Source organism: Dactylosporangium sp. CA-152071, from assembly GCF_050936335.1.
GTDB classification, from domain to species: domain Bacteria; phylum Actinomycetota; class Actinomycetes; order Mycobacteriales; family Micromonosporaceae; genus Dactylosporangium; species Dactylosporangium maewongense.
The window spans coordinates 1,762,067-1,877,409 of sequence record NZ_JBNJMZ010000002.1 but is presented as its reverse complement, the minus strand read 5'-3'; the positions used below and the strand labels follow the sequence as shown (position 1 = coordinate 1,877,409).

96 protein-coding genes and 2 pseudogenes (2 of these 98 running past the window's edge) are annotated in these 115,343 nt (G+C 73.4%); 46 read left to right on the top strand and 52 right to left on the bottom strand.

The genetic code is table 11. The features are described from left to right. From lanL to ACQEVZ_RS48205, 6 genes are all read left to right on the top strand, one after another. Positions 1-943: the 3' portion of a class IV lanthionine synthetase LanL gene (gene lanL, locus ACQEVZ_RS48230; RefSeq protein WP_433381302.1), read on the top strand. It extends 1,784 nt beyond the left edge of the window; the window shows 943 of its 2,727 coding nt (coding positions 1,785-2,727); its start codon lies beyond the left edge, outside the window; it ends in the stop codon at positions 941-943. Continuing rightward, positions 940-1,068 (top strand): ALQxL family class IV lanthipeptide, encoded by a 129-nt coding sequence (locus ACQEVZ_RS48225; RefSeq protein ID WP_344500146.1) that lies wholly within the window; start codon positions 940-942, stop codon positions 1,066-1,068. Before lanL ends, ACQEVZ_RS48225 begins: the two co-directional genes overlap by 4 nt. Before the next feature lie 66 nt (positions 1,069-1,134). Beyond that, entirely contained in the window at positions 1,135-1,263 is a 129-nt protein-coding gene (locus tag ACQEVZ_RS48220; protein ID WP_344500148.1) for an ALQxL family class IV lanthipeptide, read from the top strand. Positions 1,264-1,339: 76 nt separating this feature from the next. Beyond that, positions 1,340-3,040 (top strand): ABC transporter ATP-binding protein, encoded by a 1,701-nt coding sequence (locus ACQEVZ_RS48215; RefSeq protein ID WP_433381297.1) that lies wholly within the window; start codon positions 1,340-1,342, stop codon positions 3,038-3,040. Beyond that, complete coding sequence (locus tag ACQEVZ_RS48210) at positions 3,037-4,806, top strand: ATP-binding cassette domain-containing protein (RefSeq protein ID WP_433381294.1); 1,770 nt, start codon at positions 3,037-3,039, stop codon at positions 4,804-4,806. Before ACQEVZ_RS48215 ends, ACQEVZ_RS48210 begins: the two co-directional genes overlap by 4 nt. Continuing rightward, complete coding sequence (locus ACQEVZ_RS48205; protein WP_433381291.1) at positions 4,796-5,416, top strand: DUF3105 domain-containing protein; 621 nt, start codon at positions 4,796-4,798, stop codon at positions 5,414-5,416. The genes ACQEVZ_RS48210 and ACQEVZ_RS48205 overlap by 11 nt, the downstream gene beginning before the upstream one ends. On the opposite strand, the gene ACQEVZ_RS48200 is transcribed toward ACQEVZ_RS48205, so the two are convergent. Continuing rightward, on the bottom strand, positions 5,417-6,559 hold the full coding sequence (locus ACQEVZ_RS48200) for a hypothetical protein (RefSeq protein ID WP_433381288.1): 1,143 nt from the start codon (positions 6,557-6,559) through the stop codon (positions 5,417-5,419). Positions 6,560-6,651: 92 nt separating this feature from the next. Further along, on the bottom strand, positions 6,652-9,864 hold the full coding sequence (locus ACQEVZ_RS48195; RefSeq protein WP_433381285.1) for an ATP-binding protein: 3,213 nt from the start codon (positions 9,862-9,864) through the stop codon (positions 6,652-6,654). Between the two features lie 246 nt (positions 9,865-10,110). On the opposite strand from ACQEVZ_RS48195, the gene ACQEVZ_RS48190 reads away from it, so the two are divergent. After that, entirely contained in the window at positions 10,111-11,529 is a 1,419-nt protein-coding gene (locus tag ACQEVZ_RS48190) for a Fic family protein (protein ID WP_433381282.1), read from the top strand. A gap of 19 nt (positions 11,530-11,548) precedes the next feature. Here the strand turns inward: ACQEVZ_RS48190 and ACQEVZ_RS48185 are convergent, their stop codons facing one another. After that, entirely contained in the window at positions 11,549-11,797 is a 249-nt protein-coding gene (locus tag ACQEVZ_RS48185) for an RICIN domain-containing protein (RefSeq protein WP_433381279.1), read from the bottom strand. A 398-nt stretch (positions 11,798-12,195) separates the two neighbouring features. Here ACQEVZ_RS48185 and ACQEVZ_RS48180 point away from each other — a divergent pair, with 398 nt between their 5' ends. Further along, positions 12,196-12,672, top strand: a complete 477-nt coding sequence (locus ACQEVZ_RS48180) for an SPW repeat protein (protein WP_433381276.1) — start codon at positions 12,196-12,198, stop codon at positions 12,670-12,672. A 260-nt stretch (positions 12,673-12,932) separates the two neighbouring features. Further along, positions 12,933-13,835 carry a DMT family transporter gene (locus ACQEVZ_RS48175; RefSeq protein WP_433381273.1) on the top strand — a complete coding sequence of 301 codons (903 nt, stop codon included), beginning with the start codon at positions 12,933-12,935 and terminating at the stop codon, positions 13,833-13,835. Here the strand turns inward: ACQEVZ_RS48175 and ACQEVZ_RS48170 are convergent. Genes ACQEVZ_RS48170 through ACQEVZ_RS48155 form a run of 4 tightly spaced genes read right to left on the bottom strand, consistent with a single transcriptional unit; the run spans position 13,826 to position 16,618 of the window. Further along, positions 13,826-14,227, bottom strand: a complete 402-nt coding sequence (locus ACQEVZ_RS48170; protein WP_433381270.1) for a transketolase C-terminal domain-containing protein — start codon at positions 14,225-14,227, stop codon at positions 13,826-13,828. The two genes, ACQEVZ_RS48175 and ACQEVZ_RS48170, sit on opposite strands and share 10 nt — an antisense overlap. Continuing rightward, complete coding sequence (locus ACQEVZ_RS48165) at positions 14,163-14,513, bottom strand: 1-deoxy-D-xylulose-5-phosphate synthase N-terminal domain-containing protein (protein ID WP_433381267.1); 351 nt, start codon at positions 14,511-14,513, stop codon at positions 14,163-14,165. The genes ACQEVZ_RS48170 and ACQEVZ_RS48165 overlap by 65 nt, the downstream gene beginning before the upstream one ends. 26 nt (positions 14,514-14,539) lie before the next feature. Next, positions 14,540-15,448: a DMT family transporter gene (locus ACQEVZ_RS48160; RefSeq protein WP_433381264.1), complete on the bottom strand. Its 909-nt coding sequence runs from the start codon at positions 15,446-15,448 to the stop codon at positions 14,540-14,542. An 18-nt stretch (positions 15,449-15,466) separates the two neighbouring features. After that, positions 15,467-16,618, bottom strand: coding sequence for a glycosyltransferase (locus ACQEVZ_RS48155; RefSeq protein ID WP_433381261.1), 1,152 nt, complete (start codon positions 16,616-16,618; stop codon positions 15,467-15,469). Positions 16,619-16,693: 75 nt separating this feature from the next. On the opposite strand from ACQEVZ_RS48155, the gene ACQEVZ_RS48150 reads away from it, so the two are divergent. Next, the gene (locus ACQEVZ_RS48150; RefSeq protein WP_433381258.1) at positions 16,694-17,446 is read left to right on the top strand and encodes an SDR family NAD(P)-dependent oxidoreductase; all 753 of its coding nucleotides are present in this window, start codon (positions 16,694-16,696) and stop codon (positions 17,444-17,446) included. A gap of 16 nt (positions 17,447-17,462) precedes the next feature. On the opposite strand, the gene hpnH is transcribed toward ACQEVZ_RS48150, so the two are convergent. From hpnH to ACQEVZ_RS48105, 9 genes and pseudogenes are all read right to left on the bottom strand, one after another. Further along, entirely contained in the window at positions 17,463-18,473 is a 1,011-nt protein-coding gene (gene hpnH / locus ACQEVZ_RS48145) for an adenosyl-hopene transferase HpnH (RefSeq protein WP_433381255.1), read from the bottom strand. After that, complete coding sequence (locus tag ACQEVZ_RS48140; protein ID WP_433386111.1) at positions 18,470-19,423, bottom strand: 4-hydroxy-3-methylbut-2-enyl diphosphate reductase; 954 nt, start codon at positions 19,421-19,423, stop codon at positions 18,470-18,472. The genes hpnH and ACQEVZ_RS48140 overlap by 4 nt, the downstream gene beginning before the upstream one ends. Positions 19,424-19,597: 174 nt before the next feature. Further along, a pseudogene (locus ACQEVZ_RS48135) lies at positions 19,598-19,975 on the bottom strand (hypothetical protein); the annotation flags it as partial. A gap of 56 nt (positions 19,976-20,031) precedes the next feature. After that, positions 20,032-21,942 (bottom strand): squalene--hopene cyclase, encoded by a 1,911-nt coding sequence (gene shc, locus ACQEVZ_RS48130; RefSeq protein WP_433381252.1) that lies wholly within the window; start codon positions 21,940-21,942, stop codon positions 20,032-20,034. Continuing rightward, the gene (locus ACQEVZ_RS48125) at positions 21,942-22,955 is read right to left on the bottom strand and encodes a polyprenyl synthetase family protein (RefSeq protein ID WP_433381249.1); all 1,014 of its coding nucleotides are present in this window, start codon (positions 22,953-22,955) and stop codon (positions 21,942-21,944) included. The genes shc and ACQEVZ_RS48125 overlap by 1 nt, the downstream gene beginning before the upstream one ends. Next, positions 22,952-24,349, bottom strand: coding sequence for a hydroxysqualene dehydroxylase HpnE (gene hpnE, locus ACQEVZ_RS48120; RefSeq protein WP_433381246.1), 1,398 nt, complete (start codon positions 24,347-24,349; stop codon positions 22,952-22,954). Before hpnE ends, ACQEVZ_RS48125 begins: the two co-directional genes overlap by 4 nt. After that, on the bottom strand, positions 24,346-25,227 hold the full coding sequence (hpnD, locus tag ACQEVZ_RS48115) for a presqualene diphosphate synthase HpnD (protein ID WP_433381243.1): 882 nt from the start codon (positions 25,225-25,227) through the stop codon (positions 24,346-24,348). Before hpnD ends, hpnE begins: the two co-directional genes overlap by 4 nt. Further along, entirely contained in the window at positions 25,224-26,090 is an 867-nt protein-coding gene (gene hpnC, locus ACQEVZ_RS48110) for a squalene synthase HpnC (RefSeq protein ID WP_433381240.1), read from the bottom strand. The genes hpnD and hpnC overlap by 4 nt, the downstream gene beginning before the upstream one ends. A 133-nt stretch (positions 26,091-26,223) precedes the next feature. Then, on the bottom strand, positions 26,224-26,937 hold the full coding sequence (locus ACQEVZ_RS48105) for a polysaccharide deacetylase family protein (protein ID WP_433381237.1): 714 nt from the start codon (positions 26,935-26,937) through the stop codon (positions 26,224-26,226). 142 nt (positions 26,938-27,079) lie between these two features. Here ACQEVZ_RS48105 and ACQEVZ_RS48100 point away from each other — a divergent pair, with 142 nt between their 5' ends. Then, a complete protein-coding gene (locus tag ACQEVZ_RS48100) occupies positions 27,080-28,171 on the top strand; it encodes an AI-2E family transporter (RefSeq protein ID WP_433381234.1) in 1,092 nt (363 codons plus the stop codon). A gap of 108 nt (positions 28,172-28,279) precedes the next feature. Then, entirely contained in the window at positions 28,280-30,205 is a 1,926-nt protein-coding gene (locus ACQEVZ_RS48095) for an amino acid transporter (protein WP_344500194.1), read from the top strand. Positions 30,206-30,217: 12 nt separating this feature from the next. Here the strand turns inward: ACQEVZ_RS48095 and ACQEVZ_RS48090 are convergent, their stop codons facing one another. Both ACQEVZ_RS48090 and ACQEVZ_RS48085 read right to left on the bottom strand, forming a co-directional pair. Beyond that, a complete protein-coding gene (locus tag ACQEVZ_RS48090) occupies positions 30,218-30,559 on the bottom strand; it encodes an STAS domain-containing protein (RefSeq protein ID WP_433381231.1) in 342 nt (113 codons plus the stop codon). Positions 30,560-30,670: 111 nt separating this feature from the next. Next, entirely contained in the window at positions 30,671-31,198 is a 528-nt protein-coding gene (locus ACQEVZ_RS48085; RefSeq protein ID WP_433381228.1) for a winged helix-turn-helix transcriptional regulator, read from the bottom strand. Positions 31,199-31,272: 74 nt separating this feature from the next. On the opposite strand from ACQEVZ_RS48085, the gene ACQEVZ_RS48080 reads away from it, so the two are divergent. Together ACQEVZ_RS48080 and ACQEVZ_RS48075 are read left to right on the top strand one after the other, a co-directional pair. Further along, entirely contained in the window at positions 31,273-31,869 is a 597-nt protein-coding gene (locus tag ACQEVZ_RS48080; protein WP_433381225.1) for a dihydrofolate reductase family protein, read from the top strand. Then, entirely contained in the window at positions 31,863-32,702 is an 840-nt protein-coding gene (locus ACQEVZ_RS48075; protein WP_433381222.1) for an MBL fold metallo-hydrolase, read from the top strand. Before ACQEVZ_RS48080 ends, ACQEVZ_RS48075 begins: the two co-directional genes overlap by 7 nt. Positions 32,703-32,769: 67 nt before the next feature. On the opposite strand, the gene ACQEVZ_RS48070 is transcribed toward ACQEVZ_RS48075, so the two are convergent. The 7 genes from ACQEVZ_RS48070 to ACQEVZ_RS48040 form a co-directional block, all read right to left on the bottom strand. After that, a complete protein-coding gene (locus ACQEVZ_RS48070) occupies positions 32,770-33,645 on the bottom strand; it encodes a terpene synthase family protein (RefSeq protein WP_433381219.1) in 876 nt (291 codons plus the stop codon). A 15-nt stretch (positions 33,646-33,660) separates the two neighbouring features. Continuing rightward, the gene (locus ACQEVZ_RS48065) at positions 33,661-34,254 is read right to left on the bottom strand and encodes a GTP-binding protein (RefSeq protein WP_354900825.1); all 594 of its coding nucleotides are present in this window, start codon (positions 34,252-34,254) and stop codon (positions 33,661-33,663) included. Next, positions 34,235-34,615 carry a DUF742 domain-containing protein gene (locus ACQEVZ_RS48060; RefSeq protein WP_433381216.1) on the bottom strand — a complete coding sequence of 127 codons (381 nt, stop codon included), beginning with the start codon at positions 34,613-34,615 and terminating at the stop codon, positions 34,235-34,237. Before ACQEVZ_RS48060 ends, ACQEVZ_RS48065 begins: the two co-directional genes overlap by 20 nt. Continuing rightward, a complete protein-coding gene (locus tag ACQEVZ_RS48055; RefSeq protein WP_344500208.1) occupies positions 34,612-35,031 on the bottom strand; it encodes a roadblock/LC7 domain-containing protein in 420 nt (139 codons plus the stop codon). The genes ACQEVZ_RS48060 and ACQEVZ_RS48055 overlap by 4 nt, the downstream gene beginning before the upstream one ends. A 33-nt stretch (positions 35,032-35,064) precedes the next feature. Beyond that, positions 35,065-37,515: a sensor histidine kinase gene (locus ACQEVZ_RS48050; protein ID WP_433381212.1), complete on the bottom strand. Its 2,451-nt coding sequence runs from the start codon at positions 37,513-37,515 to the stop codon at positions 35,065-35,067. 187 nt (positions 37,516-37,702) lie between these two features. Next, positions 37,703-39,337, bottom strand: a complete 1,635-nt coding sequence (locus tag ACQEVZ_RS48045; protein ID WP_433381209.1) for a prenyltransferase — start codon at positions 39,335-39,337, stop codon at positions 37,703-37,705. Next, complete coding sequence (locus ACQEVZ_RS48040; RefSeq protein ID WP_433381206.1) at positions 39,334-40,713, bottom strand: cytochrome P450; 1,380 nt, start codon at positions 40,711-40,713, stop codon at positions 39,334-39,336. The genes ACQEVZ_RS48045 and ACQEVZ_RS48040 overlap by 4 nt, the downstream gene beginning before the upstream one ends. A gap of 397 nt (positions 40,714-41,110) precedes the next feature. Between ACQEVZ_RS48040 and ACQEVZ_RS48035 the strand changes: the two genes are divergently transcribed. Continuing rightward, positions 41,111-42,175: a hypothetical protein gene (locus ACQEVZ_RS48035; protein ID WP_433381203.1), complete on the top strand. Its 1,065-nt coding sequence runs from the start codon at positions 41,111-41,113 to the stop codon at positions 42,173-42,175. 28 nt (positions 42,176-42,203) lie between these two features. Here the strand turns inward: ACQEVZ_RS48035 and ACQEVZ_RS48030 are convergent, their stop codons facing one another. The 5 genes from ACQEVZ_RS48030 to ACQEVZ_RS48010 all read right to left on the bottom strand — a co-directional run bounded on the left by ACQEVZ_RS48030 (position 42,204) and on the right by ACQEVZ_RS48010 (position 49,811). Continuing rightward, a complete protein-coding gene (locus tag ACQEVZ_RS48030; protein ID WP_433381200.1) occupies positions 42,204-43,856 on the bottom strand; it encodes a lectin in 1,653 nt (550 codons plus the stop codon). 210 nt (positions 43,857-44,066) lie between these two features. Further along, positions 44,067-46,607, bottom strand: a complete 2,541-nt coding sequence (locus ACQEVZ_RS48025; protein ID WP_433381197.1) for a glycoside hydrolase family 2 protein — start codon at positions 46,605-46,607, stop codon at positions 44,067-44,069. Beyond that, entirely contained in the window at positions 46,604-47,440 is an 837-nt protein-coding gene (locus tag ACQEVZ_RS48020) for a carbohydrate ABC transporter permease (RefSeq protein ID WP_433381194.1), read from the bottom strand. The genes ACQEVZ_RS48025 and ACQEVZ_RS48020 overlap by 4 nt, the downstream gene beginning before the upstream one ends. Next, on the bottom strand, positions 47,437-48,390 hold the full coding sequence (locus ACQEVZ_RS48015) for a carbohydrate ABC transporter permease (RefSeq protein ID WP_433381191.1): 954 nt from the start codon (positions 48,388-48,390) through the stop codon (positions 47,437-47,439). Before ACQEVZ_RS48015 ends, ACQEVZ_RS48020 begins: the two co-directional genes overlap by 4 nt. Positions 48,391-48,524: 134 nt before the next feature. Beyond that, complete coding sequence (locus ACQEVZ_RS48010) at positions 48,525-49,811, bottom strand: ABC transporter substrate-binding protein (RefSeq protein WP_433381188.1); 1,287 nt, start codon at positions 49,809-49,811, stop codon at positions 48,525-48,527. Between the two features lie 207 nt (positions 49,812-50,018). Here ACQEVZ_RS48010 and ACQEVZ_RS48005 point away from each other — a divergent pair, with 207 nt between their 5' ends. Further along, complete coding sequence (locus ACQEVZ_RS48005; RefSeq protein WP_433381185.1) at positions 50,019-51,086, top strand: alpha/beta fold hydrolase; 1,068 nt, start codon at positions 50,019-50,021, stop codon at positions 51,084-51,086. Between the two features lie 115 nt (positions 51,087-51,201). Here ACQEVZ_RS48005 and ACQEVZ_RS48000 read toward each other — a convergent pair whose 3' ends face one another. After that, a complete protein-coding gene (locus tag ACQEVZ_RS48000; RefSeq protein ID WP_354900805.1) occupies positions 51,202-52,065 on the bottom strand; it encodes a LacI family DNA-binding transcriptional regulator in 864 nt (287 codons plus the stop codon). 88 nt (positions 52,066-52,153) lie between these two features. Here ACQEVZ_RS48000 and ACQEVZ_RS47995 point away from each other — a divergent pair, with 88 nt between their 5' ends. The 4 genes from ACQEVZ_RS47995 to ACQEVZ_RS47980 all read left to right on the top strand — a co-directional run bounded on the left by ACQEVZ_RS47995 (position 52,154) and on the right by ACQEVZ_RS47980 (position 59,758). Next, positions 52,154-53,380: an ROK family protein gene (locus ACQEVZ_RS47995; protein WP_433381182.1), complete on the top strand. Its 1,227-nt coding sequence runs from the start codon at positions 52,154-52,156 to the stop codon at positions 53,378-53,380. 266 nt (positions 53,381-53,646) lie between these two features. After that, positions 53,647-56,133, top strand: a complete 2,487-nt coding sequence (locus ACQEVZ_RS47990) for a discoidin domain-containing protein (protein ID WP_433381179.1) — start codon at positions 53,647-53,649, stop codon at positions 56,131-56,133. Next, on the top strand, positions 56,130-56,486 hold the full coding sequence (locus ACQEVZ_RS47985) for a hypothetical protein (protein WP_433381176.1): 357 nt from the start codon (positions 56,130-56,132) through the stop codon (positions 56,484-56,486). The genes ACQEVZ_RS47990 and ACQEVZ_RS47985 overlap by 4 nt, the downstream gene beginning before the upstream one ends. Then, positions 56,483-59,758, top strand: coding sequence for a glycosyl hydrolase family 95 catalytic domain-containing protein (locus tag ACQEVZ_RS47980; protein ID WP_433381173.1), 3,276 nt, complete (start codon positions 56,483-56,485; stop codon positions 59,756-59,758). The genes ACQEVZ_RS47985 and ACQEVZ_RS47980 overlap by 4 nt, the downstream gene beginning before the upstream one ends. 45 nt (positions 59,759-59,803) lie before the next feature. Here ACQEVZ_RS47980 and ACQEVZ_RS47975 read toward each other — a convergent pair whose 3' ends face one another. Next, complete coding sequence (locus ACQEVZ_RS47975; RefSeq protein WP_433381170.1) at positions 59,804-60,169, bottom strand: ester cyclase; 366 nt, start codon at positions 60,167-60,169, stop codon at positions 59,804-59,806. An 88-nt stretch (positions 60,170-60,257) separates the two neighbouring features. Here ACQEVZ_RS47975 and ACQEVZ_RS47970 point away from each other — a divergent pair, with 88 nt between their 5' ends. Then, a complete protein-coding gene (locus ACQEVZ_RS47970; protein ID WP_433381167.1) occupies positions 60,258-60,878 on the top strand; it encodes a TetR/AcrR family transcriptional regulator in 621 nt (206 codons plus the stop codon). A gap of 52 nt (positions 60,879-60,930) precedes the next feature. Here the strand turns inward: ACQEVZ_RS47970 and ACQEVZ_RS47965 are convergent, their stop codons facing one another. From ACQEVZ_RS47965 to ACQEVZ_RS47945, 5 genes are all read right to left on the bottom strand, one after another. After that, on the bottom strand, positions 60,931-61,314 hold the full coding sequence (locus ACQEVZ_RS47965; protein WP_433381164.1) for a hypothetical protein: 384 nt from the start codon (positions 61,312-61,314) through the stop codon (positions 60,931-60,933). Positions 61,315-63,229: 1,915 nt separating this feature from the next. After that, positions 63,230-63,874 (bottom strand): response regulator transcription factor, encoded by a 645-nt coding sequence (locus tag ACQEVZ_RS47960; RefSeq protein ID WP_433381161.1) that lies wholly within the window; start codon positions 63,872-63,874, stop codon positions 63,230-63,232. Continuing rightward, the gene (locus ACQEVZ_RS47955) at positions 63,862-65,091 is read right to left on the bottom strand and encodes a sensor histidine kinase (RefSeq protein WP_433381158.1); all 1,230 of its coding nucleotides are present in this window, start codon (positions 65,089-65,091) and stop codon (positions 63,862-63,864) included. Before ACQEVZ_RS47955 ends, ACQEVZ_RS47960 begins: the two co-directional genes overlap by 13 nt. Positions 65,092-65,107: 16 nt before the next feature. Next, the gene (locus ACQEVZ_RS47950) at positions 65,108-67,612 is read right to left on the bottom strand and encodes an FtsX-like permease family protein (protein WP_433381155.1); all 2,505 of its coding nucleotides are present in this window, start codon (positions 67,610-67,612) and stop codon (positions 65,108-65,110) included. After that, positions 67,609-68,367, bottom strand: coding sequence for an ABC transporter ATP-binding protein (locus ACQEVZ_RS47945; protein ID WP_433381152.1), 759 nt, complete (start codon positions 68,365-68,367; stop codon positions 67,609-67,611). Before ACQEVZ_RS47945 ends, ACQEVZ_RS47950 begins: the two co-directional genes overlap by 4 nt. A gap of 173 nt (positions 68,368-68,540) precedes the next feature. Here ACQEVZ_RS47945 and ACQEVZ_RS47940 point away from each other — a divergent pair, with 173 nt between their 5' ends. After that, complete coding sequence (locus ACQEVZ_RS47940; protein WP_433381149.1) at positions 68,541-69,728, top strand: ThuA domain-containing protein; 1,188 nt, start codon at positions 68,541-68,543, stop codon at positions 69,726-69,728. Positions 69,729-69,746: 18 nt separating this feature from the next. On the opposite strand, the gene ACQEVZ_RS47935 is transcribed toward ACQEVZ_RS47940, so the two are convergent. Continuing rightward, positions 69,747-72,065 (bottom strand): putative bifunctional diguanylate cyclase/phosphodiesterase, encoded by a 2,319-nt coding sequence (locus tag ACQEVZ_RS47935; RefSeq protein ID WP_433381146.1) that lies wholly within the window; start codon positions 72,063-72,065, stop codon positions 69,747-69,749. Positions 72,066-72,205: 140 nt separating this feature from the next. Continuing rightward, the gene (locus ACQEVZ_RS47930; protein ID WP_433381143.1) at positions 72,206-72,658 is read right to left on the bottom strand and encodes an NUDIX hydrolase; all 453 of its coding nucleotides are present in this window, start codon (positions 72,656-72,658) and stop codon (positions 72,206-72,208) included. Positions 72,659-72,743: 85 nt separating this feature from the next. On the opposite strand from ACQEVZ_RS47930, the gene ACQEVZ_RS47925 reads away from it, so the two are divergent. Beyond that, entirely contained in the window at positions 72,744-73,295 is a 552-nt protein-coding gene (locus tag ACQEVZ_RS47925; RefSeq protein WP_344500272.1) for a hypothetical protein, read from the top strand. A 49-nt stretch (positions 73,296-73,344) separates the two neighbouring features. On the opposite strand, the gene ACQEVZ_RS47920 is transcribed toward ACQEVZ_RS47925, so the two are convergent. Both ACQEVZ_RS47920 and ACQEVZ_RS47915 read right to left on the bottom strand, forming a co-directional pair. Continuing rightward, a complete protein-coding gene (locus tag ACQEVZ_RS47920; protein WP_433381140.1) occupies positions 73,345-73,752 on the bottom strand; it encodes a hypothetical protein in 408 nt (135 codons plus the stop codon). A 479-nt stretch (positions 73,753-74,231) separates the two neighbouring features. Beyond that, positions 74,232-75,320 (bottom strand): annotated as a pseudogene (locus tag ACQEVZ_RS47915) (PLP-dependent aminotransferase family protein); the annotation flags it as partial. 208 nt (positions 75,321-75,528) lie between these two features. On the opposite strand from ACQEVZ_RS47915, the gene ACQEVZ_RS47910 reads away from it, so the two are divergent. The 5 genes from ACQEVZ_RS47910 to ACQEVZ_RS47890 all read left to right on the top strand — a co-directional run bounded on the left by ACQEVZ_RS47910 (position 75,529) and on the right by ACQEVZ_RS47890 (position 78,674). Next, positions 75,529-76,038 carry a SigE family RNA polymerase sigma factor gene (locus ACQEVZ_RS47910; protein WP_433381137.1) on the top strand — a complete coding sequence of 170 codons (510 nt, stop codon included), beginning with the start codon at positions 75,529-75,531 and terminating at the stop codon, positions 76,036-76,038. Further along, entirely contained in the window at positions 76,035-77,120 is a 1,086-nt protein-coding gene (locus tag ACQEVZ_RS47905; RefSeq protein WP_433381134.1) for a hypothetical protein, read from the top strand. Before ACQEVZ_RS47910 ends, ACQEVZ_RS47905 begins: the two co-directional genes overlap by 4 nt. An 82-nt stretch (positions 77,121-77,202) precedes the next feature. After that, positions 77,203-77,544 carry an ArsR/SmtB family transcription factor gene (locus ACQEVZ_RS47900; RefSeq protein WP_344500278.1) on the top strand — a complete coding sequence of 114 codons (342 nt, stop codon included), beginning with the start codon at positions 77,203-77,205 and terminating at the stop codon, positions 77,542-77,544. A gap of 3 nt (positions 77,545-77,547) precedes the next feature. Further along, positions 77,548-78,054 carry an SRPBCC family protein gene (locus ACQEVZ_RS47895; protein WP_433381131.1) on the top strand — a complete coding sequence of 169 codons (507 nt, stop codon included), beginning with the start codon at positions 77,548-77,550 and terminating at the stop codon, positions 78,052-78,054. Beyond that, the gene (locus ACQEVZ_RS47890) at positions 78,054-78,674 is read left to right on the top strand and encodes a dihydrofolate reductase family protein (RefSeq protein ID WP_433381128.1); all 621 of its coding nucleotides are present in this window, start codon (positions 78,054-78,056) and stop codon (positions 78,672-78,674) included. The genes ACQEVZ_RS47895 and ACQEVZ_RS47890 overlap by 1 nt, the downstream gene beginning before the upstream one ends. Before the next feature lie 70 nt (positions 78,675-78,744). Here the strand turns inward: ACQEVZ_RS47890 and ACQEVZ_RS47885 are convergent, their stop codons facing one another. After that, positions 78,745-80,496: an exo-alpha-sialidase gene (locus ACQEVZ_RS47885; protein WP_433381125.1), complete on the bottom strand. Its 1,752-nt coding sequence runs from the start codon at positions 80,494-80,496 to the stop codon at positions 78,745-78,747. Between the two features lie 189 nt (positions 80,497-80,685). After that, entirely contained in the window at positions 80,686-81,429 is a 744-nt protein-coding gene (locus tag ACQEVZ_RS47880; RefSeq protein ID WP_433381122.1) for a FadR/GntR family transcriptional regulator, read from the bottom strand. Between the two features lie 164 nt (positions 81,430-81,593). On the opposite strand from ACQEVZ_RS47880, the gene ACQEVZ_RS47875 reads away from it, so the two are divergent. From ACQEVZ_RS47875 to ACQEVZ_RS47815, 13 genes are all read left to right on the top strand, one after another. Further along, on the top strand, positions 81,594-82,319 hold the full coding sequence (locus ACQEVZ_RS47875; protein WP_354900742.1) for a FadR/GntR family transcriptional regulator: 726 nt from the start codon (positions 81,594-81,596) through the stop codon (positions 82,317-82,319). Between the two features lie 354 nt (positions 82,320-82,673). Continuing rightward, positions 82,674-84,275 (top strand): ABC transporter substrate-binding protein, encoded by a 1,602-nt coding sequence (locus tag ACQEVZ_RS47870; protein WP_433381119.1) that lies wholly within the window; start codon positions 82,674-82,676, stop codon positions 84,273-84,275. Between the two features lie 109 nt (positions 84,276-84,384). Then, the gene (locus ACQEVZ_RS47865; protein ID WP_433381116.1) at positions 84,385-85,347 is read left to right on the top strand and encodes an ABC transporter permease; all 963 of its coding nucleotides are present in this window, start codon (positions 84,385-84,387) and stop codon (positions 85,345-85,347) included. Next, a complete protein-coding gene (locus ACQEVZ_RS47860; RefSeq protein ID WP_433381113.1) occupies positions 85,344-87,299 on the top strand; it encodes a dipeptide/oligopeptide/nickel ABC transporter permease/ATP-binding protein in 1,956 nt (651 codons plus the stop codon). The genes ACQEVZ_RS47865 and ACQEVZ_RS47860 overlap by 4 nt, the downstream gene beginning before the upstream one ends. Continuing rightward, positions 87,296-88,354, top strand: coding sequence for an oligopeptide/dipeptide ABC transporter ATP-binding protein (locus ACQEVZ_RS47855; protein WP_433381110.1), 1,059 nt, complete (start codon positions 87,296-87,298; stop codon positions 88,352-88,354). The genes ACQEVZ_RS47860 and ACQEVZ_RS47855 overlap by 4 nt, the downstream gene beginning before the upstream one ends. Continuing rightward, positions 88,351-89,331 carry a dihydrodipicolinate synthase family protein gene (locus ACQEVZ_RS47850; RefSeq protein WP_344500298.1) on the top strand — a complete coding sequence of 327 codons (981 nt, stop codon included), beginning with the start codon at positions 88,351-88,353 and terminating at the stop codon, positions 89,329-89,331. The genes ACQEVZ_RS47855 and ACQEVZ_RS47850 overlap by 4 nt, the downstream gene beginning before the upstream one ends. Continuing rightward, on the top strand, positions 89,328-90,278 hold the full coding sequence (locus ACQEVZ_RS47845) for an ROK family protein (protein WP_433381106.1): 951 nt from the start codon (positions 89,328-89,330) through the stop codon (positions 90,276-90,278). The genes ACQEVZ_RS47850 and ACQEVZ_RS47845 overlap by 4 nt, the downstream gene beginning before the upstream one ends. A gap of 27 nt (positions 90,279-90,305) precedes the next feature. Next, positions 90,306-90,995: an N-acetylmannosamine-6-phosphate 2-epimerase gene (locus tag ACQEVZ_RS47840; protein WP_433381103.1), complete on the top strand. Its 690-nt coding sequence runs from the start codon at positions 90,306-90,308 to the stop codon at positions 90,993-90,995. Continuing rightward, complete coding sequence (locus ACQEVZ_RS47835) at positions 90,992-91,951, top strand: alpha/beta hydrolase (protein WP_433381100.1); 960 nt, start codon at positions 90,992-90,994, stop codon at positions 91,949-91,951. Before ACQEVZ_RS47840 ends, ACQEVZ_RS47835 begins: the two co-directional genes overlap by 4 nt. A gap of 166 nt (positions 91,952-92,117) precedes the next feature. Next, positions 92,118-94,520, top strand: a complete 2,403-nt coding sequence (locus ACQEVZ_RS47830; RefSeq protein WP_433381097.1) for a beta-glucosidase — start codon at positions 92,118-92,120, stop codon at positions 94,518-94,520. Positions 94,521-94,619: 99 nt separating this feature from the next. Then, positions 94,620-95,639 carry a GlxA family transcriptional regulator gene (locus ACQEVZ_RS47825; RefSeq protein WP_344500308.1) on the top strand — a complete coding sequence of 340 codons (1,020 nt, stop codon included), beginning with the start codon at positions 94,620-94,622 and terminating at the stop codon, positions 95,637-95,639. A gap of 25 nt (positions 95,640-95,664) precedes the next feature. Next, positions 95,665-96,675: a type I glyceraldehyde-3-phosphate dehydrogenase gene (gap, locus tag ACQEVZ_RS47820; protein ID WP_433381093.1), complete on the top strand. Its 1,011-nt coding sequence runs from the start codon at positions 95,665-95,667 to the stop codon at positions 96,673-96,675. A gap of 35 nt (positions 96,676-96,710) precedes the next feature. Then, positions 96,711-97,649 (top strand): hypothetical protein, encoded by a 939-nt coding sequence (locus ACQEVZ_RS47815; protein WP_433381090.1) that lies wholly within the window; start codon positions 96,711-96,713, stop codon positions 97,647-97,649. A gap of 12 nt (positions 97,650-97,661) precedes the next feature. Here ACQEVZ_RS47815 and ACQEVZ_RS47810 read toward each other — a convergent pair whose 3' ends face one another. Further along, positions 97,662-98,852, bottom strand: coding sequence for a cytochrome P450 (locus ACQEVZ_RS47810; protein ID WP_433381087.1), 1,191 nt, complete (start codon positions 98,850-98,852; stop codon positions 97,662-97,664). A 162-nt stretch (positions 98,853-99,014) separates the two neighbouring features. Here ACQEVZ_RS47810 and ACQEVZ_RS47805 point away from each other — a divergent pair, with 162 nt between their 5' ends. Continuing rightward, positions 99,015-100,415, top strand: coding sequence for a glutamate decarboxylase (locus tag ACQEVZ_RS47805; protein ID WP_433381084.1), 1,401 nt, complete (start codon positions 99,015-99,017; stop codon positions 100,413-100,415). 254 nt (positions 100,416-100,669) lie between these two features. On the opposite strand, the gene ACQEVZ_RS47800 is transcribed toward ACQEVZ_RS47805, so the two are convergent. Next, complete coding sequence (locus ACQEVZ_RS47800; protein ID WP_433381081.1) at positions 100,670-101,119, bottom strand: DUF4440 domain-containing protein; 450 nt, start codon at positions 101,117-101,119, stop codon at positions 100,670-100,672. 106 nt (positions 101,120-101,225) lie between these two features. On the opposite strand from ACQEVZ_RS47800, the gene ACQEVZ_RS47795 reads away from it, so the two are divergent. Next, positions 101,226-101,354 (top strand): hypothetical protein, encoded by a 129-nt coding sequence (locus ACQEVZ_RS47795; RefSeq protein WP_433381078.1) that lies wholly within the window; start codon positions 101,226-101,228, stop codon positions 101,352-101,354. A gap of 39 nt (positions 101,355-101,393) precedes the next feature. Here the strand turns inward: ACQEVZ_RS47795 and ACQEVZ_RS47790 are convergent, their stop codons facing one another. From ACQEVZ_RS47790 to ACQEVZ_RS47770, 5 genes are all read right to left on the bottom strand, one after another. Continuing rightward, complete coding sequence (locus ACQEVZ_RS47790) at positions 101,394-102,308, bottom strand: oxygenase MpaB family protein (RefSeq protein WP_433381075.1); 915 nt, start codon at positions 102,306-102,308, stop codon at positions 101,394-101,396. Between the two features lie 325 nt (positions 102,309-102,633). Further along, positions 102,634-105,687 (bottom strand): hypothetical protein, encoded by a 3,054-nt coding sequence (locus ACQEVZ_RS47785; protein WP_433381072.1) that lies wholly within the window; start codon positions 105,685-105,687, stop codon positions 102,634-102,636. A gap of 36 nt (positions 105,688-105,723) precedes the next feature. Next, positions 105,724-106,146, bottom strand: a complete 423-nt coding sequence (locus ACQEVZ_RS47780) for a DUF6326 family protein (RefSeq protein ID WP_433381069.1) — start codon at positions 106,144-106,146, stop codon at positions 105,724-105,726. A 125-nt stretch (positions 106,147-106,271) separates the two neighbouring features. Continuing rightward, on the bottom strand, positions 106,272-106,910 hold the full coding sequence (locus ACQEVZ_RS47775) for a response regulator (RefSeq protein WP_433381066.1): 639 nt from the start codon (positions 106,908-106,910) through the stop codon (positions 106,272-106,274). Further along, complete coding sequence (locus tag ACQEVZ_RS47770) at positions 106,907-108,238, bottom strand: histidine kinase (protein ID WP_433381063.1); 1,332 nt, start codon at positions 108,236-108,238, stop codon at positions 106,907-106,909. The genes ACQEVZ_RS47775 and ACQEVZ_RS47770 overlap by 4 nt, the downstream gene beginning before the upstream one ends. A gap of 172 nt (positions 108,239-108,410) precedes the next feature. Between ACQEVZ_RS47770 and ACQEVZ_RS47765 the strand changes: the two genes are divergently transcribed. Then, positions 108,411-111,365: a fibronectin type III domain-containing protein gene (locus tag ACQEVZ_RS47765; protein WP_433381060.1), complete on the top strand. Its 2,955-nt coding sequence runs from the start codon at positions 108,411-108,413 to the stop codon at positions 111,363-111,365. Between the two features lie 67 nt (positions 111,366-111,432). On the opposite strand, the gene ACQEVZ_RS47760 is transcribed toward ACQEVZ_RS47765, so the two are convergent. Next, positions 111,433-111,642 (bottom strand): hypothetical protein, encoded by a 210-nt coding sequence (locus tag ACQEVZ_RS47760; RefSeq protein WP_433381057.1) that lies wholly within the window; start codon positions 111,640-111,642, stop codon positions 111,433-111,435. 174 nt (positions 111,643-111,816) lie between these two features. Then, on the bottom strand, positions 111,817-113,268 hold the full coding sequence (locus tag ACQEVZ_RS47755) for an alpha-amylase (RefSeq protein WP_433381054.1): 1,452 nt from the start codon (positions 113,266-113,268) through the stop codon (positions 111,817-111,819). A gap of 166 nt (positions 113,269-113,434) precedes the next feature. Here ACQEVZ_RS47755 and ACQEVZ_RS47750 point away from each other — a divergent pair, with 166 nt between their 5' ends. Both ACQEVZ_RS47750 and ACQEVZ_RS47745 read left to right on the top strand, forming a co-directional pair. Beyond that, a complete protein-coding gene (locus ACQEVZ_RS47750) occupies positions 113,435-114,457 on the top strand; it encodes a YeiH family protein (protein ID WP_433381051.1) in 1,023 nt (340 codons plus the stop codon). A 38-nt stretch (positions 114,458-114,495) separates the two neighbouring features. Next, positions 114,496-115,343, top strand: the 5' portion of a protein-coding gene (locus ACQEVZ_RS47745) for a LysR family transcriptional regulator (protein WP_344500353.1). The gene runs 61 nt beyond the window's last position; only the first 848 of its 909 coding nucleotides appear in the window; it begins with the start codon at positions 114,496-114,498; its stop codon lies beyond the right edge, outside the window.

Below are 115,343 nucleotides of genomic sequence, written 5' to 3'. Positions count from 1 at the left end.
CTGGGCGCTGTTCGAGGCCGGTGCCGCGTTCGACCGGCCCGACCTCACCGACCGTGCGGTCGCCCTCGCCGAGGGGCTGCCGACGGTGTGGCCGAACCCCGACCAGACGCACGGCCTGGCCGGCCTCGGCACGGCGCTGCTGCACCTCGCGGCGGCCACCGGCAGGCCGGGGACGGCCCGGCGCGCGGTCCGCTGTGCCGAGGCGATCCTGGCCGCCCGCGACCCGGGCGCGACCGCCTGGACGGTGCCGGCCGGCTTCGACTCCACGCTCGCCGGTCACCGCTCCTACGGTTACGCCCACGGCACCGCCGGCATCGGTGCGTTCCTGCTCGCCGCGGCCGCCCACACCGGCCGGGACGACTTCGCCGCCGCCGCCCGCGACTGCGCGGACGAGCTCCTCGCGGTGGCCGTCCGGCGCGGCGACGCGGCCTACTGGACCGACCGGCCCGGCTCGGCCTCGATGCACACCTGGTGGTGCAACGGATCCGCCGGCGTGGGCACGTTCCTGGCCCGGGCCTACGCGTACACCGGCGACGCCCGCTACGGCGAGGCCGCCGTGGCAGCCGGCCGCGCGGTCGTCGCGACCCGCTGCGACGTCGGCACCTCGCACTGCCATGGCCTGGCCGGCGGCGGCGAGTTCCTGCTCGACCTCGCCGCCGCCACTGGGCTGGACGAGTTCGTGGACTGGGCGCGGCACCTGGCGTCCCAGCTGTGGGCCGAGCGGGTCTACCGCGACGGCCGGCCCGTGCTCATGAACGAGTCCGGGCACGAGTTCTCAGCCGCCTACGGCGTCGGCGCCGCCGGCCCGCTGGCGTTCCTCACCCGGCTCCGGCACGGCGGCGACCGCCTGTTCCACCCGCCGGTGACGGCCCCTGATCCCGGCGCGGTGTTCGCCGCGCCGTCCCCGACCGATCGGACCACGGAGGAGGTGAAGATGCAATGAGCATCGATGTGATGGCGCTGCAGGCCGTTCCGGCCGACCAGGACGCGCCGAACGCCCCGGAGGCGGGCTGCTGCTCGTACACCTGCGGCGGGCTTTCCTGCGGCAAGACCTGCCAGACGAACTGATCCCGGCGCGGGCCCTCGGGTCCGCACCGTCCACGGACCCGTCGGAAGCGGAGGAGGTGAAATCCAATGACCATCGATGTCATGGCGCTGCAGGCCGTTCCGGCCGACCAGGACGCGCCGAAGGCGCCGGAGGGCGGCTGCTGCTCGTTCACGTGCGGCGGCAACTCCTGCGGCAAGACCTGCCAGACGAACTGATCCCGGCCTGAACACCGGCGTGGGCCCGGCCGAACCGGCCGGGCCCACCGCCACCTGCGTCCACTGTGGAGCACCCGTGCCGAATGTGTACCGACTCATCGCCCAGGACCTGCTGCGCCACCACCCCGGCCGCACCGCGGTCGGCCTGCTCGGGCTCGCCGCGTCGATCGGCTTCGGGCTCGCCGCCCCGATGGCCCTCGCCACCGTGATCGACAGCATGTCCGGCCGCGGACCAGCGGCCCGGCCGGTGCTCGTCCTCGCGCTGGTGCTCGCCGGGGCGCTGGCCGGATCGGCGCTCGCCAGCCGCGCGTCGGCCGACCGGGCCAGCGCCACCACCGCCCGCCACCGCGGCGCGGCGTTCACCGCGGCACTGCGGTGGCCACCGTACGACACCGGCTTCCCCGACGGTGAGCTGCTCGCCCGCTGCTCGTCCGACGCCGAGACCCCGGCGCGGATCGCGAACATCGTCCTGGGCTCGGCCGTGACGTCGGTGGGTGGCCTCGTCGCGTTCGTGCTGCTGTGCACCATCGACTGGCGCAGCGCCGTGGTCGTCGCCGCCGAGCTCGCCGTGTCCTGGTTCGTCGTCCGGGCGTTCCTGCGCGGCAGCGCCGAACCCGAGGCCGGCTACCGCGCCGCCCGCGGTGCGCTCGCCGACCTCCTCGTCGACGCCCACCGCGGCGCCCGGACCATCGCCGCCCTCGGCACCCACGACCGGGAGCTGCGCCGCGTCCTCGCCCCGCTCGCCGACCTGCGCGCGGCGGGCCGCCTGTCCTGGCGCGCCCAGCGCGACGTCGGCTGGCGCATGGGCCTGCTCGACCCGCTGCTGAACGCGGTCGTCCTCGCCGTCGCCGGCCTCAGTGCGGTCGCGGGCAGGCTGGGCCCCGGCTCCGTCCTGGCCGTGCTGCTGTACAGCCAGCTCACCCTCATGGTGCTGGAGCAGGTCGACTCGCTCGCGGCCGGGGTGCGCGCCCTCGCGGGGACCCGCCGCCTGGCCGAGCTGCTCGCCGCCCCACCCCCCGACCCGGGCGGGACGGTCCGCCTCCCGTCCGGGCCGGGCCGGCTGACGTTCGACCGGGTGCGCCTCGACGGCCGCGGCGGCGACGTCTCGTGCACGATCCCGGCGGGCGCGCACGTGGCCGTCGTCGGGCCGTCCGGGTCTGGCAAGTCGCGGCTCGTCGCGCTCGTGGGGCGGCTCGCGGACCCCGACGCCGGGCGGGTGCTGCTCGACGGCCACGATCTGCGCACGGTGCCGGCGGATGACGTGCGGGCGGCGGTGGCCTATGCGTTCGAGGAGCCGAACCTGTTCGGCGCCACGCTCGGCGCGGCCATCGCCGCCGGTTCGGACCTGCGCGACGAGGACGTGGTGCGGGCGGCCCGCCTGGCCCGCGCGGACGCGTTCGTGCGGCGCCTGCCGGCCGGCTACGACACCCCGCCGGGCGACGCGCCGCTGTCCGGTGGCGAACGCCAGCGGCTCGGGCTGGCCCGCGCGTTCGCCCAGCCCGCCCGGGTCCTCGTCCTCGACGACGCCACCAGCAGCCTCGACACCGCCACGGCCGCGGAGGTCGCGCACGCGGTGCGGGACGCCTGGCACGGCCGCACCACGCTCGTGGTGACCCACCGGGCGGCGACGGCCGCCGCGGCCGACCTCGTGCTGTGGCTCGACGCCGGCCGCGTCCGCGGCTACGCCCCGCACCGGGCGCTGTGGTCCACGCCCGGATACCGCGCCCTGTTCGGCGCGGTGGAGCACGACCCGGTAACCCAGGGGAGCGCGGCATGACCCCCGGCACGGGGGGCGGCGGTTCCGTCCGGGACGGGTGGCGGCTGCTGTGGACGGTGCTGCGTCGGCGGCTGCGGCCGTTGCTCGCGGTCGGCGGGCTCGTGGTCGTGCTGGCGGCGCCGACGACGCTCGCCGGGATCGCCGTCGCGCACGCGCTCGACGACGGGTTCTTCGCCCACCGGGCCGGGACCGGGCTGCTCTGGGTCGCACTGCTCGTGCAGGTGCGGCTGGTCGCCGCGGTCGCCGGGCGGCTGCTGTTCCCGCCGCTGGTGCGGGTGGTCGAGCCGCTGCGCGACGAGCTCGTCACCGCCATGGTCACCGCGGGGCTGCATCGAGCCGTGCGCGAGGACGTGCCGGTGCCGGGCGCGGCCGTCCGGCAGGCGGTCGACGAGGTCGAGCAGGCGCGCATGCTCGTCGCCTCGGTGCTGCGCAACGCCCACGCCACCGGCTCGGTGGCGGTCGGGGCCGTCATCGGGCTCGCCGTGCTGGACCCGGCGATCCTGCTCGTGGAGCTGCCCTGCCTGGTCGCCTCCGTGGCGGGCTACCGGCTGCTGGTCCGGGCCGTGCTGCGCCGCCAGCGCCGCTCGCTGCTCGCCGAGGAGGACCTTGCCGAGCACGTGGTGAGGACGCTCGGCGCCCGGCGGGACGTCACCGCCTTCGCCGCCCAGGACGCGGCGGCCCGGCCCGTGCTGGAGCGGGTCGAGCGGGCCCGGCTGGCGGCGCGGGCGCTGGGCCGGGCCGACGCGATGCACGACGGTGTCGTGGGCGTCGGCGTCGACCTGGGTCTGGTCCTGCTCCTCGCCCTGGCCCCGGTCCTCATCGGCCGCGGTCGCCTCGGCACCGGCGAACTCGTCGCGGCCGTCTACTACGTGATGTTCGCCCTCGGCCCAGCGCTGCGCTTCCTGGTCTACGGCGGTGCCGGGTGGCTCGCCGAGCTCCTCGGCCTCATGTCCCGCCTGAGCGACGCCGTCACCGCCGGCGGCCCTCTGAGCGACGCCGTCACCGCCGGCGAACCGCGGCCGGGCCGGACGCCCGGCCCTTCCGGCTCAGCGGCGCGGCCGGTGGTGGTGGCCGAGTCGGTCGGTTACGCGTACTCGAAGGACGCCGCGCCCGTGCTCGACGGCGCCGGGTTCACCGTGCCGTTCGGCGCGCACGTCGCGGTCGTCGGGCCCAGCGGCGCCGGGAAGTCCACGCTCGCCGCGCTGCTCTGCGGCGTGCGCGAACCGGCCGGTGGCACGGTCCTGGTCGGCGGCGCGCCACCGGCGCCCGGATCCGGCGTGCTGGCGCTGGCGCCGCAGGAGCCGTACGTCTTCGCCGGCACCGTCCGGGAGAACCTCGCGTACCTCGCGCCGGCGGCCTCCGACGAGGTCCTGCGCGATGCCGCCGACGCGTTCGGGCTCGGGCGGCTGGACCTCGACGAGCGCCTCAGCGCCGGCGGGGCCGGGCTGTCGGCGGGGGAGCGCCAGCTGGTGACGCTGGCCCGCACCTACCTCGCGGCGGCCCCGATCGTCGTCCTCGACGAGGCCACCTCGCACCTCGACCCCGACGCCGAGCTGCGCGCGGAACTGCTGATGCGCCGCCGCGGCGGCACGCTCATCGTCATCGCGCACCGCATCAGCAGCGCCACCCGGGCCGACTGGGTGCTGCTCGTCGACGCCGGCAAGGTCGTCGCCGGGCCGCACCACCAGCTCGTCGACCGCAGCCCGCGCTACCGCCAGCTCGTCGGGCTCTGGGAGCCGGAGAAGGGAACGTCCGATGGCATCTGACACCACCGTCGCGCCGTCCGGGGCGCACGTCGATCCGTGGACCGGGAAGCCGGCTCGGCGGCCCCGCCGGGGGGTGGTCGCCGCCGCCACGGCCGTCGCGGTCGCCGTCGCCGGGCTCGTGCTCGCCGCCGACGTGGTCGCGTACCGGCGGTTCGGGCCGCAGCCGGAGCCTCGGATCCCGGGGGTCGAGCGGCTCGTGATCCAGGACCGGTACCACACCACCGATCCGGTGCCGTACGACCGGACCCCACCGGCCGGCGGGCCGCACGCGCCGGTGTGGCTGAACTGCGGTGTCTATGCGGCACCCGTACCGGCGGAGAACGCGGTGCACTCGCTGGAGCACGGCGCGGTGTGGGTGACCTACCGGCCCGACCTCCCCGCCGGCCAGGTTGCCGCGCTGCGGCTGCTCGGGCGCCGCCCGTACACCATCGTCAGCCCCTATCCCGGGCTCCCGGCGCCGGTCGTGGCCAGCTCGTGGGGCCGGCAGCTGCGCCTGGACGACGCCGGCGACGATCGCTTGCGGCGGTTCCTCGACGTGTACCGCGAGGGGCCGCTCACGCCGGAGCGGGGAGGCCCGTGCCACGGCGGCACGGGCGCTCCCCTGACGTGATCAGCGATGGATCGCGTACGGCGTGACGTGCACCTCGAGGGACCAGCCGACGGCGAACAGGTCCCGGTTCACCGGGTCGCCGGCGATCGCGGTGAGGCCCGACGCGGGCTGTCCCTGACCGCCGGCCGGGTCGGACGGGTCGTGCCCGGCCTGCTGGTCGGTGGTGAAGCGGACACCGTCCCAGTGTTCGACGTGGACGGCCTCCGCGTCGAGCGTGCCGGCGACGTAGCCGGTCATCCAGACGTCGTCGGCGGCGAACGCGACGACGCCGGTGAGCCTGGTCGCGGTCCCGTCGCTCGGCACCACCTGCCAGCCGCCGGTGACCAGGTGCAGCGCGAGCGGCGTGCAGTCGTCCTCGCCGGTACAGCGGGCGCCGACCACCCAGACGTCACCGTGCGCGGCGGCGCTCACGTCGTCGAACGCCACGTCGCCCGCGCCCGGCAGCGGCGGCAGCTGCCCCGCCACCGTCCACGCGGTGCCGTCCCAGTGCAGCAGCAGCCCGGAGGTGCTGCCGTCGGGCTCCGTCTGGCTGCCGGCCGCCCACACGTCGTCGGCGGTCACCGCGTGGACCGCCGTGAGGCTCCCGTCGATCTCGGGCGCGGCCACGGACGTCCAGGAGCCGCCCTGCCAGCGCAGCACGAGCGGCTGCCCGGTGCCCCGGGCGGTCTTCCCGACGGCCCACCCGTCGGAGGGGGAGAGCATGTCGAGGTCCTCGACGGTGCCGGCCGGCACGGCCGACGGCACGCGCTGCCAGCCGGTCGCGGTGCCGTGCAGGAACACCGGGGCGGTGGAGGCGTCGGTGCCGGCCGCCCAGACGTCGTTCGGGCCGGTCGTGTCGACCGTGTTCAGCCCGTACTGGCCCTGCGGGCCGGCGGGGACGGGCAGGTTCGGGGTCGTCCAGCCGGTGCCGTTCCAGTGCGCGGCGATCGGGTGGCGCTGGCCGTCCGCCTGTTCCCCGACCGCCCAGGCGTCGTTCGCCGACAGCACCGCCACGTCGTTGAGCTGGGCGGCGGTGACACCGAAGCGCAGCGGCACCGCCGGCGCGGCGGACCACTTCACCCCGGCGCCGGCGTGCGCCGGCTGCGCGCCGAGCAGCGCTGCCGCGACGGTGAACGCGACGGTCATCGACCGTTTGGCTTGCATGAGCATTCCTCTCGTTGTGCGGGTACGCAGCCATCCTGGAACGGTGGACGGGCCCCCGGCGGCGGGGAACGCCCGTAGGTTCATGCGGGCGGCTACCCATGTTCTGTGCCGGTCTCCGCCTCGGCGGCGAACCCGGCGAGCCGGCCCCGGTCCGGCAGCCCGGTCTTGGCCAGCAGGTTTCCCACGTGCTTCTCGACGGTGCGCGGCGACAGGAACAGCCGCCGGCCGATCTCGGCGTTGCTCAGCTGCTCGCCGACGAGCGCCAGCACCTCGAACTCGCGCACCGTGATGCCGAGCTCGCGGGCGGTCGGCGGCAGGACCGCGCTGCCCTGCCGGTGCTGGGGGACCGGCGCGCCGGCCCGGCGCAGCAGGTCCCGGCAGGCGCGGGCGACGTGCGGGGCGGAGTCGTGGAAGTGCGCCTCGGCGGTGCGCAGCCACGCCACCGGCTCGCCCCAGCCGCGCTCGACCGCGTCGTCGGCGACCAGGCGCAGCCCGAGGAACCGCGCCATCGGGAAGCGCTCGGAGGACGCCAGGAACGTGGCCATGCTCGCCGCCGCCTCCGCCGGCGCACCGGCCCGGGCCGCCGCCAGGGCCTCGGCGAGGTGCAGGAACTGCCGGTTCCAGCCGGCCTCGGCCTGCGGTGAGGCGGCGAAGGCCGCGCACTCGGCCCGGCCGGCCGTGCCGTCGCGGACCGACAGCAGCAGGTGCGGGGCGTTGATGAAGGTCACGTAGGAGGTCGGTTGGTGCGACTCCTGCGCCACCGACCGGGCCAGCTCGTCGCGGGCGAGGTCGTGCTCCTCGTACAGCAGATGCCCGAACGCGAGACCGACGCCGTGGACCGCGGCGGAGAAGTCGTCCTCCTCCCCGCCCAGGTCCCGGAAGCGGGCCATCAGCGTGTCGACCTCGCGCCGCTCCGCGCGGTGCGCGGCCGCCATGATCCGCACGCCGAGCGCGATCAGCCGCGAGTGCGTGAGCCGCAGCCGCGCCGCGGTCTCCTCGCAGCGCCGGGCCGCCACCTGCACCTGCGCGTACTCGCCGCGGCAGATCCGCGCCATGCACAGCTCGATCTCGATGTCGAGCGCGGTGACGACCGCGCCCGCGTCCCGCGCGACGGCGAGCGCCTCCACGAGCCGGTCGACGTCGCCGTCGCGGATGCCGTCGTGGGCGCCGATGTTGTACAGCAGCCCGATCCGGCGCGCGGCCAGGCCGTGCTCGTCGGCGAGGGCGAGCCCGCGCCGGTACAGCTCGTCCGCCTCGGCCATGTCGTGCAGCCGGGCGCACCGGCCCAGTGTTTCCAGCGCCCCCACCGCCACGTCGGGCTGCCCGGTCGCGCCGGCCGCGTCCAGCGCCCGCTGGGCGAGCTCCCGTGCGCTGGCGCGCCGGTCCGCGGTCGGGTTGCCGAACGCCAGGCGCGCCTCCACCTCGTCGACGCGGGCGGCGACGGCCGGATCCGGGTCCGGGCCGAGCAGGTCACGCACCACGGCCACCTGCTCCAGGCCCGGCAGCCAGTCACCGGCGGCGGCGGCCACCCGGGCCAGCCGCAGATGGATCTCGGCATGACCGCTGAACCGGGCGGCCACGGCGTGGGCGTCCTCGATGCGCCCCGCGTCGGCGTACCCGTCGACCAGCGCCACGACGATCTCCGGCCGCGGCCCGGACCCGCCGGTGCCGGCCAGGCTCAGGGCCCGCTCCAGCAGGGCGATGCCGGTGCTCAGGGCGCCTTCGGCGGTGGCCTGGCGGCCGGCGGTGGCGAACCGCGCCGCCGCCTTGATCGGCTCGCCGGCCACCGACCACAGCTCGGCGGCGAGCAGCGGCCAGCCGTCGGGGGCGGCGGCCTCGACCGCGGCGGCCGCGCGGCCCGACAGCAGCGCGCGCTCGACCGGCAGCAGCTGGGCGCGCAGCACCTCGGCGGTGAGCATGTGGCGGAAGTGGTACTGCGCGGGGTCGTCCTCGTCAGGGACCAGCAGTTGCGCCCCGACCGCCTCGCGCAGGCAGGCCACCAGCGCGAGCCCCGCGACGTCGGCGATCGCGCCCGCGGTCTCGGCGCGGAACCGCCGGCCCAGCAGCGCGGCCGCGTGCAGCATCGCGCGCGCCGGTCCGCTGAGCCGCTCGACGCGGCCGGCGAGCGTGGTGGCGAGCGTGGCCGGCAGGGTCGCGTCGACCGGGCCGGACAGCGTCCAGCCGCCGTCGTCGTGCACCAGCACGCCGTCGCCGACCATGCCGGCCAGCAGCTCCTCGACGTGCAGCGGCACGCCGTCGGCGATCGTCGCGAGCCGGGCGAGCACCGCCGCCGGCACCTCCTCGTCCGGGGCGTCCAGGCAGGCACCGGCCAGCCGGCGGACCGCCTCCTCGTCGAGCCGCCCGAGCGCGACCAGGTCCGCCGACCGCCGCTGGCGCGCGGCCCGGAACAGCTCGACCGCGCTGCCCGGCGCGGGCCGGGTGGTTCCGAGGATCAGCAGGTGCTCCGCCGCGATGTTGTCGACGAGGTAGTCCACGACGGCGAGGGTCTCCGGGTCGGCCTCGTGCAGGTCCTCCAGGAGCAACAGGCAGCCGCGCGGCCGGCCGATCGTCACGGCCAGGCGCAGCACCGCCTCGGCCAGGACGACGAGCGAGCCGTCGGCGCCGTCGGGCCGGTCGGTGCGCCACTCGGGCACGAGCCGGGACAGCGCGGCGTGGTACGGCACCAGCATCGGATCGTCCGGCGGCCCGTCGTGGCGCAGCACCGGCAGCACCGCCTCACGCAGCGGCCGGAACTGCATCGCCGGCGAGACCGCCCGTCCCTTGAGCACCCGCAGGCCGGCGGCCTCCGCGCACCGCGCGGCCTCGGTGGCCAGCCGCGTCTTGCCGATGCCCGCGTCGCCGACCAGGAACACCGCGCCGCCGCCCCCGCGCACCGTGGCGTCGACGGCCGCCCGCAGCACCGCCAGCTCCGCGGACCGCCCGACGAGCGCGGGCCCGCCGAGGCGCACGGTGCCCTTCCCGCTGCCGCGCGGCCGCTCCTCGACCCGGTCCCGCGCCGTGGCGAGCAGCCGCTGCTCGGCCGGGCCGGCGCCGAGCGCCTGGATCAGCGCGTCGAACCGGTTCGTCGGCGGCAGCGTCTCGCCGGTGAGGTACGCCCCGATGACCGAGCTGGACCAGCCGGTGGCGGCGGCCAGCTCCCGGTAGGTCAGTTCGCGCTCACCCTGCCGCCGCGCCTCCCGGCGGCGCAGCTCGCGCAGCAGGCGCGCCAGCCCTGCGAGGGTGTCCACGGCGGCGATCCGGGCTGGATCGAGGTCTCCGGTCGTCTCCGTCGTCGTTTCGGCCACGCCTCCCCTTCCATGCATGTCCGTCAATGCGTGCACGGCTTCGCCATTGGCGTCGCATTGCCCCCGCGCTATCTTTGACCAGCCGGTACCGGGCCCGGTTGCCGGAATCCGGACGCATATCCGACTGTGTGGCATGCAATGCGCGGGAATTGACAGCCGTCGACCACGCGGCATTACCACAATGTGCTGACGGCGCCGGTGAAGCGGGCCACCGTCCCTGCCGGCACCGTGGCATGATGGCCGGCGATGACGATCGAGCGTGACGACCCACTGCCGCGGATCGACAACCTCACCTGGGCGGACGTCGACCCCTCCCGGCACCCGTTCGACCCGGACTCCGTGCTCGACGTCGTGCGCGCGGTGGCTCCGGCGGGTGGCGTGCCGGCGCCGTTGCAGTACGAACCCGGCCGCGGCTTCGGTCGCGCGGCGGACGAGGCGCGCTGGGACTGGCAGCGGGCGATGACCCTCGCCCTCGTTGAGCGCTACGGCTCCTGGGCCTGCGGCTGGACCGCCCAGATGGGTGGTCGCACGGCCGACGGTGCGCTGATCCTGCGGTGGAGCGGCGCCCGGGACTCGATCACGACGCCGGAGGAGACGCTCGCGGCCGTCGCCGGGGCGCTGCTGGACTGGCGGGTGTTCCTCGAGGACCTGGCCGGGATCTTCGCGCGGCACCTGCCGCTGCCCGCCGAGCCCCGCGCGGCGTTCGTCGCCTGGGAGGCCACGGCCGCCGGCCTGGTCGCGACGGTGGCGGCGCGGTCCGGCGCGGACGAGCACTGGTTTCCCATGTGCACCTTGGCCCTGAAGTGGTTCCTCGCCGTCGCCGAGGTGCCGGGCGACGGGCACGACGCGCTCGTCGACGCCGCGATCGGCGGGCGGTTCTGGAGCTACGTCTCCCCGCTGGGCGCTGAGGTGGGCGACGCGGCGGAGTCCCTGGCGGCGGCGCTCACCGGTGTCACGCCGCCAGCGGACGACGCGTGGCCCGACACCTGGCCGCAGGACTGGCCGAGCCTGCGCAGCACCGAGCTGCCCGCCGCTGCGCGGGCGCCGCGGGCCAGGCCACCGGCGGTGCCCGACACCCTCGCGACCTGGCGGCAGGTCCGGCGGGCGGCCCGGTGGGATCACGCCGCCGGGCACGTCTCCGGGCCGGTGCGCACGGCACGCGACGGCATCGCCGAGCACCTCGCGAAGCGGAAGGACGGCGCCGGCCGCGCCCTCGTCGCGCTGCAGCTGGTGCGTGCGGACGCGGCCGAGGGCGGCCCGCTCACGTTCGCGCGCCTGGAGACATGGCAACGGGAGATGCTCGCCGTGGCCACGGCACCGTTCCGCACGACGTCGGCCTGGGCGAGGGCCGGCAGGGAGCGGTACGCGTACCACGACGAGCTGCCGGCGGCGTTCGACGCGTGCCTCGCCGAGGCCACCGACCCGGCCGTGCCGCTGCCGTCGCGGGCCGCGCGGGTGTACCTCGACGTGCTGTTCTTCCACCCGTTCGCCGACGGCAACGGGCGGTCGGCGGCGCTCGCGCTGTACTTCGTGCTCGCCCGCGAAGGCGTGGTGCTGGACCGGGCCGCGCCGCTGCTGATGACCCGCTGGCCGGCGTCCGACCCGCGCGGCGCCGAAGGTCTGGCCGGGTTCGTCGCCGCGCTCGTCGAGCGGACCCGCCGCTGACGGCGGTGTCGCCGTGCGTTCAGCGGGCCGGCGGGCGCCACAGCCGGGTGCCGTTGGCGGTGGCGCCGTTCTGGGTGTCCAGGCAGAGGTTCGACCTCAGGTTGACGATCGAGCCGTCGCCGCGTGCCCACCACTTCTGGTTGGTCCACGGCGAGCCGGCGCAGTCCCACACCAGCCGCGGCCCGGCGAACTCCCACCCCCAGCGCAGCAGCACCAGCCCTGCCGCGAGCCGCAGCACGGCCGCGCCGAGCAGCACCGCGAACGCCACCGCCGACGTCCGGGAGGGTCTCTGCGCCGTGGCCCGCCTCCCCGTCGCGGGCCCACCACGCCACCACCGCGACCGGCAACTGCACCAACGCGGTCACCATGTCGGCGTAGTGCACCCACAGGAACATCCGACCCTCCACCCCGGCACGATTCGCACAACCGTGCCGCGTCCGCGGACCATACCCCGCGACCCTGAGGAGCCGGCCCCACGCATCGGCCTCCGCCGACGACCCATGTCCGGGTGCGAGGTGGCCGGCCGACGTGCGGCGGCACCAGGGCGCAGGGTGCAGGAATCACCCGGTATATCGCCCGGCTGACGGGCGGGTCGACGTGCATTCCGGCGGCGGGAGGGGTAGCTGAATTTGTAAGGACGACGCAGATGAGCTTTGGAGGTGCGTCATGTCCGAGGTATCGAGCTACCGGACGATCTCGGAACATCCGGACGTCGCCGAGATGCGTGAGCGCTATGAGCGAATCACCGCCAGCGGCCAGGCGATCGTCATCGACGGCCTCGTGCTGCTGGCGGGCGCGTGGCTGGCGATCTCCCCCTGGATCGTGCACTTCAACATGTCCGCGCCCAGCGTGACGATCAACAACCTGATCCTGGGGGTCATGGTGAGTGTGATCGCGCTCGGCCTGACCTGGGCGCCGGCGCGGATGTACCGGCTGAGCTGGGCGATGGCGGCGATCGGCGTCTGGGTCATCATCGCGCCGTTCGTGACCCGGCAGTGGAACGCCGGCGTCATCTGGACCAATGCGGTGACCGGCGGGCTGACGCTGCTGCTCGGCCTGGCGGCGGTGGGGATCCTGTTCACGACGGGCCGGACCGGGACCCGGACGGGCGGCAGAACGACAGGGTCCGAGCACCAGCGGTGAGCACCGGATGAGCGCGGAACCCGGGCCGCCAATCACCCAGCGGTGGCGACGGCCCGGTCCGTGCCGCGAGTAGCGTGAGGCGTGGTGACAGTCGGTGGCGCTCGTTGCGGTTCGGGCGCCACCTCCACATCCCGGGCCCCCTGACGCGATCCCGCGGCCCGCGCGACGCATGGCGTCCCGGTTCGACGACGCGAGGAGGAACGACGGGTATGACAGCGGCCCCGGATGCCCGGCACCGCGCCGTCGGATAGCTCGCGGCGATGATCTACGTCCTCGCGGTGTGCGCCGCGGCGCTGAGCGGCGTCGGCAACGCCATCCAGCAGCGCGCGGCGGTGCGCGCACCGGCCGGCAGCGCACTGCACTGGCGGCTGCTGGCGTACCTGCTCCGGCAGCGGCTGTGGCTGGCCGGTCTTGCGATCGCCGTGGCCGGCAACATCATGACCGGGGCGTCGCTGGGTCTCGGCACAGTCACGCTGGTGGAGCCGCTGACGGTCACGTCGCTGCTGTTCGCACTGCCGGTCGCGGCGATCTGGAGCCGGTACAGGCTCGGCCCCCGCGAGTGGATCGGCGCGCTCGCCGTCGTCCTCGGCCTGGCCGCCTTCCTGGTGGCCGGCCGGCCGGAGCCGGGTCAACGGGCGGACGCCCCGCTGTGGCAGTGGGGGCTCGCCGCAGGGGCGATCGGGTCGGTCACCTGGGGGCTGGTCCACGTGGCCCGGCGGATGCGGCCGCAGCACGAGGCGTCGGTGCTCGGCGTCGGCGCCGGCATGCTGTTCGGGCTCCAGGCGGCGCTGACCAGCACCGCCGCGCACCGGCTGTTCGACGCCGGGCTGCCTGCGGTACTGACGTCCTGGACGCCGTACGCGGTCGTGGCGGTCGCCGCCGTCGGCATCCTGCTGGCCCAGAGCGCGTACAAGCTGGCGCCACTGTCGGTGTCCTATCCGGCGGTGACCGCCGCGGAGCCGCTCGCCGGGATCGCCATCGGTGTCAGCGTGCTCGGCGGCGCGTTGCAGGTCGGGCCGCTGCTGATCGTCGCGCAGGTCGTCGCGCTCGCGGTGATGATCGGCGGCGTCTACGCCGTGGCCGCTTCGCGGCTGGTCGAGGCGCACCACCAGCACCGGTTCCACGCGCCCCATCTGCGCGTCGGGATCGGTCATCACCGCTGAGCGGGGTGCCCGCGGAGCGGGCCCGCGTCCGCCCCGTGCGCGTCCGCCAGGCCGTCGAGGACCGCGGCGGCGATCCCTTCCGGGTCGAGTCCGTAGCGGCCGAGCAGCTCATCGCGGCCGCCGTGCGGCACGAACCTGGTCGGCAGCCCGAGTGCGCACACCGGCGTGCTCACGCCGCGCCGGGACAGGTACTGCGCGAGCGCCGCGCCCACCCCACCCGCACGGATGCCGTCCTCGACGGTGACCACCAGGCGGTGCGCGCGGGCCAGGTCGGCCAGCGCCGGGTTGACCGGGCGCACCCAGCGCGGGTCGACGACGGTGCACTCCTCACCCGTCGCCGCCACCAGGTCGGCCGCCGCCGTCGCGACGGTGGCCAGCCCGCCGACCGGCACCAGGAGCGTGGCCGCCCGGCGTGGCCTGGTGGCCGGTGTCGAAGATGATCCGGTCGTGAGGGGAGCGGAACGCCCGGTGGACGGCGATCGTCAGCTCCACCGCGCCGAGGTTCGGGCCCAGGTGACCGCCGGTGCGGCACACGGAGCGCACCAGGAAGGCGCGGATCTCCGCCGCCAGCCGGACGAGCTCCGCGTGGCCGAGCGCGCGGAGGTCCTCGGGGCCGGTGATCAGGTCGAGCAGCGGCCCGGGACGGGAATCATCCGGCGGGTCTCCGGAGTCGATCACTGGGCATCGTCCTTTCTGTGTGAGCGTCAGCTCGTCTCCGGTCCGCGCCGCGGCGCCGGGCCGGCGTGCCCGTTCGCCATCTGTTGCTGGTGGATGTCCGACCGGGTGGTGCTGGCCAGCCAGATGCCGCCGATCATGGCGAGCCCGGCGACCACCTGGATCGCGAGCCGCGGCCCGTCGGTGGCGATCTGCTCGTGGAACGCGGTGACCCCGATCGCGACGCCGACGGCGGGGTCGACGATGGTGATCGCCATGAGCGGCACGGCGATCCGCGAGCTCTGGAAGGCGTTCTGGTTGAGGATCACCGCGGCGAGCCCGACGACGATGAGCGCATAGGTCTGCCCGCGGGTGAGGACGGCGATCGGCTCCACGGACAGCTGCTCGGTCAACGCCTTGAGCAACGACGCGGCGATGCCGTAGAGCAGGCCGCTGGCGACGCCGAGCAGCACGGCCCGCAGCCCGTTGTGGGCGAACAACGTGCCGGCCAGGCACACCCCGAGCATCGGCCCGGCCCACAGTGCGACCCCGAGCCAGTCCTTCACCGACGGCTCGGTGATGCCAGGGCGGGGATCGGCGGCGATGAGGAACGCGGCCAGGCTGGCGCCGCCGAGCGCCACCACGGCGTAGTCGCGCGTGTGGACGGGTCGCCGGTTGAGGGCAGCGGACAGCGGAATGGCCAGGAACAGGCCGGTGATCAGCAGCGGCTCGACGAGGATGAGCGGCCCGAAGGTGAGCGCCACGGCCTGCAGCGCGGTGCCGACGCCCTCCGGCACCCAGGCCAGCAGCCATCTGGGCCGCTGCACCAGCCGCAGGAGCAGCCGGGGATCGAGCGGCGGCGCCCGCTCCTCCTTCTTGGCCTCACTCTGCTCGAGCGCGGCACCGACGGCGAAGGCCGCCGCCGAACCCAGCGCCGCGACAACCGCGACAGCGCTCATGACGCCCGCCCGCGGGTGTCATCCGCGTGCATCGGCACCCGTGAGCGTCGGCTGTCCGCGTGCGGCGATGCCGGCGATGCCGATCGCCGGATCGGTGGCGAACAGCGCCATCCCGGCGTCGCGGGACCGCCGGCCGCGCTCGCCACCGGCGGCCTCGGCCAGCGCCCGCCCGAGCTCGTCCGGGCCGCGCACGAGCGTGGCCACCCCGGCCTCGGCCATGGTGGCCGCGCTCGCCTTGCCGTGGCCGGGAAGCGGCCGGTACGTGAGCACGGGCAGCCCGCTGGCCATGGCCTCCAGCGCGGTGAGCCCGCCGCCGTTCTCCACGAGCACGTCGGCGGCGCGCAGCAGCTCCGGCATGTCGTCCACCCAGCCGAGGAGGTGTCCGGTGCCGGCCCGTGCCATCCGGCGCCGCAGCGCCGTGTTGTGCCCGCAGACCGTGACCGGGATCGCCGCGCCCGTGGCCGCGATCTCGGCGGCCGCCGGCGCGACCTCGCCGACCCCCCAGGCGCCGGCGACGAGCAGCGCGAGCCGGCCGTCCGGCGGCAGGCCGAACCGCTGCCGGGCCCGCAGTTTCGCCGCGGCGGACGCCGGGCGGCATCGCGGGGACACCACCCGGCCGGCCACCCGGACGTCGCCCGCTCCGTGGGCGAGCGCCAGGAGCCGGCCGGTCTCGTGCGCCACGAAGTGGGCGTCGACGCCGGGGGAGAACCAGATCGGGTGCGCGGCGAAGTCGGTCAGGTAGGTGATCACCGGCATGGTGAGCCGCCCGTCGCGGCGCAGCGGGCCGAGCAGCTGGCTGGCGATCGGGTAGGTCGACACGACCGCGGCGGCGCCGGCGGGCAGCGCCCGCAGCATCCGGGAACGCACCGGGCGCAGCAGGGCGCGGATGACCGGCCCGGCACCCCGGAACCGGCAGGCGATCGCGAACAGGCCGTCGTAGATCCACGGCAGCCGCAACAGCAGGCCGTGGTACGTGCCACGCAGCAGCCGCCCGAACCGCCACGGGAACACGTCGGTCAAATCCAGGCAGTCGACCTGGAAGCCGTGATCGCGCAGCCGGGCCGCCAGCTCGCGGGTGGTGCCGTCGTGCCCGGCGCCGACGCTGGCAGAGATCACCACGATGCGGCGGTGCGGGTCCGCGTGGACCGGACCAGACTCGGTGATTGACACGACAGGCGATCTACCGCGAAACCGTGCGGTTCTAACCGCCGGGCGTCGCCGGAAGCTCGCGGAACGGGAGATCCGATGCGGATCGCGGGCCGGGTCGCGCTCGTCACCGGCGCCTCCTCGGGTCTCGGCTGGGCGGCGGCCCTCCGGCTCGCCGACGCCGGCGCGCGGCTCGTCCTGCACGGCCGGGACCGGCGGCGGTTGTCGGCGCTGGCCGGGCGCACCGGCGGGCTGCCGGTGCAGGGCGACCTCGCCGACCCGCAGGAGGCGGACCGGCTGGCCGCGGAGGCGCAGCGCCTCGCCGGCGGGGTGGACATCCTCGTCAACAACGCCGGCGTGGGCTGGGCCGGGCCGTTCGGCGAGATGACGCCGCCGGACATCGACCGGCTGATCACGGTCAACCTGGTCGCGCCGGTGCGGCTCACCCGGGCGTTGCTGCCGGCGATGTGCGCCCGCGGGGACGGGTGCGTGATGTTCGTGACGTCGATCGCCGGCCGGACGGGCGTGGCCGGTGAGGCGGTCTACGCGGCGACCAAGGCCGGCCTCGACACCTTCGCCGAGAGCCTGCGGCTGGAGACGCGGGGCACGGGCGTCGGGGTCGGCGTGCTCGTGCCGGGTGTCGTCGAGACCGAGTTCTTCCGGCGCCGCGGCCGGCCCTACGAGCGCAGCAGCCCCCGGCCGCTGCCCGTGGACCGGGTCGCGGACCTGCTGGTCCGGGCGGTCGCGACCGGCAGCGCCGAGCGTTACGCGCCCGGCTGGTTGCGGCTGCCGGTCGCGGTCCGCGGGGCGGCCCCCGGCCTGTACCGGCGGCTGGCCGCCCGGTTCGGCTGACGCGGGCCTGTACCGCCTATCCGGATCCGGTGCGCAACGCCCGCAGCGACTCCTTGAGCGACGACATCGTCGCCAGCACGGCCGTCGGCTCGTAGCCGCAGTGGGCCATGCAGTTGGCGCAGCGCGCGTCGCGCCCCCGGCCGTAACGCTCCCATTCGGTGCTCTCCACCAGCTCCCGGTAGGTGCGGGCGTATCCGTCGGCCATCAGGTAGCAGGGCCGCTGCCAGCCGAACAGCGAATACGACGGCACCGCCCAGGCGGTACACGGGAAGTCGACCCGGCCCTCGAGGAAGTCGAGGAACAGCGGCGAGTGGCTGAGGCGCCAGCGCCGCCGCCGGCCGTTGGCGAACGCCTCGCGGAACAGCTCGCGCGTCTGCTCCACGCCGAGGAAGTGCTCCTGGTCCGGGGCCTTCTCGTAGGCGTACGCCGGGGAGATCATCATCTCGTCGACCCGCAGCTCGTCGTTGAGATGGTCGAGCACGTCGACGACGGTCTGCGGGGTGTCGGTGTTGAAGAACGTCGTGTTGGTCGTGACCCGGAACCCGCGCCGCTGCGCCTCCCGTACGGCGGCCACGGCCTCGTCGAACACGCCGTCCTTGCACACCGAGGCGTCGTGACGGTCCTGGAGGCCGTCGATGTGGACGGTGAACGCGAAGTACCGCGACGGCCGGAACTTGTCGATCTTCTTCGGCAACAGGACCGCGTTGGTGCACAGGAACACGTACTTCTTGCGCTTGACGAGCTCGGCGGCGATGGTGTCGATCTGCGGGTGCATGAGCGGCTCGCCGCCGGCGATGGACACCATCGGCGCGCCGCACTCGTCGATCGCGGCGAGCGCCTGCTCGACCGGCATGCGGCGCTTGAGGACGTCGGCCGGGTGCTCGATCTTGCCGCAGCCGGCGCACTTGAGATTGCAGGCGAACAGCGGCTCCAGCTCGACCAGCAGGGGAAACTTCTCGCGGCGGCGCAGCTTCTGCGCGACCAGGTAGCGGCCGATCCGCAGCCGCTGCCGCAGTGGAATGCTCATCGCCGTACCTCCTTGGGCAACATGAACTCGACGTCCTCGCTCGCCGCGGTGTGCTCGTGGGCCGCCCGCGCGCCGAGTCCGGACAAGGCGCCGACGACCTCGTCGACGAGGACGGGTGGTGCCGAGGCGCCGGCGGACACGCCGACGGTGTGGACCCCGGCGAGCCACCGCAGGTCGATGCCGGCCGCGCCGTCCACCAGGTGTGCGGGCGTCCCGGCGCGTTCGGCGACCTCGACCAGGCGGCGGGAGTTGGACGAGTTGCCGGATCCGATGATGATCATCGCCCCGCAGGCCGCCGCGACCTCGGACACCGCGCGCTGCCGGTTGGTCGTGGCGTAGCAGATGTCGTCGGACGGCGGGGCGGCCAGGTCCGGGAACCGGTCCCGCAGCACCGCGACGACGTCGGCGACGTCGTCGACGGCGAGGGTCGTCTGCACCAGGTAGGACACCCGTCGCGGGTCGTCGACGCGCACCTGCTCGGCGTCCCGGACGTCCTGGACGAGGCGGATCCGGTCGGGTGCCTCGCCGAGCACGCCGTCGGTCTCCTCGTGACCGGCGTGCCCGATGAGCAGGACGGTGTCGCCGTGGTCGGCGAACCGGCGGGCCTCGCTGTGCACCTTCGTGACGAGCGGGCAGGTGGCGTCGATGGCGTCCAGCCGCCGGTCGGCGGCGGCCGACCGGACCGCGGGCGAGATGCCGTGCGCGGAGAACACGGTCACGGCTCCCTCCGGGACGTCGTCGACGTCCTCGACGAAGACGGCGCCCCGTGCGGCGAGGTCGGCGACCACGTGCGTGTTGTGCACGATCTGCTTGCGGACGTACACCGGCGGCCCGTGCAGCTCGAGGGCGCGTTCCACGACGAGGATGGCGCGCTCGACCCCGGCGCAGAACGATCGGGGCGCGGCGAGCACGACCCGGCGGAGCGTGGTGGCGGCCGCCCATTCGTCCAGCCCGGCGGCCACGGCCGGCAGGGCCGCCAGCGCCGTGCGCAGCTGCCTCAGGGTGCCCGGCCGGACCAGCGCACCGGTGTCGGCGACGACCCGCACGCAGGCCGCGGGCCGGTCCACCGGCCAGTCTGTGGGCCGGTCCGTGGGCCCGGCGAGCAGCCAGGTCGACTCCAGGTCCACCGCCAGCGCACCGGTGTCGGCGAGCCGCTCCCGCGTCGTCCCCCCGACCGGCCACTCCGTGCTGACCACCGGGCCGGTCCGGACGGTGAGCCCGCGTCGGCGCAGCGCGCCCGCGAGCAGGCCGGCCGCGGGGAGCACGGTCGTCGCCGTCGGGCAGGTGACCCACGGGGCGGTCCGTACCTCGGTGGCCACGACGACGTCGCCGGGCTTCAGCGCCGGGTCCAGCCCACCGCCGACACCGGCCACGGCGAGCGCCCCGGCGCCGGTCATGGCGGCCGAGCGGGTGGCCCGCTCGGACCGGCGGCGCCCGACACCGGTGTGCAGGACGGTGCCGGCCGAGCCGGGCAGGGCGCGGCGCAGCTGCGCCGCCTCCATGCGCATCGGTGCGCAGAGCACCCAGTCACCGTCCGCCCGCGGCCGTGCCGGCGCGCTCATCGGTCCTCCTGCGGGACGTCCCGCAGCACGCGGCCGAGGGCGCTGATCGGGAACACGAGCCGGTACAGGTGGTAGTTGATGAAGAAGTCGCCCGGGAAGCCGGTGCCGGTGTACTGCGGCTCGTCCCAGGTGCCGTCGGGGCGTTGGGTGCGCAGCAGCCACGCGACCGCCCAGCGCGCGGCGGGTGAGCGGTGCTGGCCGGTGGCGTGCAGCGCCAGGAGGGCCCAGGCGGTCTGCGACGCGGTCGAGGTCCCGCGCCCGCGCATGGCCTCGTCGTCGTAGGAGCGCAGGTCCTCGCCCCACCCGCCGTCACCGTTCTGGTGCAGCAGCAGCCAGTCCGTGGCCCGCACGATCGCCGGGTGTCGCGGCCGGATGCCGGCGGCGATCAGGGCGGGGACGACGCAGCCGACGCCGTACACGTGGTTGGCGCCCCACCGGCCGAACCAGGAACCGTCGGGCTCCTGGGCCCGCACCAGCCATCGCACGCCGCCGCGGGTGACGGCCGAGCCGGCCAGGCCCTGGGCGCACAGCGCCTCCACGATGTGGGCGGTGACGTCGGCGCTGGGCGGGTCGATGACCTCGCCGAAGTCGCAGAACGGCAGCTCGGCGACGAGCGCGCGGTCGTTGTCGGCGTCGAAGGCGCCCCACCCGCCGTCGCGTGACTGCATGCCGGCCAGCCAGCGGGTGGCCCGGTCCAGCACGGCGTGGTCCCGCAGCGGGGTGCGTCGCAGCGCCAGGATCACCTCGGCGGTGTCGTCGGTGTCGGGGTATCCGTCGTTGTCGAACTCGAACGCCCACCCGCTCGGCGGGACGCCCGCGCGGCGCACGGCCCAGTCGCCGCGGGTGGTGATCTCCTTCCCGACCAGCCAGCTCCCGGCACGGGCGAGGGCGGGATGGTCGTCCGGAAGCCCCGCGTCGGCGAGCGCCGTGACCGCGAGCGCCGTGTCCCACACCGGCGACTGGCACGCCTCCAGCCGGCGGACGGTCCCGTCGGGCGTCCGCTCCCGGACGGTGAAGCGCTCAAGCCCCTCGATCCCGGCCCGCAGCACCGGATGCGTGAGCGGATACCCGAGCAGGTGCAGGGCGATGAGCGAGTACACCCACGGCGGCTGGATGCCGCCCCAGGAGCCGTCGGCCTCCTGCCGGGCCACGATCCACTCGGCGGCGCGGCGCAGCGCGTGGCGGCGCACCGAGCGGGCGGCGACCCGCTCGTAGCCGCGCACGGCCAGGTCGAGGCGGTGCAGCCAGCCGGCCCGGCTGGACAGCGGCGGCGGTGGCGGCGGCCGCAGCCCGGTGCGCAGCTCGGGCAGCGAGAAGCCCAGCGACCGGACGGGCCGGGTGGCCCGCACGACCGCCAGCGGCACGATGGTCTGCCTGGCCCAGCACGCGAAGTCGTACACGTTGAACGGCATCCACGCGGGCAGCAGGACGAGCTCCGGCGGGATGGCGGGCACCTGGTGCCAGGGCCACTCGCCGAACAGCGCCAGCCAGATGCGGGTGAACACGCGGCTGCGTTCGACGCCGCCGTGGTCCCGGACGAACGCGGACGCCGCCGCCATGTGCGGCGCGTCGGGCGCGTCGCCGGCCAGCCGCAGCGCCGCGTACGCCTCGATGGTGGTGGACAGGTCGCCCGGCCCGCCGTGAAAAGTCGCCCAGGCGCCGTCGTCGAGCTGCCGGGAGCGGATCCAGCGGGCCGTCTGCGCGGTCAGCTGCTCGTCGCAGATGCCGAGGAACCGGCGCAGCAGCAGGTCCTCGGCCTCCATCGTCACGTTGGTCTCCAGCTCGCCCTTCCACCAGCCGGCCGCGTCCTGCAGGCCGAGCAGGTGTGCCGCCGCCCGGTCCAGGCCGGCCCGGGCCCGGTCGTAGAGCTCGTCGACGGCGGGGACCTGCGTCAGCACCTGGGTCATCAGTGGTCCCGTCCCGTCACCAGGCGGGCGAGGTCCACCAGGTCGTCGTGCACGTCCGCGGGCAGCTCGAGCGCGGCGAGCTGGTCCAGCGCGCGGGCCAGGTGCCGGTCGGCCTCGTCCTGGACCCAGTCCCGGGACCCGGACTCCTCCAGGAGCCGGCCGGCGGTCGTGAGGTCGGCCTCCTGCAGCTCCTCCGTGGACGCGAACAGCGACCGGAAGTCGTCGCCGGCGGCGGTACCGGAGGTGAGCGCGTGCACGATCGGCACCGACTTCTTGCGCGCCCGCAGATCGGACCCCACCGGTTTGCCGGTGCGCGCGGGCTCGCCCCAGATGCCGAGCTGGTCGTCGACGAGCTGGAAGCTCATCCCGAGGTGCGTGCCGAAGCGGGACAGGCCCTGGGTCAGCGCCGCGGGCGCGCCGCACAGCAGCGCCCCCAGCGTGCAGGCGCACGACATCAGCGCCGCGGTCTTGTCGGCGGACATCGCGAGGGCCTCGTCGAGGCTGACGTCGTCGCGGCGCTCGAACTCCAGGTCGGCGGCCTGCCCGGCGATCAGCCGCTGCACGTCCGCGTCCAGCCGCCGGGCCGCCTGCGCGCTGCCCGGCCGGCCGTCGCCGGCGAGCGCGTCGTGCGCGAGGACCATGAGGGCGTCGCCGGCGAGGATCGCCGCGGCGGTGCCGAAGACCGCCCAGGCGGTGGGGCGGTGGCGGCGCATCGTGTCCTGGTCCATGACGTCGTCGTGCAGCAGCGAGAAGTTGTGGGCGAGTTCGACGGCGGCGGCCGCGGCCGCGCCCTGCTCGGGTGGGTGACCGGCGGCGCGGGCCGACAGCAGGGCCAGCGCCGGGCGGATGCCCTTGCCGCCGGCGGCGGTGGGTGCCCCGCCGGCGTCGCAGTAGCCCAGCTGGTAGGCGCCGACGCGCTGGTTGCGGGGATCGAGGCGACCGAGGAGGTCCCTGATCCGGGGCTCGACCAGGGCGGGTACCTGATCGAGGCAGGCAACGGATGCGATGGTCAACGGGTGCCCTCCAGGTTTCGGTTCGAACACATGAGGTGGGCGAGCACGACGTCGGCGGCGCGGTGACCGCTGCGGACCGCGCCCTCCATCGTGTCCGGCCACCCCGTGTCGGTCCACGCGCCGGCCAGGACGAGGCCGGGCAGGCGGGTCGCCGCGCCGGGACGCAGCGCGCGGGTGCCGGGAGCCTGCCGGAACGTGGCGTGCGGCTCGCGGGTGACGAACGTTTCCAGCACCCGCGCCGACCGCGCCGCCGGGAAGAGCCCGGCGACGGCGGCGGCGTAGGTGGCGGCGAGCGGCCCGGCGGGCACCGTGATGGTGTCGTCCGCGGCGGAGATCGAGACCACGAGGTACTGACCGTCGGGCATCGACGGCGGCGTACGGTCGAACACCCACTGGACCGGGGACTCCACCGCAGCGGCGAAGGGCAGGCGGGTGACGACCGAGTCGTAGCGCAGGTGGACGTTCACGATCGGGGCGCTGCCCAGACCCTGCCAGCCGGCCCGGTCGTCGCAGGCCGCGGCCGGCACCAGCCGCGCGGCCGCGGTGTGCGGCACGGCCAGGACGACCGCGTCGGCGGCGAGCTCGTCCCGGCCCGCGCGACCGGCGGCGCCGCCGATCGCGACCCGGAACCCGGTGGTGTCCGGCTCGACCCGCTCCACCCGCCGCCCGGTGTCCACCCGCACGCCGAGCCGGGTCAGCAGCCGCAGCGCGGGACGGCCGTGCAGGCTGGACAGCGGTGCGATCGGGCGCCCGATGTCACCGGCGTCGGCCCGCTCCAGCAGCCCGGTCCGGAACACCCGCGCGGCGAGGGCCAGCGACGCCTGCTCCGCGGTGGTGTTGAGCGCCGCGACGGTGATCAGGTCCCACAGCCGGCGCACCGCGCGGGAACCCTGGCCGTGCTCCGCGAGCCAGCCGCCGAAGCTGATCCGGTCGTTGCCCGGATCGTCGGGATCCACGGCGCGCAACGCGTTGGCCGCCGTGATCGCGCGCCACCGCTCCCGGACGTTCAGCAGGGAGTACCCGGCCAGGGGCGGGAGCAGGTGGGCCGGGGCGGGCAGGCCACGGGCGCGGGCCAGCACGTGCGGCGCCCGCCCGGGCGCCAGGACCGGCACGGAGAACCGCGGCTGCAGCCGGGTCAGGCCGGTGCTGCCGAGGCGGTCCAGGAGGTCCCGGTACCGCTCGTAGCAGCGCAGGAACACGTGCTGCCCGGTGTCCACGACGAGACCGCCGTGGTCGAACGAGTACGTCGCCCCGCCCAGCTCGGCGCGCCGCTCCAGCAGCGTCACCCGGTGTCCGGCGTCGGCGAGGCGGACGGCGGCGGTGATGCCGGCGAGCCCGCCGCCGACCACGCACACCTCGCGGCCCGCGTCCGCCGCCGGCGGGCCCGGCGTCATGCCGTCCGCCTGACGAGCGCGCGGACGGCGACCGTGGCCTTCGCCCGGGACGGCAGCGACAGCCGCGTCCGGGTGACGGCCATCGGGTCGCTCACGATGCGGGCCAGCAGCCGGTGGTAGATGCCGGCCATGGCGGCGGTGCAGGCGGCGCTGCGCGCGTCCAGCATCGGCAGCAGCCGCAGGCCGGTCTCGTACCAGCGTTCGGCCCGCTCGGCCTCGAAGCGCACGAGGGCGCTGAACCGGTCGGGCGGGTCGGCGAAGCCGTCGCCGTCGGGCTCCAGGTTGCAGCCGAACCGGTCGAGGTCGTCCTTGGGCAGGTACACGCGGCCGTTATGGCGGTCCTCCCGCAGGTCGCGCAGGATGTTGGTCAGCTGCAGGGCGATGCCGAGCGCGTCGGCCAGCTCGGCGGCCCGTCCGGGTGCGCCCGTGTCGAACACGCCCAGCGACAGGCGGCCGACGGAGCCGGCCACGCACCGGCAGTACCACAGGAGGTCGTCGATGGTGGCGTACGTGGTGCCGCGGACGTCGGCCGCGCAGCCGTCGATCAGCTCGTCGAAGGCGTCCAGCGGGATGGGCAGCCGACGCGCGGCGTCGTGCAGGGCCAGCAGCACCGGGTCGTCCACGAGTTGCTGCACCGCCGCTTCCGGCAGGCGGTGCAGTGACTCGCGGACCCGGTCGAGCCGGGCCAGCTTCTCGTCCGCGGGCAGGTCGCCGTCGCCGATGTCGTCGATGCGGCGGGCAGTGGCGTACACCGCGGACAGCGCGCGTCGCTTGTGCCTCGGCAGCAGGCGGATGCCGTAGGAGAAGTTGCGGGCCTCCCGGCCGGTGATCTCCTCACACCGCCGGTACGCCTCGTCGACGGTCTCGGCCGCCCTCACCCGACGCTCCTGGCCATCGCGGCCAGCCAGGACGCCGCGATGTCGCGCCGGCGCGGGCGTGGCGGTCCGGGCAGCGGGTCGTATCCGCAGCGCTCCAGCGCCCGCAGCGTCGCGTACCCGCCGGCGAGATAGCCGCCGACCGCCACCCGGGCCCAGCCGTGCAGCGTCGTGAGCAGCGGTTCGCCGGCGTCCAGCCACGCCTTCGCGCGGTCGGCCTCGAACCGGACGGCCGCCCGCAGCGCGCCGCTCGCCGTGGCCGCGGCCAGGTCGGTCTCGGGCACGCCGAACCGGTCGAGGTCGGCCGCGGGCAGGTAGACGCGGCCGCGCCGGTGGTCCTCCGCGATGTCCTGCAGGTGCTCGACGACCTGCAGCGCGGTGCAGATGCGGCCCGACAGCTGTATCTGTGCCGGGCCCGCCTGGTCGAACACGTGCAGGACCAGCTCGCCGACGGGGTCGGCGGACAGCGAGCAGTACCGCACGAGCTCCTCGACGGTGGCGTAGCGGGTGACGACCTGATCGACGCGGTTCGCCTCGATCAGCCGCAGCAGCGGCCCGGCGGGCAGCCGGCACGCGTCCACCGTGGGGGCGAGCGCGCGCAGCACCGGGTGCTGCACCGGCCGCCCGTCGTACAGCCGATGGACCTCCGCCTGGAACACGTCGAGCATCGCCGTCCGGTCGGCCGCGGTCACCCCCACGACCGGCTCGTCACCCAGGTCGTCGACGAACCGGGCGTAGCGGTACAGCGCGAACAGGTGCCCGCGGGTGGCCCTGGGCAGGATCCGCAGCGCCACCGGGAAGTTCTCCGCTCGGGCCCGCGCCTCCAGCGGGACGGGTGCCGCCGGCGCTCTCGTCGCACTGCTCATGTCAGGCGCCCGCCCCGGCGCAGGAGGTGGCCCGTGACGCCGCGAAGAGATCCGTGCCGCACATGGCGGCGCGCTACCCGCAATCACGCGCCCGTAACCGGCACCGCCGCCCGGCGCGACGGCTGCTGGCCCGTCACGGGACGTGCTGGCTCATCCGGGCGAGTCGCAGGCCCTGCCGTTCGCACTCACCGGCGACCGTGGTCAGCGTGCCGAGCGCCGACCGCCAGGCGCCCGGCGCCGCCGCGCAGTCGCTGTCGTGCAGCAGCAGGGTGGCGCCGCCGCGGATGCCGCCGGACCGGAGGTGGGCGAGCACCGTGCCGGGGGTGGCGCCGGCCTCCCAGTCGCGGCCCCAGGCGCTCCACAGCACCGGACGCAGGCCGAGCCGGGCCGCCGCGAGCAGGCTCCCCGCGGAGAGGATGCCGTACGGCGGCCGGAACCAGGCGGGCCGGACCCCGCAGGTCCCGGCGATCAGGTCGGCGGTCCGGGCGAGCTCGTCGTAGACCTGGCCCGGCGTCATCCGGAGGTGATCGCGGTGGGTCCAGCCGTGGACCCCGATCTCGTGCCCGTCCTCCTGGATCCGGCGCAGCAGGCCGGGTGCCTTCGCCGCCATGGCGCCGAGCACGAAGAAGGTCGCGGGGACGCGCAGCCGCGCCAGCGATCCCAGGAAGGCCGGCGTGGACGCGGGGTCGGGGCCGTCGTCCAGGGTGAGCGCGACGGTGCCCGGGCGGCCGGCGCCGCTCAGCGTCCGCAGGCGCCGGCGTACCAGGGGCAGCGCCGTCACCGCGGGCCCGGCGTGCAGCGCCACGACGGCCGCGGCCACACCCGCCGCCAGTAGCCGTCTGCGCATGCGACACCTCCACGCTCGCCCTGTGGCCGGGGCGGCTACCCGGTGGCGTGGCCTCGAAACGGCGGCCCGCGCGGGTGTGGTTCGGAGATCGGGCGGGTCGCGCTGGTGGGTTTGGAGATCCTGGACGGGGTACGGCGGCCGGATGCGACCGGACTCGGTGCGGCTGGCCGCGCGCGTGCCCGGATGGCTGCTGACCGCCGCCGCGGTGACCGGATGCCTGCTCGTCCTGGGCGCCGGCGTCTACGCGCTCATCCGCGTCCTCGTGGTGATCGCTCCCGTCGTGCTGGCGGTCGTGGCGGCGCTGCTGCTCAGCGCGCTCCTCGGGCCGCTGACCCGGCTGCTGCAAACACTGCGACTGCCCGCCTGGCTGGCCTCGCTGCTCACTGTGCTCCTGCTCCTGCTCGTCCTGCTCGGCAGCCTGGTGCTGATCGGCGTGCGGGTCGTGAGCCAGTTCGGCGACCTGCGGCGGCAGCTGACCGCCGGCGCAGGCCGGGTGCACGAGCTGCTGGTGTCAGGACCGCTGCACCTCGACGCACGGCAGATCACGGAGCTGACGAACGCGGCGGAGCGGGCGCTCCGTAGCGCGATCCCCGGCCCGGCGGCAGCGGTGAGCGCCGCCGAGATCCTCACCGCGAGCGTGCTGACCCTGCTGCTGCTGTTCTTCATGCTGCGGGACGGACCGACGGCGTGGCAGCGGGCCACCACGCTCGTGCCGCCGTCCCGGCGGGCCAGGGTGACCGCCGCGGCGGCGGCAGGCTGGCGCTCCGTCACCTTGTACGTGCGCGGCATCGTCGTGATCGCCTCGGTGGACGCGATCGGTATCGGCATCGCCCTGATCGTGCTGCGCGTCCCGCTCGCCCTGGCGCTGATCCTGCTGACCTTCATCGCCGCCTTCGTGCCGATCGTCGGCGCGACCGTCGCCGGTGTGATCGCCGTGGCGGTGGCCTTCGTGACCCGCGGCCCGACCACCGCCCTGCTCGTCCTGGCAGCGGTGCTCCTCGTCCAGCAGACCGAAGGCCACCTCCTGCACCCCCTGGTGATGCGCCGGGCCGTCCGGCTGCACCCGGTGGTGACCCTGCTCGCCATCGGCGTGGGCACCCTCCTCGCCGGCATCGCGGGCGCCGTCGTCGCGGTGCCGACGTGCGCCTTCGTCTACCACGCCGTGACCGGCTACCGCGCCGCCGCCCTGGCGGAATCAGCCCCGCCCGAGCCGCCCGACGACACCGCTGAGTAGTCATCCGTTGTCGGTTACTACTTCCGGGCCCGTCGGGTAGGGGCTCGCCGTGCAGGACATGTCCGACGCTTCGCGAGGTGGTCTCGGTGGACAGGTATGTCGGGCCCGGTGACGGCAGGGTTCCGGGCTTGGCTGCTGTCGGGGATCAACGACCGGTCGTTGCAGCACGCGGGTCCGGGTGCCAAACCGGCTGCGGACCGTCGGCACTCGTGGTGGAAGGTGATGTGCCTGACCGGGGTGGACTACTTCTCCACGCTGGGCTACCAGCCGGGGATCGCCGCGCTCGCCGCGGGGCTGCTGTCGCCGGTGGCGACGGTGGTGCTGGTGCTGGTCACGTTGTTCGGGGCGTTGCCGGTGTACCGGCGGGTGGCGCAGGAGAGCCCGCACGGTGAAGGGTCCATCGCGATGCTGGTGCGGTTGCTGCCGTTCTGGCAGGGGAAGCTGTTCGTGCTGGTCCTGCTGGGGTTCGCCGCCACCGACTTCGTCATCACGATGACGCTGTCCGCGGCGGACGCGACCGCGCACCTGGACGAGAACCCGTTCTGGCCGGCGGCGCTGCGCGACCACGAGGTCCTGGTGACGCTGGTCCTGCTGGTGCTGCTCGGCGCGGTGTTCCTCGTCGGGTTCACCGAAGCGGTCGGCATCGCGGTCGCGATCGTCGGGCTGTACCTGACGCTGAACCTGGTCGTGGTCGTCGAGGGCCTGTGGCTGATCGTGACCCGCCCGTCGACGGTCACCGACTGGTCGGCGGCGTTGACGGCCCAGCACGGCAATCCGCTGCTGGTCGTGGCGATCGCGTTGGTCGTGTTCCCGAAGCTGGCGCTGGGCCTGTCCGGGTTCGAGACCGGTGTGGCGGTGATGCCGCACGTGCGCGGTGACCCGGCCGACAGCGAGGAGGCGCCGGCCGGGCGGATCCGTGACACCAGGAAGCTGCTCACCACGGCCGCGCTGATCATGAGCGGGTTCCTGCTCACCACCAGCGTCGTCACCACGGTTCTGATCCCGCCGGCGGAGTTCAAGGCGGGCGGGAAGGCCGACGGCCGGGCGTTGGCCTACCTGGCGCATGAGCACCTCGGTCCGGTCTTCGGCACGGTGTACGACCTGTCCACCATCGCCATCCTCTGGTTCGCCGGCGCGTCGGCGATGGCCGGCCTGCTGAACCTGGTGCCCCGGTACCTGCCCCGCTACGGCATGGCACCTGACTGGGCCGGGGCGGTGCGGCCGCTGGTCCTGGTGTTCCTCGTGATCGCGGTCGTGATCACCGTCTACTTCCGTGCCGACGTCAACGCCCAGGGCGGCGCCTACGCCACCGGCGTCCTCGTGCTGATCACCTCGGCGGCGGTCGCTGCCGCTCTGTCCGCCCACCGGCACCGCGAGCACCGCAAGTTCGTCTCGTTCGTGGTCATCGCCGCCGTCCTCACGTACACCACGATCGCCAACGTCGTCGAACGCCCGGACGGGGTGAAGATCGCCGGGTGTTTCATCGTCGGCATCGTGCTGGTGTCGGTGCTGTCCCGGATCGACCGGTCGTTCGAGCTGCGGGTGACCGACCTGCAGTTCGACGCGACCGCCAGCACCTTCATCCACGAGTGCGCCCGGCGTACGATCCGGCTGGTCGCCAAGGAGCCCGCGCGTCGCACGGCCCTCGACTACCGGGAGAAGCTCCAGCAGATCCAGGCCGACAACGACATCCCCGATGCCGCCGACGTGATCTTCGTCGAGGTGTCCATCACCGACGCCTCCGACTTCGCGTCCGCCGTCGTCGTGCGTGGCGAGGTCATGCACGGCCGCTACCGCGTGCTCGCCCTGCAGAACCCGGCCGTCGCGAGTGCGATCGCGGCGCTGCTGCTCGGCATCCGGGACCGCACGGGCCGGCGCCCGCACATCTACTTCGAGTGGACGGAGGGCAACCCGGCCGTCAACTTCCTCCGCTTCCTGATCTTCGGGCAGGGTGAGGTCGCACCGGTCACCCGCGAGGTACTGCGCCGGCAGGAGCCCGACCGCATCCACCGGCCGCACGTCCACGTCGGATAGTAAGAAGCGACGTCAGCCCGCCGGGCGCCTGGGACGCTCCCGCCCGGCGACGTTGAGGGAGTCGGCCAGGCCGCTGCGTCGCAGGCGTTCATCCGCGGTCGCGCTGACGGCGGCGACGACCAGCCGGTATCCCACCTGCCCGCCGACGCGCAACGCGGCCGCCAGCGCGCCCACGCCGGCGGAGTCGATCCACGTGACCTCGGTCAGGTCGACGCCCACCAGCGACGGGTACCACTCCAGGGCCGCGGCGAGGGCCCGGTGGAACACCGCCACCCCATGGCTGTCGAGCATGCCGTGCAGCACGATGAGCACCCGCCCAGCGGCCTCATTTTGCACCTCGAACGACAGAGCCACCGCGCTCTCCCTCACCAGTGAGGAACCCGAGTCCGACCCTAACGGCGAAAGTCCTCACTCAGTAACACCGGCGAATGTGGGCTTTGTAAATTGTTCGAACGGTCCTTCTTGTCAGCGCTGTCGGCCCGCGGCACCCTCACGTCCGAGGCGTTCCTGCTCAGCGGCATTGGCGGCATAGGCAGCGTCCAGACGCTCGAGGGGACCCGGGCCGTGGCGCGGCTTCGGCGGGGCGTCCAGGTGGCGCTCCCGGAGCTCGTCCATGAGGTCCTCGATGAACGCCGGACCCTCGTCGCGCATGAGCTGCTGCCGGGTCCGCAGCTCGTCGCTGCCCTGGCGCCAGTCGAGGCCCCAGTTGCCGAGGGCGTAGATGATCGGCAGCGTCTGGATGCCGGCCTCGGTGAGGCTGTAGCGGGCGCGCTGCCCCCGGAACGCGGTGCCGCGGGTGAGGATGCCCGCCTCGACGAGCCGCACGAGGCGGTCGGCGAGGATGTTCGAGGCGATGCCCTCGATCGACCCGGTGAGCAGCGCCCGGAAGTAGCGGCGGTCGCCGAAGATGACGTCACGCAGCACGAGCATCGACCAGCGGTCCCCGAGGACCTCGACGGCGGCGTTGATCGGACACCCGGACCGTGGTTCCACGACTCCTCCTTGACAGGTGATTCGCCACCAATATAGTGGTTGCAGAACGCAACCACTACGGGGTGAGGGTGAGGATGGGCCGCTTCGTCTACTGGATGAACGTGTCCCTCGACCTGCGGATCGAGCAGGTTCCCGGGGACAACGGTGCCGGCGAGTGGCTGCGCATCGACGAGGAGCTGCATCGCGAGTTCAACACGCGGGCGCGGGCGCTCGCGCTCATGGTCCAGGGGCGCGTCGTCTACGAGACGATGGAGGAGTACTGGCCACGGGCCCGCGAGGACGCGTCGCTGCCGGACGTCATGCGTGAGTACGGCGAGATCTGGACCACCGCGCCCAAGGTGCTCGTCTCCCGCACCCGGCACACCGCCGGTCACAACACCCGGGTCATCGGCGGCGACGACGCGATCGAGCAGCTCGCCGCACTCCGGGCCGAGACCGACGGCGCCATCGGGGTGGGCGGCGCGACGCTCGCCACGCAGCTGCTCCGGGCGGGGCTCCTCGACGAGCTGCTGCTCTTCACCCATCCCACGATCCTTGGCTTCGGCCGGCCGCTGTTCGACGACTACGACCTGCCGATCGATCTCGACCTGCTGGAGCAGGGATCGTTCGAGCACGGCGTCACGATGCATCGCTACTCGGTGCGGGACGCGAAGGAGGCGGGCTCGTGCTGACGCGGGTCGCGGACGGTGTGCTGGTCCACGAGAGCGAGTTCCTGAAGAGCAACGCCGTCGTCGTGCAGGGCGGCGCCGGAGTGCTGCTCATCGACCCCGGGGTGCAGGACCACGAGATGGCCTGCCTCGCGGCCGACCTGTCCACCTCGGGCCAGACCGTCGTGGCCGGCTTCTCGACCCATCCGCACTGGGACCACCTGCTCTGGCATGCCCAGCTCGGCGCGCCCCCGCGGTACTGCACGGCCAGCTGCGCGGACAGCGTCCGGGAGGAGCTGTCCGACCCGGACGCGAAGGCCAACATCACCGCCCACCTGGCCGAGACGGAGATCGCCGGCCAGGTCCCGCTGGACCTGTACGGCCTCGTCACCGCCCTGCCCGCAGAGACGGCAAGGATTCCGTGGGACGGCCCGCAGGTCCGGATCATCGAGCATCAGGCGCACGCCCCGGGCCACGCGGCGCTGCTCATCGAGGAGCGCGGGGTGCTCGTCGCCGGTGACATGCTCTCCGACGTCCTGATCCCGATGCTCGACCTGCACGGCGCCGCCGCCGATCCGGTCGAGGACTACCTCGCCGCGCTGCGGCTGCTGGAGGAGGTGGCGGGCGACGCCGACGTCGTCGTCCCCGGCCACGGGTCGGTCGGCGGAGCCGGTCAGGTGCGCGTGCGGATCGAGCTGGACCGGGCGTACGTGCTCGCCCTGCGCGACGGCCGGGTCCCCGACGACCCGCGGATCGGCCCGTCGGCCAAGCCGGGCTGGGAGTGGGTCAGCGACGTGCACAACGGGCAGGTCCACCGCCTCGCCGCACGAAACGAACGCGACGGCACCCGCATCTGACGACCGGTGCGGCAGCACCGGCCACGGGGGTGGTGCTGCCGCACCGCGGGCGACGGGCGCCGGTGGGTCAGCGGCTGCCCCAGTAGTCGGCGAGGCCGTAGAAGCCCTGGTTGAACGTGATGTGCCGGGCGAGGAACACCGCCAGCGGCCGGTCCGTCTCCATCAGCGGCGCGAGCCGTTCGCCGGCCTCCTCGATGAGCGCGGCCAGCCTGGCGTCGACCACCTCCCTGTCGACGCCGAGCAGCAACGCGTTGACGTCGCCCCACGTCACGTCCCGCTGGTAGGTGCCGTAGTCGTTGAGGATCCGGATGATCTGCTGGACCAGCCGGCCGGCGGAGACCAGCGCGCCGGTGTCGGTGACGGGCGTGTCGGTCGTGGCGATCCAGTGCGACAGGAACACCAGGGAGTAGCCGAACTCGGCGCCGGCGAGGTATTCGTCCAATGTGGGCAGTGCCGCGGCGGGGTCGGCCTTCCACTGCCAGTCGCGGGTCATCGACTCGAGCATCCTGCGGACGTCGTCCTGCCAGATCCCGGCGAGGCCGGGGAACGCCGGTGAGGTGGCGAGCTCGGCGCGGATGTCGGCGAGGAGACCGGCCAGCTCGTCGCCCGCGGGGGCCGGGCCGCCGTCGACGACGGCGAGGCAGCGGGCCACGATCTCGTCGATCTCGGCCCGGGAGGTGGCGAGGAGGTCCATCAACCGGTCGACCGCGAAGATCCACATCGTGATCCGGTTGGCGGGGCGGAGCTGGCCGGCGTCGAGCCACGGCGCGCAGAACGTGTTCGCCAGGGCGATCGTACTGAAGAACGGGCCGTCGAACGGCTTGGCGGGGAACAGCTCCGGATACGCCCCGGCGCAGGCGATCAGGTCCCGCTGGACGTGGCTGGCGACGGCGCAGACCGCGCCGGCCTCCCTCGGCGCGAGGAGATCAGCGATCGCGGTCACCGCATGATCATACGGTCAGCCGACCGGCGCCGGCTCCTCCGAGGCGATCACGTGCTGCACCAGGCTGATCAGCCCCTGCTTGGCGCTCTTGCGGTTCCGCGCGTCGCACAGGACCAGCGGGACCTGCGGGTCCAGGTCGAGCGCCATCCGCACCTCCTCCGCGTCGTACACGGGCGCGCCGTCGAAGCAGTTGACGGCCACGATGAACGGCGTGCCGTGGCGTTCGAAGTAGTCGACCGAGGGGAAGCAGTCGGCCAGCCGCCGGGTGTCGGCGAGCACGACCGCGCCGATCGCGCCCAGCGCCAGCTCGTCCCACAGGTACGAGAACCGGTCCTGGCCCGGGGTGCCGAACAGGTACAGCACCAGGTCGGCCGTGATGGTGATCCGGCCGAAGTCCATGGCCACGGTGGTGGTGGTCTTCGCATCGACGCCGGACGTGTCGTCGATGCCGACCCCGACCTCGGTCAGCCGCTCCTCGGTCGTCAGCGGCTCGATCTCGCTGACCGCGCCGACGTACGTGGTCTTGCCGGCACCGAACCCGCCGGCGATCAGGATCTTCACCGTGGAGGGCAGCACCCCGCCGGCCGGTTCAGAGAGCGTTGAGACCATTGATGACCGCCTTGAGTAGGTGGTGACGTTGCGGCTGCGCGGCCGGCCTGGGGCCGCTGGTCAGGATCAGCCCGGCGCCGAGCAGGTCGCCGAGCAGCACCCGCACGGTGCCGAGCGGCAGGTGCAGGTGCGCCGACACCTCGGCCACGGACAGCGGCCGCTGGCACAGGTTCAGGATCGCGGCCTGCTCCGGCGGCAGGTCGCCGCGGATCGAGGCGGCCGGCTGCGTGGACACGACCACCGCGATGAGGTCGAACTCGCCTTCCGACGGCCGGGTGCGACCCTGTGTCATCGCGTACGGCCGGACGAACGGCCCGGCCTCGTCGTCAGCCCAGCCGGGGCCGTCGATCTGCCCGCTCACTTCGCGTCAACCGGGTCCGCGGGGGTGCGCTCGGCGGTGGCCAGGTACTTGCCGACCCGGGCGACCAACATGGCCATCTCGTACGTGACGAGGCCGATGTCGGCGTCGGAGCCGGTCAGGACCGCCAGGAAGGCGCCGTGTCCGGCGGCCGTCACCAGCATGAACCCGGACTCCATCTCGACGATGGTCTGCCGCACCGCGCCGGTGCCGAAGCGGCGCCCGGCGCCGCGGGCGATGCTCTGCAGGCCGGACGCGATCGCGGCGAAGTGGTCCGCGTCGTCCTTGGTGAGGCCGTCGGACGCCGCGAGCAGCAGCCCGTCGGCCGACAGCACCACGGCCTGCTGCAGGTGCCCGACGCGTTTGACGAGGTCGTTGAGCAACCACTGCAACTCAGCGACCGGATGTTTCTGCTGCACCGAACTGTCTCCTTCTACCAGGTCCCGCCGCACTTACCGGGTCCGGTTCTCGTCGTCGGCCCCCGGCCCCGGGTCACCGGTGCCGTCGGACGCCTGTCCAACCTGCTCGGCCTGTTCGCGGCCGCGGACCGTCTGCTGCTGGTAGCTGGCCCAGCGGCGGCGGGTCTCGTCGGGGCTCAGGGGCTCGCCTGCCGCCCCGTTGGTGTTGTCCTGCGCCGTGCCGTTCGCGGCGGCCTGACGGACCCGGCGGGGCAGGCCGTTCGGCGTCGGCGGCAGCGCGGCCGGTACAGACGGCGCCGAAGGAACGGAAGGCCCAGCGGGCGTGGAAGACACGGCGGGCCCGGAAGGCACGGTGGGCACGGCGGCCGCGGGCGGCGCGGCCTGCTCCACGGCGGCCGGTGGTGAGGCCGGCAACGAGGCCCGCACGGGGACCGCCGCCGGGGGGCGTGCGGCGGCCGGGGCGGACCGCGCCGGGGGAGCGGCGACCAGGAGGCCGCCGGTGCGCGCGGTCGCGTGCATCGCCGTGACCTGAGCGCCCTCGTCGCCCGCCGTGAGCTCGGGTTGCGCCGCCTCCGCGGGCGCCGCCTGGGACGGCCCCACCTGGTCGGTGGCCACGATGAGCGATGCCGGGATCAGCACGATGGCGGTCGTCCCACCGTACGGCGAGCTGCGCAGCTCGACCCGGATGCCGTGCCGCACCGCGAGCCGGCCGATGACGAACAGCCCCAACCGGACCGTGCTGGACAGCACGAACTCCGCCGGTGCCTTCAGCTCGGCGTTGGCGGCGGCGAGGTCCTCCTCGTTCATCCCGAGCCCGCGGTCCTCCACCTCCACCACATAGCCGTTGGTGACCAGCTGCCCGCTCACCTGCACCTGGGTGTGCGGCGGGGAGAAGGCGGTCGCGTTCTCGATCAGCTCGGCGAGCAGGTGGGCGGCGTCACCGGCGGCCACACCGGCGACACCGGCCGGGTTCGGCGGCGCGACGGTGACCCGGGTGTAGTCCTCGACCTCGGCGACGGCGGCGCGGATGACGTCGATGACCGGCACCGGCCGGCGCCAGGTCCGCCCAGCGGTGGCGCCGGCCAGCACGATCAGGTTCTCGGCGTTGCGGCGCATGCGGGTCGCGAGATGGTCGAGCCGGAACAGGCCGTCGAGGTTGTCCGGGTCGTTCTCCCGGCGCTCCATGTCGTCCAGCAGCGTCAGCTGCCGGTGCACCAGCCCCTGGGTGCGGCGGGCCAGGCTCAGGTACACGTCGCGGACGCTGCGGCGCATCTCCGCCTGCTCGACGGCGGTGCGGATCGCGGTCTCCTGCACCAGGTTGAACGCGGTGCCCAGCTGCCCGACCTCGTCGCGGCCGAACGCCAGGGGCGGCGCCTCGGTCGCGACGTCGACCGTCTCGCCGCGGCGGATCCGGTCGACCACCCCGGGCAGCCGCTCGTTGGCGAGTGTGAACGCCGCGTTACGCAGCCGCTCCAGCTGGCGCAGCAGCGACCGTGCGGTGGTGATCGAGATGATGATCGAGGCGATGACGGCGAGCAGGCCGAGGCCGCCGGCGAGCGAGATCCGCACGATGACGCCGATCGCGGCGGAGCCGGCGCGGTCGATGAGGTGGTCGGCGGCGCGCAGCACCAGCTCCCGCAGCTGGGCGAAGACCGGCTCCACGGTGGCCTGCCAGGTCGCCAGGTCCGTCGGCGGCGGCCCGTTCACCCGGCCCCGCTCGACGACCATGTCCTCGGTCGCGCGCAGCTTGTTGAACGCGTCGCCGTTGACCAGCTCGTCGTACGCGGCCCGGTCCGCCTCGGGCAGTGCGGCGGCGACCTCCGCGTACCGGACCCGCTGCGCCCCGACCAGTTTGACGAACTGGGTGTGCTCGGCGACGGTGAACCTGCCCGCGGCCAGGACACCGGCGAGCAACGCGTCCTCCTGGGACAGGATTTCACGGGCATAGCTGGCCTCGACGAGTGTCCGGCCGTCGTTGATGATTGCCGGGTCGTCGAGTGACGACAGCGCACCGAATACCAGTAACGTGTCGGAAACAATGTCGCTGAAAAATGCGGCGGTCTGGGTCCGGTCCGCCGTGCGGGCGTCAACACCGGCGCGTGTTTCACCGAGCTTGCCGAGCTTTCCGGCGACATTCTCGATACGCCGGTCGAGCGTGTCGCTGCCGGCGTCCCTGGCATCCCCGCCGCGCGCGAGCCGCTCGAAGTCCTGGCGTGCCGAGTCGGTGCGGGTCCGCTGGTCGGCGAGTGCCTGCCGGCGCTCGGCGGTGGGGTTGGCGACGTAGACGACCGTGAGCCGCCGCTCCTGCTGCAGCGCCTCCACAAGGGACTCCGAGGGTCGGCCGACGGTCTCGTCGAGCGTCGTGACCGTCAGCAGGTTGAGGCCTTCCCGCAGCGTCACGAACGCGGCGAACCCCCAGAGCGCGACGAGCGACGCCAGCAGGGCGACGATCTTCACCCGCACGTGTGAGCTGCCGGATCTCATTGACATTGTCTCCCGAAAGCCCACGCGCCCAACGGATTGACCTGGGATAAACCCCGATCACGCGATGCGCTGTTGATGTTGGACATGCAGTGGTGTGGTCACCGTCATTCGACAACGGGCACCGTAGCAGCGTGCGATCGGCCACTCAAGTTGCCTGGTGACCGGTGTGCGGACTTCGGCGCCGGCACTAATCCGTGGCGGCCGGCGACGAAATTCCGTAACGCATTGCATTGTCCGATCCGGCCAGCCGGAATGCCGCGAGAACCGCGGCCCGGACAATGCGCGGCGGCACGTAGAGATCCTTGTCGTGCCACAGCGGCGGGTCCGGCTGCTGCCCGGACGTCGCGGCGAGGTAGGCCAGCCCGTCGGCCGCGGCGGCGTGCGCCCCGGGCTCGTCCAGCGCGGCGGTGAGCAGCAGGGTCTGCACCGCGTACGCCGTCTCCTCCGCGGTGCCGTGCCAGCGCCCCCAGGACCGGTCGGCAGACTGGGTCGCGACGATCCAGCGCACCGCCCTGCGGATCGTGGCGGCCGGCTCGCCGCCGCCCAGGCGGCCGTGGCGGTGCAGCGCCGTCACGACACAGAACGTCGCGTAGTACGGCGACGCGTGCCACTTGTCCATCCAGCTGCCGTCGGGCAGTTGCTGCGCGCACAGCCACGCGGTGAGCTTGGCGACGACCGCGCGGTCCCGCGCGCCCGCCCAGGTGTGCGCGGCGACGTGGTGGCCGAACAGCTCCAGCACGTGCGCGTTCGTGGTCGTCGACGGGGTCCGCTCGCCGAGCCAGGTGCTGAAGTGGGTGTCGACCTCGAACGGCCACAGGCAGTCGACGGGCTGCGCCGCGCCGAGCTGCGCCAGCGTCAGCAGGGTGACCGAGGTGGTGTCGGCGTCCAGGGGCAGGCCCTCACCGCCGGCGAGCCCGCCCGGGCCGAGCGGCGCGGCCAGGGCGGCGGCGACCCGGTCGGGGCGCCCGACCGGGAACCCGGCGCCGATCAGCAGGCTGAGCACCCAGGCCCGCTCGAACGGCGCGATCGGGACGACGCTGGGCACCGGCCCGCCGTGCCGGCGGGTGACCGCCTCCAGGTAGCGCAACGTCGCCGAGGTCGGGCCGGCCGGATGCCCGGCCAGCCACGCGGCGGTGGCGGCGGGCGACGCGCCGACCCCGCCGATCGGCGCGGGCCGCACCGGCTGGTTCGCGGTGAGCGGGCCGACGACCTCGAGGGAGTGCAGGAGCTTGTCCGGCACCGGCGCGCCCGCGTCCAGCATCGCGCGGATACCCCGCAGCGGCCGGTCGTCCACGCCGGCCGGTGCCGCCAGCCGGACGCCGGCGAACCTGTCCAGGCCCGGCACCGGCCGGTCGGCGAGGGCGTCGAGGTGCGCGTTCACGAGGTCGACCAGGGCCGGCACGATCAGCTCGACCGCCGGCGTGTCCGGCACGTCCGCGACGCGCAGCGGCGCCGGGCCGGCCAGCCAGCCGATGAGCCGGTCGAGGCCCTGCCCGGCGGGCTCCGCGGCCGACGGGTCGCCGTCACGGGCGGTGGCCAGCAGCGCCTCGGTCGCGCTGAGGGTCGGCGCGAGGGCGTACCCGCCCGGCTGGCCCCAGCCGCCGTCGGGGCGCTGGGTGGCGCGCAGGAACGCGACCCGGGCGGCGTGGTCGACCAGCCACGGCGCGATCGACACCAGCCGGCCGGTCTCGTACACCGACGGGGAGATGCGCCCCCACCGCGTGGCGGCGACCTCGTCCACGAGGTCGGCCGCGGCGGCCTGGAGGGCGGGTCCGGCCGGCGCCGAGCCAGGGTCCGGCGCGGCGCCGGCCACGCCGCTCACCGCTCCCGCCGGGTGATCGTCATCGCCAGCCGCCGGCTGGGCCGCAGGGTCACCGCGGCCCTCGGATGGACCGGTCCGTCGTCGCGCAGCCGCGGCCGGAACCGGCTGAGCATCGCCGCCACCACCAGCTGTGCCTCGACCATGAACAGCTGGCTGCCGAGGCACTGGTGCGGGCCGCCCGCGAACGGCAGGTACGCGAACCGGTGCCGGCCGGTCCGCTCGGGCCCGAACCGTTCGGGGTCGAACACGTCCGGCCGCTCCCACAGCGACGGCATGCGATGGGTCAGGTACGGGCTCATCACCACGGTGCTGCCGGCCGGGATCCGCACCCCGCCGACCACGTCGGAGGCCAGCGCGGTGCGCGGCAGGAACCAGCCCGACGGGTACAGCCGCAGCACCTCCTGCACGACCATGCGGGTGTACCGCAGCCGCGGCAGGTGCGCGGCACCTGGACGCTCGTCGCCGACCACGTCCTCGACCTCGGCCCGCAGCCGCTCCGCGACGCCGGGGTTGGCGTCCAGCGCCACCCACAGCCAGGTGAGGGCCATCGCGGTCGTCTCGGTGCCGGCGACGTACATGCCGACGACGTCGTCACGGATGCGCCGGTCGTCCAGCGGCTGCCCGTCGCCGTCGCGGGTCTGGCAGAGCAGCGCCACGACGTCGTCGGCGTCGGGTTGCCGGCGCCGCTGCGCGACCAGCGGGTACATGACCTCGTCAACGGTGCGCACCGCCCGCCGGAACGCGCGGTCACCGGGCAGCGGCAGCCACCGCGGCGCGAACGGCAGCAGTATCCGGGCGGTCAGGGAGGTGAACGCGGTGGCGACGGCCTGACCGAGCCGGTCACCGTCGGCCGCCGCGATGCCGCCGCCGAAGAAGGCCCGGCCCAGCGCGAGGTCGGCGACGCGGGTCATCGCCTCGGCCACGTCGAACGGCCGGCCGGTCGCCGCGTGCTCGTCGAGGGCGTCGACGGCCTCGTTGACGGTCACGGCGAGCAGGTCGGTCAGCGCGGCCACGTGCCGGGCGGCGAACATCGGGCGCAGCACCTCGCGGCTGGCCTTCCACTGCGGGCCGTCGCCGGAGATGCCGTTGCCGGTCAGCCGGCGCACCGGTTGCCACATCATGCCTTCGCGCACGTACCGGTCGGCGTGGCCGCTCAGGACGTGCTGCACGTCGTCGGGCCGGGTGATCAGGTAGGGCCGCAGGAAGCCGAGGTTGAGCCGCACGACCGCGCCTGCGGCCCGGCCGGAGATCGCCTCGAGCTCGGCGAGCGGGTCGCGGGCGAACCTGACCGGTGTGCGGTAGGCGGCGACGGTGGCCGCGTCCCGTGGCAGCTCATGGTGCGGTGCCAGCCGCTGTTGAGGGGTGCTCGCCTGCAAGTCATTCGCCCCTTTGTGCCCGGGCATCCATCATTTTCCACCGATGCCACCTCACGAAGCTACGTGATCACGATCGGTAAGGGAATGGCGGAAGGTGAGAGCGTTTCCACATCGGCCGCTCCCACCTGCCCGGACTGCCCGCATACGGGTGCGAAGATCGACGATGTCGTTTGTGGCAGAACGACCCCGCCGCGCGGTCCTGAGCGTCTGGCCGGGCGCCGTACACTCGCGGCGGTCACGCACCGGACCAGACGGGGGATCGACGATGACAGTGCGCGTGCCGGACCTGCCGCCGCCGCACGACCTGTGGGCCGAGCCGGCCCTGCTGTCCGCCCTGGCCGCCGGCCGGGCGCCCAGCATCATGCCGGGCTAGGCCGTCACCGCCGACGGGCTGCGGATGCGCGACGTCGGCAACGGCTGGTGGGCGCTGCTGCCCGTGGCCGGCGGCCGGGCGGTGCTCTTCGGGCTCGACCTGGACAACAGCGAGATCGAGATGTGTCGGGAGCCCGTCGACCTGCTCGCGGGCGGTCCGGCGTGGCTGCCGTGGTCCTTCCTCCAGGCGTTGCTCGCGGGCGAGGTGGTCGGCTTCGTGTACTGGTGGGACGGCACCGCGTGGAGCCGGGCCCGGTACCCGGCGGACCTGCGCGAGGACGGCTGCCGGATCCTGCTCGAGGAGGCCTCCACGGCGCTCGCCGAGGCGGTCGAGCAGCTCACCGACGACGCCGACCGGCAGCGGCTGCTGGACCGCCTGCGCGACGCGGCCCGGGACCGCACCGCCGACCTGGCCCTGTTCGCCGCGGTGGAGCACGCCCGTACATCGGCGTACGAACCGGCGATCGACCCAGCCACCGCCCTCGCGGCGGCGACCCGGGCCGGGCTGACACCGGGCAGCAGCTGGCCCGAACACCCCGCCGGCGACGGTGAACCGGCCGGGCGCACGGTGCCGTTCAGCGGCCCCGACCAGCAGGCCGCCCTCGTCGAGCGGGTCATGCGCGACGCGCCGGAGCAGCCGCGGCCGGCGACCGCCGACGGCGGCGCGCTGCGGGACCTCGCGGCACACCTGCGCGCCGAGGGCACCGCCGTCCTGACCGTGCAGTGGGGCCCGCGGCACCGCACGGCGTTCAGCGCCGAGTCCGGCCAGCAGGTCACCGGCGCGCTCACCGACCTCGTGACGGCGCTCCACGAGGCCGACGCCGACCCCGCCTCGGGGCGCTGGCTCTACCTGCGCGTCGACGTCACCGGACCCGACACGACGGTGCGACGGGCCTACGACCACGCCCCCGGCTGGTGGCGGGCACCGCACCCCACCGCCGGCCTGCCGCTGCTCCGCGAGGAGACGGCCGCCCGCACCGAGCGGTGGCGTCCACAGTGGACCGCCCTGCTCGATGCGTCCCTGGCCACGACGGGCGTGCCACCGCACCTCTGCCGTCCCGTCCCGACGCCCGCGGCCGGGGCCCTGTAGTCGGGCACCGGCCGCATGACGGGGCCCGTTACGCGGGCACCTGGTCGAACTGCTCCCAGGCGCCGATCGCGGTGCGGTTGGCGATCAGCGCCGCGGCGCCGGCGTTCTCCGCGCAGACATAGCGGTTGTTCACCGTCGCGAGCAGGCTCACCGTGCCGTTGCTGTTGCGGATCAGCCGGAACGTCTCCCACGGGCCGGCCGCCGTACGGTTCGCGATCAGCGCCGCGGCACCCGCGTTCTCGGCGCAGACGAGCCTGCCGTTGACCTGGGCGCGCAGCGCGACGTTCCCGCCGCCGAGGTCGACGAGCTCGAACCGCTCCGCGGCGCCGACGGCGGTGGCGGCGGCGAGCAGGGGCGCGGCGCCGTTGTTCTGCGCGGAGACGTACCGGTTGTTCGCCCGGGAGCGCAGCGCGACCGCGGTGGACGGCGGGGGCGTCGACGGGCCGCCGGCGATCGGCTGGGTGGGGCGGGTGGCGGTCAGCGGCGTCTGCCGCTTGAACATCCGGCCGCCGTCGGCGGTGATGCGCAGGTAGTAGTCGGAGGAGCAGGCCACCCCGTCGGCGTCCAGCGCGGGGCGGCCGAAGTTCGTCGGCTGCATCGAGGCGTTCTCCGCCGTCTTCGCGATCTGGTTGCCCTCGTTGAACTCGTCGAACATCGACACGTACAGGCCCTGCGCGCCGAGCCTGGTCATGTTGTAGATGTGCCGCCAGTAGAAGTCGCCGTGGGCGCGGGCGCCGGCGGACAGGTCGCCGGGCATGACGCAGGGCTGGTAGTCGATGCCCCGGGCGTTGCAGTCGGCCTGGTCGCCGACGTTGACGTTGTTGTAATACGAGTCGAGCCCGGCGATGTCGCCGGTGCGGCCGACCATCCACGGCGAGATCATGTTGAAGGCGTGGTACACGTCGAGGAAGCCGGGGCGGGAGTCGTTGACGCCGGTGCGCCACCAGGTCGGCACGCCGCCGATGACGTAGCAGCCCTGGGCCTTGAACCAGTTGACGACGTCCAGGCATGGGCCCGGCGCGAACGGGCGGCCCGAGTCGTTGAAGCCGAAGCCCCAGATGCACACGACCGGCTTGCCGTTCTGCCGCGCGTACGCCGGTGACGCCGTGTACGCCGACATCTTCGTCGTCCAGTCGGTCTTGATCTGCGACTGCATGTCGGTCCAGCTGGTGACGTCGTACATGATGTAGAACTTGCGGCCGTAGGCCTCGGCGGCGCTGCGGACCTTGACGGTCATGGCGTCGCGGATGGGTCCTTCGCCACCGAACGGGTTGAAGCGCTGCAACGCGGCCGTGTCGCAGCCGTAGTCGCGCATCCACTTGAAGTGGGTGTCGACCGTCTGCTGGTCGTAGGACGAGAACAGCGTGGCGGGCTGCCCGTTGCCGAGGTTCGCGTACGCCGTCGCGTACGTCTTCGTGTACTCGCGCATGTCGGGCCACGACACGAGGGTGGTGTTGCTCGGCGACGGCGGCTGGCTGTTGTTCGCGCTGTAGTGCCACCAGGCGTTGATCGGTGACCCGTCGCCGCGGCAGGCGAACCAGCCCTGGTAGCCGACGGAGATCTTGCCGACGACGTCGCCGGGGGCGCTGGCCGCGTCGGCGGTGCCGGCGACGTAGGCGGTCGCGCCGAGACCGGCGACGGCCAGCCCGGCGGACAGGACCTGGCGGCGGGACAGGCTCATGGGAGGTTCCTTCCAGAGGGAACGCGGGGAGGAGCGCGCCGACGCACCTGCTGGGACGGGACCTCCCGTGAGGGAGGGGAGGGATCACCGCCGTTGACGACTGTGTCAAGAGCATGGCGAGCTGTCAATGTGTACATCGGATGAATGGCTGCCCAAGACAGTTTTGAACCGCACCAAAGGCAAACGTAAACCGTGCAGACATCGGTGGTGTCAGCGGGCGACCTCACCGAACGACCGCACCACGAGGTCGGGCAGCCGCCCGTCGAACGCGGTGACGGCGCCGCCGTCGCGGCGGGCGACACGGAACGTGTGGCGCTCGCCCGGCAGGAGGGTGACCAGGGCGTCGTCGACGACCAGCTCGTGCGCCGCGACGCCGAGCGGCCCGGCGAGCCGGTCGGCGAACACGCACACGTCCCGCAGCAGCGTCACGGCGGTGACCGTGACGTGCAGCGCGCCGTCCACGACGCGCACGTCGGCGCGGTGCTCGGGGCGGGGCGCGGTCAGCTCCCGCTCGGGCCGGTAGCTCCACGTGGTCCGTACGCCGTCGGCGTCCACGACGAGCAGCTCGGCGTGCGGGTCCGCGGGACGGCCGACGCCGGCGTCGGCGGGCAGGCGGACGAGCCCACCGGCGGGACAGCCGGCCCGCAGCCGGGCGCGGGCGTGTTCCGTGCCGTCCAGCCCGATCCGCCGGACGAGGACGTCGGCGTGCCAGGTGGTGCCGGTGTCGTTGACGAGCGCGAGCAGGAGCCCCGCGTCGCCGGTCGGGTCGTGCGTCGGCCCCGGGCGCACGGGCTGGACGGTGGCCAGCCGCGGCGCGAACGAGCGGCGCAGCGCGTGCCACAGCGGCTTCTCGATGCCCGCGTGGTCGACCGCGGACCAGCTGATGGCCGGCCAGCAGTCGTTGAGCTGCCACACGACGACGCCGCCGCAGCGGTCGCGGGACCGCAGCCACTCGACCCCGGTGGCGACGGCGCGGGCCTGCACGACCTGGGTCGCGAAGTGCCAGTCGGCGCCGTCGGCGGGCGCCGGCACGTGCGGCTGGAGGCCGCGGGTGAGCTTGTGCATGCCGTCGATCGCGCGCAGGTGGTGGCGGGTCAGCGTCGAGCCGGGCCCGAGTGTCTGGCCGTCCACGACGCGTTCGAGTGTGCTCCAGGCGGCCGGCCCGCACCAGCCCATCTCCGCGACGAACGCCGGGTCGTGGTCGCGGTAGTGCGCGTAGTCGGCCTCGTTCCACGGGTGCCACAGGTGGCTCGGGCCGTGCGTGTCGGCGGCCGGGTCGCGGTCGACCGTGCCCGACCACGGGGAGTTCGGCAGGTACGGCCGGGTCGGGTCGAGGCGGGCGAGCACCCGGGGCAGCACGTCGAGGTAGTAGGCGGCGCCCCAGCCGCGGGTGCCGAGCTGGTCGGCCCAGCCCCAGTGGTGCCAGCCGACGACGTTCTCGTTGCCGCCGCACCACAGCACGAGACTGGGGTGCGCCGACATGCGGGCGACGGCCTGCTCGGCTTCGGCGGTGACGAGGCCGAGCATGTCGTCGTCCTCGCAGTAGGCGGCGCACGCGAACAGGAAGTCGTGCCAGACGAGCAGGCCACGTTCGTCGCAGGCGTCCAGGAACTCCTCGGTCGCGAAGTGGCCGCCGCCCCAGACCCGCAGGAGGTTGGCGTTGCCGGCGACGGCCTGCTCGATGCGGGCGGTCACGCGCTGCGGCGTGGCACGTCCGGCGAACGTGTCGTCGGGGATCCAGTTGTACCCGCGGACGCGGACCCGGCGGCCGTTGACGACGAGCGCCCAGCGGGTGCCGAGCGCGTCCGGTGACTCGTCGACGGTCACGGTGCGCAGGCCGATGCGGGTGGCCGCGGTGTCCAGCACGGAGCCGTCGTGTTCGAGCCGCACCTGCACGCGGTACAGCGGCTGCGCGCCGAGCCCGATCGGCCACCACAGCTCGGGGTCCTCGACCGGCACGGTGAGCGCCACCTCGTCCCCGGTCACCGTGCCCATGGCGGATCCGGCGGGGCGTCCGGCAGGATCCGTCAGCTCGACCCGCACCAGCGCACCTTCCGGCGCGTCACAATGGACGTGGGCGGTGACGTGCGCGGTGTCAGAGGCCGGCTCCAGCGTCACGAGCGGCCTGACGTGTTCGATCCGGCCGGTGTACGACTCCAGGCGGATGCCGCGCCAGATGCCGGCGGTGACGTGGTGCGGACCCCAGTCCCAGCCGAAGTTCGCCGCGGCCTTGCGCACGTGCGCGTACGGCTCGTCGTACGGGCTGGGCAGCGGCCCGTGCGCGCGTTCGTGCGCGAGCGCGGCGTCCCACGCGGAGGCGAAGCGCACCTCGAGGAGGTTGTCGCCGGGCCGCAGCGCGTCGTCGACGGACCACCGGTAGGTCAGGTGCTGGTCGCGGGCCGCGCCGACGTGCCGGCCGTTGACGTAGACCTCGGCGACCGTGTCCAGGCCGTCGGCGACGAGGTCGGTGCGGGCGCCCGGCACCGGTGCCCACTGGATGCGGCGGCGGTACGTCCAGCGGGACCGGCCGACCCACTCCTGCGCGAGCTCGCCCCAGCCGACGTCGGGGTCGTCCAGGAGCCCGGCCGCGAGCAGCGCGGTGTGCACCTCACCGGGCACCTGCGCGGCGATCCGCGCCGCCCGCACGGACTCCGGGACGGTGGCGGGCCCGCCCTCCCAGGCCAGCTCCCAGGTGCCGCCGAGGTCGAGCCGGCTGGCAGCGGCGGTCGTCGCTTGCGTGGTGAGTGTCATCCCTTTACTGCCCCTGCGGTGAGTGCTTCCTGCATGCGACGGCTGGCGAGTGCGTAGGTGATGTAGACCGGCAGCAGGGTGAGCACGGTGCCCGCGGTGAGCACCCCGACGTTGGTGGCGTCGGAGATGAGTGTGGGCAGTGCCACCTGGACCGTCCGTACGTTCGGGGCGGTGCCGGTGACGGTGAGCGAGAACAGGTATTCGTTCCAGAACGTGAGCAGCTGCAGGATCGTGACGCTGACGATGCCCGGCATGGCGATGGGGATGAACACGCTGGTCAGCAGCCGCCGGTGACCGGCGCCGTCGAGCGCGGCGGACTCCACGAGGGCCGGCGGCACGGTCCGCATGAACTGGGTCAGCAGCAGCACCGACAGCGGCAGGGCGCTGGCCGGCAGGAACAGCATCTGGAACTCTCGGGTGTAGAACAGCCCCAGCTTGATCGCCAGGATGACGGTGGGGATCAGCGCGGCGAACGGCGGGATGAGGAAGCCCGCGGAGAACGCGCCGGTGATCCACCGGGAGAGCCTGTTGTCCTGGCGGGCCAGGGCGTAGGCCGCGGGCACCGCCAGCGCCAGGGTCAGCGCGATCGCGACGACCGAGATGAGCAGCGAGTTGAACAGTGCCTGCCCCAGGCCGGCGGTGCGCCAGGCGGTGGCGAAGTTCCCCCACAGCCACCGCGACGGCAACGCGAACGGCCGCGTGAAGATCTCGACGTTCGTCTTCAGTGCGCTCACCGCGAGGTAGTACAGCGGCGCGGCGAGCAGCAGCGCGTACAGCCAGGACAGCACGGTCGCGGTGCGGCCCGCCGTGCGCCGGGTCGTGCGGGGGTTCATCGAGGGTTCTCCCGTGGGCTGCGCAGCAGGACGTGGATCAGGGCCATCCCGGCGATGCCGAGGAGCAGGAGCACGACCCCGACCACCTGGCTGTAGCCGAGGTCCCGCTGCGCGAACGCCTTCGCGTAGACCAGGTACGACAGGGTGGTGGAAGAGGTGCCCGGCCCGCCCTTGGTGAGCAGGAGGATCAGGGCGGCGGAGGTGAACAGGGTCCAGAGGTACTGCAGCATCGTGAGCGTGCGGACGTAGTCCTTGACCATCGGGAACGCGATCTGCCACATCGTGCGGAACCGTCCCGCGCCGTCGATCCGCGCGGCCTCCAGGACGTCGGCAGGCAGGCTCGCCAGCCGGGCGGCGAACAGCACGGCGGTCCAGCCGATGCCGCGCCACAGGTCGATGACGATGAGGCTGGCCAGGGCGGTGTCGGGGTCGGCGAGCCACGCGGTGGCCCACGTGTCCAGACCCACGCCGCGCAGCAGGCCGTTGACGCCGCCGTCGGGGGACAGCACGCCGTAGAAGACCATGCCGGTGACGGAGATGGAGATGAGGCCGGGGGAGAAGTACAGCACCGAGAGCACCCGGTAGCCGCGCGGTTTGGTGTTGAGGTGGTAGCCGAGCATGAACGACAGCGGGATCATCAGCGGGATCACGACGGCGACCTGGACGGCGCTGTTGCGCACCGCGGCGTAGAACGCCGGGTCGGCGAGGACCTTGCCGATGTTCTCCGTGCCGGCGTAGGTGGGCTCGTACAGCAGCCCCTTCCACCGCAGCGTCGCGATGACGAACATCGCGGCGAGCGGGCCCACGGCGAAGACGGCGAACCAGAGCAGGGACGGGACCGTCAGCCAGAGGATGCGGGGCGAGTGCAGGCCGCCGCCGCGTCGCCGGCCGGCAGGGGCGGCCGGTGGCCGCGCGCGGGTGCGGACCAGGGTGCTGGTGGATGACATCATGCGTTCCTTCGTCGCTGCGGGCGGGGGCGGCGGTGCGCGCCGTCCCCGCCCGGCTTGCGGGGGTCAGCCCTTGGTGGCGGTGCCGGCCCGGTTTCCGGGGTCAGCCCTTGGTGGCGTGGCCCGGTTTCCGGGGGTCAGCCCTTGGTGGCCGTGTCGAGTCCGGCGCAGATCTGCTGCGGCGTCGACTTGCCGTAGGCACCGGTCAGGACCTGGATGATGCGGTCGGACGCGGAGCCGATCCAGACGTCGGGCAGCACCGCGTAGTCCACCGTGACGTCCAGGCCCAGTGACTGCGTCAGCAGCGGGTTGGTGGCGTAGGCGGCGAAGTCGCCGGTGGTCGGGGGCAGGATGCCGGAGTCCTTGACGAAGTCGCCCACGGACGCGTCGGCGTAGAACTTGGTGATGAACTTACGCAGGTTGTCGATCCGGCCGGGCTCGGCACCCCGCTTCGTGATCATGAAACCGACGCCGGTGAAGCCGCGGTACGCCGTCGGCTTCTTGAACGTGGCGCCGCTGGGCACCGGGAACCCGCCGAGGGTCGTGCGCTTGTCGATGCCGGTGCCGGCGGCCGTCGACTCGGTGTAGGCCCACGAGCCGGCCGGCATGATCGCGGCCTTGCCGGAGTAGTACGCCGCGTACATGCCGTCGGCGATGAGCCCGGCGGCGTTGTCGACGAACACGCCGGCGTCGCGCAGCTGCGTGAACAGCTTGATGCCGTCCAGGACCGATGGCGTCGCGCAGTAGCCGCCCTGCTGCATGACCTTCTGCATCGTCGCGGCGTCGGTGTAGGACTGCGCGACCTGGTAGAAGAACTTCTGGCCGGTCCAGTCGTTGCCGCCGACGGCGAGCGGCGCGACACCCTTGGCGCGCAGCTTCGCGGCCGCGGCGATGAGCTCGTCCGTGGTGGCCGGGATCTTGTCGACGCCGGCCTGCTTCAGCAGCTCGGTGTTGTACCACAGCGGCCAGCTGAACCCGGAGAACGGCAGCCCTTGCAGCTTCCCGCCGGCACGCCACTCGTCCAGCGCCGCGGGCTTGATCTTGTCGGCGAGACCCCAGTCCTTGACGTACTGGTCGACCGGCACGGTGACGCCGGCGTCGAGCCAGCCGAGCGTCTTGTCGAACAGGTTGACGATGACCACGTCGGGCGACTTGCCCGCGGCCACCGCGTTCTCGACCTGGTCGTCGATGGTTTCGAGGCCTTCGGTGACGTTCACCTTGATGCCGGTCTCGGCGGTGAACGCCTGGAACACGCGGTTCTGTGCGGCGGCGGCGGAGTTGCCGGCCGACCAGCGGGTGACGACGTCGATGGAGTCCGGGGCGGCGGCGTCGTCGCCGCCGCAGGCGACGAGGCCGGGGCTGAGGGCGAGGGCGACGAGCGCGGCCACGGCGCGCACGGCCCGCGGCCTGGTGCGGTGGTCCATAAGGGTTCCTTTACGCGTCTGGGAGCAGGGGAGGACGGCAGCGCGTCGACATGACGACCGGCGCTGCTCGCCGCGTGGGAAGGGGTGTCCCGGGCTGTGCTCGACACAGCGTCGCCGACGTCTCCAGCGAAGTCAATAACAAAGATTTTTAATCTATGAACTTGCGGCGCGAGATCGAACGTAGCGGAGCAGCCCGCGGCAAGGGTGGTGACCAGATGGTCTGATGCGGCGAAGTCGGCCGAGGAGATCGACGGCGCAGGAGGCGTCCCAGTGGCCTCGCCCGCACGTTCATTATCTCATGAACGTAAATTTCGACTACAACCGGTAGTTGTTCTGGTGAGTTGGGTGACCGCTACGGTGCCCAGCATGCTTACTGGTGACGAGAAGTTCGTTCGCTCCCGGCGGCTACGGCTGTGGACTCAGCGTTTCGGCCGCCCTGCCGATCCCACCGTTCTCCTGGTCATGGGCACCTCGACGCAGGGCATCGGCTGGCCCGAAGAGCTGGTGGAAGCGCTCGTGAACAGCGGCCGGCAGGTGATCCGGTTCGATCACCGCGACACCGGCCGGTCCGATTCCGTCGACTTCGCAACGCATCCGTACGCGCTCGCAGACATGGCAGCTGACACGGCCGCCGTCCTGGACGGTTACGGCGTCCCGGCCGCGCACATCGTCGGAACCTCGCTGGGCGCGGCGATCGGACAATGGCTCGCCGTGCACCAGGCGGCCCGGGTCCACACGCTGACCACGATGGCGTCGTCTCCGATGGGCAACAACCCCGGACCTGCGTGGGCCCGGGCGATGGCGGGCCGACCGGCTACGACCGGCGAGCTGCCGCCCCCGACCGCACGGTTCCTCGACCACCTGATGGCCTCGGTGAAGGCGCCCCGGACGACACCGCAGCAACGCATGGACGCCGACGTGCAGACCTGGCGGGTGCTCAACGGCGATGTCCTGCCCTTCGACGAGCCTGCCGCGCGCCGGTTCGTCGAACACTGCCATGCCCGGGCCGGCAACATCGCTGCCGCCTCCAATCACGATCTCGCCGGACGGCGCTGGGACGACGACCGGCGGGCCTCCTTGTCGTCCATCACCGCACCGGCCCTGGTCCTGCACGGCAGCGATGACCCGCTGCTGCCCCAGGCTCACGGCGAGGCGCTCGCGGCACAGATCCCGGCGGCGCGCCTGGAGATCGTGCCGGGCATGGGCCACCACCCGTTCTTCTCGCCGGGCCTCACCGAGCGGATCGCCGACTCGATCATCCGCCACACAACCTGATCTCAGGTCGCCCGACCCCGGGCCACAGCCGGGCACGATCCACCCATGCCCGGCCATGGCCCGGAGTGGGTACGGGCGGTGCGGTGAGAGCCGGTACGGGCGGTGCGGTGGCAGGTCAGCGGCTGGACTGGCGGACGGTCAGGCGCGCCGGTGCCACGGTGACGGTGCGCGGCGGCGCCCCCGACAGGGCGTCGGCCAGGACCGATCCGACGAGCTCACCCAGCTCCTGCACGTCGTGACTGACCGCGCTCAGCGACGGCACCGCCAGCTGGCACAGCGCCGAGTCGTCCCACGCGACGAGGGACAGCTCGGCCGGCACCGCCAGGCCGAGGCGGGCCGCCTCGTGCAGGGCGCCGAGCGCCATGACGTCGTTGTCGAAGACCAGCGCGGTCGGCCGCTCGTCGAGCGCCGCGAGGGCGGTGACGGCGCGGACGCCCGCCGCCTCGGAGTAGTCGCCGTCGAACGACGTCGTGCGGACGCCGTGCTCCGCCGCGACGGTCTCGAACGTGCGGCGCCGGATGATCGTGTGCGCCATCTGCGCCGGGCCGCCGACGTGGCCGAGGTGCGTGTGGCCGGCCGCGACCAGCTCGCCGACGACGTCGCGCATGGCCACCTCGTCCTGCGTCCACACCGTCGGCAGCCCGTCGGCCGTGACCGGGTCGCCGATGACGACGCACGGCAGCCCCAGCCCCTTGACCAGCGCCACCCGCTCGTCACCGGGCAGCAGGTCGATCAGGATGACGCCCTGCACCTGCCCGTACCGGGCCCAGGCCCGCATCCGCTCCACCGCCTGCGGCACCGTGGCCACGACCTGCAGCAGCACCGGCACGCCCTGCAGGACCAGCACCCGCTCGATGCCGGCGATGAACTCGTGGAAGAACGGCTCGGCGCCCAGCACCTCCGCGTCGCGCACGAGGGCGAGGCCGACCGGCGTGTCCAGCCGCGGCCCGGACGCGGATGCGGTGGGTACCGCGGGCATGCGCTCCTCCTCGCCGACGTAGTGGTCTAGCCTCGTCCCCGTAATGTAGTCGTGCGACAGCGTACGGCGAGACGAGAGGCGGTTCAGCGTGGCGCGACGGGAGTCTGCGGCCGCGGGCCCCGGTAGCCGTGCGCTCATCGTGGACCTGATCCGCTCCTCCGGGCCGATCAGCCGGGTCGAGCTGGTCAACGCGACCGGCCTGACCCAGCCGACGATCTCCAACATCGTGCGCCGACTCATCGACGACGGGGTCGTGCGGGAGACCGGCGACACCGTCGCGACCCGCGGCAAGCCGCGCGCCATGCTGGTCATCAACTCGCGCGCCGCCTACGGGGTGGGCATCCACGTCGGCGCGGACACGCTGACGTGCGTGGTCACCGACACCCGCGGCGGCACCGTCGGCCGGCAGCTCGTCGCCGCCCCCGCCGACGGCCGGCCCGAGAGCGTCGCGGCCCGGCTCGCCACCCTGTACCACGAGGTCACCCACGGTCTGGGCCTGCCGCCGCAGAGCGTGGCCGGGATGGCCGTCGTCGGGCCGGGACCGGTCGACGTGACGCGGGGCCGGTTCCTCGCGCTGCCCGGCCGGCAGGGCTCGGCCGGGCTCGACCTCACCCACGCCCTCACCGGCCGGCTCGGCGTGCCGGTCCTCGTCGACAGCGACGCCGCGGCGGCCACCGTCGGGGAGTTCTGGGGGCGGCAGGTCTCGCGGGAGCGCACCTTCGGCTGCCTGTACATGAACTCCGGCATCGGCTCCGGCGTGGTGCTGGACGGCGCCCTGCACCGCGGCGCGAGCTCCAACGCGGGCAAGCTCGGCCACGTCCCGATCGTCCGCGACGGCGAGCCGTGCCACTGCGGCAGCCGCGGATGCCTGGAGCAGTACGCCGCGCCGCGCGTGCTCGTCGCCCGGGCCCGCGCCGTCCGGGGGCTGACCCGCCGCCTGCGCATCCGCACGGAGGATGACGACGCGCGGGCCTTCGACGTGCTCGCCCGCGCCGCCATCTACGGCGACGAGCAGGCGCGCGCGCTGCTGGACGAGTCCGCGGCGATGCTCGCCGAGGGCGCCGTGCTGCTGGCGAACATGTGGGACATCGACACGCTCGTGCTCGCCGGGCCCGGCTTCGCCGTCGCCGGTTCGATCTACGTCACCGAGATCCGCCGCCGGCTGGCGGAGCGGGCCTTCGCCCGCGACGTGCACGACGTGCGGGTCGACCTGTCGAGCAACCCGCGCGACTCCGCCGCGATCGGCGGCGCGGCCCTGGTCCTGCAGGGTTCGGTCGCGCCCGGCCACGGCCCCGAGCTCGCAGCTCGGGTCTAGCGCCGCCCGTCGGGGCCGGGTACGGTGCACGGATCAACGACCGCCAGGTTGACGTCCCGCATCAGCACGCATAGATTATTAATCTAACTTAGTAGGGCACTCTGGGTCATCGGCGGCCCGAGACGCCTCGCTGCCCGGCCGCATCCGCCACGGCCGGGCGCCCGTTCGCAACCGCCAACCGCCTGAGTCCTCGCCAGGCGGCACCGCCACGCGCCCTGCGAACGGCGACCACGTCGCACGAATCCGCCTTCGTGAAGGACCCCCACATGAAGTACCCCCGCATCAATCACCTCAAAGCGCTCGGCGCCGCCGGCACCGCCCTCGCGCTCGTCTGGATCGCGGTGCCCTCGATCGCGGCACAGACCGCGGTCCAAGCGGTGCGTGCCATCCACGTCGCCAAGAACGGCAACGACGCCAACGCCGGCACCGCCGCCGCGCCCTACCTGACCATCAACCGCGCCGCACAGGACGCGCAGCCCGGCGACACCGTCTACGTGCACGCCGGGCTGTACCGCGAGACGGTCAAGCCGGCCCGGGGCGGCACCGGCGACTCGAACCGCATCACCTACACCAGGGCCGGAGACGGCGACGTGGTGATCAAGGGCTCCGAGGAGGTCAACACCTGGACCCGCGGCACCGGCAACGTCTGGAGCGTCACGCTGCCCAACACGTTCTTCGGCGCCTACAACCCCTACGCGACCGGACACCCGCAGGGCGGGGGAGGCGGCGTCTTCCCCGGCTACAACGCCGGCGACGTCTACCTCGACGAGCAGGCGTACCTGGAGAAGCCGGCGCTGAGCGACGTCCAGGCCGCGGCCGGCACCTGGTACTCGCAGGTGGGCGCGTCGAGCACGACGATCTCGGCGAACTTCGGCGGCGCCGACCCCAACGCCAGGCTGGGCGAGATCAACGTCCGCCGGCAGGTCTTCGCACCGGACGCGTGGGGCCTCGGCTACATCACCGTCGACGGGTTCACGGTGAAACACGCGGCCAACACGTACTCCGACTTCCCGGACAGCCCGACGCGGCGCCAGGCCGGCGCCATCAGCGTCAACGGCGGCCTGCGGTGGATCATCCAGAACAACGTCGTGCTCAACGCCCGCACCATCGGCATCGACATCGGCCTCGGCAACGACGAATGGGCGGGCAACCGGCCCGGCACGACCCGCACCAACTTCCGCGACACGAGCAAGTACGGCTCGCACGTCGTGCGCAACAACTACATCGGCAGGTCCGGGCAGTCCGGCATCGCCGGCGTCTTCTCCTGGAACTCCGACATCCTCTACAACATGATCGAGGACACCAACTACCGCAACGAGTTCAGCGGCGCGGAGACGGCCCCGATCAAGGTGCACTACATGAACGAGGGCCTCATCAAGGGCAACTACATCAAGAACTCCCGCGGCGGCAACTCCGCCGGCATCTGGACCGACTGGGGCAACCAGAACGTCCGCGTCACCGGCAACATCGTCATGAACAGCCCGTGGGGCTACTACGCCGAGGCCGTGCACGGCCCGATCCTGGTCGACAACAACGTCTTCATCGGCAACAGCGACATCCGCACCCTGGACGCCACCGGCATCGTCTTCGCCAACAACCTGTTCATCGACAACGGGCGCTTCGCCATCGACGGCGGCGGCCGCGACGCCTACTACTTCCAGCCCGGCACGATGAACGAGTCGACGGCGCTCACCTCGCCGCAGAAGGACTTCTGGTTCAACAACCTCGTCCAGGGCTCGACACTGCCGGACAACGCGACCGGCAAGACGCACGTCAAGGAAGGCAACTTCACCGGCGTCGTGTCCAACGTGCAGTACACCGCCACCAACACGGCGATGCAGCTGAGCTTCACCCTCAACGCCACCGGCATCAGCGGGTTGACCCCGGTGACGAAGGCCCGCGTCGGCACCGTCCCGCGCGCCAACGAGAGCATCGCCGCCGACGTGACCACCGACTTCTTCGGCGCCGCGGTCAACACCGGCAACGTCATGGCCGGCCCGTTCGCCGCCGCGAAGAACGGCGCGAACACCTTCACGCTGTGGCCGCCGGCCGGGCAGAGCGTGCCGAAGCCGCCGGCGTACCCGGCGGGACCCGTGAACCTCGCCCGCAACTCCGGCGCCCGTGCCACGGCGTCCTATCAGGACGGTGCGTTGACGGCGGCGAACGCGATCGACGGCAACGGTGCGACGCGGTGGTCCAGTGACCACAGCAACGACAACAACGCCTGGATCACGGTGGATCTGGGTGCGGCGTATCCGGTGACGACGGCGGTGCTGTCGTGGGAGGCGGCGTACGCGAAGGCGTACAAGGTGCAGGTGTCCGACAACGGTGCACAGTGGACGGACGTGTACTCCACGACCACCGGCGACGGCGGCTCGGACACGGTGACGATCGGCCGCACCACCAGATACGTGCGGATGCAGGGGGTCACGCCGAACACGCAGTGGGGCTACTCGCTGTGGGAGTTCGAGGTGTACGGCGGAGCCGCGGGCCCGACGTTCTTTGCCGCCGCCGACTACAGCGGCGCGTCGGCGACCCTCGGCGTGGGCAGCTACGACCTGCCGCAGCTGCAGGCGGCCGGGATCGCCAACGACACGATCTCCTCGATCCGGGTGCCGGCCGGCTACTCGGTCACCGCCTACGCCGACGCGGGCTTCGCCGGCGCCGCGTGGACCTTCACCGCCGACACCCCGAACCTCGTGCCGACCGGCAACAACGACGCCATCTCCTCGCTGCGCGTCACCACCCGATGAACCGGCTCGCCGGCGCCGTCCTGGCCGTCCCGGTCGTCGTCGCGGCAGCGGTGTGGCTGTGGCCGGACCGCGATCCCGCCGGACCGACGTTCTACACCGCCACCGGCTACGGCGGCACCGCGGCCACCCGCGGCCCCGGCAGCTACGACCTGCCGCGGCTGCCCGCGGCCGGCATCGGCAACGACGCCGTCTCCTCGATCCGGGTGCCGGCCGGCTACACGGTCACCGCCTACGCCGAGGCCGGCTTCACCGGCGCCGCCTGGACCTTCACCGCCGACACCCCCGACCTCGCCCGCACGGGCAGCAACGACGCCATCTCCTCGCTGCGCATCGCCCGGAAAGGAACCCCGTGAGACCGATCTCGAAACGCGGCAGACTGCTCGGCGGCGCCCTCGCCGCACTCATCCTCGTCACCGCCGCCGTACGGCTGCCGTCGGCCGCGGCCGACACCCCCGTCAACCTCGCCCGGGACCCCGGGGCCCGTGCCACGGCGTCCTATCAGGACGGTGCGTTGACCGCGGCGAACGCGATCGACGGCAACGGTGCGACGCGGTGGTCCAGTGACCACAGCAACGACAACAACGCCTGGATCACGGTGGATCTGGGTGCGGCGTACCCGGTGACGACGGCGGTGCTGTCGTGGGAGGCGGCGTACGCGAAGGCGTACAAGGTGCAGGTGTCCGACAACGGTGCACAGTGGACGGACGTGTACTCCACGACCACCGGCGACGGCGGCTCGGACACGGTGACGGTCGGTCGGACCACCAGGTATGTGCGGATGCAAGGCGTCACACCGAACACGCAGTGGGGCTACTCGCTGTGGGAGTTCGAGGTGTACGGCACCGGCCCGACCGGCGGCGGCACCGGCACGGCGACCGTCGCGCCGTCGAACACCTACCCGCAGGCCTACGGCGACTGGGCCAACGGGCTGCTCGCCGGCAACGGCAAGCAGGGCATCATCGTCTTCGGCAACCCGCGCAACGAGACCGTCGTCTTCAACGACAAGCGGTTCTTCATGGCCCGCTCCGAGGCCCGGCCGCACCGCACCTTCAACACCGTCAGCGCCGACAACATCAACCGGATCCGGGACCTGTCCATCGCCGGGCAGTACCAGCAGGCCAACCAGCTCGCCGCCGACGTCCAGGGGTACCAGGGCGGCGGCGAGGGCAGCAAACACCCCGGCTTCAAGATGACCATGCAGATGCCCGACGCCGGCACCGTGCGCAACTACGTGCGCTCGACCGACTACGCCTCGGGTGTCGTGTCGGTGAGGTGGACCGACGACAAGGGCACCTGGCAACGCGACTCGTTCGTGTCCAGGACCGACGGTGTCACGGTGCAGCAGTTGCCGGCGCCGAGCGGGCAGCGGCTGAACGTGACGCTCGGCCTGTCGATCGACCCGGGCATGAACCTCACCAACAAGGGCGTCACCGCCACCAACGCCTCCAACACGAACTTCCTCAACCTTCGCGTGAAGTACCCCAACGGCACCTACAACGCCGGATACGAGGGCGTCACCCGCATCGTCACCGACGGCACGAAGACCATGTCCGGCACCAACGTGACCGTCACCAACGCCACCTACGTCACGCTGCTGTCGCTCACCCAGCGGTACAACGGCACCTACAACGGCGGCGTCACCGCCGAGACCGAATGGAACCGGCAGCTGCTGCAGTCGAGGCTGTCGGCGATCACCGAATCCTACCAGGCGCTGCTGAACCGGCACACGAGCAAGCACCGGGAGATCTTCGGCCGGGTGTCGCTCGACCTCGGCGCGAGCGCGGCCGACCGGGCCAAGCCCACCGAGCAGCTGCTCGCCGAGCAGAAGGCCGTCGGCAATCCGGTCCCGGCGCTGTACGAGCGGATGTTCTACGCCGGCCGCTACCACCTGCTGGCCTCCAGCAACGAGACGGCGGCACCGGACCTGCTGGGGAACTGGACGGGCGACAGCAACGTCGGCTGGGACGGCTATTACCACCTCGACGCGAACCTCAACCTGCAGATCTCCGGCGGCAACGTCGGCAACATGCCCGAGGCCATGGCCGGGTACTTCTACCTCAACCAGCAGTGGCAGAACGACTTCCGCACCAACGCCCGCAAACTGCTGGGCACCCGGGGCATGCTCACCGGCGGCAACACCCCCAACGAGGAAGGGCTCATCTCCAACATCAACTTCGACTACCCGTACCAGTACGTCACCGGCGGCGAATCCTGGCTCCTGCAACCGTTCTGGGAGTACTACCAGGTCACCGGCGACACGACGTTCCTCGCCGACAAGTACTACCCGCTGATCCGCGACATGGGCGACTTCTACGAGGACTTCCTCGTCAAGAAGGACGCCAACGGCCGGTACATCCTCGCCGGATCGATCTCGCCGGAGAACCGGCCCGCCGGTGGTGTGCCCCTGACGAACAACTCGGTCTACGACATCGCCGGCGCCCGCTTCGCCCTCTCGACGCTCATCCAGACGAGCCGGACCCTCGGCCGCGACGCCGACAAGATCCCGGTCTGGCAGGAGAAGCTCGACCACCTGCCGCCGTACCTCATCAACAACGACGGCGCGCTGGCCGAATGGGCGTGGCCCGGCCTGGCCAACCAGAACCAGTACCAGCACCGGCACTCCAGCGGCCTGATGCCCGTCTGGCCGTACCGCGAGATCACCCCCGAGACGAACCTCGCACAGTACAACGCGGCCAAGGTGTTCCTGCAGAAGAAGGACACCGGCAGCTACGAGAACGCCGGCCACGGCCTCCTGCACGGCGCGCTGATCGCCGCCGACCTCAACAACGCCGACTCCGTCAACGCGAAACTGCTGCGGTTCGCCAAGGACGACTACTACTACAGCAGCATGGCCACGTCGCATTACAACAACCACAGCGTGTTCGCCACCGACGTCGTCAACTCCGTGCCCACCATCATGATGGAGATGCTCGCCGCGACCCGGCCCGGCACCCTGGAGCTGCTGCCGGCCCTGCCCAAGAGCCTGAAGAAGGGCGCCGTCGCCGGCATGCTCGGCAAGGGGCAGTTCAAAATCGACAACCTCGTCTGGGACACCGACACCCGCAAGGTCCAGGTGACCCTGACCTCGAACATCGACCAGAACCTGACCCTGATCCAGCGCTCCGGCATCACGGCCGTCACCGGCGGCACCGTCCAGAGCTCGCCGCTCGGCGGCATCGCCCGCGTCGTGCCGCTGCAGAAGGGGCGGACCGTCACGCTCGACCTGACCCTCGGCGCTGCGGCCACCAACCTCGCCGAGGGCAAACCCGCCACGGCGTCGTCGGAGTCCAACGCGCAACAGACCGCCGCCAAGGCCTTCGACGGCGACCAGTCCTCCCGCTGGGCCGCCAGCGAGGCCGTGGACAACTGGCTGCGCGTCGACCTCGGCACCACGTACAACCTGCGCGAGGTCGTCCTGCGCTGGGAGGCCTCCTACGCCAAGTCCTACCGGCTGCAGGCCTCCACCGACGGCACCACCTGGCGCGACGTCTACGTCCAGGCCAACTCACCCGGCGGCACGGAGCGGCTGGCGGTGACCGGCCCGGCCAGATACGTCCGCATGCTGGGCACCGCCAAGTCCGGGCAGTGGGGCTACTCGCTGTACGAGATGGAGGTGTACGCCTGATCTCCCGGCCCGCACGGGAGGGGTGTCGGCGCCCCTCCCGCGCGGTCAGCGCACGCGAGGATCCGGGCCTTCGGTGATCCCCCAGGTCTCCGCGAGCCGGCCGTCTTCGATGCGGAAGATCTCGATCAGTGTCGGCGGCGCGGCGCCGTCCGGGGTCGTGATCCCCTGGACGGACGAGCGGATGGCGACCTTGTCGCCGTCCACGAGGACGTCCTCGGCGACGACGCGCATGTCAGGGAACTGCATCACGACCTGACGCCAGACGTTCTTGCCCGCCTCGAAGCCGATGGTGCCGAGCGCATGGCTGTAATAGTCCGGGGTGAACAGGCCCTCTGCCTCGTCGAACTGCCGACTGTTGAAGCACTCCTGCATCCGCAGGACCAGTGCGCTGGCATCGTCGCGCGTGGTCATCGCATGGTCTCCCTCAAGGTAAGCGGTGCGCCGCCCCGTTTATTGCCGCCAGCATACGGTGCGCCGCCCCGGTTATGCTAGGCGTGCCATGACCAGCCAACCGCCCAAACGGGCCTCAGTGGAGTCGCCGGCAGCTCCCGGCGGTGACCGGACGCTGCGAGCCGACGCGCGCCGCAATCGTGAGCGGGTCCTGCGCACGGCGCAGCGGCTGTTCGCGACGGAAGGCCTCGGCGTCTCGCTCGACGAGATCGCCCGCCGCGCGGGCGTCGGCCCCGGCACCGTCCACCGGCACTTCCCCAGCAAGGAGGCGCTGTACCTCGCCGTCGCGACCGACGAGTTCGAACAACTCGTGGCGGAGGCGGAGGAACTCGCGACCACCGACGACCCCGCGGCCTTGTTCACGCAACTGTCCCGGATGATCGCCACGGGCGCCGAGAACGTCACCGTCAAGAGCGCGCTCGAAGCCGCCGAGCTCGACCTGCGCACCGCCGCCCCGAAGGTCGCGGCAGACCTCACCCGCCATGTCGCAGACCTGCTCGCCCGCGCGCGCGCCGCCGGTGCCGTACGCCCGGACGTCACGGTCGACGACGTGATGGCGCTCGTCGCCGGCGCCTTCAGCGCGATCCGTCACGCCGGCGCCGAGACCAGCCCCGAACGCTCGGCGCACATCGCCCAGATCATCCTCGACGGACTACGCCCGCAATCGTGATCGCGCCGGGCGGGCCGCCACGGTGCTCGACGCCCCGCCCGTCGGGATTCGGTTAAATGCCGGGCACGGTCTTGTGGTTGACGTAGGCAACAACGGACACCGACGTGCCGTCCTCATGCAGCAGGTACGACGAGGACAGCTCAGCCGGCTCGCCCCCGGTGATGCTGGGCGCGGACCAGTCAGTGCGGACCAGCAGGTAGTGCTCGTCGAGGCGCTGCTGCTCGATGCTGGTGAGCTGAGCGGGCCCGTAGCCGGCGGCGGCGAACATCTGGGCCCTGCGAGGAAGTATCGCGAGGAAGTCCGCCCGGGAAACCGGCCGGGCGCCACCCGCATCGGCGAACAGGAACGGGTCCGCGAACAGCTCCACACTGCCCGCACCGCCGAGCGCGGCCAGGAACGCGTGGACGTTCGGTTCGACATTGGCAGAAGTCGCCATGTGTGTCCTTTCGAAGGCGTGTACCCACCGTAGACACAAAGGCGCTTAATCATACCATAGTCAGACATAAATCTCCAGTACCAGGCGGCCGAGTTCCGGATCACCGTTTCGGCCACCGCCGAAGCCACCCCGCGCTGCCAACACCGTACGGGCATAGCCGACGGAAACGTCAGCGCAGCGCGGCCCGGTCCGATGCGCGACGCCGCGGCCGGCGCACTTTCCGACGTCGGCGTCAGAGCCACTGTCGACCGTCGTCGGCCAGGCCCTCGACTGCGTCTCTGTAACTGGTCGGCGGAGTCAGCGTTCCGCATTGCGCCCCGGTGCAAAGCACGGTTTCGAGCCGGGCCGGGAATCGTTCCCGGGTGCGCGGGGAGCGCAAGAACGTGCCGATCCTGGACGGTCTCGGAACCACTCCGCGTGCGCAGGGGCGTGGCGGCGCGATCCGTGAGTCCATTACGAACTGAGGGACCCGCATGCGCGGGGATGCTGGTTGTGCGTCTCGACGTACAGGCCATTGTCAGGACCACCCCCTGCGTGCGCGGGGAACACCAAATGTGCCTGATCAGCAGATCGAGCGGCGGGGACCCCCGCGTGCGCGGGGAACACGGGGCTGCGTCAGTTCTCTCCCGACGTCGCCGACGGGACCACCCCGCAGGCGCAGGGAGCACTCGCGGCTGAGCTCGTGGACGCCGTACTTCATGGGACTACCGCCGCGTGCGCGGCGAGTACTGCATCGTCGAGGGCAGATTCGGCTGTCAACGGTCAGGACGAACAGACCACCCCCGCGTGCGCGGGGAGCACGAGTGGACCGGCGGCGACCCGGGCGCCACTGCGGGACCACCCCAGCGTGCGCGGGGAGCGCACCGTGCAGCGCTACCTCGACGGCCGCCTGGGGCCCACCCCGCGTGCGCGGGGAACACGGGTCCAGGACGAACGCCAGCACGATCAGCGTGGAACTACCCCGCGTGCGCGGGGAACACCAATTACTGCGCAAGCTCGCCGAACCGACCGACGGACCACCCCCGCGTGCGCGGGGAGCACGTACCCCAGGTACCGCTGGAGCGCGGCGATGGTCGGACCACCCCCCGCGTGCGGGGAGCACTACGTCTACAAGAAGGGCCACAAGGGCGGCACCGGACCACCCCCGCGTGCGCGGGGAGCACACTGCCAGCGGACACGGCATGCTCCAGGTAGGCGGACAGTTGCTCCGGGCTGGCGGACATGAGAACCGTGTCCGCGGACCCGGCGGTCCACTGTCCGCCCACCCGGAACAACAAATGTCCGTTGACACACACCCTGTTCCTCGCCGCGATGACCGCCGTCCGCGGACCACCCCCGCGTGCGCGGGGAGCACTCAGGTCCGAAGGTACCCATAGTCAGCCGTCGAGGACCACCCCGCGTGCGCGGGGAGCACTCCCGGTTCGCCAAGTTGGCGTAGACCAGGGACGGACCACCCCCCGCGTGCGTGGGGAGCACGAGCAGACCGCGTTCAACGACACGGCCGCGATGGGACTACCCCCGCGCACGCGGGGATGTTCCGGGCATCAAAGATCAGCTTGCCGCCGTGCAGACGTGCTCTCCGAGCACGCGGGGATGGTCCCACGCCGTCCACGCGGACCGTGACCGCGCCGCAGTGCTCCCGGCGCACGCGGGGATGGTCTGCCGACCAGCCCCAAGTCGACGTCACCGAAGCCGTGCTCCCCGCGCACGCGGGGATGGTCCCCGGACCACCGCGTCGTCGACGACGACAACGGAGTGCTCCCCGCGCACGCGGAGATGGGCCCGCGTTGCCGACCCGTTCATCGGGGCCACAAGGTGCTCCTCGCGCACGTGGGATGGTGCGCCGCCAGGACTCGGGCGTACCCGAGTTGCGTCGTCACCACCGTTGCCTGAGTCGGCGGCTTTGGGAGGGCGGTCAGCTGTTGAGGTACGTGAGGACGGCGCGCACTCGGCGGTGGGCGTCGTCGGATGGGGGGAGGTCGAGTTTGGCGAAGATGTTCGTGATGTGTTTCTCGACCGAGACTGGGGCCAGGACCAGGGTCGAGCAGATGGCGGTGTTCGACAGGCCCTGGGCCATGAGGTGCAGGACTTCGCGTTCGCGGGGAGTGAGGCCTTCGACGCCGTGGTTGCGGGCGTTGCGGGTGAAGAGTTGGCGGACGACTTCGGGGTCCAGGGCGGTGCCGCCGGCGGCTACGCGGTCGACGGCGTCGAGGAAGTCGTCCAGGTCGGTGACGCGGTCCTTGAGCAGGTAGCCTACGCCGCCGCGGCCGTCGGCGAGGAGGTCGGCGGCGTAGGCGCGTTCGACGTACTGCGAGACGATGAGGACCTTCGCGGAAGGGTCGGCCGAGCGGAGGCGCAGGGCGGCGCGGAGGCCTTCGTCGCGGAAGCCCGGTGGTAGGCGGACGTCGACGATCGACAGGTCCGGATGGTGTTCTGTGACGGCATCGACGAGGGCGTCGGCGGTGTCGACGGCGGCGACGACGGTGTGGCCGGTGTCGGTGAGGAGGCGGATCATGCCGTCGCGGAGGAGGAGCAGGTCTTCGGCGATCACGATGCGCATGGCAGCTCCGCGTGCAGGACGGTGGGCCCGCCGGGCGGGCTGGTCAGGGTGAGGGTGCCGTCGAGGGCTTCGACGCGGCGGCGCAGGCCGTCGATGCCGGGGCCGTTGGGGTCGGCGCCGCCGCGGCCGTCGTCGGTGACCGTGACGTGGACTGTGTCGCCGGTACGGCGGATGTCGACGGCGCCGGTCGACGCCGATGCGTGTTTGGCGGTGTTGGTGAGGCCTTCGGCGACGACGAAGTAGGCGGCGGATTCGACCGCGGCCGGATACCGGTGGTCAGAAGCACTGTGAAGCGTGACGGGGAACGGGCTGTCGCCGGCGAGGGCGGCGAGCGCGGCGTGCAGGCCACGGTCGGTGAGGATCGGCGGGTGGATGCCGCGCACGAGGCGGCGCAGCTCGGCCAGGGCGTCGTCGAGCTGTCGGCGGGCGAGGGCGACGTCGGGCGCGGCGTCGCCGTCGGTGCGGAGCTTGCGGGCGGCGAGAGCGAGCGTCATCCCGGCGGCGACGATGCGGGCCTGCGCGCCGTCGTGCAGGTCGCGTTCGATGCGGCGCAGCTCGGCGGCCTGGGCGTCGACGACCCGGCGGCGGGTCTCGGCGAGGCGTGCGGCCCGCTCGACGAGCCGGCGGTGCTCGCCCGGTGCGAGCAGCGCCGCGGCCAGCCGGGCGACGCCGGTCGCGAGGGTGCGGACGAGCCAGGCGGCGACCGGCAGCAGCGCCAGCCCGACCACGGTGAGCCCGAACCGGCCGGGAACGGTGGTCATGAGCGGCTTCATCGGCCACGGCGCGTGCGGGTTCGGCACCGCCCACGCCCACAGCGGCGCGACGATCGAGCCGAGGTCGACGATTGCGACGACAAGCCCGGCGACGCCACAGGCCAGGCCCAGCGGGAACAGCACCACGAGCCAGGCGAGGTCCCGCCACGTGGCCGGCTGGGCGGCGACCCCCGCGACCCGGGAGCGCCAGGCGCCGGCGACCGGCACGTACGGCGCGGCAATCGGCGCACCGAGCACCCAGCCCGCCCGGCGCCGCTCCGCAGAAGCCAACGCCCGGGTGACCCAGGCCGCGCCGAGGAACGCGGGACCGCCGAGCTGGGTGACGGCCAGCAGCGTGACGACCACGGTGGCGGCGATGCTCCAGACGAACCCGGCCACCCCGGCGATCGGCGCGGTCGCCAGGTACGCCAGCGGCCGCACCGAACCCATGATCTTGCGCATCATCGCAGATGGTACGGGGTCAGACCCGGCTCGCCAGCGCCCGCCGCCGCAGCATGAGCCGCGTGGGCAGGAACCCGGCGATCAGCCCGAGGGCAGCGACGCCGCCGGCCATCGTCGCGTACGTGAGAGGCTCGACGAACACCCGGAAGACGCCGTCCTGGGCGATGCTGAACGCCCCGACCACGATCCCGGTCACCGCGGCGCCGAGCAGCAGCCCGACGAGGACGGTGACGACGGCCTCGGCGCCGGCGAGGCGGTGCAGCTGTGGGGTGGTCGCCCCGATGAGACGCAGGTCGGCGTATTCGCGGCGGCGGGCCGTGGCGGCGATCGCGAACGTGTTGACGACGGCGATCGCGGTGAACCCGAGCGAGATGACGACCATGAGCTCCCAGGCGCCCTGCTGGTTCGACGCGTCGCCGGGCGGCGCGGCGTCGACCGTCGGGGTGAGACGCAGCCCTGGGAACTCGGCGCGGATCCGTTCGTCGGTGCCCGGCGTGTACCGGAGGCCGGCCGTGCGCACGAGCCCGCGCGGGTCGTGGGCGGCGACGAGGTCGGCGGGTAGCACGAGGTCGCCGAAGCCGCGCGATCGCCCGTACACCATGGAAAGGCGCAACTGTTGCTGCTGGCCGTCGGGAAGCCACAGCGGGACGAGGTCGCCGACGTTCCAGTTGTACTGCCGGACGAGTGCCGCGCTCGCCGCGAACCCGTCGGCGGTGTACGCGCCGGCGACGACGCCGAGGTCGAGGGCGGCGTCGGTGCCGGTGACGAGGAGGCCCTGCGCCGGGTAGTCCTCGGGCTTGCCGCCCTGCGCGACGATCACCCGGGTCGGCAGCTGCGCGGCGGCACCGGTCACGCCGGGCACCGCGGCCAGGCGGCGCGCGGCGTCCAGCGGCAGCCCGCCGGCGGCGGCGACCTGGGCCGTGGCGGGCGCCGAGCGGGCCACCTGCTCCTGCCCGGCCAGGCGGCTCGACAGGGCGCCGTTGAGCAGCATGACGGTGTTGATCGCGAACATGAGCACGAGCGGGACGGCGACGGCGGAGACCCGGCGGTACTCGGCGCGGGCGACGAGCCCGGCCAGCCCGAACGGCCGGGCGACGATCGTGGTCAGCAGGCGGACGAGCAGCGGGCCGGTGGCGGCGACCGCGCACAGCAGCAGGGCGGAGGAGATGAAGCTCATCCCCATGCCGAACGGCCCGTCCAGCGGCACGAACGTGAGCACCGCGACCGCGCCCGCCGTCGCGACCAGCGCGGCGAGGACCCGCACGACCAGGCCGCCGGTCGGTGCCGTCGCCGTCTCCACGAGGGCCTGGGTCGGTGCGATCCGCACCGCCCGCCGCCCGGCGATCCGTGCCGCGACGAACGTGACCAGGATTCCGGCAGCCGCCGCGAGCAGCAGCACCGGCACGTTGGCGCGGACCTCGAACTGGGCCGGCACCGCGCCGAGCGTCTGGAACCGGGCGGCGACGACCCCGGCGAAGAGCACGCCGAGCGGGGCGGCGGGCAGCGCGGCGACGGCGGCGAGGACGGCGCTCTCCAGGCCGAGGATGCGGCGCAGCTGCTTCGGGGTGGCGCCGATCGCCCGCAGCAGCGCCAGTTCGCGCAGCCGCTGCCGGACGCTGAGCGTGACGGTGCCGGTGAGGACGAAGATCGCCGCGAACGCGGTGATGCCGATGACGAACCCGAAGATGGAGATCGGGCCGATGTAGTCCGGCAGCGCACCGGGCAGGTCGGCGCGGACCCGGTCGGCGCCGGTGAGGACGTCGGCGGCACCGGCGGCGGCGCGGACGGTGGCGCGGATCTGGGCCGGGTCCGCGGTGCCGAAGATCCCGACCGCGGTCGGCCCCGGCAGCCCCGACACGGCGGCGACGTCGGCGTCGGCGAGGAACAGCGCGCCCTGCGCGGGCAGCCCGTCCCGGCCGGCGGGTGCGGCGATGCCGCTGATCCGCACGGTTCGCGCCCCGGTTCGGGTGGTGACCCGCAGCTCGTCGCCGACCGCGACGTGTCCTCGTGCCGCGAGGTCGGCGTCGATCACGGCCTCACCTGCGCCAGGCTTGTTGCCGTTCTTCATGGTGTACGGGGTGAGCACCGCCGACGCCCAGCCGTGCCCGATGACGGGCGCGTCGTCGGCGCCCCGCAGCGGGCGACCGTTTCCGGTCGTCGCCTGCACCGGGAACGCGTAGTCGGCGACGGTCGCGGTGACCCCTGGCATGGCGGCGATCCGGCCGGCGAGGTCGGCCGGCAGGGTGCCGGCGCCGGTCAGCCGTTCGGTCTTTACCTTGCGCTTGACCTTGGTCTTGCCTTCCTTCTTGTGCTTGGTGGTCACCGTCTCCAGGCTGATCTGCCGCTCGCCCGCCACGACCGCCGAGGTCGCGGCGAACCGGTCCGCCGGGGGTTTCGCGGTGAGGACGGAGAACAGCAGCAGCCCGCCGCCGGCGAGCAGCGCCACGGCGAGGAGCGCGGCGACGAACGTGCCGGCGTACGCGCCGCGGTGCCGGCGCAGGGTGGCGATCGCGAGGCGGATCATCGGGCGCTCCCGGTCATCGTCGTGGCCTTGCGGTCGGTGACGGCGGTCATCTGGGCGGCGACCTGCGCCGCCGACGGGTTCGCCAGCTCCGTCACGATCCGGCCGTCGGCGAGGAAGACCACCCGGTCCGCCCGCGCGGCCGCCGCCGGGTCGTGCGTCACCATGACGACCGTCGTGTGCAGGCCGTCGACCGCCTCACGCAGCAGGTCGAGCACCTCCCGACCGGTCGTGAGGTCCAGCGCGCCGGTCGGCTCGTCGGCGAAGATCACCTCGGGCCGGGCGGCGAGCGCCCTGGCGAGGGCGACCCGCTGCCGCTGCCCGCCGGACAGTTGCGCGGGGCGGTCGTCCTCCCGTCCGGCGAGCCCGACCCGGCGCACGACCTCCCGCGCCCACGCCCGGTCCGGCCGCGCCCCGGCGAGCCGCTGGGGCAGCAGCACGTTGTGCCAGACGGAGAGGGAGTCGATCAGGTTGTACGACTGGAAGACGAACCCGACCAGTTTCCGCCGGGCCTCGGTGAGCTTCGGCTCCCGCAGCCGCCCGATCTCCTGACCGGCCAGCAGCACCCGGCCGGAGTCCGGCCGGTCCAGGCCCGCCGCGCACTGCAGCAGCGTGGACTTGCCCGAGCCGGACGGCCCCATCACCGCGTTGAACGTGCCGGCGGTGAACGCCGCCGACACCCCGTCCAGCGCCCGGACCCCGGCGCCCGGGTACGTCTTCGTCACGTCGAGCAGCTCGACGGCCACCGTGTTTCGCATGCACCTCAGCGTTGTCGAGCGCCGCCGATCAGGGCACACGGCCGGCCCTGGTCTTCGTGGTAGGGCTGTCCCTACCAAGCCCGCGGCGGAGGGTCAGCGGCGATCGCGAACCGTGTGTAGGTTGTCGCCGAGAGGCGGGCGGGCCCGTCTGTGACGACCCCACAGGAGTGCGCATGATCGCCCGGTCCGCTGTCCGCCGTGCCCTGCTGGTGGCACTCGCCGTCGTCTGCGCCGTGGCCGGCTCGCTGGTGGCCGCCGCGTCGGGCCACGCGGCGCCCGCCTACGCGTCGTTCAAGGTGCTGGTCTTCTCCAAGACGACCGGGTTCCGGCACGACTCGATCCCCGCCGGCGTCCAGGCCATCCGCGACCTGGGCGCCGCCGACAACTTCACCGTCGACGCCACCGAGGACGACGCGGTCTTCACCGACGCCGGTCTCGCCCCGTACCAGACGGTGATCTTCCTGTCGACCACCGGCGACCCCGTCACGACCCAGGCCGGGAAGGACGCGTTCCAGCGGTACATCCAGCGCGGCGGCGGCTTCGTCGGGGTGCACGCGGCAAGCGACAGCGGCTACGCATGGGCCTGGTACGGCAAGCTCGTCGGCGCCTACTTCAAGGGGCACCCGGCCCCGCAGCCCGCCCGCCTCGTCGTCGAGGACACCGCGCACCCGGCCACGCAGGGGCTGGCCGCGTCGTTCACCCGGACCGACGAGTGGTACGACTTCCAGACCAACCCCCGCGGTGCCGTGCACGTGCTCACGTCGGTCGACAACACGTCCTACACCGGCTCGACGATGGGCGGCGACCACCCCACCACCTGGTGCCAGAACTACGACGGCGGCCGGTCCTTCTACACCGCGCTCGGGCACACCGCCGAGAGCTACACCGAGACCGCGTTCCTGCACATCCTGCTCGGCGGCATCCTCACCACCGCCGGCGCGGTCGCCGGGGACTGCGCGGTGCCCACGAACACCGTGATCAGCCTGCGGGCCCGGGCCAACAACAGGTACGTCACGGCCGAGAACGGTGGCGGCTCGCCGCTGATCGCCAACCGCACCGCGATCGGCCCCTGGGAACAGTTCGACAGGATCGACGCGGGCAACGGGCTGATCGCGCTGCGCGCGCACGCCAACAACCAGTACGTCTGCGCGGAGAGCGGCGGCAACGCATCGCTGATCGCCAACCGTGGCGCCGTCGGCTCGTGGGAGAAGTTCCAGCTTGTCCGCAACGGCGACGGCACGGTCAGCCTCAAGGCGGACGTCAACGGCAGGTACGTCACGGCGGAGAACGGCGGCAACGCCGCGCTGATCGCCAACCGCACCGCGATCGGCCCCTGGGAACAGTTCGACCTCATCGGCTGACCCGGGAGGCTCCGTCCGCTACGTCGCCGCGGCGGTCGCCGGGGCGGCGGTCAGCAGCCGGTCGACGGCGTCCGCAGACACCGGGCGGGCGAAGTGGTAGCCCTGCGCGGTCCGGTAGCCGAGCGCGGCGAGCCGCCGTGCCTGCTCCGGCACCTCGATCCCTTCCGCGACGACGTCCAGCCCGACCACCCGGGCCAGGGCCAGCACCGCGGCCGGCATGGCACCGGCGCGTCCCGGGGCCGAACGCTGCACGAACGACCGATCGAGCTTGATCTCGTCGACCGGCAGGTTCTGCAGCAGCGTGAGCGACGACTGGTCGGTGCCGAAGTCGTCGAGGGCGACGCGGACGCCCATCCGGCGCAGCGCCTCCAGGTGCGTGACGGCGTCGCCCAGCGCCACGGCGGTGCTCTCGGTGATCTCGAGGGTGAGCCGGTGCGGCGCGAGGCCCGTGTCGGCGAGCACCGCAGCGACCCGGTCGGTGAAGGAGGCCTCGGCGAGCTGACGCGCGGAGACGTTGACGTTGATGGCGGCCGGTGCCAGCGGGCCGTGCTCGGCCGACCAGGAGGCCAGCTGCCGGCACGCCTCGCGCAGCACCCGGTCGCCGACCGCCACGATGAGACCGGTCCGCTCGGCGACCGGGATGAACTCGGCCGGCGGCAGCGTCCCACGGGCGGGGTGCGCCCACCGGACCAGCGCCTCGACGGCGGTCATCCGGCCGCTGTCCAGCGACACGATCGGCTGGTACTCCACGAACAGCTCGCCGTTGTCGACGGCCTGGCGCAGCTGGGCGCCGAGCGCGGCCGAGCCGGCCACCGCACCGGCCATACCGTCGGTGTACGGCAGGCAGTTGCTGCCACCGCCGTGCTTGGCGGCGTACATCGCGATGTCGGCACGGCGCAGCAGCTCACCGGCGTCGTCGCCGGGCCGGCCGCCGGCGATGCCGATGCTGGCGCGCACGAGCAGCTCGTGCCCGTCGGCCACGACCGGTTCGCCGAGGGCGGCGATCATCCGCTGCGCCACCTGCTCGGCGACGGCGGGGGTGACGTCGTCGAGGATCACCACGAACTCGTCGCCGCCCAGGCGCGCCACCACGTCGCCGGGGCGGACGGCCGCGACGAGGCGCCGGGCCACGGCGAGCAGCAGCGCGTCGCCGGCCGCGTGGCCGAGCGTGTCGTTGACGGTCTTGAAGTCGTCGAGGTCGACGAGCGCGACGCTGACGCCGTGCCCGGTCGTCGACGACAGCGCCGCGGCGAGCCGGTCGTTGAACAGCGCCCGGTTGGGCAGTTGGGTGAGCGCGTCGTGGGTCGCGTTGTGGTCCAGACGGGCGACCAGGCGGGCGTTCTCGCGGAACACCGTGATCTGCCGCCACACCACCAGCGCGGTCAGCGCCACGGCGGCCACCGCCGCGAGGCGCTCGTCACCGTCGTCGGTGAAGATGGCGACCAGCAGCAGCGTGTCGACGGCGGCGACCGCGAGGTAGGGGAGGTTGCTCGACGGCCGGGTGCCCGTCTGGCGTCGCTGGCCCGGCGCGGTGGGCTCCTGCCACTGCCGTTTCGTCGCCGCCGTCGCGCAGATCATCACCAGGGGGACGGTGATCTGGGACAGCCCCAGGTGCGGCTGGTCCACGATGAACCGTTGCAGGAAGCCGCTGAGCGCGCCGCCGATCATGCCCGCGGCGAACAGGTGCAACGCTCCGCGGGCCACGAACATGTGCCCGGAGAGCGCGACCTTCGCGATGGCGAACACCGCGAGCAGCTCCAGGACGAGGGTGAAGCTGGCCGCGATCAGCGACGGCGCCCGGTAGTTGCCGGCCTCGAGCAGCGGGCGGGCCTGGTAGTGCCACATGAACACGGTTGCCGCCACCAGCACCGTGCCGGCGTCCATGCCGATCCGCATCCGGTCCCCGCGGCTGGTGGTGCCCAGCGGCAACCGCCACAGACCCCACAGCAGCGTCAGCACGGCGCTGCTGTAGGCGGCCACGGTGAGGGGCGAGAGGTCCTGGCTGGCGACGCCGCTGCCGAGCGCGTCGCGGGCGTTGGATGCGACGCCGACCCCGGCCAGCGCCGCGCAGATGGCCAGGTGCTTCCAGAAGCGCCGGGTCGGTGCGGGGAACCGGGCCGATCGGGCGATCCTCGCCGCGGCAAGCACCGGAACCACCACCGACAGGGGTCCCGCCAGCCACAGCAACACCAGCGGGGTCCGGGGACCGGACAGGTTGACGGCGAAGACGGCCACGGCGAACGCCGCCAGCACGGTCGAGGCGAGCGTCGACCCGCCCGCCGTCTGGACACGACGCTGGAGCCGCCGTGACATCACCAGCAGCTTCCCGTCATGCATCGCGGCCTCCGATCGAACACAGCACTGCTGTCACCGTCGGCGGTCGCCGGCCGGCACTGAGCGGATTGCCCATCCGCACCGCGATCGCAGCCCGCCGGCAACGGCTCATCCAGACGGTCCCAAGCGGAACAGAGCGATCTTCATCGGGTGTACTGGCCGTGCCGGTCGACGAACCGCCGGCCGTCGTGGCTGCGGACGGCGGGCGTGGGGTCCGCGCGGAGCGCGTCGAGGGTGCGCACGGCGAAGACCTCACTCATGCCCGCGGTGACCTGGTCGGCGGTCCACCAGTCGACGGCGGCCGCCTCGTCCGTCGCCGCCGGGGTGCCCGCGACGAGACGGGCCCGGAAGACGAGCGCGACGATGCCGGCGGTCACGGTCTTGTAGATGCCGGTCAGCCGCTCCGGTTCGATCTCCACCCGGGTTTCTTCGAGCACCTCACGGCGGACGCCCGCCTGCGGGGTCTCGTCGAGCTCCAGGATGCCACCGGGGATCTCCCATGCGCCGTTGTCGCGTCGCTGGATGACGAGCACCCGGCCGCCGTCGTCGGTGACCACCGCGGCGACGCTGACCGAGTGGCGCGGGAACTGGGTCATGGTTGTCCCTTCCTGTGGCCGGCGGGTCTGTCGGGTTCCCTGCGCTCGCCTTGGTGAGACGATGATCGATTCTTAGCATCGGGTCATGTCCTGGTTACCGAGGTTGTGGCGCGCCCTTCCCGCCGGCATCGTCCTGCTGGGGACGATGCTCCCAGCCGGCCCGGCCGCGGCCGCCCCCTGCACCGGTGTGACGTGCGTCCGGTACTACGCGGACATCACCGTCGCCGCGACGGTCGACCCGGCGACGCCCGTCCTCGCCGGCGTGATCCACAGCTACACGGTCCAGGTGACCAACACGGGCTGGCGTGTCGGCGGGAACACCGCGCCGCGGCCGGGGATCGGTCCGGACTCCGGACCGGTGTACGTGCACCTGCGCCGGGCGCCGGGTGAGCTGGACATCCTCTTCACCAACGACAGCGGGGTGCCCTTCGACTGCTTCCGGTGGGGCAGCGGCGCCGGCCACGTGGTCTGCCACGCCGAAAGCCTCCCGACGGGCACGACCAGCCAGTTCACGTACTACTTCCAGACACCGGCCGTGCCGGGCACCTACCAGTTCGGCATCGACGTCGACTCCTACCAGTGGACGGAGTACGACGAGACCAACAACGCGGTCACCCTGACCTACAGCGTCGGCTGACCCGGCCGGGCGCCCGCGCGGGAGGACCGGACCGGGATGCGCTGACGCGTCACTGGCGCGCACCGGCGTCAGGCGGGCCCGAGCCGCGGGGACGTCGTTGACCGACGTACCGCCCGGTGACGAAGATGGCCACGGTCGAGGCCGTGCCGGCGCCCATCACGGTCACGCCCTCGACCGGCGAGCCGAGCTCGGCGTAGTGCCACGCGAGCCACGCCATGGTCAGCACACAGCCGAATCCGAGCACCACACCCGCGCACTGCTTCGCCCAGTCGGCCCAGGCCAACCGGTGGGCGTGGCGGCGCTCCGCCTTCAGCAGCTCGATCAGCTCCCCGGCGGTGCCGGGCGACGCCTTCTCCCACTCGGCGAGCCTGTCCCAGGTGGCGAGGTCACGCCAGCCGTGATCCGCGGCGGCACCGGCGGGGTCGGCAGGCCGTGCGACAGTCCGGCGCTCGCTCACGACGTGCTCCTCGCGCGGTCGTGGGCCGTCGCGGCGGGCGGCCCGAGGCGGTGCAGCATCTGGTCGAGGTGCGCTTCCACCCGTGCCAGCGACTCGTCGACGGTGGCCTCGACGCCGGTGGGGGGCGCGGGCGGGGTGAGGTCCAGCGCGTCGAGGAACGCCGCCCAGCTCCGCGACGCCCAACGCGGGAGCCGTCGGCGCCGGGCGGGTGGCTCGGGCGGGTGAGCGACGCCGGTCGGAGCCTCGCTGGTGCTGGTGCTGGTGCTGGTGCTGGTGTCGGCTGCCTGCGGCTCGACCCGCGGCTTGACCGGCGGCTCGACCCGCGGTTGGATTGGCGGCTTGACCGGCGGCTCGACCCGCGGTTGGACCGGCGGCTTGACCGGTGACTCGACCCGCGGTTGGACCGGCGGCTCGATCGACGCCGGTCGGTGCTGGAACGTGCGGCCTGCCGAGGGCGCGCGCGTGATGGCGCCGGGAGTTCGCACCTCAGCGATGGCATCCGCCAAGCGGCGGACCGCATCGTCGATCTCCTCGTCCAGGACCGCCGAGAACGCCAGGCGCACCGCGTTCGCCCCGCCGTCCAGGAGAAAGTCGGTGCCCCTGACGAAAGCCACCCCGTGCTGCAGCCCTTCCTGCCAAAGCCTGCCGGCGTCGATGCCGTCGGGCAGCTCCACCCACATGAAGTAGCCCCCGTCGGGCTCGGTGAACCTGGCCTCGGGGATGAGCTTGTGCAGGGACGAGGCAAGGGTCGCCGCCCGCTGCCGCAGCGCGGTACGCGCGACGTCAACCGACCGGTCGAGGCCACCGTAGGCGCAGAACTGGTACACGATGCCCTGCGACACCATGCTCGGGGACAGGTACTGGTTCGTGGCGCGCTGTGCGATGGCCTCGACCAGGCCCTCCGGACCGATCAGGTAGCCGACCCGGACACCGGGACAGACCGTCTTCGTGAACGAGCCGACGTGCACGACGACGCCCCCCGTGTCCCGCGACAGCAGATCGGGCAGCGATGCGCCCCGGAACCGGATCCGTGCGTACGGGTCGTCCTCGACGACGGTGAACCCGAACTCGGCCGCGAGCTCCAGCAGGGTCGCCCGCCTCGGCTCTGACAGCGTCATGCCCGACGGATTCTGGAAGGTCGGGATGACGTACGCGAGCCTCGGCCGCAATCCTCCGTCGAGGAGGTGGCGCAGCTCGTCGACGTCGAGGCCGTCCTTGTCGAGCGTGACCTGATGGACCTTGGCGCCGAGTCCGCGCAGCCGCAGCAGCACCCGGTCGTAGGTCGGCTTCTCCACCACGACGTCGTCGCCGGGGCGGACGAGATGCTCGAACAGCAGCGAGTCGGCCTGCAGCGAACCGTTGGTGACGAGGACCTGGCCGGGCGGGACGCCGTGCTGCCGGGCGATCCACTGGCGCAGCGGAAGGTAGCCGGTCGAGTTCCCGTACGCGGTCATACCGGCCGGGTCCATCTCGAACGCCCGTACCGCGGCCGCCTTGAGCCCGGCGACGTCGATGAGATCCAGGGACGGCGCGCCTCGCACGAACGAGAGCAACCGCGGCGCCGACATGTCGCTCAGCGTACGGAAGCGATACGCGGACAGATAGATCCCGCCGGGCAGCGGGCACGGCTGGCGGACCTCGCCGACGGATCGGCGAACCGGCCGCGCTGTTCGGATGCCGGCGACCGGCCGCCTGGCCCGGACGGGCGGAAAATTGTCGCCGGGAGCGGCAAGGTTCCGCCGGTGCGCGGCGTATGTAGCGGCGGAGGTGCACTACGTGGATGCAGTGACCAAGTACGAGTTCACCGAGTTCGTGGAGCAACGCAGTCACGCGCTGTTCCGGTTCGCGTACGCGCTGACCGGTGCGCAACACACCGCAGAGGATCTGCTGCAGGGAGCGCTGGCCAAGGCGCTCATGAAGTGGTCGAGCATCACCGACCAGCCCGAGCCATACGTCAAGCGGATCGTGTACCGCGACTGGGTCTCCGGGTGGCGGCACCGCAGCCGCCGGCCGGAGACGTTGATGGCCACGCCGCCCGAGGAGGCCATCGCCGACCCGAGCGAGCGCTCCGATCTGCGGCTGGTGCTCCGCGAGGCGCTGCGGGTGCTGACCCCGCGGCAGCGGGCCGTCATCGTGCTGCGCTATCTCGACGACATGACGGAGCAGCAGGTCGCCGACCTGCTCGGCTGCTCGACCGGCACCGTCGCCAGCTTGACGTCGCGGGCGCTGTCCAAGCTGCGCAGCGCCGCCGCCAGTTCCCCGACCCTGGATGGAGTACCGCTGTGAACAACCCCTTCGACACCGCGCTGCGGGGTGCGCTCGAGGATCTGGTGGACGAGGCCAAGCCGGTCGACCTCGCCGGACCGGCGGTGCGCCGGTACCGGCGGCTGCTGTGGCGGCGCCGCGCGCTGGTCGGGCTGGCCGGGGTGGCGGCGGTCGGCGCGCTCGCGATCCCCTACGCCGTGCTGCCCGACGACACGGCGGCTCCGATCACGCCCGGTGCGGTCGCGAGCTCGGCGCCGGCGCAGCCGACGACCCAGCCGGCCTCCCAGCCGGCGACCCCCAGCGCCCCGCCCACGCCGGGCCCGACGCCGGCGTTCTCGGCAGGCCCGGTGGACGTCGGCGGTGGTCTCGTCATCGTGGCCGCGCCGGTGCACAACGGCACCCTGGTCCTGAACCGGAGCAAGGGCAGCTACCTCACCGTCCAGTACAGCACCGTCCGTCCCGCGCCGTCCGGCGACCTCGCGGCCGTGGTCGACGGCCAGTCCGTGGGCATCCTGAACGTCGGCACCGGCAAGGTCCGCTGGGTCACCGGGCCGAAGATCGTCAGCGCCACACCGGACTGGTCGCCGGACGGCACGCAGGTGGTGTACGCGACGAACGGCACCGAACCGGACAGCATCCAGATGGCGGTCGCCGACGTCGCCGCGGCCACCGCGAGGAAGGTCGGCCCCAACATCGTGTGCCTGGAGCAGTGCGCGCCCGGCTGGCGATCCAACGGCACCGAGCTGACCCAGAAGCTCATCGACGACGGCACGGCCGTGTACTCGGTGGCGACCGGCGCGCGCGTCGGCGACACCGTGCCGGGCGCGGTCCCGGGCCGCCGTTCGTGGTCGCCGGACGGCAGGTTCGTCGTCGCTGCCCAGGGTCGGCAGGCCGCCGTGATCGACCTGTCGACCCGGCAGCCCGTGCTCACCCTGCAGGACGACGCGCGCACCGTGTACTGGACGGGCGCGGACGAGCTGGCCGTGGCGCGCCCCGACGGCGTGGTCCTGCTCGGCCTCGACGGCGCGGTCCGCCGCATCACGCCACTGCCCGCCGACGTGGTCCCGGACGAGGCCACCTCCCTGGTGCTCGGCCGCCCCTGACCCCAGCTGCCCACCGCGGCCCCGGCCGGGCAGGGCAGCGGTCGGGCTTGACGCATGCCGTTATCGGAATATGATTACCGCCGTGGCACGAGCAGCGACGACGTCGGACACGTTCAACGCGATCGCCGAGCCGCAGCGCCGGGACATCCTGGCGCTGCTGCGGGCGGGTGAGCGGCCGGTGACCGACCTGGCCCGGGAGCTGGGGATGAGCCAGCCGGGGGCGTCCAAGCACCTGCGGGTGCTCCGGGAGGTGGGGCTGGTGCGGGTCCGCGAGGTGGGCAAGCAGCGCCTCTACGGCCTGGACGCCCGCGGGCTGCGGCCGATCCACGAGTGGGTCGGCGGGTTCGAGCAGTTCTGGAACGAGAGCTTCGACCGGCTCGACACCTACGTGCAGGAGCTCAAGCAGACACGGCAAGGGGATTGATCGATGGCAGTGGCAGGGCAAGAGGCGGGGGCGGAGCCGGCGACGGCCGACCGGGAGGTGGTGATCTCCCGGATCATCGACGCCCCGCGGGAGCTGGTGTTCGAGGCGTTCACGGAGGTCCGGCACCTGTCGCGGTGGTGGGGCCCGGACGGGTTCACCACCACCACGCGGTCCTTCGAGTTCCGCGAGGGCGGGGTCTGGGACTTCGTGATGCGCGGCCCGGACGGGACCGATTACTCCGAGTGGATCACCTGGACCGGGATCGTCCCGCCGGAGCGGATCGCGATGCTGCACGGTGAGTCCCGCGACGACCCGAACGCCTTCGAGTCGGTCCTGACGTTCGAGCCGGACGGCGCGGCGACCCGGGTCGAGATGCGCACGGTGTTCCCCACGAAGGAACTGCGCGACGAGGCGGTCGAGAAGTACCACGCGATCGAGGGCGGCCGGCAGACCCTGGGCAACCTGGCTGCCTACGTCACCGAGACCGTTCGGAAGGGGGCGGAGGGCTGATGGCCGGGAAGGTGTTCTTCAGCGTGTCGATGTCGCTGGACGGGTTCGTCGCGCCCGCGTCCGCCGGCGAGCTGATGGGGCGGCAGTGGATGGAGCTGCAGCGGTGGATCTTCCCGCAACGGTTCTTCCGGGAGAACCTCCACCTGGGCGCCGGCGGCGAGGAAGGGCGCGACAACGACATCGTGCGGGAGACGTTCGAGCGCACCGGCGCGAGCGTGATGGGCAAGCGCATGTTCGACGCCGGCGAGCGGATGTGGCCGGAGGAGGCGCCGTTCCACACGCCGGTCTTCGTCGTGACGCACGAGAAGCGTGACCCCTGGGAGCGGCCGGGCGGGACCACGTTCCACTTCGTCAACGACGGCATCGAGCCCGCGCTCGACCAGGCCCGCGCGGCGGCCGGCGACCGCGACGTCCGCATCGCCGGCGGCGCCGAGACGATCCTGCAGTACGTGAACGCCGGCCTGGTCGACGAGTGCTCGATCGCGTTGTCGCCCGTGCTGTTCGGCTCCGGGATCCGCTTGTTCGAGGGCGTGGACGCGGCCCGCGTGGCCCTGGAGCAGGTCCGCTCGGAGCCCTCCCCGAGGGCGACGCACCTGACCTACGCCGTGCGCCTACGGTAGCCGGGCCACCACGGCCGCCGCGGCGGGCGCGTCCAGGTCGGACGTGCCCGCCGCGGTGTCATGCGGTGGGTCAGGCGCCGCGCACCCAGTCCAGGGAGAACCGGGTGAAGACGATGCCGCCGGTGTTGCCGATCTCGTACAGGTCCGCGACCTGTCCGTTCGCCAGCACTGCCATCGTGGAGTAGCCGGCGGCGCCGGGCTTGAGCAGCGCCCGGGTCGGCCACGTCGCCCCGTTGTCGGTGGACAGCCGCACGGTGAGGTTGTTGCGGGCGCTCGAGCTCGCGTTGTTGCTGAACAGCACGGTGCCCGTGCGGGCCGGCGCGCCGTTCGACCCGACGTCGGAGGGGCGCAGGTAGCTCATCTCGTCGGCGTTGCAACCCGGGTCGGGCAGCAGGCTGCTCGCCGTCGCGGCACCGAAGGTGACACCGCCGTCGGTGGACGTCGAGTAGTAGCGGCTGCGGACGCTGTCGTGCCGCATGTTCTGCACCACGGCGCCGGTACCGCGCTCGACGGCCTTGCTCTCGTTGATGACTGCGCCGGCCGAGCCGCCCCGCCGCCACGTCGCGCCGTGGTCGTCGCTGTACACGTTGCCGGCGTTGCTGACGCCGTTCGCGTCACGGTAGGAGATGGGCTGGATCAGCCGTCCCGAACTGGTCTGGATGCCGTGGCCGGAGGAGAAGAAGACCTGCTTCCACGCGGGGTCCTTCGCCTGCGGGTTGAGCTCGACGGGTGCGCCCCAGGTCGCGCCGTGGTCGGTGCTCTTGATGTAGCGCAGGTGCAGGCTGTTGGGATCGGTGGCGGTGTTGACGCCCGAGCCGGCCGACCAGTAGCTGATCCCGGGCCTGGGGGAGTAGGTGAAGAAGACGTAGACGGCGCCGGTGGTGCGGTCGACCAGCACGCTGGGGTCGCCGACCCCCTCGGTGACGGTGGCCGCGTGGTGGATGATGCGCGGCTGCTCGAAGCTGGCGCCGCCGTCGGTGCTGCGCATCATGGCGATCTGGATGTTGTTGTCGCCGCCGCCGAGGTCGTAGCTGCCGTTGACGCGGGCGTCGGCGACGGCGATCACGGTGCCGTTGTTCGTCACGGCCATGCCGGGGATGCGCACGGAGGCGACGGTGCCGTCGTAGGTGCCGTTCGGTCCGTTGAGGCCGCGGATCACGCTCTGGGTGGTCAGCACCGTGACCGCGTTCATCGCGGGGGTACCGGCGGCGAGGCCGCAGGTCGCGGTGCCCTGGTTCGTCAGGTCGAACCCGGTCGCGGTGGTGCGCAGCGCGTACGCGGTGCCCGCCGGGACGGTCCAGTACAGCTGCGCGTTGCCGCCCGCCGCCACCGTCGTGGTCCACGGCGAGCCGGACCGCCCGGGCCACGTGGTGGTGAACGTCTTCGCGGCGCCGGTCCGGTTCTCCAGCGTGAGCTGCAGCCGGCCGGCGGTGCAGTCCATGCTGGCCAGCGCGGACATGCCGGTGCCGCAGTGGAAGATCCCGGCGGCCGTGGTGTCCAGCCCGGTCGGGGTGGTGGTGCGCAGGTCGTACGCGGTGCCAGGGGCGAGGGTCCAGTAGTGCAGGAAGGACCCGCCGGCGGGGACCGTGCGCGTCCACGGCGAGCCGGACCGCCCGGGCCAGGTGACCGTGTATGTCTGTGCGGCGGTGCTGGTGTTGACGAGGTTCAGCGTCAACCGGCTGGCGGCGCAGTCGGCGCCGGCCACCGCGATGACGCCGGCGGGTGCGGCGGCCTGGGCGGAGGCGGCCGGCAGCACGGCGGTGAGGGTCAGCGCCGCGATCACCGCCGTCGCGGCTCGGATCAAGGCTCTCGGATGCGTCACATCGGCTCCTTCGGATGCATGACCACGGGGGTTGAGGTCATCGGACATACGATGTCCGACGACCATAGGGTGACGTGGATACCGCGTCAAGGAGGTCAGGGAGCGAGGTCGCGCAACGCGAGGTGGCGCCGGGATGCCGAAGAGGCCGCCGGATGCGTCCGGCGGCCTCTTCGGTCGGTCAGGGCTGGGTCAGTGCTGGGGGTGCTCCGCCGCGGTCCGGGTGGCGGCGGCGATCCGCTGGCGGACCGGGGCGTAGTGCGCCACCACGGCGGCGGCGAAGGACGCCGCGTCGCGCCGGCGGACCGCCTCGACCATGGCCCGATGCGCCGAGACGGTGTCGGCCTTCTCCTCGCGGTTGGCGATGCCCAGATACGGCGCGACGATCGTGTACACGTCCCAGAACGCGCCGTTGAGCTGGGCGATCAGCTGGTTGCCCAGCGGCTGCATGAGCAGGTCGTGGAATGCGCGGTCGGTCTCCACGAGCGCCTCGCCGGTGCCGCCCGCATCGAGCTGGTCGACCAGGCGGTCGAGCTCGGCCAGCTGCCCCTCGTCGAACCGCTCGATGATCCTGCCGGCCATGCCCTGCTCGAAGAGCTGGCGCACCTCGATGAGGTCGAGCAGGACCTGGAAGTCGTCCTCGGGGCTGAGCAGACCGCGGAACGTGAGGCTCTCCACCAGGGACGACAGCGACAGCCGGCCGACGAACATGCCGAAGCCGTGCCGCACCTCGACGATGTCCAGCGCGGCGAGCGTCTTGATCGCCTCCCGCAGGCTGGACCGGCTCGCGTTGAGCGCCTCGCACAGCTCGGCCTCGGTGGGCAGGGAGTCGCCGGGCTTCAGGCGGTTCTCGATGATGTACGTCTTGATCTGCTCGGTGACCGCGTGCCGCAGCAGCGCGCGGTTGGCCCGTACCGGCTTGATGTCCGTGCGCATGGCGTTTCCGATCGTCCGCTGCCAGAAGTGCTGGCCATGCTAACAAAGCGTCCGACATCAGACATCCGTTGCTGCCCGGCGAGGGTTGCGGAATGTCAGGCGTATGATGTCTGATGTCATGTCAGAGGTGCCCTCGGGTACGGGTTCAGGGAGGGTCAGCTCTCATGCGCACGGACATCAAACCGGTCCGTCCGGACCGCACGCCACTGCGGCAGGCGGTGACGGACCGCATCAAGACGTACATCATCGACAACCGGCTCAGGCCCGGCGACTCGCTGCCGACCGAGGCTGAACTGTGCGAGGCGCTCAACGCGAGCCGCTCCAGCCTGCGGGAGGCGGTCAAGACCCTCGCCGCGCTGGACATCGTCGAGGTGCGGCACGGCTCGGGCACCTTCGTCGGCCGGCTGTCGCTGTCGTCGCTGGTGGAGAGCCTGGCGTTCCGCGGCCTGCTCAGCCCCGGGGATGATGTGCGGGCGCTGCTCGACCTGGTGGAGGTCCGGCAGTTGTTCGAGGAAGGCATGGCCGGGCGGATCATCGAGCGGCTCGACGAGGCGCACGTGGCCAGCCTCGAGCGTGCTGCGTCGGAGCTGGAGCGGTGCGCGCCCGGCAGCGCGCCGCAGATCGAGGCCGATCGCCACTTCCACCGGCTGCTCATGGAGCCGCTGGGCAACCACCTCGTCAGCCAGCTCACCACCGCCTTCTGGGACGTGCACGCCATCGTCGCGCCGTACCTGGGCATGTCCAGCCCGCAGGAGGACGCCGAGGCCATGGCCGCGCACCGGGCGATGGTGGAGGCCGCCCGCCGGCGTGACGTGGACGCGTTCGCCGCTGCCGTGGTGCAGCACTACGCGCCGGTCCGCCGGCGGATCGCCGCCGCCGGCCCGGGCTGACCGCGGCGGTCGCCGTGCCGGTCCGCGCCGGTCCCGGTGCGCGCTATCGTCCGAGAGAATGAATACGCAGCGTGATGTTTCCGCCGTCCGGTGGGTGCGTCGCGCTGTCCTGTCGTGGCCGCGGGCGGATCGGCGCGCGGCCGGTGATGCACGCTGCCACCAGGCATGTTGCGTCTTCGGCGGCGGCCGTCCGGTTCGTCGGACGGCGCGTGTCGGCGCGGCGGTCCGCCGGCATCGATGTTGCGCATCCGTTACAGATGGTTCTCGCCGCGGTCTTGACTCAGCCCTGGCAGGCTTCTAGCGTACCGCTCACATTGATCAGACATACGATGTCTTACAACCTCGGGAGTAGGCATGAAGAACACCCTCGAAGGCGTGTCGCGGCGCGACCTTCTGCGGTACACGGGAGTCCTCGGCGCGGCGACCGCCATCACCGCCGGCCTCGGCGCCTGCGGTGACGGCGAGGGCACCACCACCAGCGGCGACGGCGGCCCGGCCGGCAAGACGATCGAGGCCACGCTCGCCTTCACCCTGTCCAGCGCGTTCGATCCGATGAACGCCTCCAGCGCGGTGGCCACGGCGGTGAACCAGCACGTCTTCGAGGCGCTGATCGACCTCGACCCGATCACGCGCGAGCCGTACCTGGCCCTGGCCGGCGCGCAGCCGACGCCCAGCGCCGACGGCCTGACCTGGACGGTGACCCTGCGGGAGGGCGCGAAGTTCTCCGACGGCACGCCGGTGACCGCCGAGGACGTGGCGTGGTCGTTCCAGCGGGCGATGGACCCGGCCAACAAGGCGCTCATGGCGGGCTTCATCACCTTCCTCGACAAGGTCACCGCCAAGGACCCGCGCACCGCGGAGTTCACCCTCAAGCACCCGTTCAGCCTGTTCCCGCAGCGGATCGCGGTCATCAAGATCGTGCCGAAGGCGAAGACCGGTGACGCCGCGGCGTCCAAGGCGTTCGACACCGCACCGACCGGCTCGGGCCCGTTCACCGTGGTCAGCGCCAACGCCACCGCCGGCGTCGTGATGGGCATCAACGCCGCCTACAACGGCTCGCGCCCGGCGAAGGTCGAGAAGATCACGCTGCGGACCAGCTCGGACGGCACCGCCCGGCTCAACGATCTGCGGGGCGGCTCCTCCCAGGCGATCGAGGCCGTGCCCTACCTCGACGTCAAGGCGCTCAGCGGCGGCGACCGCAAGGTCGAGGAGAAGCAGGCCTTCAACCACATGTTCCTGATGTTCAACTGCACGGCCGCGCCCTTCAGCGACAAGCGGGTGCGCCAGGCGCTGCACTACGCCATCGACAAGGACAAGGTCATCAAGACCGCGCTCCAGGGCTACGGCACGGCGGCGACGAGCTACCTCGACGCGGGCAACGCCGGCTACCAGCAGGCCGGCACCGTCTACAACTACGACCCGGACAAGGCCAAGAGCCTCCTCGCGGCGGCGGGCGCGAGCAACCTGTCGTTCGAGCTGCACACTACCGACGCCGCGTTCATCAAGGACAGCGCCCCCATCGTCATCGACGCCTGGAAGGCGATCGGGGTGAACGCCACGCTCAACACCATGCCGTCCTCGGCGATCTACGGCACCGTCGTGCCGGGCCCGAACTTCCGGGTCCTCGCCGCCTCAGGCGACCCGACGACCTTCGGCCCGGACGTGGACCTGCTGCTGCGCTGGTTCTACCTCAACCAGACGTGGACCAAGGACCGGCACCGCTGGACCAACGACCAGGCCAAGCAGTGCGCGCAGCTCATCGAGTCGGCCGCGAAGGCCTCCGGCGCCGAGCAGAAGGCGATCTGGAAGCAGGCGCTGGACATCATCGCCGACGAGGTCCCGCTGTACCCGGTGTTCCACGTCAAGATGGTGACCGCGCACGACCCCAAGAAGCTCAAGAACTTCCAGGGCGCCTCGACCACCGGCCTGTACTTCCTCAACACGTCGCGGGCGTGAAGCCTCGCCCCCTGAGGTTTGAGCGAATGCCGCCGGACGCCGGCCGGACCGGTGATCCCAGTCCGGCTGTGACCCCGGCGGCGCACCCCGACAACGGAAGGAGCGGCGGGTGAACGCAATCCTCGGCATCGTCCTGCGCCGGCTCTCGGCGCTCGTCCCGCTGATGCTCGGCATCATCCTGTTCATCTTTCTCGTCATGGCGCTGTCACCGAACAACGCGGCGATCTCCGTGCTGGGCAACCAGGCGACGGCGGAGCAGATCGACGCGTTCAACAAGGCCAACGGCCTGGACCGGCCGCTGCTGGTGCGCTACCTGGACTACCTGTGGTCGCTGCTGCAGGGCGACCTCGGCAACACCTTCTCCCTCAACGTGCCGATCAGCTCGGTGATCTCCGAGGCGCTGCCCGTCACGTTGCAGCTGACCTTCCTCGGCGTCCTCGGCGCGATCGTGGTGGCCCTCGTGCTCGGACTGACCGGAGCGCTCTACCGGGACCGCTGGCCCGACCAGCTCACCCGGCTGCTGTCGATGGCGGGCATCTCCATCCCGTCGTTCTGGCTGGCGATCCTGCTCATCCAGCAGCTGTCGACGATCGGCGGCGGGTCGCTGCCGAGCGGGCACTACGTGCCACCGTCGGAGTCGTTCAACGGCTGGCTGCAGCACATGATCCTGCCCGCCGTCGCCCTGGCCGTGCCGGTCGGATGCGCGCTGGCCCGGGTCGTGCGCACCTCGATGGTGGAGGAGCTCGACAAGGACTACGTGCGCACCGCGATCGGCGCCGGGCTGCCACCGATCGTGGTGGTCGGCCGCAACGTGCTGCGCAACGCCCTGCTGACCCCGATGACCGTCCTCGGTCTGCAGGTCGGCTACCTGATCGGTGGCGCGATCATCATCGAGGCCATCTTCACGCTGCCGGGCATGGGCACGCAGATCATGAGCGCGGTGCAGCAGAACGACATCGGCCTGGCCCGGGGACTGGTGATCGTCATCGCGCTCGGCTTCGTCATCGTGAACCTCGTCGTCGACCTGCTGTACCTGGCGGCGAACCCCCGACTCCGAGGAGCACAGGCATGATCGCGCGGGCCGTCCATGCCATCCAGGCCGTCGGGTCCGGTGTCCGCCGGCTGCCGCTGCCGGCCAGGATCTGCCTCGGCCTGCTGCTGGTGGTCGTCGCGGTCGGGGTCGCCGCGCCGTGGCTCGTCCGGCACGACCCGACGCAGGTCGCCCTCGCCGCGCCGTCGACCGGCCCGAACGGTGACTTCTGGTTCGGCGTCGACCGGCTCGGCCGGGACATCTTCTCCCGCCTGGTCGCCGGCACCCGGCGCTCGCTGATCGTCGGCTTCTGCTCCGCTGGGCTGGCGTTGCTCGCCGGGGCGATCCTCGGCGCGGTCGCGGCCACCAGCCGGCGCGCCGTCGACGAGATCATCATGCGGGTGCTGGACGTCGTGATGGCGTTCCCCACCATCGTGCTCGCCGCGATCCTGGTCGTCGCGTACGGCAACGACAGCCTCCCGGTCCTCGTCGGCGCCATCGGGTTCGTCTTCACCCCGCAGATCGCGCGGCTGGTCCGGGCCAACGTCGCCGCCCAGTACCACGAGGACTACGTCGCCGCCGAGCGGGTGATCGGCGCCGGGCGCTGGCACATCGTCGTGCGGCACGTCGCCCGCAACTGCGCGGCGCCGATCCTGGTGTACGCGACGATCATGGTGGCCAACGCGATCGTCTTCGAGGCGTCGCTGTCGTTCATCGGCGGCGGTCTGCAGCCGGAGGCGGGCCCGTCGTCCTGGGGCAGCGTCATCGCCTACGGGCAGCAGCTACTGGCCAGCAAGGGCTGGTGGGCGACCTTCTTCCCCGGCCTGCTGATCCTGCTGACCGTGCTGAGCCTGAACATCCTGGCGGAGGGCATCTCCGACGCCTGGGCGGCACCGGCCGGCCGGCGCCGCGGCGGGTCCGGCGAGCCGCTGGACAAGGCGGTCGCCGGTGACCGCACGCCCGTCGCCCTGCCGGGCCTGGCCGAGGCGGCGGCCCGGATCGCCGCCGCGGCCCGCCCGCCGGTCACCGCGGCGCCCGTGCTGTCCGTGCGCGATCTCCGCGTCGGCTTCCCCGGCAGCCACAACGGCGTCGACATCGTCGACGGGGTGAGCTTCGACGTGCGCCCCGGCGAGGTGCTCGGGCTCATCGGCGAGTCCGGTTGCGGCAAGTCGCTCACCGCGCTGACGCTGATGGGCCTGCAGCCGCGCGGCGCCCGGGTCGGCGGCACCGTCGACTTCGCCGGCACCGACCTGCTCACCCTGCGCGGCGCCGCCCGGCGGGCCGTGACCGGCCGGCAGGTCGCGATGATCTACCAGGACGCGTTGTCGGCGCTCAACCCGTCGATGACCGTCCGGTCGCAGCTCAAGCAGGTCATCCGCCGCGGCGGCACGCGCACGGCGCCGGAGCTGATGACGCTCGTCGGGCTGGATCCCGCCCGGACACTGTCGTCCTACCCGCACGAGCTGTCAGGCGGGCAGCGGCAGCGCGTCGTCATCGCGATGGCGCTGGCCCGCGACCCGAAGCTGGTCGTCGCGGACGAGCCGACCACCGCGCTGGACGTCACCGTCCAGGCGCAGGTCATCGAGCTGCTGCTGCGGCTGCGTGCCGAGCTCGGCTTCGCGCTCGTCCTCGTCTCGCACGACCTGGCACTGGTCAGCGACGTCTGCGACCGGATCGCGGTGATGTACGGCGGGCACATCGTCGAGCACGGCGCCACCGCGGCCGTCCTGGCCGCGCCGGCCCATCACTACACCCGTGGGCTGCTGGGCTCGGTGCTGTCGCTGGAGTCGCAGGCCCCGAGGCTGGTGCAGATCAGTGGCACGGTGCCCTCACCCGCGGACTTCCCGGCCGGTTGCCGCTTCGCCGACCGCTGCCCGAGCGCGACCGAGCGCTGCGACCGGCAGCGCCCGGTGCTCGCCGAGATCAACGGTCACCTGGCGGCCTGCCACCACCCGGCACCACGCGACAACGATGTGAAGGTGGCTGCCCAATGACTGCACCGTCCCCCGTGAACCTGGGGAGCCTGGCGGAGCTGCGTGAGGTCAGCGTCGAGCACCGGGCGCCCGGCGGCTCGCTGCTCAACCGCGACCGCGTGCACGCCCTCACCGGCGCGGACGTCACCGTCGCGCCCGGCGAGACGGTCGGCGTCGTCGGCGAGTCCGGATGCGGCAAGTCGACCCTGGTGAAGGTCCTCGTCGGCCTGCAGCGGCCGACCGCGGGCACGGTCACGCTCGGCGGCCGCGACATCTGGCGGCTGGGCAGCACCGAGCGTCGCCGGCACATCGGCCGGACCGTCGGCATGGTCTTCCAGGACCCGTCGACGTCGCTCAACCGCCGCCTGCCCGTCGAGCGGATCATCGCCGATCCGCTGGACGTGCAGCGGTGGCGCAGCCCGCGGGAACGGCAGCAGCGCGTCGGGGAGCTGCTGCACCTCGTCGGCCTGCCGTCCTCGGCCCGCGACGCGCTGCCCGCGCACCTGTCCGGCGGTCAGCGGCAGCGGGTGGCGATCGCCCGCGCGCTCGCCCTGGAGCCGGCGCTGCTCGTCGCCGACGAGCCGACCTCCGCGCTGGACGTGTCGGTGCGGGCGCAGATCCTCAACCTGCTCATGGATCTGCGCGAGCGGCTCGGGCTCGCCATGGTGTTCGTGTCGCACGACCTGCAGACGGTCCGGCGCGTGTCGGACCGGATCGTCACCATGTACCTCGGCCGCGTGGTCGAGGAGCTGCCGGTCGCGCGCATCGAGCGGGGGCGACACCCGTACACGCAGGCGCTGTTCTCCGCGACACCCGGGCTGCTGCGACCGATGCGTCCGATCCCGCTGACCGGCCCGGTCCCGTCGGCGGTGCGCCCGCCGTCGGGATGTCCCTTCCGCACGCGGTGCTGGCGCGCCACCGACACGTGCGCCACCGCGATGCCGTCCTACGCCGAGGACAGCGCCGACCCGGCCCAGCGGTACCGCTGCTACCACCCTGTCACCGACGACTCGGATCCGCGCCACGCCGCCGGCCCGGCGGACGGTGCCGATCGATCCACTGAGGAGCACGTATGACCAGCACCATCACCTCCACGACCGGCGCGGCGGCCACCGCGGGATCCACGGTGCCCAGGGGCCTGACCGGCGTGGTGCCGCCGGTGTGCACCCCGCTCACCCCGGATCTGGAGGTGGACGTCGCGTCGCTGCTGCGCCTGGTCGACTTCCAGCTGGCCGGCGGCGTGGACGGGTTGTTCGTGCTCGGCTCCTCCAGCGAGGTGGCGTTCCTGCCGGACCGGCACCGCGCCACGGTCGTCGACGCGGTCGTGCGGCACGTCGCCGGGCAGGTGCCGGTGCTGGTCGGGGTCATCGACATGACGACCCTGCGGGTGCTCGACCACGCGCACCGGGCCGTGCGCGCCGGCTGCGCCGGCATCGTCGTCACCGCGCCGTTCTACACGCGGACCCACCCGGCGGAGGTCGAGCTGCACCTGCGGCGCGTCGCCGAGCAGTGCCAGACCCCGGTGTACGCCTACGACCTGCCGGTGTCGGTGCACACCCGGCTCGACCCGCAGATGCTCCTGCGGCTCGCCGCCGACGGGGTCCTCGCCGGGCTCAAGGACTCCACCGGCGACGACGCCGGGCTGCGGGACCTGCTCACCGCGCGCGACGACGCCGGGCTGTCCACGTTCAGCGTGCTCACCGGCTCGGAGCTGACCGTCGACAACGCGCTGCGGATGGGCGCCGACGGGGTGGTGCCCGGCCTGGGCAACGTCGATCCGCACGGGTACGCGACGCTCTACCGGCACGCGGTGGCCGGCGAGTGGGACCTCGCGGCCCGCGAGCAGGAGCGGCTGCTGCGGCTGATGCGGATCGTGCACGTGGGCTCGCCGGCGCGGATGGGCCGCGGATCCTCGGCGCTGGGCGCGTTCAAGGCGGCCCTGCGGCTGCGCGGCGTCATCGACCACGCGGTCACCGCGCCGCCGCAGATCCAGCTCGACGACGCCGAGATCGACGCCGTGCGGCGCACGCTGGTGGCGACGGGCCTGCTGTGACCGGAGGAACCACTGGCCGGCGCCGTGCGTGGATCGCGGTCGACATCGGCGGCACGAAGATCGCGGCGGGGCTGGTCGAGGACACCGACCGGGTCCTGGAACGCATCCAGGTCGGCACACCGAGCGGCGGCCCGGCGATCCTCGACGCCACGGCGCGGCTCGTCCGGGAGATGCGTGGGCACGCCGAGCGGTGGGGGGTCGAGGTGGGCGCCGCCGGCGTCGGCGCCCCCGGCGTCATCGACCCGGCGACCGGGACGGTCCGCTCGGCCACCGACATCGTGCCCGGCTGGGCCGGGACCGCGGTGAGCGCCGAGCTGACCGCCCGCACAGGCCTGCGGACCGCCGTCGCCAACGACGTGCGCGTCGCCGCGATGGGCGTGGCGCGGGACCCGGCGGTCGCGCCGTTCCGGGACGTCCTGCACGTCTCGATCGGCACCGGTGTCGGCGGCGCCCTGCTGCGGCACGGTGCCGCGGTGGCGGGCCCGCACGCCAGCACCGGGGAGCTGGCGCATCTGCTCGTCCCCGTGCGCGGCGCGATCCCGTGCGGCTGCGGGCGCATGGACCATCTCGAGGCGGCGGTCGCGGGTCCGGCCATCGCCGCGGTGTACGCGCGGCAGCTGGGCGTCGACGCGCTGCCGCTCACCGAGGTCGTGGCGCGGCTGCGCGCGGGCGACCGGGTCGCGGACATCGTGGTCCGCGGCGCGGGGCGCCTGCTCGGCCGTGCCCTGGCCGGCCTGGTCGCCGCCGTGGACGTCGACGCGGTGACCCTCGGCGGCGGTGTCGCGCTCAACGTCGCCGAGTTCAGCGGCGCCGTCGGCGAGGCATTCCGCGAGGAGGCGCTCCCGCCGCTGCGGTCCGTGCCCGTCCTCGTGCCGGCCACCGGCGCCGACACCGTGCTGCTGGGGGCGGCGCACCTGGCCCGCACGGCCGCTGCCGCGCACCGCTGAACCTCTCGCCATCCGTACAGGAGCAACATGAACCTCACCGATCTCATGACGGCGATCCGCGGTGGACTCGTCGTGTCGTGCCAGGCCGGTCCCGTGCATCCGCTGCGGGACACGGCCACGATCCGCCGCCTCGCCGAGGCCGCCGTGCTCGGCGGTGCCACCGCCGTGCGGTGCGGCGGGGTCGGTGGCCTGGCCGATGTCCGTGCCGTCGCCGACGCCGTCACGGTGCCGGTCATCGGGCTGACGAAGCGCGGCGACAGCGGCGTGTTCATCACGCCGACCGTCGCCGACGCGCTGGAGGTGCTGGCGGCCGGGGCGGACGTCGTGGCGACCGACGCCACGGCCCGTCCCCGCCCGGACGGCGCTTCCCTGCGTGACACAGTCCGGGCGGTGCACGACGCCGGCGGCCTCGTCATGGCCGATGTGTCCACAGTGGATGAAGGGGTCGCGGCGGCCGCCTGCGGCGCGGACCTCATCGCCACCACGCTGTCGGGGTACACCCCGCACAGCAGGCAGCTCACCGGCCCCGACCTCGCCCTCGTGCGCGAGCTGGCGGCCGAGGTGGCGTCGGTGCCGGTCGTCGCCGAAGGGCGCTACCACCGGCCCGAGCACGTCCGGCAGGCCCTGGACGCGGGCGCGGCCGCCGTGGTCGTCGGCACCGCGATCACCGATCCGGCCTGGATCACCAGCAGGTTCGCCGAGGTGACCGACCGATGACGCCGGCCCCGCTCGGGCGGCCTCCGTTCGACCCTGCCGTCGACACGGTGCTGGAGCGGATGCGCGCCGACGGCACCCTGGTCCCGGTGACCGCGGACCAGATCGCCGGGCGTCGCGCGAGCGCCGTGCCGGAGGACCTCTCGGCGTTCCCGGTCGACCGGCGGGACCTGACCATCGCGGGCCATCAGGGCGCGGCCCTGCGGGTGTCGGTGTTCCGCGGGTCCACTGTGGATGGACCGGCGCCGGTGGTGCTGCACTTCCACGGCGGCGGCATGATGCTGGGGGACCGCTTCGCCGGCATGTCCGCCGTGCTGCCCTGGGTGGTCGAGCACGGTGCGGTGGCCGTGACCGTCGACTACCGGCTCGCCCCCGAGCACCCGGACCCGGTCCCGGTGGAGGACTGCTACGCGGCGCTGCTCTGGGTCGCCGGGCACGCCGCCGAGCTCGGTGCCGATCCGGCCCGGATCGTGCTCGTCGGGGCCAGCGCCGGCGGTGGCCTGGCGGCCGGCGTGGCGCTGCTGGCCCGCGACCGAGGGGGACCGGCGCCGCTCGGGCAGATGCTGATCTGCCCGATGCTCGACGACCGGGACCAGACGGTGTCGATGCGGCAGTTCGACGGTGTCGGCGCCTGGGACCGGGGCAGCATCCGCACCGGCTGGACCGCCCTGCTCGGCGACCGCCGGGGCACCGGGGACGTGTCGATCTATGCGGCACCCGGCCGCGCGACCAGCCTCGCGGGCCTGCCGGCGACGTTCATCGACGTGGGCTCGGCCGAGGTCTTCCGGGACGAGGACGTCGCCTTCGCCACCCGGATCTGGGCCGACGGCGGTGTCGCGGAGCTGCACGTGTGGCCGGGCGGCACGCACGGCTGGGACCAGCTCGTCCCGCGGTCGCCGATGGCCCGCCAGGCCGTGCGGGCCCGTGACGGGTGGATCGCCCGGCTGCTGCGGCGGTGACCGGCAGGGCCGGGCACCGCGGGCGTCAGGCCCGCTCGGCGCAATGTATCGCAGATGCTGAATCGCAGCCGCCGCTGGGCGTTTGTCGGGGCCCGGATCGTCGCCGCGCGGTGCGGAGGGCATGCTGGACGCGCCCGCCGCTCGAACGACCATGCCTGGAGCGTCCATGACCGTGCTGCCCCGTGCCGCCGCGCTGACCCTCGCGCAACGGATCCGCCTGCTGTCCGGCGGTGACGTCTGGCGGACCCGGGCGCTGCCCGAGGCCGGCGTGCCGGCCGCCGTGCTGAGCGACGGGCCGCACGGCCTGCGGTTCCAGGCCGACGCCGGCGACCATCTCGGCGTCACCGGCAGCGAACGGTCCACGTGCTTCCCGACGGCGGTGACCATCGCCAGCGCCTGGGACGAGGACCTGGCGGAGCGGATCGGGCAGGCCCTCGCCGTCGAGGCGCGGGCCCTGGGCGTCGACGTGGTGCTCGGCCCGGGCCTGAACATCAAGCGGCACCCGCTGTGCGGCCGCAACTTCGAGTACTTCTCCGAGGACCCGCTGCTCAGCGGCCGGCTCGCCGCGGCGATGGTGACCGGCCTGCAGCAGCACGGGGTCGGGGCCTGCCTCAAGCACTTCGCGGTCAACAACCAGGAGTCCCACCGGTTCGTCGTCGACGCGGTCGTCGACGAGCGGACCCTGCGCGAGCTGTACCTGTCCGGCTTCGAGCACGCGGTGAGGGCCGCCCGGCCGTGGCTGGTCATGGCGGCGTACAACAACGTCAACGGCCACCCGGCGACCCAGCACCACCGCCTGCTCACCGGCATCCTGCGCGACGAGTGGGGCTTCGACGGCCTCGTGGTGAGCGACTGGGCCGCCACCAACGACCGGGTCGCCGCCGTCGCCGCCGGCATGGACCTGGAGATGCCCGGCAGCCACGGCCTGTTCGACCGTGAGGTCGAGGAGGCGGTCACGTCCGGGCGGCTCCCCGACGAGCTGGTCACCGGGTCCGCCCAGCGGGTGCTCGACCTGGTGGCGAGGTCGGCGCGGACCCGGGGTCCCGCGATCCCCGTCGACGACCACGACGCCCTGGCCCGCCGCGCCGCCGCCGAAGGCACCGTGCTGCTCACCAACGACGGCATCCTGCCGCTGGACCCCGGCCGCTCGGTCGCGCTGATCGGCGCGTTCGCCGAGCATCCCCGGTACCAGGGCAGCGGCAGCTCGCAGGTCGCCCCGACCCGGATCAGCACCGCCCTGGACGAGCTGACCCGCCGCGGCGTGACCGTCACCTACGCGCCCGGGTACGACCCCGTCCACGCGCGCCCCGAACCCGGCCTGATCGCCGAGGCCGTCGCCGCCGCCCGCGCCGCCGACGTCGCCGTCGTCATGGTCGGGCTTCCGCCGGCCAAGGAGAGCGAAGGGTTCGACCGCACCGACCTCGCGCTGCCCGCGCAGCATGATGGCCTCGTCGCGGCCGTCTGCGCGGCCAACCCGCGCACCGTCGTCGCGCTGTCCAACGGCGCGCCGGTGCTCATGCCGTGGAAGGACGCCCCGGCGGCGATCGTCGAGTCCTACCTCGGCGGTCAGGCCGGTGGCGCGGCCCTCGCCGACGTGCTCTACGGCGACATCGAACCGTCCGGGAGGCTGGCCGAGTCGTTCCCGGCGTCGCTGGAGGACGTCGCCGCGGACCCGTACTTCCCCGGCGACCCGCACCAGGTCGAGTACCGGGAAGGCCTGTACGTCGGCTACCGGTTCCACACGACCGCGCAGCGTGAGCCGCTGTTCCCGTTCGGGCACGGGCTCAGCTACACCACCTTCGAATGGGACGGCATCGGCGTGGACCGCGCCACCGTCCAGGCCGGTGACGACGTCACCGTCACCGTGACCGTCACCAACACCGGCCCGCGACCGGGCGCCGACGTCGTGCAGATCTACCGGCACGACCGCACCGGGGTCGTCGCCCGCCCCCGCCGCGAGCTCGCCGGGTTCGCGAAGGTCCACCTGGAGCCGGGGGAGCGGCGGACGGTCGCCGTCACCCTCGCGGCCAGGGCGTTCGCGTTCTACGACGTACGCGTCGCCGGCTGGCGGATCCCGTCAGGTGCCCACGACCTGGAGGTGGCGCGGTCCAGCGCGGACGTGGTCGGCGTGGTCACGATCGCGGTGGAGGGCGGCGTCAGCACCGCCGCCGAGCCGGCCGGCGCGCCGCTGGTCGCCGCCGGCGACGAGCAGTTCGAGCGGCGGCTGGGGCACCCGGTCCCGCGGCCCCGGCCGGTGCGCCCCTTCACCCGCCAGTCCACCCTCGACGAGGTCGGCACGACCCGCCCCGGCCGGCTGCTCAAGGCGATCCTGTGGCGGATGGCCCCGATCGACGACGACGTCCGGGCGGACCCGGCCGCGCTCGCCATGTACGAGCACGGCATCAACGAGCTGCCGCTGCGCGGCGCCGCCATCTTCTCCGACGGCCGCCTGCGCCTGGGCACCGTCGACGCCCTCGTGCACCTGTTCAACGGGCGACCGGGCCGGGCCGCCGCCCGCGCGCTGACCTCGCTCGCCACGGCGGTGCGCCGGCGGGTGGGCCGGCGGTGACCGGCGCGGTGGCGAGAAACTTGTGGTACGTGGCTTTCCCGCCACTGTCTGGGCGGCCCGTGCCGATGTGACGCTGCACGGGTGAGAGGAGGGGCAGCCGTGACCGACGGGGTGCATCGAGTCGTGGTGCTCGTGCTCGACGGGGCCAAGCCGCTCGACGTGGGCATTCCCGCGCAGGTGTTCACCAACCGGCCGAGCATGCCGTACGCGGTGCACGTGTGCGGGGCCGCGCCGGGGCTGGTGGCCGGTGGGGACGGGCTCGCGTACCACGTCGCCGAGGGGCTCGACGCGTTCGACGCGGCCGACACCGTGTTCATCCCCGGGTACCGCAACCCGGATCGCGAGGAGCCGCCGGCCGAGGTCGTCGCGGCGCTCCGCGCCGCCCACGCGCGCGGGGTCCGGCTCGCCGCGATCTCGACCGGGGCGTTCGCGCTCGCCGCGACCGGGCTGCTGGACGGCAAGCGGGCCACCACGCACTGGCATTACACGCGTGAGCTGGCCCGGCGCCATCCGGCGATCCTCGTCGACGAGGACGTGCTGTTCGTGGACGAGGGGGAGGTGCTCACCTCGGCCGGGGCGGCCAGCGGGATCGACCTGTGCCTGCATCTCGTGCGCCGCGACCACGGCGTCGCGCTGGCCAATCACGTGGCGCGGCGGCTCGTGGCGGCGCCGTACCGCAGCGGGGGACAGGTGCAGTACATCCCGCGCAGCGTGCCGGAGGCGGTCGGCGAGCACTTCGCGGCGACCCGGCAGTGGGCCCTCGAACGGCTCGACGAGCCGCTCGCGCTCGAGGACCTGGCCCGCAACGCGAACGTGTCGGCGCGGACGCTGTCGCGGCGGTTCGTGGAGGAGACCGGGTACACGCCGACGCAGTGGATCCTGCGGGCGCGGGTGGACCGGGCGCGGGAGCTGCTGGAGCGCAGCGGGCTCGGGGTGGAGCAGGTCGCGGCGCGGGTCGGGCTCGGGACCGGGTCCAACCTGCGGCTGCACTTCCAGCGGATTCTGGGCACGTCGCCGAGCGAGTACCGCAAGACGTTCGCCCGCCCGAACGGCTCGGCGGCGGCGCGGTCGGGTGGCGGGATCCTTGCGGAGACTGGCGAACCATCCGCTGTCGGCTGACCTCGCAAACCAGCACGATTGACGCATGTCAGGACGAATTGCCATCAACGGGTTCGGTCGCATCGGGCGTGGCGTGCTGCGCGCGATCGTCGAACGCGACAGCGACCTCGAGGTCGTCGCCGTCAACGATCTCGCCGCGCCGGCGGCGTTGGCGCAGCTGCTGAAGTACGACACCACACTCGGGCGCTTCGGGCGCATCGTCGCGGTCGACGGCGACGACCTGCTCGTCGACGGCCGGCGCATCCACGCGCTCGCCGAGCGCGAGCCGCTCAAGCTGCCGTGGGCCGAGCTGGGCGTCGACATCGTGCTCGAGACCACCGGCCGGTTCACCGCCGCCGACGCGGCCCGCGCGCACCTCGAGGCCGGCGCCGAGCGGGTGCTCGTCGGCGCGCCCTCGGCAGGGGCCGACGTGACGCTCGCGTACGGCGTGAACACCGAGGCGTACGACCCGTACCGCCACACGATCGTGTCGAACGCCTCCTGCACCACCAACGCCCTCGCGCCGCTCGCCGCCGTGCTCGACGGGCTGGCCGGGATCGAGCACGGGTTCATGACCACCGTGCACGCCTACACCCAGGAGCAGAACCTCCAGGACGGTCCGCACCGGGACCCGCGCCGGGCCCGTGCCGCCGGGGTGAACATCGTGCCGACCACCACCGGCGCCGCCAAGGCGATCGGGCTCGTCCTGCCGGGCCTGGCCGGGCGGCTGTCCGGCGACTCGATCCGGGTGCCGGTCCCGGTCGGCTCGCTGGTCGAGCTCAACGCGACCGTCGAGACGGAGGTGACGCGCGACGCCGTCCTGGACGCCTACCGGAAGGCGGCCGAGGGTCCGCTCAAGGGCATCCTGTCGTACTGCACGGACCCCATCGTCAGCGCGGACATCGTCGGCGACCCGGCGTCGTGCATCTTCGACTCGGCGCTGACCAGGGTCGACGGTCGGCACGTGAAGGTCGTCGGCTGGTACGACAACGAGTGGGGCTTCGCCAACCGCGCCGTGGACACCCTGACGCTGATGAGCGCCAAGCAGATCGCCTAGAACCAGAGCCCGCCCGGGTACTAGGTTCGGTAGCCGTGGGTGCACTCGGGCGGGTCGGCGGAGCCTTCGTGGCGGGACCGGAGTTGTCGCTGCTGGACGGGCGGCTGGGAATCGCGCCGCCGGACGGGGCCCGGGTCGAGGCGCGGCCGCAGTCGCTGATGGGGGTGGCGGCGTCGGCGCGGACCGAGACCCGGGTGGTGTACGACGTGGACGGCGAACGGCTGGTGCTGCTGGCGACCGAGCTGTTCCGGACGGTGGCCGGTGATCTCGGGGCGACCGTCGGTGCGACGCTCGCGTCCGGGCCGCTGCCCGCCGGTCAGCGGCTCGTGCCGATCCCGGTCCCGGGTGACGCGGTGGCCTACGGGTACCTGCCGCTGGACACGACGCGCCAGGCCGTGCCGATCGCGGACGCGTTCGTCCGGGCCGGGGACGCGAGCATCGTGCGGGTGCAGCTGTTCGTGTCGCCGAACGCCGCCGGCGACCCGGACGGTCTGGCCGGGCTCGCCGCGCGGATCCTGTCCACCGTCACCCCGGGCGGGCGTAAGCCCGGCGCGGCGGCCGGCACGAGGACGCTGGCGGGGCTGGACGGCCGGCCGGTCCTGGCCCTGGACGCGCCGGCCGGTTGGGTCGCCTACCAGGAGTTCGGCCTGTCGTTCGCGGTGCTGCGCCTGCGGCGGCTGACGCCGCTGGACGGGCCGTACGTGGCGGGCAGCGTGTACCGGGGCAGCGCGCCGTCGCTCGTGCACACCGCCTTCCCGCAGGACGCGGTGACCCGGACCGGCGGGCGGCTGCTCGGGCTGCCGACCGACTGGATCCACGTGTTCCCGAAGGACGACGGCGCCCCGCCCCGGCACCTGCGGGAGGCGCTCGTCGAGGACGGCGGCGGGCAGTTCGTCCACGCCATGGCCGAGACCGGGGACGTCGCCTACGAACAGGAGATCGACGCGCTGCTGGGATCCGTGCGGCGGTGCTGACCGGGCCGGGGCTCAGGCGGGAGTGACCTCCACCGGCAGCTTCGTCGGGGCCAGCATCACCCACGGGTTGCGGAACACCGCCGATTCGGTGTCGACGGCCATCGTCCGGTACCGCCGCAGCAGCAGCTCCATCGCGATCCGCGCCTCCAGGCGGGCCAGCGGCGCGCCGATGCAGAAGTGGATGCCGTGCCCGAAGGTCAGGTGCGGGTTCGGGTTGCGCCGGATGTCGAAGCGCGCCGGGTCGGCGAAGACCCGGGCGTCGCGGTTGGCGGCGGCCAGCCAGGCGACGACGACGTCGCCCTCCGGCACGGTCACCCCGCCGACGACGGTGTCCGTGGTGGCCCGCCGGGCCAGGCGCGGGAACGGGGTGCGCAGGCGCAGCACCTCCTCGATCGCGTCCGGCAGGAGCGCCGCGTCGGCCCGCAGCGCCGCCGCCGCGTCCGGGTGCTGGTCGAGGGTGGCGACCGTGTTGCCCAGCGTCGCCGTCGTCGTGATGTGCCCGGCGAGCAGCAGCAGCCCGACGAAGCCGATGATCTCCTCGTCGTCGAGCTGTTCGCCGTCGGCCTCCGCGTGCACCAGCCCGCTGGTGAGGTCGTCGCCGGGGGCCGCGCGACGCGCCCGCACGTGCCGCAGGAGGTACTCGTTCATCTCCCGCAGCACCGGTGCGACCGCGCGGACCCGCTGGTCGTCCATCATCCGGGTCAGCGGATCGTCCGGGCCGATCTCGGGCCGCTCGAACAGCGCGTCGGCCCACCGCCGGAACACCGGCCGGTCCTCCGCCGGAATGCCGAGCAGCTCGGCGATGACGATGACGGGCAGCGGGTACGCCAGGTCGTCGACCAGGTCGAACCGCCGCGCATCGGCGACCTCGTCGAGCAGTTCCTCGGTGACCGTGGTGATGCGCGGGGCCAGGCCGGCCACCACCCGCGGCGTGAACGCCCGGCTCACCAGCCGCCGCAGCGAGTCGTGGCGGGGCGGGTCCATCTGGACGAAGTTGCCGCGCCGGAACAGCTCCAGGTCCTCCTGGCGGGGCAGCAGGTCACCCAGGTCGGAGGAGAACCGGTGCGGGTCGCCGAGCACCGCCGTGACCTCGGGGTGCCCGAGCACCAGCCAGGAGCGTTGCCGCTCGTCGTAGTGCACGTCGCCGGCGAGGCGCGCGTGCTCCAGCCAGGTGAACAGGTCCGGCAGCGTGCGGGTCGTCATCTCCGGTCACTCCCCTCGCGGGTACGCCGGTCGCGGGCTACCCGCCGGACGGACCCGCAAACCGTGCCGTGCGGTCCCCGTCAGCCCCGTGTCACGGCCCCGCCAGCGGGTAGGCGGGCTTCCCGAGCGGACGGGTGCCGCCGGCTGGCAGGAGGTAGGACGATGGTGCTGCACAGGGCGGGCCAGCAACGGCGGCCGCCGGTCGCGGACGGCAACCCGTTCGCGACGGTCGCCAACCCGGCGCTGGCCGAGCAGGTGTCCGGTCCCCGCGACGCGCTGGCCGAGGATCCGGTGCCCGCCGACACCGCCTGGCAGCTCGTGCACGACGAGCTCATGCTCGACGGCAACGCCCGGCTGAACCTCGCCACGTTCGTGACGACCTGGATGGAGCCGCAGGCGGTCCGCCTCATGACCGAGTGCGTCGACAAGAACATGATCGACAAGGACGAGTATCCGCAGACCGCCGAGTTCGAGCGCCGCTGCGTCAGCATCCTCGCCGACCTGTGGCACGCCCCGGACCCGGCCGGCGTGGTCGGCTGCTCGACGACCGGGTCCAGCGAGGCGTGCATGCTCGCCGGCCTGGCCCTGAAGCGGCGCTGGTCGGCCGGGCGCGCGGCCGGCGAGGTCCGGCGGCCCAACCTCGTGATGGGCATCAACGTGCAGGTCTGCTGGGAGAAGTTCTGCAACTACTGGGAGGTCGAGCCCCGGCTGGTGCCGATGGAGGGCGACCGGCTGCACCTGACCGCGCAGGAGGCGGTGGCGCACTGCGACGAGAACACCATCGGCGTGGTCGCGGTCCTCGGCTCGACGTTCGACGGCAGCTACGAGCCGGTCGCCGAGATCGCGGCGGCGCTCGACGCCCTGCAGCGGCGCACCGGATGGGACATCCCGCTGCACGTCGACGGCGCCTCCGGGGCGATGATCGCGCCCTTCCTGGACCCGGACCTGGAGTGGGACTTCCGGCTCGGGCGGGTCGCCTCCATCAACACCTCGGGACACAAGTACGGCCTGGTGTACCCCGGCGTCGGCTGGGTCCTGTGGCGCGACCGCGACGCCCTGCCGGAGGACCTCATCTTCAACGTCAACTACCTCGGCGGCAGCATGCCGACCTTCGCGCTGAACTTCTCCAGGCCGGGCGCGGAGGTCGTCGCGCAGTACTACACCTTCTTCCGCCTCGGCCGCGCCGGCTTCCGCGCCGTCCAGCAGGCGTCCCGCGACGTGGCCCTCCACCTCTCCGGCGAGATCGCCGCCATGGGCCCGTTCCGGCTGCTGACCCGCGGTGACCAGCTGCCGGTGTTCGCGTTCACCACCAACGCCGACGTCGAGGCGTTCAACGTGTTCGACGTGTCCCGGCGGCTGCGCGAACGCGGCTGGCTGGTCCCGGCGTACACCTTCCCCGCCAACCGCACCGATCTCGCCGTGCTCCGGGTCGTGGTCCGCAACGGCTTCACCCACGACCTGGCCGACCTGCTGCTCGCCGACCTGCGGCGGCTGCGGCCCGAGCTGGAGGCCCAGCCCGGGCCGCTGCACACCGCCGGCGACGCCACCGGATTCCACCACTGAGGGCCGCTACAGTCACCCGCTCACTCACCCGATGCCGGTACCGGCCGGGCGTAGCATGGGACTTGCCTGCGAGACGACCGGGCGAAGCTGGTAAAACAGTGGAGCCGGATAGCACCAGGAGATCGAAAGGTCGATCGGTGTTGTCGAATATCTGAACCGGTAGCGCCGGGGAGGGTAGATCGCCTCGCAGGTTAATTTGCGTCCCCAGACGCGGCCCCAGGCAGCACTCCGGCACCGGGGCCCCGGCGCGTCGGTCAGGCGCTGAACGCCCCGCGCAGCATGTCGCCCCAGCCGGCCTGGATCATGCTGGTGAAGCGCCACTCGCCGCCCGTCTTGGCCATCACGTCGACGTATCGCATGTGCTGCACCTGCTCGCCGGTGGTGACCGTGCTGTCGGTGACGACGACCGCCAGGTCGGCGTTGAGGAACACGGGCCGGCGGTGGTTGTCCAGCCGCGGCCGCGGCTCGCCGACGGCGGCGCCCATCGCCTGGATGAACGTGGCGCGGTCCCACTGCTGGGTCACGCACTCGCCGGCCGAGTCGTTCGTCGTCACCGTCAGCGGGAACAGCGCGACGTCGGCCATGCGCTCGACGTCACCCCGCTCGGCGAGCGCGTCGTAGGCGGTGAACCAGTCCAGCAGCCGCGTGACGTCCTCGTCCTCGGTCGTGTAGGCGGCGCTGGTGATCGGGCTCTGGTCGGACAACGTCACTCCCTGGATCAGTTTCTCTGTACGCCGTAGAGAGTAACCGCGCTCCGCCCGTCCGGCAACCGCATTCGAAGCCGGGACGACGGCACGCGGGCTGCCAAAGATGCGCGACGCGCGGCAGCGCAACGACAGGGTCCGCTGCACCAGTGCTGACGCCGAGATCTTCGGCTTCCTCGCCGACTACTCGCGCGAGGCGGTCATCCCCGGGTTGTTCCCGGGACCGGAGGACTGAACGGGTGCGGGCCGCCACGGCAAGTGCGGCGGCGAGCCGCTACTGCGGCTCGGGTGCCGGGTCCCGGCGCAGCCACCGCTCGTCCAGCGACGCCGGCGGGGCGGGGGCGCCGAGGTCGGCCGGGCGGTACCCGGTCGGGTAGCCCGGGTAGGTGCGGTTGCGGGGTGACGTTCCCAGCTTCGACACCCGCCGGGGCGGCAGGAGCAGCCGCACCGCCGCCGCCCGAGCCCGCAGCGTCGCCCCGGACAGGGCGGTCAGCCAGCGTGGGGCGGGGCGGAAGCCGAACGCGGCGAGCATCGGCGGGTCCAGCATCGCGCGGACCCCCAGGCGGGCCATCGGCCGCAGCGGCGCCGGGAACCAGCTCGCGAACAGCCCGACCGTGTACTGCCCGACCCGGGCGTTGGCGTCGCTGTAGCGGAAGTTGGCCGCCTCGTAGTCGCGCTTGAACGCCCGGAACTCCTCGAAGTCCGACGGGACGTCGCGGATCGCCATGCGCAGCCCGACCTGGCGGTAGAAGTGGAACGCGGCGAGGCGCTCGTGCTCGGTGAGCGGCCGCCAGCCGAAGCGGTCCAGCCAGTCGATCGGGTCGTAGACGAACGTGGCCAGCACATACCGCATGTCGTCGTTGTCGATGGCGTACCGGCCGTGGGCGCGGTTGATGACCCGCAGCGCCTCCCTGCCTCGAGGCGAGTCGTAACCGTGCGCGGCCAACTCCGCCATGAGCAGCTGCGTGTCGTCGTAGCGGCGCTGCGGCCGGTCCCGGAACTCGCCGGTCGCGTCGAGCAGGGCCGAGATCGACGGCACGCAGTACGTGCGGAACAACGCGAACTCGAGCGCCCTCGTGTAGTCCCAGGGGAACTCGTGACCGGCGGAGATCCGGTAGATCTCCTCGTGGTCGCGCGCCGGGTCCAGTTGCTCGATCCGTCTGCGCCAGCGCATCCGGTCAGCGACCACGGCACCCACCTCCGCCGTCAGCGTGCCACGGATCCGTCGCTGCCGGAAGCACGGTGACCGCGACGTCGTCGCCCCCCTTTACCGTGGGTGATGTCGTTCCCGCCCTCTGTGACGCAAAGCCGACCCGGCGTATCTGCCTGACCCCGGCGGCCGTCCTCCCCGCAACCGTGTACGCCCATTGCGAGGAGGACCGACGTGAACGCTTCGGAAGCGGCGCTGAGCAGGCACGCCGGCAGCTCGCCCAGCAGTTCGACGACATCTACCTGGCGGCGAAGCTGGCGGACCGCGACGGCGACGCCCGACCGCAGCTGGAGTCGCTGGGCGGTCAGGCCCACCATGCGGCGGTACCGAGAACGGCCGCCGCGGGGCTGGTCCCGGCGAGCGTCTCGATGGCTCCGGCGAGGCCGGTGATGGCGGCGAGGCCGATGCGCCGGTCCTGGGCGTCGAGGCCGGTCCGCAGGACGAGCACGGCGGTCCGGGCGGTCGCGGCACCGGGTTGTGCGTCGAGACACTGGCGGGCCCGGTGGGCGACCGCCAGCATCGTGTGCGCGGCGTGGTCGCTGTGTGGGTCGCCGGCGGTGCCGGCCGCCACGGTGGCGGCCCGGGGCAGCAGCGCCGCCGGCAGGTGCGGGGCGATCTCGGCGACGGCGTTTGCCCGGGCCTGTCCGGGCTGCCCTGCCCGAGCGCGGACGGTGTCTGGTTCGGTGGCGATCGCCTCGGCGGCGTCCAAGGCCTGGGCGCCGGTCTCGACGCGCTGGTGCTCCGGAAGGACGGGCAGCAGCCGGCTGAGGGCACTCACCCGGAGTTTGAGGTCGTCGACCTCGGCCGCGGCCGCGAGAGCGCCGGCGACGGCGGCGTCGCGGGCGGGTGCCGGCAGGTGGGGCGCGAGCCAGGTCAGGGCGAGAGCCCGCGGGTACGCGCCGGACATCCCGGTCGCCGCCCGCAGCACATGGTCGCGGCGGTGCGCGGGCAGGCGCGGTGCGAGGCGGCCGAGCTCCCGGGCCCGGGAGTGCTCGTCGTCGATGAGCAGTGCGCTGTCGACTGCCCGGTCGAGCAGGTCCGCCTGTTCGGTGGGGGTGCCGGCGGCCGCGGCGGGCGGGCCCGGCTGCGCGTCCCGGCTGTGCGGCGCGAGTGCGGCCAGGGCGTCCGCCCGTTGGTAGTGGTTGACGACCGCGGCGGCGAGTCGCAGCGCCCGGTCTGCCACGTGCGGCGGCAACGTGCCTGCCGCCGTCGCGTGCCCGAGGGCGACGAGGATCCGGGCCCGGTGCTTCGGTTCGGCCTCGGCGATGTCGAGCGTGAGGTCGAGGGCGGTGGCGCGGTCGTCTTCGGGCAGATACGGAGTGAGGCCCGCCAACGCCTGCCCCCGCGCGCCCCGGTCCGCGGCGAGGGCCGCCACGGCGACGGCGTCCCGGCACTGCTGCGCGGGCAGATGCGGCGCGAGCCCGGCGAGGGCCTCCGCCCGGACCCGCGGGTCGGTGATCGTCGCGGCGATGTCGAGCACGTCGCCGAGTCGGTCCGGGGGCAGATGCGGCGTGACCCCGACGAGCGCCTGTGCCCGCGCCGAGGCCGACACGATGCCGCGCACGGCGTCCAACACCCCATCCGCCGTCACGTCGTCGCGGCCGGAGCCGCCGTGTTCCTGGCCGCGGGCGCCGGGGTCTCGGTCTGGGGCGCCGGTTGCCCGGCGGAGAGCGGTCGGGGCGAGTGCGGTCAGGGCGCGGGCCCGCCAGTCGTGGTCGCCGACGGCCGTGGCGGCGGCCACCGCGCGGCGGAGGATCACCGCGCGCATGCCGGCCGGGAGGCGTGGCGCCAGCGCGGTCCAGACCCGGGCGCGCAGCGCCGGGCTGTGCAGGGTCGGCACGGTGGCGAGGCCCTGGGCGGCCCGATCGGCCGGCAGGTGGGCGACCAGGGCCTCCAGCCCGTGGGCGCGGTGCACCTCGTCGTGGATCGCGGTCGCCGCGGCCAGCGCGGCGTCGACGTGGCGGGCCGGCAGGTGCGGGGCGAGCCCGGCGAGGGCGGCCGCGCGCTCCTGTTCGTCGGCGATGGCCGCAGCGATGTCGAGGGCCCGGTCGGTCAGCCGGTCCGGCAGGTGGGCGGCGAGGCCGGCCAGGGTGCGGACGCGCTGCCACCCCGGGCTGGTGGCGGCGGCGTCCAAAGCTCGCCGGACGGCGGCAGCGCGGACCGTTTCCGGCAGGTGCGGCACGAGCGCGGTCAGGGCCTCGGCGCGCGGCTCCGGGTACGTCAAGGCCTTGGCGGCGGCGAACGCGTGCGGCAGCAGCCGGTCCGGCAGCCGCGGGGCAAGGGCTGCGAGCAGCGCGGCCCGGGGAGTCTCGAAAGGGTGGCCGACGGCGAACGCGAGCACCCCGGCAAGATGCTCGGCGGGCAGGTGCGGCACGAGCGGCGTCAGCGCGTCGGCCTGGTAGAGCCAGTCGAAGTCGGCGGCCGCCTCGACGGCCCGCCGCAGTTGCGCGGCGTCCAGGTGCGGGGCGACGGCCGCGAGAGCCTCGCCGCGGTGCCCGGCGCTGAAGATCGTGGCGGCCACCGACAGTGCCCGGGCGATGACCTCGTCGCGTCGGTCGGGTGGTAGTACCGGCACGAGCGCGGCCCACGCCAGGGCCTCGTAGAAGTAGGGGTTCTCGACGGTGGCGAGGGCGTTCAGCGCGGCCGAGGCCTGGCCCGGACCCAGGTGCGGGGCCAGGTCGGCGATCGCGGCGCCGCGCCAGTAGTTCTCGTCGTCCCACAGCCGGTCGGGGTCAGGCACGGGGAGCCGGAACGCGAGCGTGTGCTCGAGGGTGTCGGCGATCAGGGCCGGGCGGTCGCCGGATGGGACGTCCGGCAGCAAGTGCACGACGATCCGCACCTGGTAGCGCCCGCCGCTGGCACGCCCCTGCTTGAGCCAGTAGTCCACCCGGCGGGGTGTCTCGTGGCGCGCCAGCCGGTCGACGGTGCCGATCCCGGCCGCGCGCAGCCGGGCCGCGACCTCCGTGGAGGCGCGGTCGCGGCGGCTGTGGACGCTCGCCGCGACCAGGCCCAGCCACACCTCGTCGACGAGTGACCGTGCCTGGCCGCCGTCGGCGAGTGCGGCGTCGGTCTCCGCGGCGGCGTGCCGGCGGGCGAGGTCGACGTCGGCGAGGAAACCTTCCACGTCGTCGTGGGCCTCGTGCGCCTCGAACCAGACGTTGACGAGCGTGCCGGTGAGCAGCAGGCGGCGCAGGTCGCGGTGGCGGCCGGCGGCGGCGAGGCCGACGGCGAGGGTCCGCAGCGGGGCGAGGTCGTCGACGCCGGCCAGCAGCGGGTCGGCGTCGAGCGCCGGCAGGCCGGCGTCGAGCCCGCCGAACAGCGTCAGGTAGCGGTCAGGGGAGTGGTCCGGGCCCGTCACGCCGATCATGATGGCGTGCCGGGTCAACCCGCACGCTCAAGCCGTGCGCCACGTCCATGCGTACCAGACGATGAACGCGGTGCAGCCGATCTCCACGACGCTGTACAGGACGTAGTACGTCGCGGGGGTGCCGACGGCGAGGGAGACCGCCTGGACGAGGGTCATCACGGCGCCGGCGGCGATGTTGGCCCAGCGTGCGGCCCGTTGCGGCAGTACCCGTGACAGCAGCACCATCCAGATCGGCAGCTGCATGAGGAAGCCGGCGCCGAGGAGGAACCCCGGGCTGATGCGCATGCCGTCGACCTCGCCGTCGAGCAGGTCGGTCAGCACGGCTGAGTCCATGTGGCCGAGGACGTCGCAGTACAGGTAGTTGAGCACCGCGAAGATCCAGAGGGTGGAGAGCAGGACGGCCCGGTCACGGCGGGTCGTCTGGTCGGGGAGCAGGGTCGTCCCGGTCACGGTGGTGGGCCGCCTTTCCGCGTCAGTGCCGCGCCGGTGCGCGGCGGTTCTGACGGTATGTGGGGCGGCTCGGCGGTCGTACCCTCCGCGGAGGGAACCTGGCTGGTCCTCTGGAGGGAATCAGTTCACTGCCCGGGGGTGACGAAGCCGGACTCGTAGGCGGCGACGACGGCCTGGGTGCGGTCGCGGACGCCGAGCTTCGCCAGCAGCGTCGCCACGTGCGACTTGACGGTCTGCACGGACAGGAACAGTTCGGTGGCGATCTCGGCGTTGGACAGGCCGCGGGCCAGCAGGCGCAGGACGTCCCGTTCGCGTTCGGACACCTCCGGCAGGCCCGCGCCGGAGGGGGTGGCGAAGCGTTCGATGATGCCGCGGGTCGAGGCGGGGAACAGCAGCGACTCGCCGGTGCCGACCACCCGCGCGGCCTCGATCAGCCGTGCGGGCGGGGTCCGTTTCAGCACGAACCCGCTGGCGCCGGCGCGCAGCGCCCGGTACACGTACTCGTCGACCTCGAACGTCGTCAGCACCAGCACCCGCACCGTCGTGCCGCCGGCGGTGATGCGGCGGGTCGCCTCGATCCCGTCGGTGCCGGGCATCCGCACGTCCATGAGGAGCAGGTCGGGCGCGGGATCGGCGGCGGCGATCGCGACCGCGGTGTCCCCGTCGCCGGCCTCGGCGACGACCTCCCACCCGGGCTCGGAGGCCAGGATGGCCCGCAGCCCGATCCGGACGAGCGGATCGTCGTCGACGATGGCGATCCTCATCGCCACACCGTACGGTGCAGCGCGCAGCCCAGGCAGTCGCACCCGGCGGTGAGGCGGCAGGCGGCGGCCCCGTCGGGCAGGGCGGCGCCCAGCGGCACGACGGCGCGGACCGCGAACCCGCCCTCGGTGGTGCGTCCGGCCGTTGCGTGCCCGCCGAGCAGCGCGACCCGGTCGCGGATCGACGCCAGGCCGAGCCCCGTCCCGGCGGCCGGCGACGATTCCCGGAGCGGGTTGACGACCGACAGGGCCACGATCCGCTCGTCCGCGGCGAGGTCGACGTCCACGTCGCCGCCGGGGGCGTGCTTGGCGGCGTTGGTGAGCGCCTCCTGCAGCACCCGGTACACGCCGCGGCCGACGACCGGCGGCAGCGGCCCGAGCCGGATCCGGGACCGCACCCGCAGACCGGCGCCGGCCGCGCCGTCCAGCAGCGCGGTGAGGTCCCCGGCGCCCGGCAGCGGCGCGAGGGCGTCGGGCCCGTGCCCGCGGATGCCGGCGATGATGCGGTCCAGCTCGCCGAGGGCGGCCCGCCCGCGTTCCTCGATCGTGGCGAGCGCGGCCCGGGCGAAGGCGGGGTCACGGTCGAACACGTGCGCACCCGCCCCGGCCTGCACCACGATCATGGACAGGAGATGGCCGATGCTGTCGTGCAGCTCCTGGTCGATGCGTACCTGTTCCTCGGCCCGTACGGCGCGGGCCAGCACGGCGGCCTCGACCTCCTTACGGCCGGGGCCGAGCGCCCAGACCGCGAGGCGGCGGTGCCATCCCGCGAGGGCCCGCAGCGAGCCGCGCAGCACCGGCACCGCCGCGACGAACGCGACCGGGCCGAGCAGCGACCAGGCCGTCCCGGCAGCCCCGACCTCGATCCGGTCGCTCATCCGGTCGGCCAGCGCGACCAGCGGCCAGAGCACGAGCAGCGGCGAGGCGGCGTACAGCAGCACGACGGCGGCGCCGAGCGGCCCGCTGACAGCACGGACCAGCGTCCACGCCAGCACCCGCCAGCTGTGCGGGTCGCGGACCGCCGCGGCCGTCCACCGCCACGGGTCGACCAACCGGCGCCACCGCGGGTGCCGCGGATACACAGCGCGCCGGAACCCGACCGGCGCCGGCGCCGCCACGTCCTGCCCCAGCAGGACCCGGGCCAGGAGCCGCTCGAACCGCCCGATCGGCCGCAGCAACAGGTGGGCGGCGAGCAGCAGCACCACGGTCACCGGCGCGAACCGGGTGACGATGCCCGACAGGTACAGCGAACCGACCAGCGCCGCCCAGAACACCCCGAAGACGGCGCCGAGCAGGAGGTACCCCGCTTCCCGTAGCTCCCGGCCGGTCACGAGCACATCGTGCCAGCCGTGCCGGTGCCGCCGCGCCAGGCGGTCCGGGGCGTCGACGCCCGCCCTGCTCGCCGTTCGACCCCGTCGTGATGACGCCCGGATTGTGCCGAAGGGCCTCCCGGGTGGATGCGTAGCGTTACTGTGCGATTACCTTAGGTGTCTGGAGTGGTGCATGAAATTCGTCCGACAGGCTGCGGCTGTCCTGGCTGCCGCGCTCGGAACGGGCGGTCTCGTTGCCTTCTCGGCGACGCCGGCCTACGCCGCCACCACGACGTTCACCTATACGGGCGCGGTGCAGACGTACACCATCCCGGCCGGCACCACGAAGCTGCAGGTCGTGGTGAAGGGCTCCCAGGGCGGCGGCGGTGTGGGCGGTGGCGGCGGCACCGTCACCGCCGTCATCACGACGCCCGCCGGGCTGGGCAACAAGATCCAGGTCATGGTCGGCGGCACCGCGGGCTGGAACGGTGGCGGCCTGTCCGCGCCAGGCGGCGGCGCCGGCGGCGACGCCTCCGACATCCGCCAAGGTACCTGCGCCGCCACGGACTCCTGCGGGTTGAGCGACCGCACCGTGATCGCCGGCGGTGGCGGCGGCGGGACGGTCTATCCCGGCGGCGGTGGCGGCAAGCCCCCGTCGCCGGCCTTCCCGTCGAACACGGCGGGCAGCGGCTTCGCGTCCCCGGGCGGTGGCGGCACCCAGAGCGCCGGCGGCGCGGGCGGCGCGGCATTCGGCGCCGCGTCCCCGGGTGGCGCGGGCACCCTCGGCTACGGCGGCAACGGCGGCCCGAGCGGCTCGAAGAGCGGCAGCGGCGGTGGCGGCGGCTACTACGGCGGCGGGGGAGGCGGCGCCACCGCCAACCCGTCGGCCGAGGGCGGCCCGGGCGGCGGCGGGAGCAGCTACGTCGACCCGGCCCGGGAGGACTCGCCGTCCACCTTCGCCAGCGACGACAACTACGGTGCGGGCTCGATCTCCTTCACCACCCTCGGCCCGCCCGAGCCCGACAACGTGACCGCCGAGGTCGCCGCGGGCACCGGCAACGTCGCGCTCGACTGGGACGCGCCCAGCGGTGGCGCCGACTCCTACGTCGTCTACCAGAGCCTCACCAGCGGCGGGTCGTACGCCGCCGTGACCTCCGGCGACTGCTCCGGCGTCACCGGCACCTCCTGCACGGTCGGCGGCCTCACCCCGGGAACGGTCTACTACTTCACCGTCGCCAGCGTGCTGAGCGGCGCGGAAGGTTCGCCGTCGAGCCCGGTCAGCATCACCGCCATCGGCCCGCCGGCCGCCCCGACCGGCGCCGCGGCCTCCGTGACCGGCGACGGCACCCTCACCGTCACCTGGACCGACCCGGCCACCGCGAGCGGGCCCACGACCAACTTCCAGGTGCTGGTGTCGCTCGGCGGCGGCTCGTACACCGCGGCCACCGCCGGCACCTGCGCGGCCGGCACCGTCACCAGCGGCTGCACCGTCACCGGCCTCACCGGCGGCGGCAGCTACCAGTTCAAGATCGTGGCGGTCAACGCCGCCGGCAGCGGGCCCGCGTCGGACCCGTCGACCGCCGTCACCGCCGTGGCCGCACCGTCGGCGCCGACACCGGGCGCTGTCACGGTCACCGGGTCGGGCACCGTCACCGTGGCCTGGACCGGCCCGTCCGGCAGCGTCACCGGGTTCAAGGTGTACGTGTCCAGCGGCGGCCCGTACACCGCGGCCGGCTCGGGCACGTGTGCCGGCACGCCGGTGAGCAGCCCGTGCACCGTCACCGGCCTGACCCCCGGCCAGGCGTACCGGTTCAAGATCTCCGCCGTGGCGTCGGCCATGGAAGGCAACCAGTCCGTCCCGTCGGCCGAGGTCACCGCCGTCGCCGGCCCGCTGGCGCCCGGCACACCGGTGCTGACCGTCGCCGGCGACCGCAAGCTGCGCGTCGCGTGGACCTACCCGACCAGCAGCGCCACACCCGCGGCGCGCTTCACCGTCGAACTCTCGAAGGACGGCGGCGCGTACACCGCCGTCACCAGCGGCGACTGTGCCGGCCCCACCGCGAGCCCGTGCGACGTCAGCGGCCTCGACACCGGCGCCGGCTACCGGGCCCGGGTGACCGCGGTGAACGCCGCCGGCACGGGCAGCCCGTCCGACGGGTCGGCCCCGTCCACCGTGGTCGCCGCGCCGGGCATCCCCACCATCACGAGCGCGGAGGCGGGCGACGGGCAGGTCACCGTCACGTGGACCGCCGGCCTGCCCGCGACCGCGGACACCTACCACGCGGCCGCGTACCCGGCCGGCTCCAGCACCCCGGCGTCGGACTGCCGGGCCACCGCCCCGGCCCTCACCTGCGTCATCCACGGCCTGACCAACGCCACCGCCTACACGATCAAGGTGTACGCGTCGGGAGCCGTGGACTCGGACCCGAGCCAGCCGGTCACCGCGACGCCGAGCGCCGCACCGGACGCCCCGACGGCGACCGCGACCGGCGGCGTCGCCTCGATCACCGTGCAGTGGACCCCGCCCGCGGCCGGCTCAGGCATCGGCGGCTACCTGCTGACCGCGGACCCGGGACCCGCCACGTGCCACGCCGAGGCCACCGACACCAGTTGTGTGCTGGGCGCGGTCGCGGGCACCTCGTACACCGTGAAGATCGTCGCGGAGGGCACCTTCGGCCGCGACTCGGCGCCGGCGGTCACCAACGCGGCGACCGCGACGTCGCCACCCGTGCCGGCCAGCACCCCGGCCCCCGACGCGACCCTCACCACCGACCAGGGCGACATCCACACCGCCACCCCGGGCCAGCAGGTCACCGTCGTCGGTCACGGCTTCGCCCCGCACTCGACGGTCACCATCGCGATCTATTCGGCGCCGGCGCTCCTGGCCACGGCGGTGGCCGACGCGCAAGGCGACGTGCACCAGCCGGTGACGGTGCCGGCGAGCCTGGCGAGCGGCGAGCACACGGTGGTGGCGCTGGGCGTGGACCGGTCGGGCGTGACACACACGCTGGCGTTCACGGTGACGGTCCAGGCGGCGGGCGCCGGCCTGCCGGTGACCGGCCTCGCCCTGACCTGGATGCTGCTGCTCGGCGTCGCCTCGGTCCTGACCGGCGCCACGCTGACGGCCATCGGCCGCCCGCGCACGTGAACCCGGCCGCGCACGTGAACCCGGCCGGACCGCGGGGTCCGGCCGGGCGGGGTCGGGGGCCGGGGCCTCAGCCGGGCGGCACCGCCACCGGCAGCCGGGTCCAGTGCAGCCCGTCCGGCGACGTGTACAGCGCCGTCAGGTCGTTGGTCAGGTAACGGCCGGGTGCCGTGGTCAGGACCGGCCAGAACCCGTCGTGGTCGGCGAGGCCGGTCACCGGCGCGGGCGCCCGGTAGGCGCCGCCCTTGCCGGCGTACCACTCGGCGAGCTTGTCGTGCACCGTGCGGATCTGCGTTCAAGGGCGCCGAGATTGCGGACACCGTCGCATTCCGGATTCCCCAGGTGCCGAACGGACCCATGTTCTGCGCGCGGCAGCTGGTCGAGGCGTTGGACTCGGAGCAGGGTGTCCGGTTCGCCGAGGTATGGCGGGGCGAGTCGGACTGAGGCAGTTCCTTCAGGAGATGCGGGCGCCGGTGTGGATGGCGACGGCGTCGTGGGCGGCGACGTCCGTGCGGAACCAGCCGGTCGCGTCGACGGTGATGACCGGGCCGGTGCAGGTGGTGCCGCTCTTCTCGCCGTGGATGACGTCGCAGTAGCGGCCGGCGGGCATGTTCGTGCGGTACGAGCGGCCGGTGACCGCGAAGTCCTCGTCGTTGATGGTGATGTAGCCGGCGCTGCCACGGCCGAACGCGATGTGCTGGAAGCCGTTGTCGTACCAGTTGACGACGCCGGTGCCGGTGACGGCGTTGCGGAAGGCGACCATGTTGGCGATGGCCTGCCAGCGGTGCTCGCATCGCCAGCCGCCGGTGAAGCAGGTGCTGTTGTTGGTGCGCCCGGACGCGTCCGACGGCGGGCCCTGGTTGCGGTCGGTGAACTCGTAGCTGGACATCACCGTGGGGGAGCCGTACGGCCACGCCAGCATGAACGCGTTGGCCAGGGCGTAGATGCCGTTGTCGCGGTAGGTCAGGGTGCCGGGGACGTCGCGCTGGGTGTCGTGGTTGTCGACGAACACGTTGGCGACGTTGCTCGGGATGTACCCCCAGCCTTCGCCGAAGTTGGAGAGGTACGCGAGCCGCTCGTTGCGGAACACGCGGGCGAGGTCCTTGCCGTACCGGAACTCGTGCACGTCGCCGTTGCCGGTGTACTCCTGCGGGGTGATCGGCTCGCCCGCGCCGTAGATGACCTCCTGCACCATGTACACGGACCGGGACAGCCTGGCCTTCAGCGCGGCGATGTCGGCGGCGGGCATGTGCTTGCTGGCGTCCATCCGGAAGCCGTCGACGCCCAGCGACAGCAGGTCGTTGAGGTAGCCGGCGAGCCGGTCACGCACATAGGTGGCGCCGGTGTCGAGGTCGGCCAGGTTCGCCAGCTCGCAGTTCTGCACCTCGTAGCGGTCGTTGTAGTTGACGATGTCGTCGTTGCCGTTGCGCCCGCAGTGATGGAAGTCCTGGGTCTGGTACGTGCCGGGGTAGTCGTAGTGCGTCCAGGCGGATCCGGCCCAGCCCGGGCCGCTCTTGTCGGTGTTGGCCATGTGGTTCACGACCGCGTCGACGATGACCTTGACCCCGGCGGCGTGGCAGGCGCTGACCATCGACTGGAACTGCGCCCGGGTGCCCTTGCGTGACTCGATGCGGTAGCTGACCGGCTGGTACGCGACCCACCACTCCTGCCCCCGCACGTGCTCCTGCGGCGGGGAGACCTGGACGTAGCCGTAGCCGCGCGGCCCGAGGAACGAAGTGCACTCGGACGCGACCGAGGTCCAGTTCCACTCGAACAGGTTGGCGATGACGGTCTTCGGCCCGGCGGTGGCGGCCTGGGACGGTGTCGCGACGGTCGCCACGGTGGTGGTCAGCGTCGCGAGCACGACGGCGGACAGGACGGCAGCCAGGGGCCGGCAGCTCGGCATGGGGTGCTCCAATGACAAGGCGGCGGAAACCCAAGTATCGATGACCGTGCCTGCTACCGGCAACCTCGACGCGGCCGGTGTACCGGCGAGGTCATAGGCGATGTCTATGACCGTGGTTCCGGATCGGCCGCTACCGGAGCGTTCCGCCGGGCCGGAGCCTGAGTTGGTGATCGTTCTTGCTGAGGCTCGTGGGCGTCGCGTGCCGGTGCACGCCGCCGGGCTCGGTGCGGCCGTCGTGCTCGGTGCGGCCGCGGCCGCGCTCGGCGCGCGGGTGCCCGTGCTGGGCGCGCCGGTCTTCGCCGTCGTCGCCGGAGTGCTGCTGAGCCCGCTGGCCCGGCGCCGGTCCGAGGCGTTGCGACCGGGGCTGGACCTGGCCAAGGGGCCGGTCCTGCAGATGTCCGTCGTGCTGCTGGGTGCCCAGCTGTCGCTCGGCGAGGTGCTGCACGTCGGCGCGGGGTCGCTGCCGGTCATGCTCGGCACCCTGGCGGTGTGCCTGCTGCTGGCCTGGCTGGCCGGCCGCCGGCTCGGGGTGTCCGGCGACCTGCGCACGCTGATCGGTGTCGGCACGGGCATCTGCGGCGCCTCCGCCATCGCGGCCACCACCCCCGCGCTGCGGGCGAAGGGCGGCGACGTGGCGTACGCCATCTCGACGATCTTCGTGTTCAACGTCGCCGCCGTGCTGGTCTTCCCGCCGCTCGGCCACGCGCTCGGCCTGAGCCCGCACGCGTTCGGGCTGTTCGCGGGCACGGCGGTCAACGACACCAGCTCGGTGGTGGCCGCCGCGGGCGCCTTCGGCGGCGACGCGGACCGGTACGCGGTCGTCGTCAAGCTGGCCCGGACGCTGATGATCATTCCGGTGGTGCTCGCCGTGACCGCCTGGACGCGCCGCCGTGAGGAGCCCGTGCAGACGTCGAAGGCGCGTCTGGCGGCCTCCCTCGTCCCGTGGTTCCTGATCGCGTTCCTCGGCGTCGCCGCGCTGAACACCGGCGGCCTGATCCCGGCCGGGGGGCAGGAGGCGCTGCACCGGCTGGCGCTGCTGTGCATCGCGATCGCCCTCGCCGGGGTGGGCCTGTCCGCCGACGTGGCGGCCATGCGCCGGGCCGGTGTCCGGCCGCTGCTGCTCGGCCTCATCCTCTGGGTCGCGGTCAGCGCGACCAGCCTCGGGCTGCAGCACCTGCTCACCGGATGACGGCCCGGCCGGAGGGCGGCTGTGACAGACTGCGCACGATGCCGCTGCCGCCCTGGATGAACGACCTGCCGGCGCTCGACCTCCTGGTCTCCGTCGCCGAGACCGGCAGCGTCGGGCGCGCGGCGCAGGCGCACGGGATCACCCAGCCCAGCGCGAGCGCGCGGCTGGCGAAGCTGGAGCGCCGCCTCGGCGTGTCCCTGCTGGTGCGCTCCCGGCGGGGAAGCCTGCTCACCCCCGCCGGCGAGGCGGTCGTCGCCTGGTCGCACGGCGTCATCGACGCCGCGCACGCACTCGCCGACGGCGTGCTGACCCTGCGCGCCGACCGGCAGGCGCGGCTGCGACTTTCGGCGAGCCTCACCGTGGCCGAGCACCTGCTGCCGGGATGGCTGTTGAGCCTGCGCCGCACCCACCCCGGCCTCGACATCGCCGCTGACGTGGCGAACAGCCAGGGCGTCGTCGAGGCCGTCCGCCGCGGCGTGGCCGACCTCGGCTTCGTCGAGTCGCCCGACATCCCCGCGGACCTCGGCTCCCGCGCCGTCGGTGAGGACCGGCTCGCCCTGGTCGTCGCCGCCAGCTACCCGCTCGCCGCGCACGCCTGGCGCGAGCTGCGGCCCAGCGACCTCGCCGACCAGCCGCTCCTGCTGCGGGAGCCGGGCTCCGGCACCCGCGACACCTTCCTGAACGCGCTCGAACAGGCGCTCGGCTTCCCGCCTGTACTGCCGCACGCCATCAGCCTCGGCTCGACCACGACGATCCTCGCCACGGTCCGCGCGGGCGGCGGCGTCGGCGTGATCAGCGCCCGCGCCGCCGCGCCCGCCGTCGCCGCCGGCGACCTGGTCGAGCTCCGGGTGGCGGGCCTGCACCTGTCCCGCCCGCTGCACGCCTT

Coding starts and splice junctions, on each gene's coding strand:
- ACQEVZ_RS48225 (WP_344500146.1), top strand. CDS start 940: ATGAGCATCGATGTGATGGCGCTGCAGGCCGTTCCGGCCGACCAGGAC.
- ACQEVZ_RS48220 (WP_344500148.1), top strand. CDS start 1,135: ATGACCATCGATGTCATGGCGCTGCAGGCCGTTCCGGCCGACCAGGAC.
- ACQEVZ_RS48210 (WP_433381294.1), top strand. CDS start 3,037: ATGACCCCCGGCACGGGGGGCGGCGGTTCCGTCCGGGACGGGTGGCGG.
- ACQEVZ_RS48205 (WP_433381291.1), top strand. CDS start 4,796: ATGGCATCTGACACCACCGTCGCGCCGTCCGGGGCGCACGTCGATCCG.
- ACQEVZ_RS48200 (WP_433381288.1), bottom strand. CDS start 6,559: ATGCAAGCCAAACGGTCGATGACCGTCGCGTTCACCGTCGCGGCAGCG.
- ACQEVZ_RS48190 (WP_433381282.1), top strand. CDS start 10,111: ATGACGATCGAGCGTGACGACCCACTGCCGCGGATCGACAACCTCACC.
- ACQEVZ_RS48180 (WP_433381276.1), top strand. CDS start 12,196: ATGTCCGAGGTATCGAGCTACCGGACGATCTCGGAACATCCGGACGTC.
- ACQEVZ_RS48175 (WP_433381273.1), top strand. CDS start 12,933: ATGATCTACGTCCTCGCGGTGTGCGCCGCGGCGCTGAGCGGCGTCGGC.
- ACQEVZ_RS48160 (WP_433381264.1), bottom strand. CDS start 15,448: ATGAGCGCTGTCGCGGTTGTCGCGGCGCTGGGTTCGGCGGCGGCCTTC.
- ACQEVZ_RS48150 (WP_433381258.1), top strand. CDS start 16,694: ATGCGGATCGCGGGCCGGGTCGCGCTCGTCACCGGCGCCTCCTCGGGT.
- hpnH (WP_433381255.1), bottom strand. CDS start 18,473: ATGAGCATTCCACTGCGGCAGCGGCTGCGGATCGGCCGCTACCTGGTC.
- shc (WP_433381252.1), bottom strand. CDS start 21,942: ATGACCCAGGTGCTGACGCAGGTCCCCGCCGTCGACGAGCTCTACGAC.
- hpnE (WP_433381246.1), bottom strand. CDS start 24,349: ATGACGCCGGGCCCGCCGGCGGCGGACGCGGGCCGCGAGGTGTGCGTG.
- hpnC (WP_433381240.1), bottom strand. CDS start 26,090: ATGAGCAGTGCGACGAGAGCGCCGGCGGCACCCGTCCCGCTGGAGGCG.
- ACQEVZ_RS48105 (WP_433381237.1), bottom strand. CDS start 26,937: ATGCGCAGACGGCTACTGGCGGCGGGTGTGGCCGCGGCCGTCGTGGCG.
- ACQEVZ_RS48100 (WP_433381234.1), top strand. CDS start 27,080: ATGCGACCGGACTCGGTGCGGCTGGCCGCGCGCGTGCCCGGATGGCTG.
- ACQEVZ_RS48080 (WP_433381225.1), top strand. CDS start 31,273: ATGGGCCGCTTCGTCTACTGGATGAACGTGTCCCTCGACCTGCGGATC.
- ACQEVZ_RS48065 (WP_354900825.1), bottom strand. CDS start 34,254: ATGGTCTCAACGCTCTCTGAACCGGCCGGCGGGGTGCTGCCCTCCACG.
- ACQEVZ_RS48050 (WP_433381212.1), bottom strand. CDS start 37,515: ATGAGATCCGGCAGCTCACACGTGCGGGTGAAGATCGTCGCCCTGCTG.
- ACQEVZ_RS48035 (WP_433381203.1), top strand. CDS start 41,111: ATGCGCGACGTCGGCAACGGCTGGTGGGCGCTGCTGCCCGTGGCCGGC.
- ACQEVZ_RS48030 (WP_433381200.1), bottom strand. CDS start 43,856: ATGAGCCTGTCCCGCCGCCAGGTCCTGTCCGCCGGGCTGGCCGTCGCC.
- ACQEVZ_RS48025 (WP_433381197.1), bottom strand. CDS start 46,607: ATGACACTCACCACGCAAGCGACGACCGCCGCTGCCAGCCGGCTCGAC.
- ACQEVZ_RS48020 (WP_433381194.1), bottom strand. CDS start 47,440: ATGAACCCCCGCACGACCCGGCGCACGGCGGGCCGCACCGCGACCGTG.
- ACQEVZ_RS48015 (WP_433381191.1), bottom strand. CDS start 48,390: ATGATGTCATCCACCAGCACCCTGGTCCGCACCCGCGCGCGGCCACCG.
- ACQEVZ_RS48010 (WP_433381188.1), bottom strand. CDS start 49,811: ATGGACCACCGCACCAGGCCGCGGGCCGTGCGCGCCGTGGCCGCGCTC.
- ACQEVZ_RS48000 (WP_354900805.1), bottom strand. CDS start 52,065: ATGCCCGCGGTACCCACCGCATCCGCGTCCGGGCCGCGGCTGGACACG.
- ACQEVZ_RS47990 (WP_433381179.1), top strand. CDS start 53,647: ATGAAGTACCCCCGCATCAATCACCTCAAAGCGCTCGGCGCCGCCGGC.
- ACQEVZ_RS47985 (WP_433381176.1), top strand. CDS start 56,130: ATGAACCGGCTCGCCGGCGCCGTCCTGGCCGTCCCGGTCGTCGTCGCG.
- ACQEVZ_RS47975 (WP_433381170.1), bottom strand. CDS start 60,169: ATGACCACGCGCGACGATGCCAGCGCACTGGTCCTGCGGATGCAGGAG.
- ACQEVZ_RS47970 (WP_433381167.1), top strand. CDS start 60,258: ATGACCAGCCAACCGCCCAAACGGGCCTCAGTGGAGTCGCCGGCAGCT.
- ACQEVZ_RS47965 (WP_433381164.1), bottom strand. CDS start 61,314: ATGGCGACTTCTGCCAATGTCGAACCGAACGTCCACGCGTTCCTGGCC.
- ACQEVZ_RS47960 (WP_433381161.1), bottom strand. CDS start 63,874: ATGCGCATCGTGATCGCCGAAGACCTGCTCCTCCTCCGCGACGGCATG.
- ACQEVZ_RS47955 (WP_433381158.1), bottom strand. CDS start 65,091: ATGATGCGCAAGATCATGGGTTCGGTGCGGCCGCTGGCGTACCTGGCG.
- ACQEVZ_RS47950 (WP_433381155.1), bottom strand. CDS start 67,612: ATGATCCGCCTCGCGATCGCCACCCTGCGCCGGCACCGCGGCGCGTAC.
- ACQEVZ_RS47945 (WP_433381152.1), bottom strand. CDS start 68,367: ATGCGAAACACGGTGGCCGTCGAGCTGCTCGACGTGACGAAGACGTAC.
- ACQEVZ_RS47940 (WP_433381149.1), top strand. CDS start 68,541: ATGATCGCCCGGTCCGCTGTCCGCCGTGCCCTGCTGGTGGCACTCGCC.
- ACQEVZ_RS47935 (WP_433381146.1), bottom strand. CDS start 72,065: ATGCATGACGGGAAGCTGCTGGTGATGTCACGGCGGCTCCAGCGTCGT.
- ACQEVZ_RS47930 (WP_433381143.1), bottom strand. CDS start 72,658: ATGACCCAGTTCCCGCGCCACTCGGTCAGCGTCGCCGCGGTGGTCACC.
- ACQEVZ_RS47925 (WP_344500272.1), top strand. CDS start 72,744: ATGTCCTGGTTACCGAGGTTGTGGCGCGCCCTTCCCGCCGGCATCGTC.
- ACQEVZ_RS47895 (WP_433381131.1), top strand. CDS start 77,548: ATGGCAGTGGCAGGGCAAGAGGCGGGGGCGGAGCCGGCGACGGCCGAC.
- ACQEVZ_RS47890 (WP_433381128.1), top strand. CDS start 78,054: ATGGCCGGGAAGGTGTTCTTCAGCGTGTCGATGTCGCTGGACGGGTTC.
- ACQEVZ_RS47880 (WP_433381122.1), bottom strand. CDS start 81,429: ATGCGCACGGACATCAAGCCGGTACGGGCCAACCGCGCGCTGCTGCGG.
- ACQEVZ_RS47875 (WP_354900742.1), top strand. CDS start 81,594: ATGCGCACGGACATCAAACCGGTCCGTCCGGACCGCACGCCACTGCGG.
- ACQEVZ_RS47870 (WP_433381119.1), top strand. CDS start 82,674: ATGAAGAACACCCTCGAAGGCGTGTCGCGGCGCGACCTTCTGCGGTAC.
- ACQEVZ_RS47860 (WP_433381113.1), top strand. CDS start 85,344: ATGATCGCGCGGGCCGTCCATGCCATCCAGGCCGTCGGGTCCGGTGTC.
- ACQEVZ_RS47855 (WP_433381110.1), top strand. CDS start 87,296: ATGACTGCACCGTCCCCCGTGAACCTGGGGAGCCTGGCGGAGCTGCGT.
- ACQEVZ_RS47850 (WP_344500298.1), top strand. CDS start 88,351: ATGACCAGCACCATCACCTCCACGACCGGCGCGGCGGCCACCGCGGGA.
- ACQEVZ_RS47840 (WP_433381103.1), top strand. CDS start 90,306: ATGAACCTCACCGATCTCATGACGGCGATCCGCGGTGGACTCGTCGTG.
- ACQEVZ_RS47835 (WP_433381100.1), top strand. CDS start 90,992: ATGACGCCGGCCCCGCTCGGGCGGCCTCCGTTCGACCCTGCCGTCGAC.
- ACQEVZ_RS47830 (WP_433381097.1), top strand. CDS start 92,118: ATGACCGTGCTGCCCCGTGCCGCCGCGCTGACCCTCGCGCAACGGATC.
- gap (WP_433381093.1), top strand. CDS start 95,665: ATGTCAGGACGAATTGCCATCAACGGGTTCGGTCGCATCGGGCGTGGC.
- ACQEVZ_RS47810 (WP_433381087.1), bottom strand. CDS start 98,852: ATGACGACCCGCACGCTGCCGGACCTGTTCACCTGGCTGGAGCACGCG.
- ACQEVZ_RS47805 (WP_433381084.1), top strand. CDS start 99,015: ATGGTGCTGCACAGGGCGGGCCAGCAACGGCGGCCGCCGGTCGCGGAC.
- ACQEVZ_RS47795 (WP_433381078.1), top strand. CDS start 101,226: ATGCGCGACGCGCGGCAGCGCAACGACAGGGTCCGCTGCACCAGTGCT.
- ACQEVZ_RS47775 (WP_433381066.1), bottom strand. CDS start 106,910: ATGAGGATCGCCATCGTCGACGACGATCCGCTCGTCCGGATCGGGCTG.
- ACQEVZ_RS47765 (WP_433381060.1), top strand. CDS start 108,411: ATGAAATTCGTCCGACAGGCTGCGGCTGTCCTGGCTGCCGCGCTCGGA.
- ACQEVZ_RS47755 (WP_433381054.1), bottom strand. CDS start 113,268: ATGCCGAGCTGCCGGCCCCTGGCTGCCGTCCTGTCCGCCGTCGTGCTC.